96 protein-coding genes and 1 other RNA gene (2 of these 97 cut by a window edge) are annotated in these 115343 nt (G+C 61.3%); 51 read left to right on the top strand and 46 right to left on the bottom strand.

The window, feature by feature from the left end; translation table 11 throughout:
• The 5 genes from LOY45_RS08135 to LOY45_RS08155 all read left to right on the top strand — a co-directional run.
• Window positions 1-972 carry the 3' end of an NEL-type E3 ubiquitin ligase domain-containing protein gene (locus LOY45_RS08135; RefSeq protein ID WP_258578940.1) on the top strand. It extends 3687 nt beyond the left edge of the window, so only the last 972 of its 4659 coding nucleotides appear in the window; its start codon lies beyond the left edge, outside the window; it ends in the stop codon at window positions 970-972.
• A gap of 189 nt (window positions 973-1161) precedes the next feature.
• Window positions 1162-1258, top strand: an RNA gene (gene ffs / locus LOY45_RS08140) — signal recognition particle sRNA small type.
• 599 nt (window positions 1259-1857) lie between these two features.
• The gene (locus LOY45_RS08145; RefSeq protein ID WP_258578941.1) at window positions 1858-2043 is read left to right on the top strand and encodes a hypothetical protein; all 186 of its coding nucleotides are present in this window, start codon (window positions 1858-1860) and stop codon (window positions 2041-2043) included.
• 43 nt (window positions 2044-2086) lie between these two features.
• Window positions 2087-3268 carry a reverse transcriptase family protein gene (locus LOY45_RS08150; RefSeq protein ID WP_258578942.1) on the top strand — a complete coding sequence of 394 codons (1182 nt, stop codon included), beginning with the start codon at window positions 2087-2089 and terminating at the stop codon, window positions 3266-3268.
• A 2-nt stretch (window positions 3269-3270) separates the two neighbouring features.
• Window positions 3271-3489: a retron Se72 family effector protein gene (locus LOY45_RS08155; RefSeq protein WP_258578943.1), complete on the top strand. Its 219-nt coding sequence runs from the start codon at window positions 3271-3273 to the stop codon at window positions 3487-3489.
• A 291-nt stretch (window positions 3490-3780) separates the two neighbouring features.
• On the opposite strand, the gene LOY45_RS08160 is transcribed toward LOY45_RS08155, so the two are convergent.
• Window positions 3781-4407: a recombinase family protein gene (locus tag LOY45_RS08160; protein ID WP_258578944.1), complete on the bottom strand. Its 627-nt coding sequence runs from the start codon at window positions 4405-4407 to the stop codon at window positions 3781-3783.
• Between the two features lie 522 nt (window positions 4408-4929).
• Entirely contained in the window at window positions 4930-5205 is a 276-nt protein-coding gene (locus tag LOY45_RS08165; protein WP_258578945.1) for a helix-turn-helix domain-containing protein, read from the bottom strand.
• Between the two features lie 103 nt (window positions 5206-5308).
• Between LOY45_RS08165 and LOY45_RS08170 the strand changes: the two genes are divergently transcribed.
• Together LOY45_RS08170 and LOY45_RS08175 are read left to right on the top strand one after the other, a co-directional pair.
• Entirely contained in the window at window positions 5309-5629 is a 321-nt protein-coding gene (locus LOY45_RS08170) for a hypothetical protein (RefSeq protein WP_258578946.1), read from the top strand.
• 20 nt (window positions 5630-5649) lie between these two features.
• Window positions 5650-6114: a hypothetical protein gene (locus LOY45_RS08175; RefSeq protein WP_258578947.1), complete on the top strand. Its 465-nt coding sequence runs from the start codon at window positions 5650-5652 to the stop codon at window positions 6112-6114.
• A 453-nt stretch (window positions 6115-6567) separates the two neighbouring features.
• Here LOY45_RS08175 and LOY45_RS08180 read toward each other — a convergent pair whose 3' ends face one another.
• The 3 genes from LOY45_RS08180 to LOY45_RS08190 form a co-directional block, all read right to left on the bottom strand.
• Window positions 6568-7428 (bottom strand): helix-turn-helix domain-containing protein, encoded by an 861-nt coding sequence (locus tag LOY45_RS08180; protein ID WP_258578948.1) that lies wholly within the window; start codon window positions 7426-7428, stop codon window positions 6568-6570.
• Between the two features lie 97 nt (window positions 7429-7525).
• Window positions 7526-8233, bottom strand: coding sequence for a hypothetical protein (locus LOY45_RS08185; protein WP_258578949.1), 708 nt, complete (start codon window positions 8231-8233; stop codon window positions 7526-7528).
• A gap of 498 nt (window positions 8234-8731) precedes the next feature.
• A complete protein-coding gene (locus LOY45_RS08190) occupies window positions 8732-10042 on the bottom strand; it encodes a site-specific integrase (protein WP_258578950.1) in 1311 nt (436 codons plus the stop codon).
• Between the two features lie 457 nt (window positions 10043-10499).
• Here LOY45_RS08190 and dnaX point away from each other — a divergent pair, with 457 nt between their 5' ends.
• Both dnaX and LOY45_RS08200 read left to right on the top strand, forming a co-directional pair.
• Window positions 10500-12524 carry a DNA polymerase III subunit gamma/tau gene (gene dnaX, locus LOY45_RS08195; protein ID WP_115087990.1) on the top strand — a complete coding sequence of 675 codons (2025 nt, stop codon included), beginning with the start codon at window positions 10500-10502 and terminating at the stop codon, window positions 12522-12524.
• 69 nt (window positions 12525-12593) lie between these two features.
• Window positions 12594-12920: a YbaB/EbfC family nucleoid-associated protein gene (locus tag LOY45_RS08200; RefSeq protein ID WP_010226011.1), complete on the top strand. Its 327-nt coding sequence runs from the start codon at window positions 12594-12596 to the stop codon at window positions 12918-12920.
• A gap of 58 nt (window positions 12921-12978) precedes the next feature.
• Here the strand turns inward: LOY45_RS08200 and LOY45_RS08205 are convergent, their stop codons facing one another.
• From LOY45_RS08205 to LOY45_RS08225, 5 genes are all read right to left on the bottom strand, one after another.
• Window positions 12979-14061: a fimbrial protein gene (locus tag LOY45_RS08205; protein WP_258578951.1), complete on the bottom strand. Its 1083-nt coding sequence runs from the start codon at window positions 14059-14061 to the stop codon at window positions 12979-12981.
• A gap of 267 nt (window positions 14062-14328) precedes the next feature.
• Window positions 14329-15324, bottom strand: a complete 996-nt coding sequence (locus LOY45_RS08210; protein WP_258578952.1) for a fimbrial protein — start codon at window positions 15322-15324, stop codon at window positions 14329-14331.
• Window positions 15325-15341: 17 nt separating this feature from the next.
• Window positions 15342-17810, bottom strand: a complete 2469-nt coding sequence (locus tag LOY45_RS08215; RefSeq protein WP_258578953.1) for a fimbria/pilus outer membrane usher protein — start codon at window positions 17808-17810, stop codon at window positions 15342-15344.
• Between the two features lie 186 nt (window positions 17811-17996).
• Entirely contained in the window at window positions 17997-18743 is a 747-nt protein-coding gene (locus LOY45_RS08220; protein ID WP_258578954.1) for a fimbria/pilus periplasmic chaperone, read from the bottom strand.
• A gap of 59 nt (window positions 18744-18802) precedes the next feature.
• The gene (locus LOY45_RS08225) at window positions 18803-19348 is read right to left on the bottom strand and encodes a fimbrial protein (RefSeq protein ID WP_115087985.1); all 546 of its coding nucleotides are present in this window, start codon (window positions 19346-19348) and stop codon (window positions 18803-18805) included.
• A gap of 364 nt (window positions 19349-19712) precedes the next feature.
• Between LOY45_RS08225 and recR the strand changes: the two genes are divergently transcribed.
• Entirely contained in the window at window positions 19713-20315 is a 603-nt protein-coding gene (recR, locus tag LOY45_RS08230; protein ID WP_115087984.1) for a recombination mediator RecR, read from the top strand.
• 78 nt (window positions 20316-20393) lie between these two features.
• On the opposite strand, the gene LOY45_RS08235 is transcribed toward recR, so the two are convergent.
• The 16 genes from LOY45_RS08235 to ccoN (LOY45_RS08310) form a co-directional block, all read right to left on the bottom strand.
• On the bottom strand, window positions 20394-20942 hold the full coding sequence (locus LOY45_RS08235) for an adenine phosphoribosyltransferase (RefSeq protein WP_115087983.1): 549 nt from the start codon (window positions 20940-20942) through the stop codon (window positions 20394-20396).
• Between the two features lie 54 nt (window positions 20943-20996).
• Entirely contained in the window at window positions 20997-21731 is a 735-nt protein-coding gene (gene fnrA, locus LOY45_RS08240) for a Crp/Fnr family transcriptional regulator FnrA (RefSeq protein ID WP_010226003.1), read from the bottom strand.
• Between the two features lie 215 nt (window positions 21732-21946).
• Entirely contained in the window at window positions 21947-23329 is a 1383-nt protein-coding gene (hemN, locus tag LOY45_RS08245; protein WP_115087982.1) for an oxygen-independent coproporphyrinogen III oxidase, read from the bottom strand.
• Between the two features lie 83 nt (window positions 23330-23412).
• On the bottom strand, window positions 23413-24096 hold the full coding sequence (locus tag LOY45_RS08250; protein ID WP_010226000.1) for a sulfite exporter TauE/SafE family protein: 684 nt from the start codon (window positions 24094-24096) through the stop codon (window positions 23413-23415).
• Window positions 24089-24301: a cbb3-type cytochrome oxidase assembly protein CcoS gene (ccoS, locus tag LOY45_RS08255; protein ID WP_010225999.1), complete on the bottom strand. Its 213-nt coding sequence runs from the start codon at window positions 24299-24301 to the stop codon at window positions 24089-24091. Before ccoS ends, LOY45_RS08250 begins: the two co-directional genes overlap by 8 nt.
• 12 nt (window positions 24302-24313) lie before the next feature.
• A complete protein-coding gene (locus LOY45_RS08260; protein WP_134063509.1) occupies window positions 24314-26767 on the bottom strand; it encodes a heavy metal translocating P-type ATPase in 2454 nt (817 codons plus the stop codon).
• 102 nt (window positions 26768-26869) lie between these two features.
• Window positions 26870-27409: a FixH family protein gene (locus LOY45_RS08265; protein WP_258578955.1), complete on the bottom strand. Its 540-nt coding sequence runs from the start codon at window positions 27407-27409 to the stop codon at window positions 26870-26872.
• A gap of 12 nt (window positions 27410-27421) precedes the next feature.
• A complete protein-coding gene (gene ccoG, locus LOY45_RS08270; protein ID WP_115087978.1) occupies window positions 27422-28837 on the bottom strand; it encodes a cytochrome c oxidase accessory protein CcoG in 1416 nt (471 codons plus the stop codon).
• A gap of 252 nt (window positions 28838-29089) precedes the next feature.
• The gene (ccoP, locus tag LOY45_RS08275) at window positions 29090-30070 is read right to left on the bottom strand and encodes a cytochrome-c oxidase, cbb3-type subunit III (protein WP_115087977.1); all 981 of its coding nucleotides are present in this window, start codon (window positions 30068-30070) and stop codon (window positions 29090-29092) included.
• Window positions 30067-30264, bottom strand: a complete 198-nt coding sequence (locus LOY45_RS08280) for a CcoQ/FixQ family Cbb3-type cytochrome c oxidase assembly chaperone (RefSeq protein ID WP_010225992.1) — start codon at window positions 30262-30264, stop codon at window positions 30067-30069. The genes ccoP (LOY45_RS08275) and LOY45_RS08280 overlap by 4 nt, the downstream gene beginning before the upstream one ends.
• 5 nt (window positions 30265-30269) lie before the next feature.
• Window positions 30270-30878 (bottom strand): cytochrome-c oxidase, cbb3-type subunit II, encoded by a 609-nt coding sequence (ccoO, locus tag LOY45_RS08285; RefSeq protein ID WP_115087976.1) that lies wholly within the window; start codon window positions 30876-30878, stop codon window positions 30270-30272.
• The gene (gene ccoN, locus LOY45_RS08290) at window positions 30878-32320 is read right to left on the bottom strand and encodes a cytochrome-c oxidase, cbb3-type subunit I (protein WP_115087975.1); all 1443 of its coding nucleotides are present in this window, start codon (window positions 32318-32320) and stop codon (window positions 30878-30880) included. Before ccoN (LOY45_RS08290) ends, ccoO (LOY45_RS08285) begins: the two co-directional genes overlap by 1 nt.
• Window positions 32321-32807: 487 nt before the next feature.
• A complete protein-coding gene (gene ccoP / locus LOY45_RS08295; protein ID WP_115087974.1) occupies window positions 32808-33755 on the bottom strand; it encodes a cytochrome-c oxidase, cbb3-type subunit III in 948 nt (315 codons plus the stop codon).
• A complete protein-coding gene (locus LOY45_RS08300) occupies window positions 33752-33949 on the bottom strand; it encodes a cbb3-type cytochrome oxidase subunit 3 (RefSeq protein ID WP_258578956.1) in 198 nt (65 codons plus the stop codon). The genes ccoP (LOY45_RS08295) and LOY45_RS08300 overlap by 4 nt, the downstream gene beginning before the upstream one ends.
• Before the next feature lie 5 nt (window positions 33950-33954).
• Window positions 33955-34563 carry a cytochrome-c oxidase, cbb3-type subunit II gene (gene ccoO, locus LOY45_RS08305; protein ID WP_115087972.1) on the bottom strand — a complete coding sequence of 203 codons (609 nt, stop codon included), beginning with the start codon at window positions 34561-34563 and terminating at the stop codon, window positions 33955-33957.
• A gap of 10 nt (window positions 34564-34573) precedes the next feature.
• Window positions 34574-35998, bottom strand: coding sequence for a cytochrome-c oxidase, cbb3-type subunit I (ccoN, locus tag LOY45_RS08310; protein WP_038996264.1), 1425 nt, complete (start codon window positions 35996-35998; stop codon window positions 34574-34576).
• Between the two features lie 49 nt (window positions 35999-36047).
• Here ccoN (LOY45_RS08310) and LOY45_RS08315 point away from each other — a divergent pair, with 49 nt between their 5' ends.
• On the top strand, window positions 36048-36737 hold the full coding sequence (locus LOY45_RS08315; protein WP_115087971.1) for an alpha/beta family hydrolase: 690 nt from the start codon (window positions 36048-36050) through the stop codon (window positions 36735-36737).
• Window positions 36738-36845: 108 nt separating this feature from the next.
• Here LOY45_RS08315 and ppnP read toward each other — a convergent pair whose 3' ends face one another.
• Both ppnP and LOY45_RS08325 read right to left on the bottom strand, forming a co-directional pair.
• Window positions 36846-37130, bottom strand: coding sequence for a pyrimidine/purine nucleoside phosphorylase (gene ppnP / locus LOY45_RS08320; protein ID WP_010225980.1), 285 nt, complete (start codon window positions 37128-37130; stop codon window positions 36846-36848).
• Between the two features lie 71 nt (window positions 37131-37201).
• Window positions 37202-37753, bottom strand: a complete 552-nt coding sequence (locus LOY45_RS08325) for a 3'-5' exonuclease (RefSeq protein WP_115087970.1) — start codon at window positions 37751-37753, stop codon at window positions 37202-37204.
• A 207-nt stretch (window positions 37754-37960) separates the two neighbouring features.
• On the opposite strand from LOY45_RS08325, the gene LOY45_RS08330 reads away from it, so the two are divergent.
• Window positions 37961-38722 carry a substrate-binding periplasmic protein gene (locus tag LOY45_RS08330; protein ID WP_134063505.1) on the top strand — a complete coding sequence of 254 codons (762 nt, stop codon included), beginning with the start codon at window positions 37961-37963 and terminating at the stop codon, window positions 38720-38722.
• Between the two features lie 61 nt (window positions 38723-38783).
• Window positions 38784-39797, top strand: a complete 1014-nt coding sequence (locus LOY45_RS08335; protein ID WP_258578957.1) for a GNAT family N-acetyltransferase — start codon at window positions 38784-38786, stop codon at window positions 39795-39797.
• A 60-nt stretch (window positions 39798-39857) separates the two neighbouring features.
• Here LOY45_RS08335 and LOY45_RS08340 read toward each other — a convergent pair whose 3' ends face one another.
• Entirely contained in the window at window positions 39858-40388 is a 531-nt protein-coding gene (locus LOY45_RS08340) for an RNA polymerase factor sigma-70 (RefSeq protein WP_115087968.1), read from the bottom strand.
• Window positions 40389-40724: 336 nt separating this feature from the next.
• On the opposite strand from LOY45_RS08340, the gene LOY45_RS08345 reads away from it, so the two are divergent.
• On the top strand, window positions 40725-53687 hold the full coding sequence (locus tag LOY45_RS08345) for a non-ribosomal peptide synthetase (protein ID WP_258578958.1): 12963 nt from the start codon (window positions 40725-40727) through the stop codon (window positions 53685-53687).
• Window positions 53688-53691: 4 nt separating this feature from the next.
• Here the strand turns inward: LOY45_RS08345 and LOY45_RS08350 are convergent, their stop codons facing one another.
• The 4 genes from LOY45_RS08350 to dsbD all read right to left on the bottom strand — a co-directional run bounded on the left by LOY45_RS08350 (window position 53692) and on the right by dsbD (window position 57557).
• Entirely contained in the window at window positions 53692-54171 is a 480-nt protein-coding gene (locus tag LOY45_RS08350; protein ID WP_233674766.1) for a YkgB family protein, read from the bottom strand.
• Window positions 54172-54247: 76 nt separating this feature from the next.
• Window positions 54248-55012: a thiol:disulfide interchange protein DsbG gene (dsbG, locus tag LOY45_RS08355; RefSeq protein WP_115087965.1), complete on the bottom strand. Its 765-nt coding sequence runs from the start codon at window positions 55010-55012 to the stop codon at window positions 54248-54250.
• The gene (locus tag LOY45_RS08360; RefSeq protein ID WP_258578959.1) at window positions 54997-55854 is read right to left on the bottom strand and encodes a TlpA family protein disulfide reductase; all 858 of its coding nucleotides are present in this window, start codon (window positions 55852-55854) and stop codon (window positions 54997-54999) included. Before LOY45_RS08360 ends, dsbG begins: the two co-directional genes overlap by 16 nt.
• On the bottom strand, window positions 55854-57557 hold the full coding sequence (dsbD, locus tag LOY45_RS08365; RefSeq protein WP_115087963.1) for a protein-disulfide reductase DsbD: 1704 nt from the start codon (window positions 57555-57557) through the stop codon (window positions 55854-55856). Before dsbD ends, LOY45_RS08360 begins: the two co-directional genes overlap by 1 nt.
• A 175-nt stretch (window positions 57558-57732) precedes the next feature.
• Here dsbD and LOY45_RS08370 point away from each other — a divergent pair, with 175 nt between their 5' ends.
• From LOY45_RS08370 to LOY45_RS08380, 3 genes are all read left to right on the top strand, one after another.
• Window positions 57733-58416: a response regulator gene (locus tag LOY45_RS08370; protein ID WP_258578960.1), complete on the top strand. Its 684-nt coding sequence runs from the start codon at window positions 57733-57735 to the stop codon at window positions 58414-58416.
• The gene (locus LOY45_RS08375; RefSeq protein ID WP_115087961.1) at window positions 58413-59738 is read left to right on the top strand and encodes an ATP-binding protein; all 1326 of its coding nucleotides are present in this window, start codon (window positions 58413-58415) and stop codon (window positions 59736-59738) included. Before LOY45_RS08370 ends, LOY45_RS08375 begins: the two co-directional genes overlap by 4 nt.
• 160 nt (window positions 59739-59898) lie before the next feature.
• A complete protein-coding gene (locus LOY45_RS08380) occupies window positions 59899-61311 on the top strand; it encodes an aspartate aminotransferase family protein (protein WP_258578961.1) in 1413 nt (470 codons plus the stop codon).
• 53 nt (window positions 61312-61364) lie between these two features.
• On the opposite strand, the gene LOY45_RS08385 is transcribed toward LOY45_RS08380, so the two are convergent.
• Window positions 61365-62336: a siderophore-interacting protein gene (locus LOY45_RS08385; RefSeq protein ID WP_258578962.1), complete on the bottom strand. Its 972-nt coding sequence runs from the start codon at window positions 62334-62336 to the stop codon at window positions 61365-61367.
• Between the two features lie 145 nt (window positions 62337-62481).
• Here LOY45_RS08385 and pvdP point away from each other — a divergent pair, with 145 nt between their 5' ends.
• Together pvdP and LOY45_RS08395 are read left to right on the top strand one after the other, a co-directional pair.
• The gene (gene pvdP, locus LOY45_RS08390) at window positions 62482-64104 is read left to right on the top strand and encodes a pyoverdine maturation tyrosinase PvdP (RefSeq protein ID WP_258578963.1); all 1623 of its coding nucleotides are present in this window, start codon (window positions 62482-62484) and stop codon (window positions 64102-64104) included.
• Window positions 64105-64358: 254 nt separating this feature from the next.
• A complete protein-coding gene (locus LOY45_RS08395; RefSeq protein WP_115085006.1) occupies window positions 64359-65288 on the top strand; it encodes an IS110 family RNA-guided transposase in 930 nt (309 codons plus the stop codon).
• A 45-nt stretch (window positions 65289-65333) separates the two neighbouring features.
• On the opposite strand, the gene LOY45_RS08400 is transcribed toward LOY45_RS08395, so the two are convergent.
• Genes LOY45_RS08400 through LOY45_RS08410 form a run of 3 tightly spaced genes read right to left on the bottom strand, consistent with a single transcriptional unit; the run spans window position 65334 to window position 69884 of the window.
• Complete coding sequence (locus LOY45_RS08400; protein WP_115087957.1) at window positions 65334-66734, bottom strand: efflux transporter outer membrane subunit; 1401 nt, start codon at window positions 66732-66734, stop codon at window positions 65334-65336.
• A 3-nt stretch (window positions 66735-66737) separates the two neighbouring features.
• The gene (locus LOY45_RS08405) at window positions 66738-68705 is read right to left on the bottom strand and encodes a MacB family efflux pump subunit (RefSeq protein WP_115087956.1); all 1968 of its coding nucleotides are present in this window, start codon (window positions 68703-68705) and stop codon (window positions 66738-66740) included.
• The gene (locus tag LOY45_RS08410) at window positions 68706-69884 is read right to left on the bottom strand and encodes an efflux RND transporter periplasmic adaptor subunit (protein WP_258578964.1); all 1179 of its coding nucleotides are present in this window, start codon (window positions 69882-69884) and stop codon (window positions 68706-68708) included.
• Window positions 69885-70111: 227 nt separating this feature from the next.
• Between LOY45_RS08410 and LOY45_RS08415 the strand changes: the two genes are divergently transcribed.
• The 3 genes from LOY45_RS08415 to LOY45_RS08425 all read left to right on the top strand — a co-directional run bounded on the left by LOY45_RS08415 (window position 70112) and on the right by LOY45_RS08425 (window position 72677).
• Window positions 70112-70591, top strand: coding sequence for a sigma-70 family RNA polymerase sigma factor (locus LOY45_RS08415; RefSeq protein ID WP_115087954.1), 480 nt, complete (start codon window positions 70112-70114; stop codon window positions 70589-70591).
• Window positions 70592-70772: 181 nt separating this feature from the next.
• Window positions 70773-71258 (top strand): histidine kinase, encoded by a 486-nt coding sequence (locus LOY45_RS08420; protein WP_115087953.1) that lies wholly within the window; start codon window positions 70773-70775, stop codon window positions 71256-71258.
• 108 nt (window positions 71259-71366) lie between these two features.
• Window positions 71367-72677, top strand: a complete 1311-nt coding sequence (locus LOY45_RS08425; RefSeq protein ID WP_115087952.1) for an MFS transporter — start codon at window positions 71367-71369, stop codon at window positions 72675-72677.
• A gap of 64 nt (window positions 72678-72741) precedes the next feature.
• On the opposite strand, the gene LOY45_RS08430 is transcribed toward LOY45_RS08425, so the two are convergent.
• The gene (locus tag LOY45_RS08430) at window positions 72742-74406 is read right to left on the bottom strand and encodes an electron transfer flavoprotein-ubiquinone oxidoreductase (protein ID WP_134063073.1); all 1665 of its coding nucleotides are present in this window, start codon (window positions 74404-74406) and stop codon (window positions 72742-72744) included.
• Between the two features lie 544 nt (window positions 74407-74950).
• Between LOY45_RS08430 and LOY45_RS08435 the strand changes: the two genes are divergently transcribed.
• From LOY45_RS08435 to LOY45_RS08475, 9 genes are all read left to right on the top strand, one after another.
• Window positions 74951-75700 carry an electron transfer flavoprotein subunit beta/FixA family protein gene (locus tag LOY45_RS08435; RefSeq protein ID WP_010224703.1) on the top strand — a complete coding sequence of 250 codons (750 nt, stop codon included), beginning with the start codon at window positions 74951-74953 and terminating at the stop codon, window positions 75698-75700.
• Window positions 75701-76630: an electron transfer flavoprotein subunit alpha/FixB family protein gene (locus LOY45_RS08440; protein WP_115087950.1), complete on the top strand. Its 930-nt coding sequence runs from the start codon at window positions 75701-75703 to the stop codon at window positions 76628-76630.
• A gap of 115 nt (window positions 76631-76745) precedes the next feature.
• On the top strand, window positions 76746-77570 hold the full coding sequence (locus LOY45_RS08445) for a substrate-binding periplasmic protein (RefSeq protein ID WP_115087949.1): 825 nt from the start codon (window positions 76746-76748) through the stop codon (window positions 77568-77570).
• A 9-nt stretch (window positions 77571-77579) separates the two neighbouring features.
• Window positions 77580-77933: a DUF4398 domain-containing protein gene (locus tag LOY45_RS08450; RefSeq protein WP_115087948.1), complete on the top strand. Its 354-nt coding sequence runs from the start codon at window positions 77580-77582 to the stop codon at window positions 77931-77933.
• Window positions 77930-78739 (top strand): OmpA family protein, encoded by an 810-nt coding sequence (locus LOY45_RS08455; protein ID WP_115087947.1) that lies wholly within the window; start codon window positions 77930-77932, stop codon window positions 78737-78739. Before LOY45_RS08450 ends, LOY45_RS08455 begins: the two co-directional genes overlap by 4 nt.
• Window positions 78740-79598: 859 nt before the next feature.
• Window positions 79599-81044, top strand: coding sequence for an aminotransferase-like domain-containing protein (locus tag LOY45_RS08460; protein WP_010224694.1), 1446 nt, complete (start codon window positions 79599-79601; stop codon window positions 81042-81044).
• Window positions 81045-81261: 217 nt separating this feature from the next.
• Window positions 81262-81579, top strand: coding sequence for a translation initiation factor 2 (locus tag LOY45_RS08465; protein WP_325175831.1), 318 nt, complete (start codon window positions 81262-81264; stop codon window positions 81577-81579).
• A 127-nt stretch (window positions 81580-81706) separates the two neighbouring features.
• Window positions 81707-81961, top strand: coding sequence for a YkgJ family cysteine cluster protein (locus tag LOY45_RS08470; RefSeq protein ID WP_115087945.1), 255 nt, complete (start codon window positions 81707-81709; stop codon window positions 81959-81961).
• Between the two features lie 32 nt (window positions 81962-81993).
• Window positions 81994-82596, top strand: a complete 603-nt coding sequence (locus LOY45_RS08475; protein WP_115087944.1) for an START domain-containing protein — start codon at window positions 81994-81996, stop codon at window positions 82594-82596.
• A 147-nt stretch (window positions 82597-82743) separates the two neighbouring features.
• On the opposite strand, the gene gltA is transcribed toward LOY45_RS08475, so the two are convergent.
• Window positions 82744-84033 carry a citrate synthase gene (gltA, locus tag LOY45_RS08480; RefSeq protein WP_010224685.1) on the bottom strand — a complete coding sequence of 430 codons (1290 nt, stop codon included), beginning with the start codon at window positions 84031-84033 and terminating at the stop codon, window positions 82744-82746.
• Between the two features lie 350 nt (window positions 84034-84383).
• On the opposite strand from gltA, the gene sdhC reads away from it, so the two are divergent.
• From sdhC to LOY45_RS08535, 11 genes are all read left to right on the top strand, one after another.
• On the top strand, window positions 84384-84770 hold the full coding sequence (gene sdhC / locus LOY45_RS08485) for a succinate dehydrogenase, cytochrome b556 subunit (RefSeq protein WP_174242293.1): 387 nt from the start codon (window positions 84384-84386) through the stop codon (window positions 84768-84770).
• Window positions 84764-85132, top strand: coding sequence for a succinate dehydrogenase, hydrophobic membrane anchor protein (gene sdhD / locus LOY45_RS08490; protein ID WP_028945358.1), 369 nt, complete (start codon window positions 84764-84766; stop codon window positions 85130-85132). The genes sdhC and sdhD overlap by 7 nt, the downstream gene beginning before the upstream one ends.
• Window positions 85133-85135: 3 nt before the next feature.
• On the top strand, window positions 85136-86908 hold the full coding sequence (sdhA, locus tag LOY45_RS08495) for a succinate dehydrogenase flavoprotein subunit (RefSeq protein WP_010224679.1): 1773 nt from the start codon (window positions 85136-85138) through the stop codon (window positions 86906-86908).
• 11 nt (window positions 86909-86919) lie between these two features.
• Window positions 86920-87624: a succinate dehydrogenase iron-sulfur subunit gene (locus tag LOY45_RS08500; RefSeq protein WP_010224678.1), complete on the top strand. Its 705-nt coding sequence runs from the start codon at window positions 86920-86922 to the stop codon at window positions 87622-87624.
• 246 nt (window positions 87625-87870) lie between these two features.
• Window positions 87871-90702, top strand: coding sequence for a 2-oxoglutarate dehydrogenase E1 component (locus tag LOY45_RS08505; protein ID WP_115087943.1), 2832 nt, complete (start codon window positions 87871-87873; stop codon window positions 90700-90702).
• Window positions 90703-90744: 42 nt separating this feature from the next.
• On the top strand, window positions 90745-91962 hold the full coding sequence (odhB, locus tag LOY45_RS08510) for a 2-oxoglutarate dehydrogenase complex dihydrolipoyllysine-residue succinyltransferase (RefSeq protein WP_115087942.1): 1218 nt from the start codon (window positions 90745-90747) through the stop codon (window positions 91960-91962).
• 105 nt (window positions 91963-92067) lie between these two features.
• A complete protein-coding gene (gene lpdA / locus LOY45_RS08515; protein WP_115087941.1) occupies window positions 92068-93504 on the top strand; it encodes a dihydrolipoyl dehydrogenase in 1437 nt (478 codons plus the stop codon).
• A gap of 175 nt (window positions 93505-93679) precedes the next feature.
• Complete coding sequence (gene sucC / locus LOY45_RS08520) at window positions 93680-94846, top strand: ADP-forming succinate--CoA ligase subunit beta (protein ID WP_010224674.1); 1167 nt, start codon at window positions 93680-93682, stop codon at window positions 94844-94846.
• A complete protein-coding gene (sucD, locus tag LOY45_RS08525) occupies window positions 94846-95730 on the top strand; it encodes a succinate--CoA ligase subunit alpha (protein ID WP_115087940.1) in 885 nt (294 codons plus the stop codon). Before sucC ends, sucD begins: the two co-directional genes overlap by 1 nt.
• Window positions 95731-96084: 354 nt before the next feature.
• Window positions 96085-97398 (top strand): branched-chain amino acid transport system II carrier protein, encoded by a 1314-nt coding sequence (gene brnQ, locus LOY45_RS08530; protein WP_233674840.1) that lies wholly within the window; start codon window positions 96085-96087, stop codon window positions 97396-97398.
• Window positions 97399-97586: 188 nt separating this feature from the next.
• Window positions 97587-98327 (top strand): DUF599 domain-containing protein, encoded by a 741-nt coding sequence (locus LOY45_RS08535; RefSeq protein WP_115087938.1) that lies wholly within the window; start codon window positions 97587-97589, stop codon window positions 98325-98327.
• 87 nt (window positions 98328-98414) lie between these two features.
• Here the strand turns inward: LOY45_RS08535 and LOY45_RS08540 are convergent, their stop codons facing one another.
• A complete protein-coding gene (locus tag LOY45_RS08540; RefSeq protein WP_115087937.1) occupies window positions 98415-98693 on the bottom strand; it encodes a hypothetical protein in 279 nt (92 codons plus the stop codon).
• 153 nt (window positions 98694-98846) lie between these two features.
• On the opposite strand from LOY45_RS08540, the gene LOY45_RS08545 reads away from it, so the two are divergent.
• The 4 genes from LOY45_RS08545 (at window position 98847) to LOY45_RS08560 (ending at window position 102562) form a co-directional block, all read left to right on the top strand.
• Window positions 98847-99323, top strand: a complete 477-nt coding sequence (locus LOY45_RS08545; RefSeq protein WP_115087936.1) for a PaaI family thioesterase — start codon at window positions 98847-98849, stop codon at window positions 99321-99323.
• On the top strand, window positions 99320-99781 hold the full coding sequence (locus LOY45_RS08550; protein ID WP_115087935.1) for a PaaI family thioesterase: 462 nt from the start codon (window positions 99320-99322) through the stop codon (window positions 99779-99781). The genes LOY45_RS08545 and LOY45_RS08550 overlap by 4 nt, the downstream gene beginning before the upstream one ends.
• A gap of 94 nt (window positions 99782-99875) precedes the next feature.
• Window positions 99876-101780 (top strand): molecular chaperone HtpG, encoded by a 1905-nt coding sequence (gene htpG / locus LOY45_RS08555; RefSeq protein ID WP_115087934.1) that lies wholly within the window; start codon window positions 99876-99878, stop codon window positions 101778-101780.
• Between the two features lie 56 nt (window positions 101781-101836).
• Window positions 101837-102562, top strand: coding sequence for a dienelactone hydrolase family protein (locus LOY45_RS08560; RefSeq protein ID WP_115087933.1), 726 nt, complete (start codon window positions 101837-101839; stop codon window positions 102560-102562).
• A gap of 102 nt (window positions 102563-102664) precedes the next feature.
• On the opposite strand, the gene LOY45_RS08565 is transcribed toward LOY45_RS08560, so the two are convergent.
• Window positions 102665-103525, bottom strand: coding sequence for a pirin family protein (locus tag LOY45_RS08565; protein WP_115087932.1), 861 nt, complete (start codon window positions 103523-103525; stop codon window positions 102665-102667).
• Between the two features lie 105 nt (window positions 103526-103630).
• On the opposite strand from LOY45_RS08565, the gene LOY45_RS08570 reads away from it, so the two are divergent.
• From LOY45_RS08570 to LOY45_RS08580, 3 genes are all read left to right on the top strand, one after another.
• On the top strand, window positions 103631-104638 hold the full coding sequence (locus tag LOY45_RS08570) for an amidohydrolase family protein (RefSeq protein ID WP_115087931.1): 1008 nt from the start codon (window positions 103631-103633) through the stop codon (window positions 104636-104638).
• Window positions 104639-104704: 66 nt separating this feature from the next.
• A complete protein-coding gene (locus LOY45_RS08575) occupies window positions 104705-105169 on the top strand; it encodes a DUF3859 domain-containing protein (RefSeq protein ID WP_115087930.1) in 465 nt (154 codons plus the stop codon).
• A 139-nt stretch (window positions 105170-105308) separates the two neighbouring features.
• Window positions 105309-106934: a methyl-accepting chemotaxis protein gene (locus LOY45_RS08580; RefSeq protein ID WP_115087929.1), complete on the top strand. Its 1626-nt coding sequence runs from the start codon at window positions 105309-105311 to the stop codon at window positions 106932-106934.
• 121 nt (window positions 106935-107055) lie between these two features.
• Here the strand turns inward: LOY45_RS08580 and fabB are convergent, their stop codons facing one another.
• The 5 genes from fabB to LOY45_RS08605 form a co-directional block, all read right to left on the bottom strand.
• On the bottom strand, window positions 107056-108276 hold the full coding sequence (gene fabB / locus LOY45_RS08585) for a beta-ketoacyl-ACP synthase I (protein WP_115087928.1): 1221 nt from the start codon (window positions 108274-108276) through the stop codon (window positions 107056-107058).
• Between the two features lie 11 nt (window positions 108277-108287).
• Entirely contained in the window at window positions 108288-108803 is a 516-nt protein-coding gene (gene fabA, locus LOY45_RS08590; RefSeq protein WP_115087927.1) for a 3-hydroxyacyl-[acyl-carrier-protein] dehydratase FabA, read from the bottom strand.
• Window positions 108804-109008: 205 nt separating this feature from the next.
• Complete coding sequence (locus LOY45_RS08595) at window positions 109009-110937, bottom strand: ATP-binding protein (RefSeq protein WP_115087926.1); 1929 nt, start codon at window positions 110935-110937, stop codon at window positions 109009-109011.
• Window positions 110934-111827 (bottom strand): ABC transporter substrate-binding protein, encoded by an 894-nt coding sequence (locus tag LOY45_RS08600; RefSeq protein WP_115087925.1) that lies wholly within the window; start codon window positions 111825-111827, stop codon window positions 110934-110936. Before LOY45_RS08600 ends, LOY45_RS08595 begins: the two co-directional genes overlap by 4 nt.
• Window positions 111827-113938: a TonB-dependent receptor domain-containing protein gene (locus LOY45_RS08605; RefSeq protein ID WP_476261604.1), complete on the bottom strand. Its 2112-nt coding sequence runs from the start codon at window positions 113936-113938 to the stop codon at window positions 111827-111829. The genes LOY45_RS08600 and LOY45_RS08605 overlap by 1 nt, the downstream gene beginning before the upstream one ends.
• A 171-nt stretch (window positions 113939-114109) precedes the next feature.
• Here LOY45_RS08605 and LOY45_RS08610 point away from each other — a divergent pair, with 171 nt between their 5' ends.
• Window positions 114110-115135 (top strand): NAD(P)H-dependent glycerol-3-phosphate dehydrogenase, encoded by a 1026-nt coding sequence (locus LOY45_RS08610; RefSeq protein WP_115087923.1) that lies wholly within the window; start codon window positions 114110-114112, stop codon window positions 115133-115135.
• A gap of 13 nt (window positions 115136-115148) precedes the next feature.
• Window positions 115149-115343: the 5' portion of a DUF4389 domain-containing protein gene (locus LOY45_RS08615; protein WP_010224647.1), read on the top strand. The gene runs 153 nt beyond the window's last position; 195 of the gene's 348 nt are visible here — the first part of the coding sequence; its start codon is at window positions 115149-115151; its stop codon lies off the right edge, out of view.

Genomic DNA, 115343 nt, shown 5'->3' on the forward strand with positions numbered 1-115343 from the left:
ACAACTACGCAAATCGAGGCCTATCGTCAGCAGACCGGAATCAACCTGGGTGGCCTGGTCGAGTCGAACGAGATAGGGCCGGAGCTGTTCTGGACCCGGGGCGACAACGAAGCGTTGACACGCCAGCGTGAGGTGAAGTGGTTCAGCTTGCGCAAGGAGGCGGGTAGCCAGGAGTTCTTCCGCATCCTGGGCGAGCTGAGCATGACCGCCGAGTACGACGTGGCGCGCACCGAGTTGTTCGACAGGGTCTGGCGCATGATCGATGCTGCCAGCGCCGACAGTCAGTTGCGTGCCAAGTTGTTCAGGCTGGCGGGCCATCCGCGTACCTGCGGTAACAGTATTGCGCTGAACTTCAGCTACCTGGAAATCCAGGTCCAGGTCTTTCAGGCCCTGGCGGCGAGCGAGAACTCCCAGGTGACCGCCCGGCTGCTGCGTCTGGGCAAGGGCCTGTTCCGCCTGGACAAGCTCGACAAGGTGGTGCTGGACGATATCAGGCTGCGGCGGGAAAGCGCCCAGGGGCGCTGGCGCGATGTCGAGGAAGTGGAAGTCAGCCTGGGATATCGGGTCAGGCTGGCCGAAGCTCTGGACCTGCCGGGGCAGCCATCGGCCATGTTGTTCCCGGACCTGGAGATGATCAGCCCCGAGCAGATCGAGGCGGCCAGGCAGGCGATACAGGCTGCCGAAACGCCCGCGGCGCTGGCCGAGTACCTTGGCATGCAGGACTTCTGGTGCGACTGGTTGCGCCAGCGCGACACCCCGGCATTCCTTGCCCTGCGTAACTCGCTGGAGCAACAGGAGCAGGCGTTGGAAGAGCGTCGGGCCTCGATCAGCGATGCCGAGTACTACGCCGGCTACTCGAGCCTCTTCCAGGTGTTTCAGGAAAAAACCGCCGAACTGATCCAGAGCCTGAGCGAAGAGGTGGTGGGACGGGACCTGGCGGATGTTACAAGCCTGCGTCACCTACAAGGGTAAATGCAGTAGAAGCCGCCTGCAGCGTGCCTGGGTGCAGGCGTTACTGAGCACGTTGCAGGCGCTGCCGGCTTTGCCCGAGCGCCAAGTCATTGAGTAATGATGAGTTTTTAGCAATTAAAGGTTGTAACTTGGCTTGATGCCGTTACAATGGCGCGGCTCGTCGCCAGATGAGCTGCGTTATGGTGACCCCATCGGTCCCCCCGCAACGATCAACCGTGAACCCGGTCAGGCCTGGAAGGGAGCAGCCGCAGCGGTGACATTGTGTGCCGGGGTGTGGCTGGTGGGGTTGCCACCTATCTCTAAGTCCTTGATTCTACAAGGGTTTCTCGCTCAAAAATCTCGAGGTGTGACAGCGTTTAGGTACACCTTAGTGGTGCACTGTTTGCGGATGTTAGCTCTTCAGTCGTCATAGCTCCAGCTCCCCCCAAATTTTTCACTAAGCATCATTGTCATTACTCGTCTGGTCAGCAGGCATTTCACAGGTGTGGGGCGGTAAGCTTTCTTAATCTGTGCTCAACTCTGTCTTCACGGCAATATTCGAAAAATTCAATTATTTTTTGGAGGCGTGTTGACATCGTGAGTGTCGTTTTTCTATGCTCGGTCCAGCAGGTGCATTCACCTGTTCCCGCTCTTTAAAGTCACACGTATTCAAGGAAATCGATGCCTTTACTTGGCGACCCTTTTGGGGTCATGACCGGCGCCTCGGTGGCCTCCGCAACGCATGTGGGCTGTGCTTAATCCCACATAGCGCGGCTGCGACCGTTGTCTGGCGTAAAAGTTAAGAGTCCATTTGAGTCAATACAAATATTCCTTGAACTGCTTATTCCGATTGGTCTGGCGACAAAGGTGGATTTCCCATCTTTGCACGTGCAAGAGGATGTAGCTATGATTGTTTTTCAAATCGTAATAAATGTGGCTGGTAAAAAAGAGAGCATTCCCGAGGCGCCTAGAGATAGTCCTTCGGGGAAAAGAATTGACTCAAATGCAGCTTTTAGATTGACCGTTATGGCTATCTTTGGCTGGGTTGGCAGGAAGTTGATTTCCCTGCTTTTTGGGGGTGACGAAAGCTAACTGACTCTTAATTTTTGCTTTTAATCTCTGATAGGACGAAGTCGTGGCAAAGGACAAGCCGTACTATCCTCACGCCCCCATCGGTTCTATAGCTATGTTGGCTAAAACGTTGGGAGTGCATCCAAAGCTTCTTGCGGATTTGGCTGGTAAAAGTGCCGACTCATACACTCATTTTGTTGTCGAAACAAAAGGGGGTAAGCTGAGGAACGTCTATGAGCCTAAGTACGAGCTTAAAAAGCTTCAGAAAAGAATAAATTCAAGGCTATTTGAAAAAGTTCAGTTTCCTCACTATTTGCAAGGTGGTGTCAAGGATGAAGTTGATCCTAGGGACTACATTGAAAATAGTAGAATGCACGCGGGTTCTGAGTTTTTGATTAGTTTAGATATTAGGGATTTTTACGACAATATCCCTTTTAATAGTGTTTTTAGTGTTTTTAAATATTTTTTCAAGTTTCCTGATGACGTAAGTGATCTGCTTTCTAGAATTGTTACTCGAGATGGTAAAGTTCCTCAGGGGGCTTGTACGTCTAGTTATATTGCTAATTTGATTTTTTTCAACTCAGAATATAGCTTTGTGAGTAAGCTGCGAGCTCAAGGTCTGGTGTATTCGCGTTTGTTGGATGATGTGACTGTTTCAGCTAAGCGTCTCCTGTCTCAAGACGAGGCAACTGCTCAAATAAAGTATTTGGCGGGGCTTTTTAGTCAGCATGGGCTGAGGATAAAGAGGAGTAAAACTAAGATGGAGCGGTCCGATGATTTGACCGCAGAATACGCTGTGACAGGGGTTTGGGTTGGGCATGGTGTGCCCAAGCTCAGGAGGTCTGAGAGGGATAATATTCGTCACTCGGTCTATATTTGTGAGTGCGAATATAAGAGGGATTGTTTTTCAGAGGAATACCATGCTCTCTGGAACAAAGTGTCAGGTCAGGTGGCTAAGCTCACGCGACTTGAGCACGCACAAGCAAAAAAGCTGAGGGCTAGGATGCGGTCCATACTTCCTTTGTATGACTCCAAAACTACAGCTGCGATAATTCGAGAGGCTGATCGCCTTTTGAAACGTCCGCGTTCTACTCATACTAGAGTGTCGATTGTTGATGGTTATCGGAAGTTGATTAATCGTCTTGGTATTTTGACAAGAACTAATAAAGATTTGGCTAGAGGGCTTCGAAGGCAGCTGAAGTCGAAGTTCTCCGATGTGCCGTCTAAAGCTTTGATGTGGGAATAATTATGTCAGGTGTTGAGGTTTTTGATCGGGGTTTTGTTAGTTCTTATGATTCGTTCAAAGGTTTTGGTTTTATAAGGCGGGAGAAAGGGAGGGACGTTTTTTTCTTTTACGATGATCTTGTGGATGTGGATATGGGTGTTGTGCTGGGAGATGTCGTTAGTTTTGAGGTTCGTATTGAGCCAAAAGGACCAAGAGCATACAAGGTTACTAGGGTTGTCTAGGTCTCCATAATGCTTGAAATATATAGTTTGAAAGTAGGGGCAAGGCTTTTGTTGGTTGCTGAATTTCAGTAGCTAGGAAGGCTTGAGTTGGGTAAAAACTGCCCGCCGCCAGAATTTCCGATACAATTCGGATATCGGTTTGATTCGTTGGTTGTAAAAATAATCTGGTGTTTTTTCCTGACCTGTTTAGTCGGGTGCGAGACGGCTCAATGAGCGTCGCCAAGATTTGAAAATAAGTTCCAGTCGCTTTTTAGTTACGAATCCTACCAACAGGAGCTCGGCAAGCGTCCATCACGCTGCGGTTGTCTCTTTCTTGATCCTGTACACAGTGGCAACACCACAACCAGCAAGCATGGCGACTTCATCAGCGGACATAGTCGGATATTCCTGCATGAGCTTCTGTACCTTTGCCCACTTGGCAGCGTTCCGTCCTTTACCCGATGGTTTCCAATTTGGCTCAGCAGCCTTCTTGTTTTCCAGCCCTTGCTTGATGCGTTCCACGCGCTTCTCTTGATCCAGTCGTGCCATGGTTGCCATTAGATCAATCAGCATGTTGTTGATCACATCCATGATTTGACCTGTGATTCCCTTCGCTTCAACCAGCATGTGGCTGGTAGGCAGATCAGCTACAACCAGACGCAACCCCTTGGCCTTGATAGTGGTCTTGAGAATGTCCCAGTCAGCTTGTGAGAGGCGACTCAAGCGGTCTACGGACTCAACCAATAGCACCTCTCCACTCTCGGCAGTATCGAGCAAGGTGAGCAGCTCAGGGCGGTTCAGTTTGGTGCCACTGATGTTCTCGGCATACACGCCAACGATGTTCAATCCCTTCTCGACAGCGAACAACTCCAGAGCAGCTTTTGCACGATTGGCGTCTTGGTCTTTGGTTGATGCTCGGAGGTAGAGGTGGGCATTCATGGCTGACTATCCTTTGATCTCACATTGAATAGATCAATGATAATTGAATCATATAGCTATCTGCAATAGATATTCGATAGTGGCTGGCGGGCAGCTTTCGCACTACCAGTTACGTCTAGTCTTTTGATAGTGAGGGATTGATTTATCAGACGAGTCAGATTGCAGGGTAGTATCAAAAGGCTATATTGGAAATGCCACGCTAGGATGGCAAACACACTCAGGAAATTTTATGGCGTTATACAAGAATGGCCCTTCACTCACACATTCTGACGATGCAGCCTTTGACCTAGTGCATTCTCCGGGCACGGCAGCACCTCATCCCGGAATCTACAAGTGCACAGGCTGCGGAGATGAAATCGCAATTGCGGGTGGGCACACCTTGCCACCCCAGAATCATCGGCAACACAACACTGGGGCAAGAATCGCTTGGCAACTGCTGGTGTACCCTGTCCAGCAAAACTAGCTGAAACTGACCGATCTTGCGGATTTGTGGTGCTAACCGCAGCTTCGCAAGGTCGTTTTCTAAATAGGGTCATGGGTGAGAATTGAATTCTCTGACAGCAGCGACAACTCAAACTCTTCTACCAGTTCTGCAAGACCAATTCCCAGGACTTTGCACAAGTCTCGAAGCTGCACGATATCCAAGCGGCGTGTTCCACTCTCAACGTCACTCATGAACGACTGTGGACGCCCCAGAGCCTTTGAACATTGTACCTGCGTCAGGCCGGCCGCCTTCCTGTGTTTCTTCAGTAGGGTTAGCAGGACTGCGTGTTCGGGCTTATAAATCGTCTTGGGCATGGCTGGACAACTGCGAGATGAGCAGCCTCCAACCTATATCTGGTTTTCAGATATCTGAATTTGGGATATTATTGCCTCTCCTGCCGTACCCAAGGAATGCTTGATGAACACCGTTACTCGTTTGCTGTGTCTACTGCCCCTGATCGCATCTGCTGCCGCTATGGCTGACACCTACCCTAAGCGAACGCTGGTTGCTGGTTCGATGGTTTGCTACAAGGCTGGTGACTGGACAAAGATGGTAGAAGCATCGATCGATCAGGACGAAGACGAAGCTGAACGCTTGTTCGACTCGGGAAAGTGCCGAACGATTTCAACTGCCACCAAAGTCAATTATATCGAAGGGCCTAAGAATGGTGACAAGTCGGCACTGATCCAGCTTCCCAGCGGGAAAACCGCCATGACAGCCAATGCTTGGCTGCATTGAGAACAGGACAAGGAAAGCATATGAACCGTACATTTTTGAAAATTGCACCCTGCTTCGCGTTCCTATCTGCATTCGCCTATGCGGGAGAAAACCTGAGTTCAAAATACTGGTCCCTTGGCTGGTCGAACAAGGCTACGGTGATCAGTAAGGAAAGCGAGCACGACTACATTAGAGTCGTTCCCGATGGGCAGGGCATGCGTTTGGCATACCTGATCAGCGGAGAGGGGGCATGTCCAGGAGGCGAGTCGAGTTTTAAGGCTCACGGCCAAGTCAATGGTAAAAGCCTGAGTTTTACAGGTGTGTGCTCGGACGAATACTACAAAGAACTTGCACCAGCAACAAGCCATGATCAGTCAATCTTAAAGCATGAGTTTTTGAGTGCAAGGTCAGTGGTGCTGAAAATCGATAGTCTTCCTAAGAGGACCTTTGCGACTGCCAGATTCAGGTCTATCACTGAGTCCGTTGGACTTGTCATTGGCGAATAATTAAGAGCTTGAATCCTCAAGCTTTGTTTGGAGAGTTTGCACCGAAAATGTCAGCTTTCATCTGTGCTCACCTAAGGCGCGACTGCCGATGTTCTTTCGGATGTACTCCAGTAATAAACAAGATTTACACAAATCCAGCTCTTTGTTTGTGATCTTTATCGTGCTCTTGTTTGTTGGTGCAAAAAAACGAATGCAGACGTATTCGGTAGTTTCTCGTCAATGGGTACTGGCAGTTATTGCACGTCACCTTCGATCGATGGAGCAGATCAAGAGCAAGGACTTTGATGTTTATTGATACTATATTTTTTACAGGTGTGCTGATGCAGAATCGGGACGGTACGGCTACTGTGCTGATTCATGTTTGCATGGAATGGTATTCTGTCCAATGCTCCGCATTGAAGTGATTCTATGATACATGCGGCCGTATTACTCCCCCCCCTGTGATAAGGCCGCTTACGCGACCTGTAACTCATCTTGCACGATCTGCAACTCGTCACGCCACTTCCTGATGGTCTTTGCCGAAATTCCGGTGCCCCGCTCAATGGCCTTAACCGCCATGCCTTGTCCGAGTTTTCTCAATACGTCCTGCTTCTTAGGGTGTTGATTGCGGGCCGGGAACGCTACTTCGGTAATAGGGGTCAGACAAGTTGGGTGTTCTGCCTCGTATTCTTCCTCCGTCTTGTACTTGGTAAAGGTGCGAAGGTCGTAGTGCAACTTGGCCAGTTCTTCGGCACTTGGTTTGGGCAGATCATCATAGTCCTCCCACTCACAGGCTTTCGGCTCGGGTTCGACTCCTTCCATCTCGTTGATGAGGGATTGGGGACGGCTTTCCATCATGCGAGGAATGATCATTTCAATCGCTTTAACGTAACGTCGGGCGTGCCGTTCTTCCAATTGCAGTAAGTCTTCTACTGCCTCGTTGGTGACCACAGGGAGGCTTTCCAGAATCACGACCAGGTTGCGTACAGACAGTGGCATCGACTTACCTCCGACACCTAAAGGGCGATCATGCCAGTCAAGGCGTGCAATACCTTCGATGATATCCAGCGCAAACACTGGGTAGCGGCCCCAAAGCGTGGTGCAACCGATGAATCCATAAAATAGATTCTCAATCATCTTGGGCTTTCGCCCACGCGTGCTCTTCGGCTTTTGGGGAGGCTTGGTCTTGGTCTTCGGTGCATTGTTTGCCAGCCACTGATCAGCGTTTGCGGCAATACGTGCGTTCAATGCTTCCAGCTCCGCCGGGGAGAGCAGGTTGGTAGAGGGGCGGGATTCAGTGGTGCTTGGCGAATTCGAGACGAGCGGGTGCGACATGGATTGTTCTCCTGTATTCAAGTTCATTTCATAGGCGTGTGCCTCGTTAGTAGTGGTTGCCGCAGGCGTAAACCTGCGGTGGTGCTTGGAGCGAAAATTAGTCCCGGATATGACGGGAGCAGGTGTGAAGACGCTCAGTCACACGAGAATCGATCTTGCCTGTGTACTTCTCTGCAAGTGCAATGCAGTACTCATGTTGTGCAGCCTGATAGGTTCTGAATGCTTCGGTTATGTCAAGGAATGTCCCCAACGCAACGGGCCTCCCATACATCGAAAGTACCGACACAAATCCGATTCCACCTGATGCTATTGACACTCCAATGGGAAGTTTCCCGCGACGGCTTCGTGTGTTCCTGAAAATCTGATTGATCAGTTTTGGAACTACTGAGCAATGCTCTGGCGAATACACGGTGTTCAGCGGGTCCAAAATGTCCTTGTCCAGCTCGGCATCGGCCTCGAAAGCGTAGGGCTGCATGGAGTACCACGTGGCGAACTCCTGATAGTCATGCCATTTGATGCAGACGCTGCAATTTTCATACGCGGAAGCCTTGTTGGGGTCGTAGGCTCGCCGCATCATGTTGTGCCAAGCTTTGTATGGCGTGTCCTTTCCCGTTTTGAAATAGGGCATCCCTATATCCTTACGTCGACGACCAGAGTTGTACCCGAAGCCGTAGGTCAAAGGTTCATCGAGCGGTGGGCCGAAAAGCGGAAGTTCTTCACCAAGGCTGTAGTCAAGGCGGATTCCAGCCACGCAGGGTGCGACGTAGATCGTTTTGACGGTGTCGAAAGGGCTGTGTTGTTGCATGTTGTTACCTCCGTTCAGTTGAAAAATGGGCAATAAAAAACCGACTTAAGGTCGGCATCGGGCTAGTCATTCTTCTCGTTACGGAGGAGCGGGAACTCAGCTATTCGATGTCGTTGACCTCAAGGTTTGTGTTGCTGCGATTGCATTTGTCATGGGTAGTTCTCATGAGCTGCATAGACCGACGGTGGTGGTCAGCCAAAATTCAGGCGTTAAAAAACCTCCTTCGACTTCTGGGTGGTTTGTTCACACCGTGGTCGCGTAGAGGTTTCTCGGTAATCTGTTCTACCTGCTGAGGCAGGTCGATGATATTACACGATTTCGGACGAAATGCAACCCATTTCGGGTTGACATTTCCGTTTACCGCGTCCTGAAAACTGGTTTTCATGGTGAGGAACGCCCTTTGCTTAGTTCAGGCCGACCCTTCGCCCCGTAAACATTGAGTTTGGAATGAGGGGCGGCTGGGTCACGTCGTTTGAAGGGCAAGGTTAAACCTAGTTATTAGGAGGTTATTCGGGGTTGTTCGATGTGCCTCAGCGCCTCGACCATCGCCTTGATTGGCGTCCTGCTGCCGTAGATGCCAAAGGTCACGGAGCTGTCTTCATGGCCCACCATCCGCTTGATAAGTGAGTCCTGCACGCCAGCATCACGCAGGTCATCGATGAAGGTGTGGCGGAAGCTGTGGAAGGTTTTGCGTGGGTTGGTGATACCCTGTTTCGCTTTGTAGCGGCCAAACCATTTCGATGGAGCATGGCCAAGCTTTCCTCTCACGGCTTCCAGTTCAGGGAACAGGCGATCAGCCCCACCTGTCCTTACCGACTCAGCGAACTGCAACAATCCCAGCTCAATCAGTGAAGGGTGCAGGGGAAGCACTCGACGGCTGCTGGCGTTTTTCAGATTCTGGCTTTCACGGCTGTCATCAATGCGGATGCAATGGACGCCCTGTTGCTCAATGAGATCATCGACGCGCAACTGGCACAGCTCTTCCAGTCGTGCCCCGGTTGCTCGCCCAAGAAGCGGCAGCCAGTAGCGCCACGGGTGCTTGCGAGCTTCCTTTCGCAGTGCATCATGGTTCAGCAGGGTAACTAGGTCGTGTCGTTCAAAGGACAGCCGAGCTTCCTTCGCTGATCCTGTCATGACCTTCATGCCCGCCAGTGGGTTGTCGGAAACATACCCGTTCGCTTTGCACCAGTTCATGAAGGCGGTCAGCTTGCGGAGACGGTTGTTCACGGTCACTGCGGTGATCGTCTTGTAGGTACTGCCTGACTCAACCACCTGCTTCAGCGTCTTTCCTTTGAACTCGGGGCGTAAACCGAAGTACTGCGGACAGAGACTGAGCCGATCCTTCAGCAAGCGTGCTTTGTGCGCGTCGAAGGCATCAGCAGGTATATCGCCCATAAGCTCGAAAAGGTCGGATAAGGCACGCTCAACTTCCTTAATGCTGACCTGTCTCCATGTGCCTCCGCGTTTCCCTTCCTCTATATACAACTTGGAGAGTGAGGCGAGGGTGGGGCTGTCGTTATTCCGTTTCGCTGAAACGGCCGTAGATGTCCGTAGAGCGGTTTGGATGGTTGGCTTAGGGATTGCGTTCCTCCACTGTGAACACAACGCACGAAGCGTCTGGAGGTCTGTGAGAGGGTATTCGCTGAGGTGGTGATGCAGCCGCTGAACCAGTGATGTGGCAACGAACAACGCGCTCTGACGATGCCGAATGTTCAGGCTCAAACGCAAAGTGTTACACCTCGGAAAGAGGTGCTTCGGCAGCTTGAGATTCAGGTAGTAGAGCGCCCCGCGCTTGATGATGTAGGTCATGGGTGTGACACCAAAGTGTTACAGCAAAGTGTGACATTGCTGACTACACCCCAAGTTTTGAGAGCCCATGCTGACTGTCCGCACGGGTAGATGGCTTACCACCATATCAGCTTCAAACCCTTGTCCCATAAGGCCCGCTTTGACTGCCGAGCATGCTTGCATGCCACCCAGTCAGGCCTGGAAGGGAGCAGCCGCAGCGGTGACATTGTGTGCCGGGGTGTGGCTGGTGGGGTTGCCACCCATCATGCCTGCTGGCACTCTGTATTCCCCCCCCAGTTCGAACACCCGCCCGCGGATTCCTCCGCAGCCGGTTTAGTTGCCTGCGTGCCTGCGAGTCCAACCGTGTGGTGCGGGCTCCCCCAGATGTCTTCATCCGCGGTTGATATCGGCAGGGTGCAATTTTGCCCCCGCTCCGCTACGATTAGCGGTCTTCAGCTTGCAGTCGCGACGGTTTTCGATGAGTTATCAGGTTCTTGCACGTAAATGGCGTCCGCGCTCGTTCCGCGAAATGGTCGGCCAGACCCATGTGCTCAAGGCCTTGATCAACGCGCTGGACAACCAACGCCTGCACCATGCCTACCTGTTCACCGGTACCCGCGGCGTGGGCAAGACCACCATCGCGCGGATCATCGCCAAGTGCCTTAACTGCGAAACCGGTATCACCTCGACGCCCTGCGGCACCTGTTCGGTGTGCCGGGAAATCGACGAGGGGCGTTTTGTCGACCTGATCGAGATCGACGCCGCCAGTCGCACCAAGGTCGAAGACACCCGCGAGTTGCTCGACAACGTGCAGTACGCACCGAGCCGTGGGCGTTTCAAGGTCTACCTGATCGACGAAGTGCACATGCTCTCCAGCCACTCGTTCAACGCCTTGTTGAAAACGCTGGAAGAGCCGCCGCCCTACGTCAAGTTCATCCTTGCCACCACCGATCCGCAGAAACTGCCAGCGACCATTCTGTCCCGTTGCCTGCAGTTCTCGCTGAAGAACATGACCCCCGAGCGGGTGGTCGAGCACCTGAGCCATGTGCTCGGCGCCGAAAACGTACCCTTTGAAGACGATGCCCTGTGGCTGCTCGGCCGTGCAGCCGACGGCTCCATGCGCGATGCCATGAGCCTGACCGACCAGGCCATCGCCTTTGGTGAAGGCAAGGTACTGGCAGCGGATGTGCGGGCGATGCTCGGCACCCTGGATCATGGCCAGGTGTATGGCGTGCTGCAGGCCCTGCTCGAAGGGGACGCCCGGGCCTTGCTCGAAGCCGTTCGGCACCTGGCGGAACAGGGGCCGGACTGGAATGGCGTGCTGGCCGAGATGCTCAACGTGCTGCATCGCGTGGCCATTGCCCAGGCACTGCCGGAGGCGGTCGATAACGGTCAGGGTGATCGCGATCGGGTCCTGGCCCTGGCTCAGGCATTGCCGTCCGAGGATGTGCAGTTCTACTACCAGATGGGGCTGATCGGTCGACGCGACCTGCCATTGGCGCCGGATCCGCGTGGTGGCTTCGAGATGGTCCTGCTGCGGATGCTGGCGTTCCGCCCCGCCGATACCGACGATGCGCCGAAACCGGTGCTAAAGCCGGTGGGGATCAGCCAGGCCACAGCTGATTCTGCAAGCACGGTGGCAGCCGCCACCCAGGCTGCGCCGGTCATGGCTGTTGCACCGGTTGCGGCGCCAGCGCCAGTGGTTGCCGAGCCTGAACCTGTTGCCGAACCAGAGCCAGCGCCTGAACGTGTACCCGAGCCGGTCGAGGCCCCGGCGCCTGAGCCGGTTGTCGACCTGCCCTGGAACGATCCTGTCGCCTGCGAACCTGAAGTCGAGGCCACGCCGGTTGCTGTAGAGCCGCCTGCGCCTGCGCCGGTTCAGCAAGTTGCGCCACAGGACCTGCCCGCGCACGACGACGGTATTGGTTACAGCCCGGCCGGCATGGATCGCGACGACGAGCCGCCGCTGGACGAAGACTATTACGAGCCAGAAATGGACCCGGCCAGCTACAGTTATCTGGATGAGCTGGCCATCGAGCATGCCAACGAAGTTGACGCGCCGCCTGCCGAGCCATTGCCCGCCGCGCAACCGGCCACGGGCCTGGCGCTGAAATGGCTGGAATTGTTCCCGCAGTTGCCGATTTCCGGGATGACCGGCAATATCGCCGCCAACTGTACGCTGATCAGCGCCGAAGGCGACGACTGGCTGCTGCACCTGGACCCGGCTCACAGCGCCCTGTTCAACAGCACGCAACAGCGGCGCCTGAACGACGCGTTGAACCAGCACCTGGGCCGCACGCTCAAACTGACCATCGAGCTGATTCGCCCTGAGCAGGAAACCCCCGCCCAGGCCGCAGCCCGCAAACGGGCCGAGCGTCAGGGTCAGGCCGAGGCCTCGATCGAGGATGATCCGCTGATCCGGCAGATGATCCAGCAGTTCGGCGCCATGGTCCGCCACGATACGATTGAACCTGTCGACGCCCCGGTTGCCCAGGGCGAGTAACGGATAAACAGCAGCGGCCCGGGCCTGACCCGCGCCGCACCCCGTAACCTAATATTTGAGGTGATCCCCATGATGAAAGGTGGCATGGCCGGCCTGATGAAGCAGGCTCAGCAGATGCAGGAAAAAATGGCCAAGATGCAGGAAGAGCTGGCCAACGCCGAAGTGACCGGCCAATCCGGTGCCGGTCTGGTCAGCGTGGTGATGACCGGTCGTCACGACGTCAAGCGCATCAGCCTGGACGACAGCCTGATGCAGGAAGACAAGGAAGTGCTTGAAGACCTGATCGCCGCCGCCGTCAACGACGCCGTGCGCAAGGTCGAAGCCAACAGCCAGGAAAAAATGGGCGGCATGACCGCCGGCATGCAGTTGCCGCCGGGTTTCAAGATGCCGTTCTGAGGTACGAGAATCAACAAGCCAGGCCAATGCCTGGCTTTTTTTTTGTGTGTGCAGATGATCAATCGTAGGTAATGGCGAACGTGGCCCGGCCTGGCGCCAGGCCGGGGCGTATTTGTGACGGCGCTACTTGCTGAATGTACTGGGCGCTTAGGTGGATCACATGGCGCGAGGTACCGGGATAGACCGTTCCGGCAGTTTGTACCGTGCCCAGTGTAACGATCGAAGGAGTACCGTTCAGATTGCGTTGAATACGAATGCCAACGCCATGGGCACTTGCGCCAGGTGCCAAGCTCAAAGCTTGGGTCCTGTTACCCAGAGAGTGGGCGTCCAAGAGAGTGAAACGAATGTTCAGGCTGCCGCCCGATGATCCGCCCGAGCAGTTGAGGTTAATGTTGAAGGGGACTTCGTTGGTTACGTAGCCGATGCCGTTGAAGTTCCTGCGGGGGTGGTCACCCAAAAATACCGGAATGTTTCCTGAGCCGTTATCGACCGAGCAAGTCGGGTTAGGCGAGATGATAGCAACCGTGGTGCGCGAAGGTCTCAGCTCAGCTGCAGTGATGGGCGTTGTGACTGCTGTCGCCAATTGGGCGGAAAGTTGGAGGGTACCGCTGACCGGGCCGTTCGATAATTTTATCAGCTCTATATCGTAGCTTGGAGTGACATGATGACGGCCAGCAGGGTGTGAAGACACTCCACGAGGCCAGCTCATATACGTGCTGTTGGGGCCTCCAGGGCCTGTCTCTCGCAAAAAGATTCGAATGCCGAGACCTGGTACGTTGGTGCGATAATATTGTTCGTGCGAGTAACTCAGTGGTGTCGTATAGCCATAATTGTTTTGGTGGCTGCTCGGGCATGTCACCCGAAACTGGGGCCCGCTGACGCTGGTCCGATATACCACGGTGCCATAGGAGGCCGAAGGCGAAACGATGAGCTGTGAAGGTAAATCGAACGTTGCCCTTGAAATGCCGCCCGATTCAAAGCGGCAATTGTTGCGGGCCGTGGATCGATCCGGGCCACCTACGCCGCTACCCAGAAGCGAGTTGTACGGTGGTTCTGTTGCCCAGCTGGGCAAGCTGGCAAGCAGACAGCCCAGCATGACCAGGTAATTTGTGGGAAAGGGATGGACGTGCGGTGAAGTCATGGCGTGTCTCTGCAGGAATTGGCGCGTGCTGCATGCTTCAACGCGCAATGGATGTGGGCGAAAAGTCAGGCCCCCGACGTCTGATCAGCTGATGGCATATCGCAGGTGGCATCCAGGCGTTGAATGTCGCCGTCGGCCTGAATGATTGCGCAGCGTCGCGCATGGTTCGCTTCATTGACGCCCGGGGCGCGGAGGGGTGCAGGTGCTGGCTGGCGAATTCGAAGCGACTGCCGGCATTGCTGATCAGTTGTGCCAGCGCCAGGCACATCAGTGATAATCCATGGTGAACAGCGCGCGCCCAAGGGCCGCTCCTGGGCGAATCTGGGAAGCTGGAACCTGCTGGATGTATTGCGCCTTCAGCGGAATGTCATAACGGGTTGTTCCATGATCAACCGTACCGGCCATGCGTGCGGCGCCCAGGCGTATGGCTGTGTCGTTCCTGTCCAGCAGTCGAATACCAACACCATGAGCACCGGCCCCGGGTGCCAGGTTTACTGCAAGGGTCTGATTGCCCGGAAAATGGGCATCGGTAATGGTGTAGCTGATATTTCGCGAGCCACCCGTAGATCCACCCATGCAATTAAGGCGAATGTTGAATGACCTTTCCGGAGTCGTCTTGTTCACGCCTGTGAAGAACGATTGCGGGTGGTTTCCAAGGTTCACCGGAATGTTTTTCGAGCTGGCGTCGATGTCGCAGGTAGGCTCGGCTGAGACAACCTCGACTCTGGTTTGCACCATCGTCAGCCTGGCGGTGTTGGCCGGGGTATGCGGCTCAAAGGTTTGGCTAATGATTGTCTGCGGGAAAAACAGGACCCCGCTGTTCACCGGTCCGGTCTTGATCAACTGCAGTCTGTACCAAGGGGTGACGTCGGTAGTGCCGGCCGGATGCGTGATAGTGGGGACCGGCCAGCTATAAAAACGACTGGCGCCGGCTTCGGAGCCCGTGATCTTGATACCGATACCCTCCAGATTGGTTTGATGAATGCCTTCGCCGATGTGGGTGAAGACCGCGGTAAAACCGGCTCGCTGCCCATGGGCGGCAGAGCAGCGGTAGGCCATGCGTGTCGCGTACCGGGTGCCGCTGTCATAAATCACCTTGCCTACCGGATCTATTGCAGACACCGTCAGCGGCGAGTTTATGGTGATGTAGGCCTGGGAAGGGCTGGAGCCGATATGTACACAACTGGCGGTACTGATGCCGCTATGGGCCAGCAGCAGCAATCCTGTCGCGCCGGCGATGCGCGCGGGTAAAGAACAAAGCATGGGCAGGTCTCGACGGTTCAAGGGTGGGCTGGCGTTGCAAGGCAAACGGACTGAATGTTTTGCGGCGCGGCGCCCGCAGTTTTTTTCGCAGCGGCGGGCAGGGCATAGGTAATCCGGCAATTGCCTGTCGAGCCGTTGTCCCAGCGCACGATGATTTCACCTTCATCCTGAAGGCCGCGGGCGAACAGTTGGCTGCCTTGTCCGACGGCACCCAATTCATTGCCGTCGGTATCCACCACCGCTGCGCCAAACGGCAATGGCTGGCCATCGACCTGGCGGGCGTGGATAACGGCCGAACGCCCGGAGCGGGTCTGGAATACCAGCAGTGGAATGGCGCCGGCCCGCGGCACGGTCTGCTGGCTGCTCGATTGCAACTCGACGTCGGTCGACAGCCCCTTGGGGTCGATGGCAACCGTGTTGCGCCGGTAAGGCGTAAGGTTTGGTACTACGGCATAGCCACTGCTGTCGACTTTCAGCGCGGTGCCGGAGGTGACTCGTGCGCCATCGGCGTCTTTGGCGTGAATCAGGCCGAAGGTTTCACTCAAGGGTTGCGACAAGGTTAAACCGTCAGCATGGGCGACGATGGCGCCGCGCAGGCCAAGCGAGGCTTGCGAAGTGTGCCGTCCCTGGCTGAGTGAACCGCTGAGCTCGGCGGCCGAGCCGCGGTAGAGTAGGTTGCTGCTGAGTGTATGGTTGTTCTGGCCATGATGGCGGTCCTGGCTGGCGGTGATGCCGTAGCTCAGGTGCTGATCGTCACTGGTGGCGCCCGTAAGGGTGGCCTGGGCCCGGCTGTTGCCGTTGCTGTCCCTGGAAATACTGCTGCTGAGGCTGCGCACACGCTCGCTGCCCAGTGGTAGGGACAGGCTCAGATAGAGGGTGTTGCCGGCGCGCCCGAAGCGGTCACGTTCCCGAGTACTGCTGAGGGTGTAGCCCAGGGTCTTGTAGTGATTGCTATAGCCGATCGAGTAGCTCAGATCACTGCCGGCATGGTCCCAGTAGCTCGACGCCGAGGTGCTCAGGTGCAGTTGGCCGTAATTTAGTGCCAACGGTTGGGCTAGTGACAGGGTGGTGCGGCTGCGATGGCGCTGGTAGCGCTGATCGCCGGCATCGCGCAGGAACTGGCGGCTGAGCTGGGCGTCCTCCAGGCCATAGAAGCCGCGGGTGGAGTAGCGATAGGTGGCCAGGGCGATCTGCGTGTCGGTTTCGCTCAGGGTCTTTGCGTAGCTCAGGCGCAGGCTCTGGCCTTGCTGACTGCCTAGCCCGGGCAGGTGGGTACGGGCCTGGGTAAGGTCGGCGCCGAACGCTCCCAGCTCAGTGTTCAGGCTACCACCGAGCAAGGCTGAGCCATACCCGGATGCCAGGGTCATACCGCTGTAGGTGCTGACCAGGTTGTTCAGGCCATATTGCCAGGTGCCTTCGACGAACACCGGGTCGCTGTTCAGTTGCTGGTTGCGCAAGGTGCCCAGCGTTGCACTGTAGCGGCTGGCACCGGCGCGCAAGGACAACGGAACGGCGGCGTAAGGCACGGAGAAACTATGTTCGCGGCCGTCCGCCTCGGTCACTGTGACCTCCAGGTCGCCGCCGTAGCCGGTTGCATACAAGTCATCGATTTCGAATGCGCCCGGTGCGACGGTGGTTTCGTGCAGGATTACACCGCGTTGTCGGATCAGCACTCGTGCGTTACTGCTGGCGATACCGCGCACCACTGGTGCATAGCCGCGCAGCGAGGCGGGCAGCATGCGATCGTCGCTGGCCAGGCGTATGCCGGTGTAGCTCAACGAATCGAACAGCCCGCCCGAGGTGTAGCTTTCACCAAGTGTCAGTTGCGAGCGCCAGGGGGTGATATCACGCTGGGCATAGCTGGCAATGCTCTGGTAGCGCTGCTGGCCTTGGTCGCTCCAGTTCAGCGAACCATCATGGCGCAGGCGCCACGGCCCGATATTGAGCCCGGCACCGAGCCCCAGGTAGGTCTGGCGAAAATTGCCCTGGCTGCGATGCTGGGTGCCGTAGGTGTTGAGGTTGTAATCGAGAAAACCCGCTGTTATGCCGCTGTCCCATTGTGACGGGTCAACCGTTTCGCGGGCGCTGCGTTTGACCGCGATTTGCGGCACCGACAAGTACAGGCGCTGGTTGGCAAAGTCCAGGCGGCTGCTGGCATCGTCCAGTGCTCCGTCGATGGGTATGCAGGCCTCGGCGGCAGAAAGTTGCTGTTGCGCGTGCGGGTAAAACTTTCTGCTATCCAGGCCGAGACGCTCTAGCAGGGCATTGTCGAAACAGGCCAGGGCTTCTTCGTTACCAGGCCGGGCCTTGAAACTGAGGTTGAAGCGCCCGTGCCACTCGTCGTTGACCACAACGTCCACATTGTAGATTCCAGGGCTTGCGACGTTGCGCCGCTCGAAACGCGACAGGTCCACGGGCAGGTTACTGCCGTTGCCCAGGAATGCCGGTTCAAATTCAACCTGCGCGGATAAGGCGGTGTCGGCCATGACCGAAACGTGCCATGACAACAAACCGGACAGACCAACAGATAATCGGCTTATTGTTGAGACTGATTTTTTTCGGGGCGAGCGAAAGTGTAATGATATTAAAGTCATTTTCAGGGGCGCCAATATTAAACTTGGGCACGCACGAAAACTTCGAGAACGCCCGGAGTGTCGAGGAGGGAGAGTGGGCTAAGGGGATGGAGTACTGGCAGGCGTAGAGCTCAATAGTTGGTTATGGCTATTCCCGGCGCCGTAGTCATTGATACTGGTGAAGTTGACCGTTGAGCGCGGGTTGACAGGTGACGAGGATATGAAGTGTCCCAGCGAATAAGGCGCAATGTAGCCCGTGCCCAGTGAAGTCGACTTGCCGTTATATTCAATTTTTATTTCACCGAGATTGACGTAGTAGGCCGACGGGTTACGGCCAACCAGCGTTTCAGGCTTGCCGTCTTGTCCAGGCGCTCGGTGCCAGGTCACCAGGGCCGGTGCGTCCTCGGCCTTGCCCGGCAGGCCCTGCGGGCGGTACAGCAGCTTGATACGGGTACGGAAGGCCAGTTGCAGGACATTGCTGTCCTTGGTTTTTGGCGGAACCTCAAGCATGTTGAACCAGAACAGCGACTCTCGATCACTGGCCATTGGACTGCCGGTATGCAGCAGGCGAATACTTTGCCCTTGTGCAGGTTCGACACGGGCCAGCACTGGCGTCACGGTAAACGGCACCTGGATGGTCTCGGGCGCGGCACGAGTATCGCCATCGTCTACCCAGACCTGGACCAGGCTGGGGTCTTTGCCATTGTTGACAAGGTTGACGGTGGCTTCGCGCTCTTGAGCCGCAAAGATGATGCGGGTACCGGTAATTACAACGCTGGCATGCACGGGCACACTGGCCGCCAGTAGCGCGAGGGCCGTCAGCAGGGAGGGGAAAAAGCGAGTCATGAATGCGAAATCCGACCTGATTAGGGGTAGCAGGCGCGCTGAGCGCGCCTGCCGGTTCATTACGGGAGATTGATCAGGTACTGAACACGGGAGTTGGCGGCACCCGGGGTGACCGTTGCGGCAGTGGCGTAGTACTGGCTGGTGTAGCGCAGGGTTGCCGCGCCGTCTTCAAGGTCAACCGGAATGGTGTTCTGCGAACCGGTTGGCCCGCCGATAATGATCTGTCCGCCTTGTTGGTTGAGCAGTTGGTACTGCACGTTGGTTGCGCTGGCAGGGCCGGCATCCATGTTCAGGCGGCCGTTTTGCACCAGGGCGCCTCCCAGGAACTCGATGTCTACCTGTCCGCCGCTACCGGCGGCACAGTTGGTCAGGGAGATCTCGAAGGTGCGAGGCTGGGCAATGCTGCCGGCCCCTGAGAACTCGCTGGTGTGCGCCGGGCTCATGGGGACGGTGAAGTTCTGGCCGCCAGGGCCGCCGTTGATGGTGCAGGTGGTGCCCGAGATACTGCCGGTGAATTCGATCTGTCCATCAGTTGCCTGGGCATGGAGGCTGATACCGGCCAGCAGCGGTAAAGACAGTGCAAAGCCCAAAGTACGTTTGTTCATTTGTTTTCCAGCTAGATTGATAAAGGTTGTGCGTTAATAAGTAAGTGAGTTGTTGTGGAGGCATATTTACTTGTTTTTTAACGCCGGGAAATTATGCGGTTTATTTGATTGGCTGGATGTAGGAAAGAGGGTGGTGGCAACGGGAGGATTTAGCCGGATGCTGTACGATTGGGAGTCTTTAGATGGGGTGTGCTTCTGCAGGTGTTTGAAGGTGTGCCAATTGCTGTATGTTATGTAGGTAATGTTCCTGCTTAAGAAATAGAAATATTATCTTCTTACGATGCTAATCTAAATGTCTGTAAGATTTGACGTTGGCCAGTCTGGCAGGTATAAACCGCCTTCACTTGCATCAAGGCCTTTTCCCATGAGTTTCAGCCCGCTTATCCGACAGCTGATCGACGCATTGCGCATCTTGCCTGGTGTCGGCCAGAAAACCGCCCAGCGCATGGCCTTGCAGCTACTTGAGCGTGATCGCAGTGGGGGGACTCGTTTGGCCCAGGCCTTGAACCAGGCCATGGAGGGCGTCGGGCACTGCCGCCAATGCCGGACCCTGACCGAGCAGGAACTGTGCCCGCAATGCTCCGACCTGCGGCGTGACGACACACTGTTGTGCGTGGTGGAAGGTCCGATGGACGTCTATGCCGTTGAGCAAACCGGTTATCGCGGCCGCTACTTCGTGCTCAAGGGGCATCTGTCGCCGCTGGATGGCCTGGGCCCGGAAGCCATTGGCATTCCGCAACTGATGGCGCGAATCGAAGAGCAGGGCAGCTTTACCGAAGTGATCCTGGCTACCAACCCGACGGTGGAAGGTGAAGCGACCGCCCATTACATCGCCCAGTTGCTGGCCGACAAGGGCCTGGTCGCTTCACGTATCGCCCACGGCGTGCCCTTGGGCGGTGAGCTGGAGCTGGTCGATGGCGGGACCCTGGCGCATTCGTTCGCCGGGCGCAAACCTATCTCGCTGTAATCCAGGCTCTTTATTCGCGGGGCAAGCCCGCTCCCACAGAACCTCAGCCTGTGGGGGCGGGCTTGCCCCGCGATGCTATCAATACTCGCTCAGCGAGAACTCGGTCAGGCAAAAGGTCGGCACACCCGCCTCATTCAGGCGCTGCGAGCCGCCCAGCTCCGGCAGATCGATGATCGCCGCTGCCTCGAACACCTGCGCACCCATGCGCCGCACCAGCTTGGTGGCGGCCAGCAAGGTGCCGCCGGTGGCGATCAGGTCATCGAAAATCAGCACAGAGTCGCCTTCGCAGAGGCTGTCGGCGTGCACTTCGAGGAAGGCTTCGCCGTATTCGGTCTGGTAGCCTTCGGCGAGTACATCGGCCGGCAGCTTGCCTTGCTTGCGAAACAGGATCAGCGGTTTGTTCAACTGGTGGGCGATGATCGAGCCGATCAGAAAGCCGCGCGCATCCATGGCCCCGATATGGCTGAATTCGGTTTCGACGTAGCGTTCGATAAAGGCATCGGCGACATGGCGCAAGCCCCGCGGCGACTGGAACAGCGGGGTGATGTCGCGAAAGATCACGCCAGGCTTGGGGAAGTCCGGTACCGGGCGGATGAGGGCTTTAAGGTCGAAAGTGGCGCTGGGCATGAGGCGGGTATCCTGAAAAACGAATGCCCGCCAGTATACCTGTTATCCGAGGGGTCAGCTTTCCAGCGAACCACCGGCCAGGGCGCACAGCTGGATCGGGTCAAGGATATGGATTTCCTTGCCTTCGGCCTGGATCAGGCCGTTCTGCTGGAAGCGCGTGAACACCCGCGAGACAGTTTCCACTGCCAGGCCCAGGTAGTTGCCGATCTCGTTGCGCGACATGCTCAGGCGGAACTGGTTGGCCGAGTAGCCACGGGCACGGAAGCGCGCCGAGAGGTTGACCAGGAAGGTGGCGATGCGCTCATCGGCGGTCTTTTTCGACAGTAGCAGCATCATCTGCTGATCGTCGCGGATTTCGCGGCTCATCACCCGCATCAACTGGCGGCGCAGCTGTGGCAGTTGCACCGACAGCTCATCCAGGCGTTCAAAGGGGATTTCGCAGACCGACGTGGTTTCCTGGGCCTGGGCCGACACCGGGTAGGCCTCGGTGTCCATGCCCGACAGGCCGACCAGTTCGCTGGGCAGGTGGAAGCCGGTGATCTGTTCTTCGCCACTGTCGCTCAGGCTGAAGGTTTTCAGGGCGCCGGAGCGCACGGCATAGACCGAGCCGAAATTGTCGCCCTGGCGGAACAGAAACTCGCCTTTTTTCAGCGGACGCCCGCGTTTGACGATTTCATCCAGTGCATCCATGTCTTCCAAGTTCAGCGACAAGGGCAGGCACAGAGGCGCCAGGCTGCAATCCTTGCAATGGGCCTGGTTGTGGGGGCGCAGTTTGACTGGCTCGGACATTTCTTCAATCCTTGTGGGAATGCACACATAAGCCGTAAGGGTAACCCAGGGCAGGGTGTTTCGGCCAGCTTGGACGATTGTGTCGTCGGCAGGCGCAAGGATGCCATCTATAGACGGTGAGGCTTACAGCCTGTGCGCTGTAGAGCCTCTGAGCGCTGCTTGGCCCCGGTTTTATTGGGCGAAGCCAGAGAAAACTGCGACAAAAAACCTCAGTATCAGATCACGCGGGAAAAGCGCTGACGGTTGTGCAGGTCCAGGTAGGCGTCGAACACCATGCACACCGAACGCACCAGCAGCCGCCCGGCCGGCAGTACTTTGATGCCCGCGTTACTCAGCTCGATCAGCCCGTCCTTGTGCATGGCCTGCAGGGCGGGCCACTGGTCCTTGAAGTAGCCGCGAAAATCGATGGTGAAGGCCCGTTCGATGGTCTCGAAATCCAGTTCGAAATGGCAGATCAACTGCTGGATCACCGCCCGGCGCAAGCGATCATCCTCGGTGCAGATCAGCCCGCGGCTGGTGGCCAGCTGGGCCGTGGACAAGGTGTCCTGGTAGGTGGTGAGGTCGCTGCTGTTCTGGCAGTAGAGGTCGCCGATCTGGCTGATTGCCGAGACCCCGAGGCCGATCAGGTCGCAATGGCCATGAGTGGTGTAGCCCTGGAAATTGCGCTGCAGGGTCGACTCTTCCTGGGCAATCGCCAATTCGTCGTCCGGCAGGGCGAAGTGGTCCATGCCGATGTACACGTAGCCGGCGGCCGTCAGTTGCTCGATGGTGTTGTGGAGCATTTCCAGTTTTGCCGCCGGGGCCGGCAAGTCGGCGCTGTCGATACGCCGCTGGGGCATGAAGCGCTCCGGCAGGTGGGCGTAGTTGAACACCGAGAGGCGGTCCGGTTGCAGCTTGATGACTTCTTCGACGGTGCGGGCGAAGCCTTCCGGTGTTTGCTTGGGCAGGCCGTAGATCAGATCGAGGTTGATCGAGCGAAACTGCAGGGTGCGCGCGGCTTCGATGATCGCCCGGGTCTGCTCCAGGCTCTGCAGGCGGTTGATCGCCCGTTGCACCAGCGGGTCGAGGTCCTGCACGCCGAGGCTGACGCGGTTGAAGCCCAGTTCACGGAGCAGGCCCATGGTCGACCAGTCGGCCTCGCGCGGGTCGATCTCGATGCCGTAGTCGCCGGAGTCGTCGTCCAGCAGGTTGAAATGCTGGCGCAGGTGGGCCATCAGCTGGCGCAGTTCGACGTGGCTGAGAAAGGTCGGGGTGCCGCCGCCAAAGTGCAGTTGCTCGACGGTCTGCTTGGGGTCCAGGTGACAGGCGATCAGCTGGATTTCCTGCTCCAGGCGCTGCAGGTAGGGCGCGGCGCGGCCACGGTCCTTGGTGATGACCTTGTTGCAGGCGCAGTAGTAGCAGATGTTGGCGCAGAACGGCACATGCACATAGATCGACAGTGGGCGTACGGCGCGACGGCTGTCACGCAGGGCGTGCAGCAGGTCGAAGGAGCCGACTTCGCTGTGCAGTTGCACCGCGGTCGGGTAGGAGGTGTAGCGTGGGCCGGCCAGGTCGTAGCGGCGAATCAGGTCGGAGTCCCAACGAAGAACGTCGAGCATGCGGGCAGTCCCCAGAAAGAGCAGCAGTGTCCGGAGTCTAGGGAGCGCGGGGCAAACCCGTGTTGATTTGTATCAACGCCGCTTCAGTGGCCCATCAGCCAGTGTTGGTGCGGGCCCGGCAGGGTCCACAGGCCGAAGAGCATCACCAGCACACCGCCGGCAATGCGCACGCCACGCTGGCGCAGCAGGGCGCTGGTGCGTTCGGCGGCGAGGCCGGTGGCGAGCAGCACCGGCCAGGTGCCAAGGCCGAAGGCCAGCATCAGCAGTGCGCTGTCGGCGGCATTGCCCTGGCTCGCCGCCCAGAGCAGGGTGCTGTACACCAGCCCGCACGGCAGCCAGCCCCACAGGGCGCCAAGCAGCAGCGCGCGCGGCAGGCTGGAAACCGGCAGCAGGCGGTTGGCCACGGGTTGGATATGCCGCCACAGGCCTCGACCCAGGCCTTCGATGCGGGTCAGGCCGCTCCACCAGCCGGCCAGGTACAGGCCCATGCTGATCAGCAGCAGCGCTGCCAATACGCGCATGGCGGTCGCCACCGGGCTGTTGGCCACCGCCCAGCCGGCCAGGCCGAGCAACAGGCCGGCCAGGGCGTAACTGAGGATGCGCCCCAGGTTGTAGGCCAGCAGCAGGCGAAAGCGGCGGCTGCGTTGTTCCTTGGGGATGGCCAGGGTCAGCGCGCCCATCAGGCCGCCGCACATGCCCAGGCAGTGGCCGCCACCGAGCAGGCCGAGGATCAAGGCGGAGCTGAGCAGGGGTAGAAGTTCAGTCACGAGGCGGCGTACCGTCGTCGGGTTTCTTGCCGTCGGCCTCGTCCATGGCAGCCTGGTGCTGCGGGTCCTGGTCGTCGAACAGGATGCTGTGGGCCGGGCCGTCGAGGTCATCGTACTGGCCGCTGTCCACTGCCCAGAAGAAGATGTAGATGGCGATGGCGACGATCAGCAGGGCGGCCGGGATCATGATGTAAAGCGCGGGCATGGAGGCTCCTGGTCAGGCCGTCGCGGGATGCGTGGCAGTGGCTGGCGCATGGCTGGCCGGCAAGCCGCTGGCGCGGGTCAGGCGCAGGGCATTGAGGACCACGATCAGCGAACTGACCGACATGCCGACCGCCGCCCAGATTGGCGTGATCCAGCCCAGCGCGGCAAACGGCAGCATGACGCCATTATACGCCGTGGCCCACAGCAGGTTCTCGATAATGATCCGCCGGGTGCGGCGGGCCAGGCTGAAGGCCTGGACCAGGGCGTCCAGGCGGTTGGACAACAGCACCGCGTCGGCACTGGTCTTGGCGAGATCGGTGGCCGAGCCCATGGCGATGCTGATATCGGCAGCCGCGAGTATCGGCACATCATTGACCCCGTCGCCCAGCATCAGCACCTTGCGCCCTTGCTGTTGCAGGGCCTTGAGTTTTTCCAGTTTGTCGTCCGGGCGCAGGCCACCGATGGCCTGGTCGATCTGCAGTTCGGCAGCCACGCTCTGGACCATCGGCGAGCTGTCGCCGGACAACAGCAGGGTTTGCCAGCCACGGGCACGGCAGGCAGCCAACAGGTCGGCAGCGTCGCTGCGCAGGCGGTCGTCGAGGACGAACCAGGCCAGCGGGCCTCGCTGGTCACCGAGCAGCAACCATTGCCCGGCTTCGTCCGGCATTGCCGGTGCGGTGGTGCCACTGAGGGCGCAGGCGAAGCCCGCTTCGCCGATGCGTAGGCGCTGCCCGCCGACTTGGCCTTCCAGGCCCAGGCCGGGCACTGCCTGGACCTCTTCAGCGGCCTGGCTGGCGCGGCCAAACGCGCGGGCGATGGGGTGCTCGGAGCGGTTCTCGAGTGCCGCGGCGAGCATCAGGCAGCGGTCGGCATCGGTATCGCTCAAGGGGCGAATCGCCCGCAGGGTCAGGCGGCCTTCGGTGAGGGTGCCGGTCTTGTCGAAGATCACCGTGTCGATCTGGTTCAGGCCTTCCAGTACATGGCCGCGGGTCAGCAGCAGGCCGAGCTTGTGCAGGGTGCCGGTGGCGGCGGTCAGCGCGGTTGGGGTGGCCAGCGACAGGGCGCAGGGGCAGGTGGCAACCAGCATGGCCAGGACGATCCAGAACGCCCGCGCCGGGTCGATCTGCCACCAGAGCAGGCCGATGGCGGCGGAGGCGATCAGGGTGAACAGCAAGAACCATTGCGAGGCACGGTCGGCGATTTCCGCCAGGCGCGGCTTTTCCGACTGTGCCCGTTCCAGCAGGCGCACGATGGCCGAGAGGCGGGTGTCCTGGCCCAGGGCCTGGACCTCGACGGTCAGCGCGCTTTCGACGTTCAGGGTGCCAGCGGTGACTGCGTCGCCGGCACTGCGTGGTTGCGGCAGGTATTCGCCGGTCAGCAGCGATTCGTCGATGCTCGACTGGCCGCTGACAATACGCCCGTCGGCGGGGATCACATGACCGGGCTGGATCAGCACGCAGTCCTTCAGGCGCAGCTCGCTGAGCAGGATCCGCTCGCTCTGCCCGGCCGCGCCCAGGCGCAGGCACGAGGCCGGCAGCAGGTTGACCAGTTGCGCGGTGGCGGCGGCAGTGCGTTCGCGGGCGCGGCGTTCAAGATAGCGCCCGGCCAGCAGGAACAGGGCAAACATGCCCACCGCGTCGAAGTACAACTCGCCGCTGCCGGTGATCGCGGTCCAGATCCCGGCGCCGTAGGCCAGGCCGATGGCCAGTGACACCGAAACGTCCATGGTCAGGTGGCGGGTGCGCAGGTCGCGGGCGGCGCCGCGAAAGAACGGCGCGCAGCTGTAGAACACGATCGGCGTGGTGAGGAACATCGCCACCCAGCGCAGGATGGTGTGCAGCTCAGGGCTCAGGTCGATGTTGAATTCCGGCCAGGTGGCCATGGTTGCCATCATTGCCTGGAACCATAACAGCCCGGCGACGCCCAACTGGCGCAGGGCTGTGCGGTTTTCGCTGGCCAACTGTTCGGCGGCGCGATCGGCCTGGTAGGGGTGAGCGGCGTAGCCGATATGGCGCAGCTCGGCGAGCAGTTTCGAGAGCGGCAACTGGCTGTCGGCCCAGCTCACCTGCAGGCGGTGATTGGACAGGTTCAGCCGCGCCTCGGCCACGGCGGGAAGGTTGCGCAGGTGTTTCTCGATCAGCCAGCCGCAGGCGGCACAACTGATGCCTTCGATCAGCAGAGTGGTTTCGGCCAGCTCGCCGCTGTGACGGACAAAGGGTTTTTGCACGTCGGCGCGGTCGTACAGAGCCAGTTCGTCGACCAGTTGCTGAGGCAGGGCGTCAGGGTTGGCGCTGGCTTCACTGCGGTGCTGGTAATAGCTTTCCAGGTTGCCGGCGACGATGGCTTCGGCCACCGCCTGGCAGCCCGGGCAGCAGAACGCCCGTGGCTGGCCAAGCACCACGGCGGTGAAGTGGCTGCCGGCAGGCACGGGCAGGGCGCAGTGGTAGCAGGGCGTGGGGCTGGTCATGGTAGTCGTCGCAGATTTTTAGGGTGGCCGCATCGCTGGCAAGCCAGCTCCCACAGGGATAGTGCAACCTGTGGGAGCTGGCTTGCCAGCGATAGGGGCGACTCATTTTTCCAGGTGTTCAGCCCCTTGCAGCGCCTCGTCACCGAGAACCAGGGTCTTGTCGTGGGCGACTTCTTCTTCCTCGAACAGACGCCAGACATGCTCATTCTGGCTACCCAGCAGCTCGACGAAGCGCCGGCCTTCGACCTTGTCGCTGAGCTGGCCGAGGTAGCGACCGGCTTCGCTGTCGCTGCGGGTCAGGACGATCTTGCGGTCTTTCTCCGGCTGGGTCGGCGAGATCAGGTTCAGTTCCAGGGTCTGCGGCTGGCTGTTGCCGGTCAGGCGCAGGTCGACTTCGCCGGTCAGCTCGTCCAGGTGCACGCTGGCCTTGAGGTTGAGGGTCTGGGCCAGCAGTTCACGGTCCAGCGAGCGGTTGATGCCTTTGCCGGCCTCGTAGTAGTTGTCGTTGACCAGGTTGTCCGGGTTGTTCACCGCAATGGTCACCATGGTCAGGCTGAGGGTCACCGAGGTGGCCAGCACCCCGATGATGATCCACGGCCAGAGGTGCTTGTACCAGGGGCTAGCGGCAGTTGCAGAAGGCATGGGCTCAGTCTCTTATCGAATTTGCGGGCCGATGAAGCGGCTCTTGGCTTCAACCTGGGTAGCGCTGTCGTCAGCGTCCTTGAGGGTGAAGATGACTTCGTTGGTGGTCGACGGCAGTTGTTCCGGGGCCATCGACAGTTGTACCGGCAGGCTGACGATGTCGCCGGCGGCGACGCGGATTTCCCGTGCGCCTTCAAGCTTGAGGTCAGGCAGGCCACCGGCCTCGAGCACGTAGACGTGATCGCGCTGGTCCTTGTTCATGACCTTCAGGCTGTAGACGTTCTCGATCCGCCCCTGGGCGTTCTCACGGTACAGCACGCGGTCCTTGCTGACGTCGAATCCGACCAGCGAACGCATGACGAAGGCGCTGGCCAGCAGGCCGATCATCGCCAGCAGGACTACGGCATAGCCGATCAGGCGCGGACGCACCATGTGGGTTTTCTGCCCCGACAGGTTGTGCTCGGTGGTGTAGCTGATCAAGCCTTTGGGGTAGTTCATCTTGTCCATGATGGTGTCGCAGGCATCGATGCAGGCGGCGCAGCCGATGCACTCGATCTGCAGGCCGTCACGGATGTCGATGCCGGTCGGGCACACCTGTACGCACATGGTGCAGTCGATGCAGTCACCCAGGCCCTTGGCCTTGTAGTCGAGGTCTTTCTTGCGCGGGCCGCGGGTTTCGCCGCGGCGCGGATCGTAGGAAACGATCAGGGTGTCCTTGTCGAACATCACGCTCTGGAAGCGCGCATACGGGCACATGTACACGCACACCTGCTCGCGCAGCCAGCCGGCATTGCCGTAGGTGGCCAGGGTGAAGAAACCGACCCAGAAGTAGGCCCAGCCGTCGGCCTGGCCGGTGAAGAACTCAATCACCAGCTCACGGATCGGCGAGAAGTAGCCGACGAAGGTCATGCCGGTGACAAAGCCGATGCTCAGCCACAGGCTGTGCTTGGCCAGCTTGCGCAGGAACTTGTTGCCGCTCATCGGGGCCTTGTCGAGCTTCATGCGCTGGTTGCGGTCACCTTCAGTGACTTTCTCGCACCACATGAAGATCCAGGTCCACACGCTTTGCGGGCAGGTGTAGCCGCACCAGACGCGGCCAGCGTAGACGGTGATGAAGAACAGGCCAAAGGCGGCGACGATCAACAGCCCCGAGAGCAGGATGAAATCCTGGGGCCAGATGGTGGTGCCGAAAATGTAGAACTTGCGCTCCGGCAGGTTCCACCAGACGGCCTGGTGACCGCCCCAGTTCAGCCATACCGTGCCGAAGTACAGCAGGAACAGGACGGCGCCGCCGACCATGCGCAGGTTGCGGAACACGCCGGTGAAGGCGCGGGTGTAGATCTTTTCTCGGGAGGCGTAGAGATCGACGCTGCTGTTGTCTTTACTGGCAGGCGGGGTGACGTCATGTACCGGAATCTGCTTGCTCATCATTGAGTCCCACGGCAGTGGTGAAGTGCCGCGGCCAGTACATGCCGGCCGCAGTCGGAAGCTTGCTGCTCTAGGGCGCATGATACGCCTGTGTTGCCGGTAGGGGGGAGGGGTGCGACCTTTGGCCGCGTTGGGGAATCGCAGGTAATAGTGTATTGGCCCGTGTCAATTGACGCAGATCATGGCTAGGGGCGGGGGTCTATAAAAAAGCCCCGGCAGTTTTACTGCCGGGGCTTTTGCCAGCTGGGCGAATTACTTCGCTTCAGCGGTTTTCTCAGGCTGGTGCGACAGACTGTAGACATAGGCCGCCAGCAAGTGGACCTTGTCGTTGCCCTGGATCGCTTCCTGGGCAGGCATCTGGCCCTGGCGACCGTAACGGATGGTCTGCTGCAGTTGGGCGAAGCTCGACCCGTAGATGAACGCGGTCGGGTGGGTCAGGTCAGGCGCACCCATGGCCGGGGTGCCCTTGCCTTCAGGGCCGTGGCAGGCCACGCAGTTGGTGGCAAACAGCTTCTGGCCGTTGGCCGGATCGGCCTTGGCGTCCTTGGGCAGGGTGCGGCCATCGAGGTTGGTCAGCACGTAAGCGGCCACGTCGGCAACGCCTTGCTCGCCGATCACTTCGGCCCAGGCCGGCATCACGCCGTGACGACCGCCCATGATGGTGGCCTTGATGGTTTCAGGCTCGCCACCCCAACGCCAGTCGTTGTCGGTGAGGTTGGGGAAGCCGTAGGAGCCCTTGGCGTCGGAGCCGTGGCACACCGAGCAGTTGGAGGCGAACAGACGGCCGCCCATCTTCAGCGCTTGCGGGTCTTTGGCCACTTCTTCAATGGGCATCGAGGCGAATTTGGCGAAGATCGGCCCGAACTTGGCGTCCGAGCGGGCCATTTCCTTCTCCCACTCGTGCACGCCGGTCCAGCCGGCCTGGCCGTTGGCGAACTCGGTTTTCTTGTCGTTGTCCAGGTACTGGTAGCCCGGCAGCAGGCCTTTCCAGTTACCCAGGCCCGGGTACAGCACCAGGTAGCCCAGGGCAAAAACGATGGTACCGACGAACAGCATGAACCACCATTTGGGCAGCGGGTTGTCGTACTCCTCGATGCCGTCGTAGGCGTGCCCCACGGTTTCTTCGGTGGTTTCGCTGCGCTGGCCCTTGCGGGTGGACAGCAGCAGCCAGGTCAGGGCGAAGATGGTGCCCAGACTCAAAACGGTGACGTACAGACTCCAGAAGGTAGTCATTCGTTGTTACTCCTAGACGCTTTCGCTTGCGCTTGCTCGACGTGCTTGCTGGCTTCGGGATCATCCGCGAAGGGCAGCATGGTCGCTTCGTCGAACTCGGACTTGCGCCGAGAACTGAACACCCACAACGCCAGGCCGATAAAGGCCACCATCACTACGACGGTGCCCAAGCCACGAATCATCCCGATATCCATCAATGTCACCGTTTGCTTTTGATGATGGTGCCCAGGCCTTGCAGGTAGGCAACCAGGGCGTCCATTTCAGTCTTGCCCTTGACCGCGTCGCGGGCACCGGCGATGTCTTCATCGGTGTACGGCGTGCCGAGGGTGCGCAGGACTTCCATCTTCTTCACCGTGTCCTTGTCGTCGAGCTTGTTCTCTACCAGCCACGGGTAGGCCGGCATCTTCGACTCGGGCACGACGTTGCGCGGGTTGTACAGGTGAGCACGGTGCCAGTCGTCGGAGTAACGACCGCCGACGCGGGCCAGGTCCGGGCCGGTACGCTTGGAACCCCACAGGAACGGGTGATCCCAGACGCTTTCGCCCGCGACCGAATAGTGGCCGTAGCGTTCGGTTTCGGCGCGGAACGGCCGGATCATCTGCGAGTGGCACTGCACGCAGCCTTCGCGGATGTAGATGTCGCGGCCTTCGAGTTCCAGCGCGGTACGCGGCTTCATGCCCTCGACCGGCTTGTTGGTGACGTCCTGGAAGAACAGCGGGACGATCTGGGTCAGGCCGCCGATGCTCACGGCGATGACCATGAAGAAGGCCAGCAGGCCGATATTCTTCTCGACTACTTCATGCTTCATCAGTGAGCTCCAACTACAGCGATCTGAGCGGCGGCTTCAGCTTCGGCCGGCTTCGAGGCGCGTACGGTACGGAAGACGTTGTACGCCATCAGCAGCATGCCGGAGGCGAAGAACGCACCGCCCAGGGCGCGGACGATAAAGCCCGGATGGCTGGCTTGCAGGGCTTCGACGAAGGAGTAGGTGAGGGTGCCGTCGTCGTTGATTGCACGCCACATCAGGCCCTGGGTGATGCCGTTGACCCACATCGAGGAGATGTACAGCACGGTACCGATGGTCGCCAGCCAGAAGTGTGCGTTGATCAGGCCGGTGCTGTGCATCTGCTCGCGGCCGTAGACCTTCGGAATCATGTGGTACAGGGCACCGATCGAGATCATCGCGACCCAGCCGAGGGCGCCGGCGTGTACGTGGCCAACGGTCCAGTCGGTGTAGTGCGACAGCGAGTTGACGGTCTTGATCGCCATCATCGGCCCTTCGAAGGTCGACATGCCGTAGAACGCCAGCGATACCACCAGGAAGCGCAGGATCGGGTCGGTGCGCAGCTTATGCCAGGCGCCCGAGAGGGTCATCATGCCGTTGATCATGCCGCCCCAGCTTGGCGCCAGAAGGATGATCGACATGGCCATGCCCAGCGACTGCGCCCAGTCCGGCAGGGCGGTGTAGTGCAGGTGGTGGGGACCTGCCCAGATGTACAGGGTGATCAGTGCCCAGAAGTGCACGATCGACAGGCGATAGGAGTAGATCGGGCGCTCGGCCTGTTTCGGCACGAAGTAGTACATCATGCCCAGGAAGCCGGTGGTCAGGAAGAAGCCCACGGCGTTGTGGCCATACCACCACTGGATCATCGCATCGGTGGCACCCGAATAAGCCGAGTAGGACTTGAACAGGCTGACCGGCAAGGAGGCGTGGTTGACGATGTGCAGCATCGCGGTGACCACGATGAAGGCGCCGTAGAACCAGTTGCCCACATAGATGTGTTTGGTCTTGCGCTTGACGATGGTGCCGAAGAACACCACACCGTAGGTGACCCAGACAATGGCCAGCAAAATGGCGATCGGCCATTCCAGCTCTGCGTATTCCTTGGTCGTGGTGTAGCCCAGCGGCAAGGTCACGAGCGCGCCGACGATCACCGCTTGCCAACCCCAGAAGGTGAAGGCTGCGAGGCTGTCGGAAATCAGTCGCGTCTGGCAGGTTCGCTGCACGACATAGTAGGAAGTGGCAAACAGTGCACAACCACCGAAGGCGAAGATCACCAGGTTGGTGTGCAGCGGGCGAAGGCGTCCGAAGCTCGTCCACGGCAGGTCCAGGTTAAGCTGGGGCCAGACCAGTTGCGAGGCGATGAAGACACCAAGCCCCATGCCAAGGATCCCCCAGACCACCGTCATGATGGCGAACTGGCGGACGACCTTATAGTTATAAGCAGTCGGACTGATTGCTGTGCTCATTCTAAGGTTCCACGGTTTGGGTGTTTTTATAGGGTAAAAATCGGCGCAAGTATGTATAAACCGTGTGGTTATTGCAACGCGATGGCGCCCGCGCCGATCCTTGCCAACGCCTGCTCCACAGCGGTTTCGAGCCTTTTCGGCGGGCAAATTGTACACAATTAATTAGTTGATATGTGTACCAAAATTTGATTTTTCGTCTAAGGCAAAGGCTTCTGCCGAACGCTTGCTCAGTGCCGTTGATCACTCGCACATCGGCGCTTGAGTCGGCCCCATCAGCCTTTGCGCAGAACCGCTGACGAAAAATGCCCCAAAAAGGTGCAAGCGCGCCGGCTGTTTCAGTCGCTGTGGCAACAAGCTTAGTTGTGATCGAGGGGGGTGCAAGGCGTGGGCAGGGCGGGGTGCGACACTTGGTCGCAAGGGGCGAAGGGAACCGCCGCATCGGGTGCCGATGCGGCGGTTTGAGTCAAGGCTCAGTTACTCAATCGTTTTACTTGGCAGACAGGGTTTCGCCTTGGGCAGGTTCCTCCTGGGACAGGCTGTAGACATAGGCGGCCAGCAGGTGGACCTTGTCGTTACCCTGGATCGCTTCCTGGGCAGGCATCTGGCCCTGGCGGCCGTAACGGATGGTCTGCTGCAGTTGGGCGAAGCTCGAACCGTAGATGAACGCGGTCGGGTGGGTCAGGTCCGGTGCGCCCATGGCCGGGGTGCCCTTGCCTTGCGGGCCGTGGCAGGCCACGCAGTTGGTCGCGAACAGCTTCTCGCCGTTGGCAGGGTCGGCCTTGGCTTCCTTCGGCAGAGTGCGGCCATCGAGGTTGGTCAGGACGAACGCGGCCACGTCGGCAACGCCTTGCTCTCCAATCACTTCGGCCCAGGCTGGCATCACCCCGTGACGACCACCCATGATCGAGGCCTTGATGGTTTCCGGATCGCCGCCCCAGCGCCAGTCCTTGTCGGTGAGGTTAGGGAAGCCGTAGGCACCCTTGGCGTCCGAGCCGTGGCAGACCGCGCAGTTGGAGGCGAACAGACGGCCGCCCATTTTCAGCGCCTGGGGATCCTTGGCCACTTCCTCCACCGGCATGGCGGCGAACTTGGCGAAGATCGGTCCGAACTTGGCGTCGGCCTTGTTCATTTCCTTTTGCCATTCGTTGGTCTGGGTCCAGCCGTCCTCATAACCGGGCAGGATGCCTTTCCAGTTGCCCAGGCCCGGATAGAGGATCAGGTAGCCGACCGAAAACACCAGGGTGCCGACGAACAGCCAGAACCACCACTTGGGCAGCGGGTTGTCGTACTCCTCGATGCCGTCGAAGCTGTGGCCCATGGTCTGGTCGGTGGTGCCTTTGGTTTCGCCCTTGCGGGTACCCAGCAGCAGCCAGGTCAGGCCGATCAGGCTACCGATGGTCAGTACGCAGATGTACGTACTCCAGAAGGTGGTCATTGCCCGTTACTCCTCGGTTCGGGTTCGTTGGCGGCAGGTGCCAGGCGCTCGTCGGCGAATGGCAGCAGGCTGGCTTCGGCGAATTCACGGTCACGCCGGCCGTTGAACACCCACAGCGACAGGCAGATGAAGGCGATGGCCACCAGCAGGGTGCCCAGGCCTCGTAGCTGGCCGATATCCAGTGTGAAGTCCATGGCGCTTACCTCTTGTTCTTGATCGCGGTGCCGAGCACCTGCAGGTAGGCGACCAGCGCGTCCATTTCGGTCTTGCCCTTGAGCGACTCCACCGCGCCGCTGATGTCGGCGTCGGTGTACGGCACGCCGAGGGTGCGCATGGTGCGCAGCTTGGTCTCGGTGTGGCTGCTGTCGACCGGGTTGGCGACCAGCCATGGGTAGGCCGGCATCTTCGACTCGGGCACGACGTTGCGCGGGTTGTACAGGTGCGCACGGTGCCAGTCATCGGAGTAGCGGCCGCCAACGCGGGCCAGGTCCGGGCCGGTACGCTTGGAACCCCAGAGGAACGGGTGGTCCCAGACGCTTTCACCGGCTACCGAGTAGTGGCCATAACGCTCGGTCTCGGCACGGAACGGCCGGATCATCTGCGAGTGGCACTGCACGCAGCCTTCACGGATGTAGACGTCGCGGCCTTCCAGTTGCAGCGCGGTGTAGGGCTTCATGCCCTCGACCGGCTTGTTGGTGACGTCCTGGAAGAACAGCGGGACGATCTGGGTCAGGCCGCCGATGCTGACGGCAAACACCATCAACAGCACCAGCAGGAAGACGTTCTTCTCGATTACTTCGTGTTTCATCAGGGTCTCCTCAGGCCAGCTGCGCGGCGGCAGGGGCGGTCGCGGCCACCGGGGCACGCACGGTGCGCCAGGTGTTGTACGCCATCAGCAGCATGCCGGTGAGGAAGATCGCCCCGCCGACGAAGCGCACGATGAAGCCAGGGTGGCTGGCCACCAGGGTTTCGACGAAGGAGTAGGTCAGCGTGCCGTCTTCGTTGACTGCGCGCCACATCAGGCCCTGGGCGATGCCGTTGACCCACATCGAGGCGATGTAGAGCACGGTGCCGATGGTCGCCAGCCAGAAGTGCGCGTTGATCAGGCCGAGGCTGTACATCTGCTCGCGGCCGAAGACTTTCGGGATCATGTGATACAGGGCGCCGATCGAGATCATCGCGACCCAACCGAGGGCGCCGGCGTGGACGTGGCCGATGGTCCAGTCGGTGTAGTGCGACAGGGCGTTGACGGTCTTGATCGCCATCATCGGGCCTTCGAAGGTCGACATGCCGTAGAACGCCAGGGACACCACGAGGAAACGCAGGATCGGGTCGCTGCGCAGCTTATGCCAGGCGCCCGAGAGGGTCATCATGCCGTTGATCATGCCGCCCCAGCTTGGCGCCAGGAGGATCAGCGACATGATCATGCCCAGCGATTGCGCCCAGTCGGGCAGGGCGGTGTAGTGCAGGTGGTGGGGACCTGCCCAGATGTACAGGGTGATCAGCGCCCAGAAGTGCACGATCGACAGGCGATAGGAATACACCGGACGCTCGGCCTGTTTCGGCACGAAGTAGTACATCATGCCGAGGAAGCCGGCGGTCAGGAAGAAGCCTACGGCGTTGTGGCCGTACCACCACTGGACCATGGCGTCGGTGGCGCCACCGTACAGCGAGTAGGACTTGGTCAGGCTGACCGGGATTTCCAGGTTGTTGACGATGTGCAGGATCGCCACGGTGATGATGAACGCACCGAAGAACCAGTTACCGACATAAATGTGCTTGGTGGTGCGCTTCATCAGCGTGCCGAAGAACACTACGGCGTAGGCCACCCAGACAATGGTGATCAGGATGTCGATCGGCCATTCCAGTTCGGCGTATTCCTTGGAGCTGGTATAACCCAGCGGCAGGCTGATGGCAGCCAGCAGGATCACCAGTTGCCAGGCCCAGAAAGTGAAAGCTGCCAGGCGTGGCGAGAACAGGGTGGTCTGGCAGGTGCGCTGGACCGAATAATAGGAAGCGGCGAACAGTGCGCAACCACCGAAGGCGAAGATCACCGCGTTGGTGTGCAGCGGTCGCAGGCGGCCGAAGCTGGTCCAGGGGAGGTCGAAGTTGAGCGAAGGCCAGACGAGTTGCGCGGCGAGAAAAACGCCGAGCCCCATCCCGACGATTCCCCACACCACCGTCATAATGGCGAATTGGCGGACCACCTTGTAGTTGTAGGCGGTACTGCTGGTTGTGTTCATGTATGGGTTCCCATCCACGGTTATAGGCAGACTAAACAGCGAGGCAAGCATGAGTAATGGGCAACTGGCCGGTATTGACGGGGATCAATGGGCGCGGCTGGTCGAAAGCCGCGGCTGGCTGTGGAATGCCCCGCAAAATCAGGGGGATGGCCAGCATTCGGGGTGCCTGATCCTGGCCCATGGCGCCGGTGCGCCGATGGATAGCGGGTTCATGCAGGAAATGGCGCAAAGGCTGGCGGAGCAAGGGCTGGGGGTGCTGCGCTTCGAGTTTCCCTACATGGCCCAGCGACGCATGGATGGTGGCAAAAGGCCGCCAAATCCGCAGGCAAAGTTGCTGGACTGCTGGCGTGAGGTGTACGCGCAGGTGCGACCATTGGTCACTGGGCCATTGGCCATTGGCGGCAAGTCCATGGGCGGACGCATGGCCAGCATCCTGGCTGACGAGTTGGAGGCTGATGCGCTGGTGTGCCTGGGCTATCCGTTTTATGCAGCGGGGAAACCGGAAAAGCCGCGGGTGGCGCACCTGGCTGAACTGAAGACACCGACGTTGATCATTCAGGGTGAACGCGATGCCCTGGGCAATCGGCAGACGGTGGAGGGGTACGAGCTGTCGTCAGCGATCGAACTGTGCTGGCTGCAGGCGGGGGATCATGACCTGAAGCCGCTGAAGGCTTCGGGGTTCAGCCATGCCGATCATCTGGCGACGGCGGCGGACAGGATTGTCGCGTTTCTGAAGTGAGGGGGCTGCTGCGCAGCCCATCGCTGGCAAGCCAGCTCCCACAAGTTGTTCACCGCAATCCTTGTGGGAGCTGGCTTGCCAGCGATGGGGTCGGCGCCTGATTCAGGCTTAGCCGCGATACTCGCACAGGTAAGCAGTATCAACCGCCACCTTCAGCTGGAACTTGCTGTTGGCCGGCACATTGAACTGGCTGCCGGCGCTGAAGGTTTCCCAGTTGTCGCTGTCGGGCAGTTTGACGGTCAGGGCACCCGACACCACATGCATGATTTCACGCTGGGCAGTGCCGAACTCGTATTCGCCCGGGGCCATCACGCCAACCGTGGCCGGACCTTCAGCGGTGCCGAAAGCGATCGACTTGACCGTGCCATCAAAGTACTCGTTGACTTTAAACATGGGCGACTCCTGAAAAAGGGGCTAAAAAGGCAGGCCAGTATGCCCAAGGCCCGGAGCGCCGTCATCCGCTTTCAGGTGCCATTGGCCGGCAGGGTCAGGGGCAGCAGGCGAGCGGTGTTGCGTGCGTCTTCCAGGGCCCGGTGCTGCTGGCCACTGAACTGCAGGCCAGCCAGCTGCAGCGCGCCATTGAGGCCTAGCGGCCGCTGCAGTTGGCGGGCTTTGGCGAAGCGTTGCTTGAGGTTGATGTGCGGCAGGGTCTCGAGCAGGCTGCCGAGCTGATACTGCTGCCATTCCTGCAGCAGTTGCTTACGGTCGTAGTCGCCCCAGCTGACCCAGCCCTGCAGGTGCTTGGCATGATGACCGAGCCAGCGCTCGAACTGCGCCCAGACTTCGGCGAAGGTTGCCGCCGTGTCGACATTGGCCTGGCTGATGTGGGTCAGCTCGCGGCAGAACGGGGTCAGTTGCGGTCGCCGCCGCGGGCGCACGAAACGCTGGAAATGCCCAACTTCCCTGCCCTGGCGGTCGACCAGGGTCGCGCCGATTTCAATGATTTCCATCTCCGAGACCGGCCAGCCGCCATCGTCTGTGGTTGCTTCAAGGTCGATCACCAGCCAATGGCCCATAGTAGGCTCCCATGCAAGACTGGTTAGAGCGTAGCCAAGCTCGCGCGCGGCGGGTATCCCCTGGCGTTTTGCCTGCTGTGCTTGGCACAACCGACAGTTGTGCAACGCCTTGAAAACGCCTAGCTTAGGCAGATTCCGGTTCAAACCCGCAAAGAGTGTGTTGCTTTGAGTTCAACGCCCATGCCACAGACGGTGTCCTTGCTGTTAATGCTTGCCGCAATGTGGCTGCTTCCGTCGGTCCGGGCGGCCGAAGAAATCGAGGTCAAGGTTGGGGCGGCGCATTTCCCTCCCTATACCGTGCGCCCTGAGCAGGGTGCCGATACCGGCCTGTTGCCGCAACTGGTCGAGGCGCTCAACAACAACCAGCAGCGTTACCGCTTTATCCTGGTACCCACGTCCATCCCGCGGCGCTTCGGCGACTTTCAGCAGGGCCGCACCGACATGGCGATCTTCGAGAATCCCGAATGGGGCTGGCAACAGATCCCCCATGTGAGTGTCGACATGGGCCTGGAAGATGCCGAGGTCTTCGTCACCCATCGCCAGCCTGGACGTGACCAGAACTACTTCACCGATCTCAAGGGCAAGCGCCTGGCGCTGTACAGTGGTTACCACTACGCCTTTGCCGATTTCAATCCCGACCCCAGGTACCTGGCCGATACCTACAACGCGACCCTGACCTATTCCCATGACAGCAATTTGCTGATGGTCCAGCGCGGCCGCGCGGATATCGCCCTGGTCACCCGTTCATACTTCAGTGACTTTCTGGTCCGTAACCCGCAAAGCGCCGAGCAGTTGCTGGCGTCCGACCGCGTCGATCAGGTCTACCATCACTACGCACTGTTGCGCCCCGACGCGCCCATCAGTGGTGCGGAGTTTGCCAGGCTGTTGCAGTCCCTGCGTGACAAGGGCGCGTTGCTGAAAATATTCCAGCCTTACCGTATCAGCGTCAGCACCCCCAAGGCCGACTAAATTTGCCTGGGCTGGCGACGTTCACAAGGGTGAGCCGATCATTCCCTTGTGAGCCCAGATCATGCCATTCGATTCTGCTTCGCCGACTTTGTCCTTGCCTCGCTGGCGCAGCCTCAGCGCTGATGAAGGTGATTGCCACCTGAGCCTGGTGCTCGAAGGCAGCCCGTTGGTGCGTGTGCGCCTGCAACGCGGCGAAACCTTGCAGGTCCAGCTTGAAGAGCATGCCCGCGACCGTGTGCAACAGGCCCTGTGGGCTGTTTGCTACTGGTTGTTCGCCCGTGATCCCGGCTGCCAGCGCCTGACCTGGCAGCTGCATCAGCCGCCGCAGGAAGCCTTGAACAGCGGTTTGCTGATCGCCACGCAGGTGAAGGGCCAGTACTTGTGTGAGCGCAGCCTGTTCTGGCAGCTGCCCCAGCCCTGGCTTGGCCAGCCCTTGGCGGGCGTCTATCCGCAACAGATGCAGATCAGCGACGGCAAGCGACACCCTCGGCGTGCGCCAAAGCCGCGTGGCGAAGTGTATCGGCGCTTCGATGCGCGCTTGGGTGCCTGGGTCTCGCTGCGCACCCTGGAAATCGACCAGGACCTGGAGCGTTTCAATCGCTGGCAGAACAACCCGCGGGTGCTGAACTTCTGGCAGGAGGGCGGGAGCCTGGAGCAACACCGCGAGTACCTGAACAAGCTTGAGGCCGATCCCCACAGCCTGACCCTGATCGGCTGTTTCGATGACCAGCCCTTCGCCTACTTCGAAGCCTACTGGGCCAAGGAAGACCGTATCGCGCCGTTCTATGCGGTGGATGACTACGACCGTGGCATTCACATGCTGGTGGGCGAAGAGCTGCACCGTGGGCCGCACAAGGTCGCCAGCTGGTTGTCAGCGCTGGTGCATTACCTGTTCCTGGATGACCCGCGCACCCAGCGCGTCGTGGCTGAACCGCGGGCGGACAACGGCAAGATGATCGGCTACATGCACGATCAGTGTTTTCATTGCGAGAAGGAGTTCGACTTTCCGCACAAGCGTGCGGCATTGATGATTCTGGGCAGGGAACGGTTTTTCGAAGGTTGCGAGTTGCTCTGACCCCAAGCGGCAAGCGGTATCACCACCCTCTTGCCGCTTGAAACTTGTAGCTTGCCGCTCTCAAGCCCTCTGGCTTGAGACCTTGCGACAATGCACCAGGGCATCGCGAATCATGAAGTTGACCAGGGTCGGCGAGACGCCCAGTTCCTTGGCGATGTCCTTTTGCGGTACGCCATGCAGGCGGTACATCTCGAAGGCATAGCGGGTGCGTTGGGGCAGATCGTTCAGGGCCTCGGCGATGTGTTCCAGGGTGGTGAAGTTGGTATGCGTAGCTTCTGGCGAGGCGCCCTGGATGACCACATTCAGGCCCTCCTCTTCGCTGCCGGAATACTTGAGCTCCATCGCCTGCTTGCGGTAGTGGTCAATGGCCAGGTTGCGCACGATCTGGAACAGGTAGCTGAGCTGGGCCTTGAACGAGGAAGTGATCTGCGGCGCCGAGCTGAGTCGGAAGAAAGCATCCTGAACGACATCTTCGGCCCGCGAGTGGCAGCCGGTGATGCGTGCGGCAATCTTCACGAGGATGCTACGGTTGTCGACAAACGCCTGGAGTAACGGTGAATCGCACTTACTTGTGGATAGTTGTTCCGCCATGGAAATCACCTTATCTCTAAGAGGGAAGTGGAGCACTCCAGATCCGGAGGCTTCCTACGACGTGCGACAAACTATTCGTAATGATAATTATTGTCAAATGCGAAAGTTAATAAGTCTCTATGCTTTTTGGTTCTAAGCTTGCGCTTTGTGACCGGCTTCAAATTCCACCTTTTTTCTCCCTGCCTGGCGCTGGCCACGGGCCTTAATTATTTCTCCGGCCCATCCGTTCCTCTCTGTACATCCTCGGCTCTGGCAAGACGCACCTCGGTGCCTGGAAGCCCGCCCTGCGCGCCACCCGAGACCTGATTTTACGTACAGACTCTGGCAGGAACCCCCATGATGGACGCCTTCGAACTCCCGGTTACGCTGGTCCAGGCATTGGCCCAACGCGCGGCGCTTACCCCCGACCGCGTTGCCTTGCGCTTTCTGGCCGAGGATCCGTGCGATGAAGCCGTGCTGTCCTATCGCGAGCTCGACCAGCGGGCGCGGACCATCGCCGCCGCCTTGCAGGCGCGCACCGAAGTGGGGGATCGGGCGATCCTGTTGTTTCCCAGTGGCCCGGATTACGTCGCGGCGTTCTTCGGCTGCCTCTACGCCGGCGTCATCGCGGTGCCGGCTTATCCGCCAGAATCATCGCGGCGTCATCATCAGGAGCGTTTGCTGTCGATCATCGGCGATGCCGAACCGCGCCTGCTACTGACCATCAGTGCCTTGCACGACAACCTGCAGGCCCTCGAGGTGCTGGCAGAGCCAAGCGCGCCACAGCTGCTGGCGGTCGATACCCTGGCTCAGGAGCAGGCCGGCAGTTGGCAGGCGCCGACCCTGCAGGCCGACGACATTGCATTTTTGCAGTACACCTCCGGCTCCACAGCCTTGCCCAAGGGCGTGCAGGTCAGCCATGGCAACCTGGTGGCCAACGAAGTGCTGATCCGCCAGGGTTTCGGCATCGATGTAAACCCGGATGACGTGATCGTCAGCTGGCTGCCGCTGTACCACGACATGGGCCTGATCGGCGGCTTGCTGCAACCGATCTTCAGTGGCGTGCCCTGTGTGTTGATGGCCCCGGCGTACTTCCTCGCCCGGCCGCAGCGCTGGCTGCAAGCGATCAGCGATCACGGCGGCACCATCAGCGGAGGGCCGGACTTCGCCTATCGGCTGTGCAGCGAGCGGGTCAGTGCCGCGGCAATGGCCAGCCTTGACCTGAGCAAATGGCGTGTGGCCTATTCCGGTTCCGAGCCGATCCGCCAGGACAGCCTGCAGGCCTTCGCCGACAAGTTCGCTGCCTGTGGCTTTGTGCCTGAGAGTTTCTTTGCCAGTTACGGGCTGGCCGAGGCCACGTTGTTCGTCAGCGGCAGCACCCGAGGCCAGGGGATTGGCGCGCTTGAGCTGGATGCCCTGGCGCTGGCGCGCAACAACGCAGAAGCGGGCAGGGGCACGGTGCAGATGAGTTGCGGGCGTAGCCAGCCCGGGCATGCCGTGCAGATTGTCGAGCCGCACAACCTGACGCTGCTGGCCGACAACCAGGTCGGCGAAATCTGGGCCAGTGGCCCGAGCATCGCCAAAGGCTACTGGCGCAACCCCGAAGCCACGGCCCGCACCTTCGTCGAGCAGGGCGGGCGCACCTGGCTGCGTACCGGCGACCTGGGTTTTTTGCGTGACGGCGAGCTGTTCGTTACCGGCCGCCTCAAGGACTTGCTGATCGTGCGTGGGCACAACCTCTACCCACAGGATCTGGAAAAGACCCTGGAGCGTGAAGTCGACGTTCTGCGTAAAGGCCGGGTGGCGGTGTTCGCGGTCGATGACCGGGGCGAGGAGGGCATCGGCGTTGCCGTCGAGATCAGCCGCAACGTGCAGAAAGTCATCACGCCTGCGAGCCTGATCAAGACCCTGCGCCAGGTGATCGCCGATGCCTGCCAGCAGGCGCCGGCGGTGGTGCTGCTGCTCAATCCCGGCGCGTTGCCGAAGACCTCCAGCGGCAAGCTGCAACGCGCCGCCTGCCGGTTGCGCATGGACGACGGCAGCCTCGATTGCTACGCGCGCTACCCTGATCAGCAAGCAGCGGCCGTAGCCGATCAAACCGCGTCGGCGACCGGCATGCAGGCCCGGATCGGTCGTCTGTGGCGTGAGCAGTTGGGCGTGGAGCAGGTGGCCGCGGACGATCACTTCTTCCTGCTCGGTGGCAACTCGATTGCCGCCACCCAGGTCTGCGCGCGCTTGAGTGACGAGCTGGATCTTGAGGTGGGCGTACGGGTGCTGTTCGAGGCACCGACCCTGGCCGACTTCAGTGCCGCGGTGACGGCGTTGCAGAGCGATGGCGGTGTCGCCCGTGGCGCCATCAGCCGCCTCGGCCGCGCGCAGGCCTTGCCGCAGTCGCTGGCACAGAATCGCCTGTGGCTGACCTGGCAGCTTGAGCCGCACAGTGCGGCGTACAACATTCCCGGCGCGCTGCGCCTGCGTGGCGAGCTGGACGAAGCGGCATTGCAAGCCAGCTTCCAGGCCCTGGTCGAGCGTCACCAATCCCTGCGTACGGTGTTTGCCGAGCAGGATGGCCAGGCCTTGCAACGCATCCTGCCGAGCCTGGCGTTGACCTTGCAGCGCCTGGATCTGTCTGCTGCCCGTGCGCAAGAAGTACTGGCGCAGCGCGAAGCCGAAGCGGTGCAGCCTTTCGACCTGCAGCAGGGCCCGCTGCTGCGCGTGACCCTGGTGCGCCTGGACAGCGAAGAGCATCAGCTGTGGGTGACGTTGCACCACATCATCGCCGACGGCTGGTCGATGAACATTCTCATCGACGAGTTTTCGCGCCTGTATGCGGCCCGCTGCCAAGGCCAGGACGCCAAGCTGCCGGCCTTGGGGCTGGACTACGCCGACTACGGCAGTTGGCAGCGCCAGTGGCTGGCCCAGGGCGAAAGCGCCCGGCAACTGGCGTACTGGAAGGATCGGCTGGGTGAGCAGCAGGCGGTGCTCGATCTTGCCACCGATTACCCGCGTTCAAACCGCCACAGCAACACCGCCGCCCGCTTGAGCGTGCGCCTGCAGCCCACCCTGGCGGAAGCTTTGCGCAGTATCGCCCGCGCCCATGACGCCACGCTGTTCATGGTCTTGCTGGCCGGTTTCCAGAGCCTGTTGCATCGCTACAGCGGGCAGACCGACATCCGCGTCGGCGTGCCCAACGCCAACCGTCCGCGCCTGGAAACCCAGGGCCTGGTGGGCTTTTTCATCAACACCCAGGTACTGCGTGCGCAGCTCGATGGGCGCTTGCCGTTCAACCAGTTGCTGGCCCAGGTGCGCCAAGCCACGCTGGAGGCCCAAGCCCACCAGGACCTGCCGTTCGAACAACTGCTCGAAGCCTTCCCCGAAGCTCGCGAGCAGGGCCTGTTCCAGGTCATGTTCAACCACCAGCAACGCGACCTCAGCGCCCTGCGTCGCCTCCCGGGGCTGCTTGCCGAAGAACTGCCGTGGCACAGCCGCGAAGCCAAGTTCGATCTGCAGTTGCACAGTGAAGAAGACCATCAGGGCCGCCTGATCCTGTCGTTCGACTACGCCGTGGAGCTGTTCGATGCGGCGACCGTCGCACGAATCAGCGCACAGCTGGTCGGTTTGCTGGAACAAGTCTGCGCTCAACCGCAGGTCGCCATCGGCGCTGTGCAACTGTTTGACGCCGATGGCCGCGGGCAATTGCTCGCATGGGGGCAGGCGCCGACGGTACCGGCGCAACAGTGGGTGGTCGACCAGCTCAACGAGCAAGCACGTCTGGCTCCAGAGCGCACTGCCCTGGTATGGCAGGGTGGCAGCCTCGATTACGCCAGCTTGCATCAACAGGCCAACCGCCTGGCCCATTACCTGCGCGACAAGGGCGTCGGTCCGGATGTTTGCGTGGCCATCGCCGCCGAACGTTCGCCGCAACTGCTGGTCGGCCTGCTGGCCATTCTCAAGGCCGGTGGTGCCTATGTGCCGCTGGACGTCGATTACCCGGCCGAGCGCCTGGCCTACATGCTCGCCGACAGCGGTGCCAGCCTGCTGCTCAGCCACAGCGATGTGCTCGAACGCCTGAGCCTGCCGACGGATGTCAGCGCCATCGTGATGGACCGCCTCAAGCTCGACAGCTGGCCAAGCCAGCCGCCGGGCCTGCACCTGCACGGCGACAACCTCGCCTATGTGATCTACACCTCCGGCTCCACCGGGCAGCCCAAAGGCGTTGGCAACACGCATGCGGCACTGGCCGAGCGTCTGCAATGGATGCAGGACCGCTATGAGCTCAATGACAGCGACGTGCTGATGCAAAAGGCGCCGATCAGCTTCGACGTGTCGGTGTGGGAATGCTTCTGGCCGCTGGTCAACGGCTGCCAACTGGTGCTGGCCGGCCCCGGCGAGCACCGCGACTCGCAACGCATCGCCGAACTGGTCCGCGAACATCGCGTAACCACCCTGCATTTCGTCCCGGCCTTGCTCCAGGTGTTTGTCCAGGAACCGCTGGCCGCGCAGTGCAGCAGCCTGCGCCGGTTGTTCTCCGGTGGCGAAGCCTTGTCGGCGAACCTGCGCGAGCGGGTGTTGCAGGTATTGCCACAGGTGGCCTTGCATAACCGCTACGGCCCGACCGAAACCGCCATCAACGTCACCCACTGGCAGTGCAGCGATGCCGACGGTGCGCGCTCGCCGATCGGCCGGCCGCTGGCCAACGTGTTGTGCCGGGTGCTGGATGATGAGCTCGAACTGACGTCGCCCGGCGTAGCGGGTGAGCTGTATCTGGGCGGTGCCGGCCTGGCTCGGGGGTACCTGGGGCGTGCGGGGCTCACCGCCGAACGTTTCGTGCCGCAGCCCGATGGCGACGGCCAGCGTCTGTACCGCAGTGGCGACCGGGCGCGCTGGCTGGCTGATCTGGGTGCGCTGGAGTACCTCGGGCGTCTCGATCAGCAGGTCAAGCTGCGGGGGTTCCGGGTCGAGCCGGAAGAGGTCGAGGCCTGCCTGCTGGCGCAGGCGGGTGTCGAGCAGGCGCTGGTGATGATTCGCGACACCGCCGCCGGCCCGCAACTGGTCGGTTACTACAGTGGTATCGACGCGAGCGCGCAGTGGCTGGCGGCACTGGCAGAGCAACTGCCCGCCTACATGGTGCCGGCGCAGTTGGTTCACCTGGCGCAAATGCCGCTGGGCCCGAGCGGCAAGATCGAGCGCAAGGCCTTGCCCGAGCCGCAATGGCAATCGCGTGAACACATCGAGCCGGGCACCACCCTGCAACAGCAGATCGCCGCGATCTGGCGCGAGGTGCTGGGTATCCAGCGGGTCGGCTTGCAAGATGACTTCTTCGCCCTTGGCGGCCACTCGTTGCTGGCCACCCAGATCATTTCCCGCACCCGCCAGGCTTGCAACGTCGAGTTGCCGCTGCGCACCCTGTTCGAAGCCAGCGAACTGGGCGCCTTTGCCTCTGCGGTCGAGGCGATCCAGCACAGTGGCGCGCACAACCTGCAGGGCGAGATCCAGCGCATCGACCGTCGTCAGGCCGTGCCGCTGTCCTACTCCCAGCAACGCATGTGGTTCCTCTGGCAGATGGAACCGGACAGCCCGGCCTATAACGTCGGCGGCATGGCCCGCCTGAGCGGGGTGCTGGATGTCAGCCGCTTCGAACAAGCGCTGCAGGCGCTGATCGTGCGGCACGAGACGCTGCGCACTACCTTCCCGAGCATCGACGGCGTGCCCTATCAGTGCGTCGCCGAAGACAGCAACCTGCAGATGAGCTGGCTGGATTTCTCCAGTGCCGCAGCGCAGGTACGCGAGCAACGCCTGCAGGCCTTCGCCGACGAGCAGGCGCACCAGCCGTTTGACCTGGAGCGCGGGCCGCTGCTGCGCGCCTGTCTGGTCAAGGCCGGCGAGCGTGAGCATTACTTCGTCCTGACCCTGCACCACATCGTGACCGAAGGCTGGGCCATGGACATCTTCGCCCGCGAGCTGGGCGAGCTCTACGAGGCTTTTGTCGACGAGCGCGAATCGCCGCTGCAACCCTTGCCGGTGCAGTACCTGGACTACAGCGTGTGGCAGCGCCAGTGGCTGGAAAGCGGCGAGCGCCAGCGCCAGCTGGACTACTGGCAAGCCAAACTGGGCGATGAGCATCCGGTACTCGAACTGCCGGCCGACCGTCCGCGTCCGGCGGTGCAGAGTCACCGTGGCGAGCTCTATCGCTTCGACCTGAGCCCGGAGCTGGCAGCGCGAGTACGTGCTTTTAATGCCGAGCGCGGCCTGACCCTGTTCATGACCATGACCGCAACCCTGGCCGTGCTGCTCTACCGCTACAGCGGCCAGACTGACTTGCGCATCGGCGCGCCGGTGGCCAACCGCATCCGTCCGGAAAGCGAAGGCCTGATCGGTGCCTTCCTCAACACCCAGGTGCTGCGTTGCCAGCTTGATGGGCAGATGCGTATCGGCGAGTTGATCGAGCAGGTGCGCCAGACCGTGATCGACGGCCAGTCCCATCAGGACCTGCCCTTCGATCAGCTGGTCGAGGCCTTGCAGCCACCACGCAGCAGCGCCTACAACCCGCTGTTCCAGGTGATGTGCAACGTCCAGCGCTGGGAGTTCCAGCAAAGCCGTGAGCTGGCCGGCATGCAGGTCGAGTACCTGGTAAACGATGCCCGCGCTACCAAGTTTGACCTTAACCTGGAAGTCACCGACCTCGACCGCCGCCTGGGTTGCTGCCTGACCTACAGCCGCGACCTGTTCGACGCGCCGCGTATCGCGCAAATGGCTGCCCACTGGCAGAACCTGTTGGTGGCAGTGCTGGGTGATCCCGAGCAACGCCTGGGCGAATTGCCGTTGCTGGCGGCGGTCGAGCAAAAGGCTTTGTGCGATTTGCTCAAGGGAGACAACACCCTGGCGCTGGATCACAACATTCATCAGCTGTTCAGCGAGCAAGCCGCGCATCAGCCTGATGCCCCGGCCCTGACGTTCGCCGGGCAGCACCTGAGCTACGCCGAGCTTGACGCCCGCGCCAACCAGTTGGCCCGTGTGCTGCGTGAGCATGGCGTCGGCCCGCAGGTGCGCGTCGGCCTGGCCCTGGAGCGCTCGCTGGAGCTGGTAGTCGGCCTGCTGGCGATCCTCAAGGCCGGTGGCGCCTATGTGCCACTGGATCCGGAATACCCGCTGGAACGCCTGCACTACATGATTGAAGACAGCGGCATCGAACTGCTGCTGGGCCAGCGTGCGCTGTTTGAGGCCCTCGGCGAGTTGCCCGCCAAGGTCGGTCGCTGGTGCCTGGAAGAGGACCGTGACGGCCTCGCGGCTTACAGCCGCGAAGCCTTGCCGTCGCTGACCTTGCCGGGCCATCAGGCCTATCTGATCTACACCTCCGGTTCCACCGGCAAGCCCAAGGGGGTGGTGGTCAGCCATGGCGAAATCGCCATGCACTGCCAGGCGGTGATCGAGCGCTTCGGCATGCGCAGCGATGACTGCGAGCTGCACTTCTATTCAATCAACTTCGACGCGGCCACCGAGCGCCTGCTGGTGCCGTTGCTTTGCGGTGCGCGGGTGGTCCTGCGTGGGCAAGGGCAGTGGGGCGCGGAAGAAATCTGCACGCTGATCCGCGAACAGCAGGTATCGATACTCGGCTTTACCCCAAGCTACGGCAGCCAGCTCGCCCAGTGGTTGGCCAGCCACAACGCAAGACTGCCGGTGCGCCTGGTCATCACTGGCGGTGAGGCACTGACCGGCGAGCACCTGCAGCGCATTCGCCAGGCGTTCACGCCGCAGCAGTTCTTCAACGCCTATGGCCCGACCGAAACCGTGGTCATGCCCCTGGCGTGCCTGGCTCCCGAGCAACTTGAAGCCGGCGCCGGCAGTGTGCCGATCGGCAGCGTGGTCGGGGCCCGCACGGCGTACATCCTCGATGCCGACCTGGCCCTGGTGCCGCAAGGTGGCATTGGCGAGCTGTATGTCGGTGGCGCCGGCCTGGCCCAGGGTTACCACGAGCGCCCCGGTTTGAGCGCCGAGCGCTTTGTCGCCGACCCGTTCAGCGACAACGGCGGGCGCCTGTACCGTACCGGCGACCTGGTGCGCCAGCGCGCTGACGGTCTGGTGGAGTATGTCGGTCGAATCGACCATCAGGTGAAGATTCGCGGCTTCCGTATCGAGCTGGGCGAAATCGAAACCCGCCTGCTCGAACACCCCGCGGTGCGCGAGGCCGTGGTCCTGGCCCTGGACATGCCCGGTGGCAAGCAGCTGGCCGGTTATCTGGTCTGCGATCAGGCGCGGGCGGACGCCGCCGGGCAGGTTGCCCTGCGTGAAGCGCTGAAGGCGCAACTGCGCCTGCACCTGCCGGACTATATGGTGCCGACCCACCTGGTGCTGCTTGAGCAAATGCCGCTCACCGGCAATGGCAAGCTCGACCGCCGCGCCTTGCCGGCGCCGGACCTGGAGCAGGGCCGCCAGCACTATGAAGCGCCGCGCAGCGAGCTGGAGCAGCAGTTGGCGACGATCTGGCGCGAGGTACTGAACGTGCAACAGGTCGGTTTGCAGGACAACTTCTTCGAACTGGGCGGCGACTCGATCCTGTCGATCCAGGTGGTCAGCCGTGGGCGTCAGGCCGGGCTGCATTTCACCCCGCGCGACCTGTTCCAGCATCAGACCATCCAGACCCTGGCCACGGTGGTCAGCCGCAGTGAAACCACTCAGGTCGATCAGGGCCCGCTGAGCGGACGCGCAGCGTTGACGCCGATCCAGCACTGGTTCTTCGACAGCGACGTGCCGCAACCCCAGCACTGGAACCAGGCGGTATTGCTGGTGCCGGTCGAACGCTTGAATGGCAAGACCCTGGAGCAGGCGTTGCAGCAGTTGCTGCAGCACCATGATGCCTTGCGCTTGCGCTTCACCCAGGCAAACGCTCAATGGCAGGGCGAGTACGTCCAGGCCGACCATCGCGAGTTGCTCTGGCAGGCTTCGGTAGCCGATCTGGGCGCCTGCCAGGCGCTGTACAGCGATGTGCAGCGCAGCCTCGACCTGGCACAGGGGCCGCTGCTGCGCGCCTTGCTGGTCGAAGACGGCGAGGGTCGCCAACGCCTGTTGCTGGCCATCCACCACCTGGTGGTCGATGGCGTGTCCTGGCGCGTGTTGCTGGAAGATGTGCAAGCGCTGTACCGCGGTCAGCCGCTGGCGGCCAAGACCCGCGCCATGAGCGATTGGGCGGCACGCCTGGTGGCTTATGCCGGCAGTGACTCGTTGCGTGACGAGCAAACCTGGTGGCAGGCACAGTTGGGCACCGCCAGCCGCGAACTGCCCTGCGATCATCCGCAAGGGGCCAACCTGCACCGGCAGGCGCAAACCCTCAGCGTGCGCCTGGATGCGACCCGCACCCGGCAACTGCTGCAGGAGGCGCCCGCTGCCTATCACACCCAGGTCAACGACCTGCTGCTGACCGCCCTGGCCCGCGTACTGTGCCGCTGGAGCGGTGACAGCACGGTGCTGGTGCAACTGGAAGGCCACGGCCGCGAGAGCCTGTTCGAGGACATGGACCTGACCCGTAGCGTCGGCTGGTTCACCAGCGCCTACCCGTTGAGCCTGAGCCCACTGAACGTCGAAGAAGCCGCGGGGCAGGGCGCTTCGATCAAGGCCATCAAGGAACAACTGCGTAATGTGCCGCACAAGGGTCTGGGCTACGGCGTGCTGCGCTACCTGGCCGATGCGCCGGTGCGCGAAGCCATGGCGGCGCTGCCCCAGGCGCGTATTACCTTCAACTACCTGGGCCAGTTCGACCAGCAGTTCCAGGCCGATGCGCTGTACCAGCCGGTGGATGAAAGCGCCGGGCTCGCCCACGACCTGGCGGCGCCGCTGCCCAACTGGCTGAGCGTCGATGGCCAGGTGTATGGCGGTGAACTGCAACTGCGCTGGACCTTCAGCCGTGAGCGCTATGACCCGCAGACCATCGAAACACTGATCGAGGCCTACCGGCTCGAGCTGATCACCCTGATCGAGCATTGCCTGACCCCGGGCACCGGCAGCTTCACGCCCTCGGACTTCCCCCTGGCGCAGCTGAACCAGGAGCAGATCGATGCCTTGCCGGTCGCTGCTGCACAGATCGAGGACGTCTACCCGCTGACGCCGATGCAGGAGGGACTGCTGCTGCATACCCTGCTGGAGCCGGGCACCGGCATCTACTACATGCAGGACCGCTACCGGATCAACAGTGCCCTCGACCCGCAGCGTTTCGCTGAGGCTTGGCAAGCGGTGGTCGGCCGTCATGAAGCCTTGCGCGCCTCGTTCTGCTGGAACGCCGGCGAGGCCATGCTGCAGATCATTCACAAACCGGGCGCGACGCCGGTCGACTATCAGGACTGGTCAGCCATCCCTGAAACTGAACAGGAAGCGCGCCTGCAAGCGCTGCACAAGCAAGAGCGCGAAGCCGGTTTCGACTTGCTCCGGCAGGCGCCGTTCCACCTGCGCCTGGTGCGGGTGGGCGAGGACCGCTACTGGTTCATGATGAGCAACCACCACATCCTTATCGATGCCTGGTGCCGTTCGCTGCTGATGAATGACTTCTTCGAGATCTACCTGGCCATGGGCGAGGGCCGTCAGGCGCAGTTGCCGGTGCCGCCGCGCTACCGCGACTACATCAGCTGGCTGCAGCATCAGGACCTGGACGAGGCGCGCCAGTGGTGGCGCACTAACCTCGAAGGCTTTGAGCGCAGTACCGCAGTGCCCAGCGACCGGCCATTGTTGCGTGACCACGCGGTAGAGAATGCCGGGATGCTGGTCGGCGATTGCTACACCCGCCTCGATGCCGCCGATGGCGCCCGCCTGCGTGAGCTGGCCCAGGCCCATCAGTTGACCATCAATACCTTTGCGCAAGCCGCCTGGGCCCTGGTGCTGAGCCGCTACAGCGGCGAGCGCGACGTGGTCTTCGGCGTTACGGTGGCCGGTCGCCCGGTGAGCATGCCGCAGATGCAGCGCACCGTCGGGCTGTTCATCAACAGTATTGCCCTGCGGGTGAAACTGCCCACAGCGGGCGAGCGCTGCAGCGTGCGCCAGTGGCTGCAGGGCCTGCTCGAGCGCAACATGGAGCTGCGCGAGTACGAATACCTGCCGCTGGTGAGCATCCAGGAGTGCAGCGAGCTGCCCAAGGGCCAGCCGCTGTTCGACAGTCTGTTCGTGTTCGAGAACGCGCCGGTGGAAGTTGCCGTGCTGGACCGTGCACAGAGCCTGAACGCCAGCTCCGATTCCGGGCGCACCCATACCAACTTCCCGTTGACCGCCGTCTGCTATCCGGGCGATGACCTGGGGCTGCACCTGTCCTTCGACCAGCGTTACTTCGATACCGCCACGGTCGAGCGCTTGCTGGCCGAGTTCAAGCGTTTGTTGCTGGCGCTGGCCGAGGGCTTCCAGGGGGATGTCAGCGAGCTGCCGTTGCTCGGTGAAACCGAGCGGCACTTTTTGCTCGACGACTGCAACCGCAGCGAGCAGGCCTACAGTCTTGAGCAAAGTTACGCCGAACTGTTCGAAGCACGGGTTGCCGCGCACCCGCAGCGGGTGGTTGCGCGGTGCCTGGAGCAAACGCTGAGCTATGCCGAGCTCAACCGCCAGGCCAACCGCCTGGGCCATGCGCTGATCGCCGCCGGGGTGGCGATCGATCAGCCGGTGGCATTGCTGGCCGAACGCGACTTGCCGTTGCTGGGCATGATCGTCGGCTGCTTCAAGGCGGGGGCTGGTTACCTGCCGCTTGACCCGGGCCTGCCGGTTACGCGCCTGCAACGTATCGTCGAACTGAGCCGCACGCCGGTGCTGGTGTGCAGTGCAGCCTGTGCCGAACAGGGGCGTGCCTTGCTCGAAGAACTGAGCTGTGCCGGGCGCCCGAAACTGCTGGTCTGGGAGCAGATCCAGGCGGCAGTCGGGCCGGACGGCAACCCGGGCATCTATAGTGCGCCGGACAACCTCGCCTACGTGATCTACACCTCAGGCTCCACCGGGCTGCCCAAAGGGGTGATGGTCGAGCAGCGCGGCATGCTCAACAACCAGTTGAGCAAGGTGCCCTACCTGCAATTGGACGAGCAGGACGTGATTGCCCAGACCGCCTCGCAGAGCTTCGATATCTCGGTCTGGCAGTTCCTCGCCGCACCGCTGTTCGGTGCTCAGGTGGCCATCGTGCCGAACGCCATCGCCCACGACCCGCAAGGCCTGCTGGAGCACGTGCAGGCTACCGGCATCACCGTGCTGGAGAGCGTGCCTTCGTTGATCCAGGGCATGCTCGTCAACGAGCATCAACAGCTCGATGGCCTGCGCTGGATGCTGCCGACCGGTGAGGCGATGCCGCCGGAGCTGGCCTCGCAATGGCTGCAGCGTTATCCGCACATTGGTCTGGTCAATGCCTATGGCCCGGCCGAATGCTCGGATGACGTGGCGTTCTTCCGCGTCGATGCCGCCTCGACCCGGGGCAGCTACCTGCCGATCGGCACGCCGACCGACAACAACCGCCTGTACCTGCTTGGCGACGATCAGCAACTGGTGCCGCTGGGTGCCGTAGGTGAGCTGTGCGTTGCCGGTACCGGCGTCGGCCGTGGCTATGTCGGTGACCCGGTGCGTACTGCGCAAGCCTTTATCCCGCATCCGTTCGGTGCGCCTGGCGAACGTTTGTATCGCACTGGCGACCTGGCGCGTCGACGTACCGACGGTGTGCTCGAGTACGTCGGGCGTATCGACCATCAGGTGAAGATCCGCGGCTACCGCATCGAGCTGGGCGAGATCGAAGCGCGCCTGCATGAGCAAAGCGAGATTCGCGATGCGGCGGTGGGCGTGCAGGATGGGGTCAATGGCAAGCATCTGGTCGGCTATCTGGTGGCCAGCACTGCGGGTGCCGATACCAGCGTGTTGCTGGAGCAGGTCAAGCAGCGCCTGCGTGCCGAGTTGCCGGAGTATATGGTGCCTCTGCACTGGGGCTGGCTCCAGCAACTGCCGCTCAATGCCAACGGCAAGCTCGACCGCAAGGCCTTGCCGGCCATCGACATCGGCGCCCAGCACAGCCAGGCCTACCTGGCGCCGCGCAGCGAGCTGGAAACGACTCTGGCCAGCATCTGGGCCGAAGTACTCAAGGCTGAACGGGTCGGGGTGCGCGACAACTTCTTCGAGTTGGGCGGGCATTCGCTGCTGGCTACCCAGATCGCCTCACGGGTGCAGAAGGTGCTGCAACTGAACGTGCCGCTGCGGGCGATGTTCGAGTGCAGTACCGTCGAGGAACTGGCGACCTACGTCGAAGGCCTGAAGGCCAGTGAGCTGAGCGACGACAAGGTCGACCGTCTCAGTGACCTGATGGCCGAGCTGGAAGCACTGTAGGGCTTCAGGCCGGGGCAGGGCTGCTGCGCAGCAGGTCGTGCTTGAGCAAGGCGACCGAAGCCGCCAGCAGCACGGCGTCCTTGATCAGGAAGGACGTCGCTCCACCCATGGCCGGGAACCCGCCGGCGCTGTTCTCCCAGCCGCCAGGAGTGGTAAGGATCAGGGTCAGGGTTGTCAGGTAGGTGACCACCGAACCGAGCGCCCCGATCACTGCCACCCGCGGTTGCCAGATACCGGCCAGCAACGCCGCGCCAATCGCCCATTCCGCTACCCCCAGCGCATAGCTGGCACCTTGGATGCCAAAGGCCAGGTGCAGCCAGGACAACAGCGGGCTGTTATCGATCAGCGGGATCAACGCCTGGGCTTCGTAGTCGAACCACTTGGCATAGCCAAAACCGAAGAAGATCAGGATCAGGCTCCAGCGCAGCAGCTGGATATCCAGGGAGGAGCGGGTGAAACGGTCGAGGCAGGCAGGGCGGGTCATGGCAAGGTCCTGTGGTTGGATGAGGCAGGTATCCTGCAGACGCCTTGACCGCCCTGTTGTTACATCAGCCGGTCGCTCACCGCTTGCCGAGAATCTTGCCAAGCAGCTCCGGTCGCGGTGCGCCCTGCTGGGTTTGCAGCTGTTGCTGGTCGTCCAGGTAGAAAATTGCCGGCGTCGCTGACAGGCCGAGTTCTTCCATCACCGCCAGGTTGGCGTCGAGCTTGCTCTGTACGGCTTCGGGAATCTTGTCCAGGGCCTTGAGGGTGCTGGCCTTGCCGGCCTTCTCATGTTGCGCGAGGGCCTTGGCCGGGTCCTTGCTGGCCAGCAAGGTGGCTGATTTACCCGGGCTGTCCTCGCGAATGATGCCGACCATGATATGCCGCAATTGCACCTTGCCCGACTCGACCCAGGGCCGCGCCTGTTGCCAGAACATATTGCAGTATGGGCAGTTGGGGTCGCTGAACAAGTAGACGATACGCGGCGCGTCGGCCTTGCCGTCGGCGATCCAGGCGGTGTTCTCCATCTTCGCCCAGACTTCCTTGGCCATCGGTGCATACACCAGTTTTTCCAGCGGCGCCTGGCTCAGGTCCTTGCCCTGCTCATCGAACAGGCTGCCCACCAGCACGTGTTTGCCATCGGCAGTCAGGTACAGCGCCAGGCCGCGGTTCTGGTACTCGGCAGCATAGCCGCGCAGGCCATCGGGAGCGTTGAAGCTGCCTTTGATTTTCGCGCCTTTGGCCTCCAGTTGCTGGATGGCTTTGGGCAAGTCTTCAGCCAGCACCAGCTGGCTGGTCATCAAGCCCAGGGCCAGTGTGAGGGGCAGTTTCAGCAGAGATCGCATGCGACGTTCCTTGTGGGGGATGGGGCGGCAGGCGCGGGCGCGCGCTCGAAGGATTGCAGGGCATGGCTGAGGCTGGCCCGCGACAGCTCGCCGAGGTGGCTGCCGACCAGGCGGCCCTCGGCGTTGTAGAACAGGGTGGTGGGCAGGGCCATGGAGCCGACCTTCTGCGCCAGTTGGCCGCCGCTGTCGAATAGCACGTGGGAGAGGTTCAGGCCGGTGGTGGCAAGGAAGGTGACCACGGTTTGCGGCGCTTCGCCCTGGTTGACGAGCAGGAAGGTGATGTCCGGGTAGTCGCCCTGGGCCTGTTGCAACACCGGCATCTCGCGCCGGCACGGCGGGCACCAGGTGGCCCAGAGGTTGATCACCAGTGGCTTGCCGCGGTATTCGGCAAGCTCAACGGCTTGGCCATTGGCCTTGCGCAGGCTCATCTCGGGCAGTTGCGTGCCTTGATCATAAAGATGGCTGGCCAGGCTGCCGAGCAACCAGAACAGACCACCACTGAGCAGGCCCCAACCCAGCGGCCGACGCAGGGCGGGGCGGCGGTAACCCTGCCACAGGGCACCGAGGGCCACGGCAACAAGCGCTGGCCAGAGCAGGAAACCGCCGTCACGCAGGTCGATGATCTGCAGCAGGTCGTCGCGGTACATCGACCAGTAGCTGATGACGAAGCCCAGGCGGGCGCTGAGCAGACCCAGCAGAAACAGGCCGAACAGTACCGACTCCGGGTTGTCGCCGCCATGCTTGGCGACGCGCCAGCCAACCAGGCTGGCCAGGGCCAGGGCGCAGATCAGCAGCAGGTGGTTCAGGGCCATGGTCAGCGGCCCGAGAGAAACTGTCAGCATCAGCCTTGGCTCCGGGTAGTGACCCAGTGTTGGAGGAAGTTCGCCGCATCGATTTCACCGGTGATGCGTCGGGCCCGGCGTTCGCTGCCCTCTGGGCCGATCCAGATCAGGCTGGGAGGGCCGGGGACCTGATAGCGCTGCAGCAACTCGCGGCTGGACGCTGCATCGGCAGTTACATCCAGGCGCAGCAAGCGTACGCCGTTCAGCGCCGCCAGCACATCGGCGCGGGCGAATACCTGTTTTTCCATGACCTTGCACGACACGCACCAGTCAGCATAGTAGTCGAGCATCACCCACTGGCCCTGGGCCTTGGCCGCCTCCAGCTCGCGCTGCAGTTCGGCCGGCTGGCTGACGGTGGTGAAGGCATCACGGTGAGCGCCAGGGGCTGTCGGGGCGGTGCTGGCGGTGAACGGTTGCAGCGGTTGCCAGGGGTCATTGCCACCGGCGGCAGCGCCGACGATCAACAGGCTGCCCCAAAAACCCAGCAGCAGCGACAGCGCGCGCAGCGGGCGCAGTGCCTGCATGGCCGGCCAGGCGGCCCAGGCCAGGGCGATCAGCCAGGCCCCGGCAAGGCCCAGCCATAGCGACGCTTCCAGTACCGCGCGCAAGGTATACAGGGCCATGGCCAGGAAGACAAAGCCGAACAGGCCCTTGACCCGGTTCATCCAGGCGCCCGGGCGGGGCAGGTAGCGGTTGCCGAGGGTGACCAGCAACAGCAGCGGCAGGCCCATGCCCACGCCCAGGGTGAACAGCACCAGGCCGCCGTGCACGGCGTTGCCGCTCTGGGCGATGTACAGCAGGGCGCCGGCCAGCGGTGCGGTCATGCACGGGCCCATCAACAGGCCCGACAAAGCTCCGAGCAAGGCGGCGCCATACAGGTTGCCGCCACGGGTGCCGTGCCCTGCACGCTCCAGGCGGTCACGAATCCACACCGGTAGCTGCAGCTCGAAAGCACCGAACATCGGCAGGGCCAGCAGCACGAACAGCCCGGCCAGGGTGCCCAGCAGCCAGGGTTGCTGCAACCAGGCCTGGAAGCTGGCGCCCAGCAGTGCGGCGACCACGCCCAGGGCGGCATATACCAGGGCCATGCTCAGCACATAGACACTGGCCAGCAACCAGCCACGGCGGGCACTGGCACCGCTGCCCAGTACCAGCCCGGCGAGAATCGGCAGCATTGGCAAGGAGCACGGGGTGAAGGCCAGCAGCAGGCCCAGGCCGAGAAAGGCCAGCAGGTTCCAGGCCAGGCTGGACTGCTGCAGGCCACCGGCCAGGGCCTGATCGCTGGCCTGGGGGGTGACAGTTGCGCCGCCCAGGCTGACCAGGCTGGTTTGTGGCGGGTAGCACAGCCCGGCATCGGCGCAGCCCTGCCAGCCCATGCGCAGCTCACCGTTGGCGCTGGCGGGCAGGATCAGTTCCAGTTCGCCACGGTATACCTGGGTTTCACCAAAATATTCATCGCTGTGGGGCAGGGCGGCGGGCAGCTGGGGCTGCTGCTCCGGCGCCAGGCCGTCGAATTTCAGGCGTTTCTGGTACAGGTAGTAGCCATCGGTGATTTGCCAGTGCAGGCGCATCTGCCCCGACTCCAGGCGTTCGCTGCTGAACACGAAGGCCTTGTTGACTGGCAGGAAATCGCTCTGGGCAAAGGGGTTGGCCTGGCTCAGGCCGCTTAGCAGGAACATCAGGGCAAACAGAAAAACGCGCATGTCGAAGCCTTGGCAATGCGATGAAGCGCTAACTCTGGCCCAGCCCGATTAACCGAAAGTTAACCCGGCAACCAACGGCTGTCGCCCGGGCCGCGACGGCTGCGCCTGGGCGCGGCATAATCCTGGGTTAATCCGCCTGGGCTTGAATAAGGCCTTTACTGACCGAGACCCCACCATGCACGTACTGCTCTGCGAGGATGATGACCTGATCGCCAGCGGCATCAGTGCCGGCCTGGCCGCCCAGGGCATGACCGTCGACCGGGTGGCCAGTGCCGGCGCGGCCCAGGCCATGCTCCAGGCCGCGGCGTTCGACGTCATGGTGCTCGACCTGGGGCTGCCCGACGAAGATGGTCTCAAGCTGTTGCAGCGCCTGCGGCAGCAGGGCGAGTCGTTGCCGGTGCTGATCCTCACCGCCCGTGATGCGGTCACCGACCGCGTCGATGGCCTGCAGGCCGGCGGCGACGACTACCTGCTCAAACCCTTCGACCTGCGAGAACTGGCTGCACGCCTGCACACCTTGCTGCGCCGCGCTGCCGGGCGAGCGGTGAACATCATTGAGCACGGCCCGCTCAGCTACGACCCCAGCAGCCGCGAAACCTGCCTGGGTGGCCAGCCGGTCGACCTGTCGCGTCGCGAACAGGCGCTGTTGCAGGCGCTGTTGCACAACCGTGGCCGGGTGCTTTCCAGCGAGCAGCTCAAGGACAGCGTTTACGGTTTTGGCGATGAGGTCGAGAGCAATGCCCTGAACGTGCATATCCATCACCTGCGGCGCAAGCTGGGCAACGGTATCGTCGAGACGGTGCGTGGCCTGGGTTATCGCCTGGGGCCGGCGCAGTTGCCGGAGGAGCCGCAACCATGACCCTGCGTTTGCGCCTGACCCTGATCCTGGGTACCGCCTTCATCGTCATCTGGGTGCTGGCCGCGGCCTGGATGCTGCGCGACCTGCGCATGCAGATGATGTTTTCCCTCGACCAGCGCCTGGTGGCCTCGGCGCGCATGGTCGCCGGCCTGGTCGACCAGTTGCCGCAGCCGTTGTCGAGCAAGGGCGAGGGTACGCGCCTGAGCGCTGATCAACTGAGCGTCGATGGCATGGCCTGCCAGGTCAGTTCGCTGCGTGGCGAAATCCTCGCCCGCAGCCACAACAACGAGCAGCCCCTTGATGATCAGCGCAGCGGTTTCCACGACCAGACCATTGATGGTGCGCGCTGGCGCAGCTTTACCTATGCCCACGGCGATGTACGCATTACCACCGCTGACCGGCACCAGGAGCGCGAGGCACTGAACCGCTCGATTCTGCTAGCGGCTTCGGCGCCGGTGCTGATGGCATTGCTAGGCAGTCTCGGTTTGCTGTGGATGGGGGTTGGCAAGGGCCTGGCCCCGCTCAATCGCATGCGCGATGCCTTGCGCCGGCGCAGCCCGGACTCCCTCGAGCCGCTGCAGGTGCGCGGCCTGCCCAGCGAGTTGCAGCCGTTGCTGGAAACCCAGAACCAGCTGTTTTTGCGCATCGGCCAGACCATCGAGCGCGAACGCCGGCTGACCGACGATGCGGCCCATGAATTGCGCAGCCCGCTGACGGCAATCAAGACTCACCTGCAGGTGGCGCGAATGACCGACGGCGAAGTGCGCGAGCAGGCCCTTGAACATGCCGAGCAGGGCGCTGATCGCCTGCACCGGACCCTTGAGCAACTGTTGTTGCTGGCACGGGTGGAGGGTCGCCTGTCGTTTGAAGACGGACTGCAATGCAATGCCGAGCAGATTGCTCGCCAGGCGATTCAGGACACCGGCGTCGACAACGCCCGGCGTATTGATCTGCAGCTGGCGCCGGGCGCGGCCCAGGTCTACCTCGGGATGCCTACCCCGCTGGCGGTGACGGCATTGCGCAACCTGCTCGACAACGCCCTGCGTCATACCCGCGGAAGCGAACCCGTGGAGCTGGCGGTGCAGATGGACCAGGACCGGGTGGCATTCCTCGTGCGCGATCATGGCCCCGGCATTCCCGAGCAAGACATAGAACACCTGACCGAGCGTTTCTGGCGCCACAGCCAGAGTGGCGGTTGCGGGCTGGGCCTGGCCATCGTCCAGGCGATTGTCCAGCGTTGTGCCGGTAGCTTGCGCTTCGACAGCCGCAGCGACGGCTTGCGGGTGCTGCTGCATATTCCGCTGCGAGCGAACCCGGCCTGACTGGCCTGGGCAGCAGGACGCTGACAAAAATCCTCACAGGCGAGGGGCGAGTGGCTAAATCCTCGCTGCGCTGAAGCGTTTTTCAAGCGACAACAACCCGCACACCTCTGGCAACAGGCGCGTGACGGGCACATCCGCTTGCTTGCGAGGGTTTCCCCAGATGTCAGTCGCTACCAGCCTTGCCCAGGCGCTGCCGGTATCTTCAACCGCAGACGCTCCTGAAACACTTTACGCGTTCGATGAGTCGCCGTTGCTCGCGCGGCAAAAACTGCAGGAATCCAATGCCCGCAGCTACCCGCGGCGAATCCCGCTGGCGCTCAAGCGCGCCCGTGGCATTTATGTCGAGGACGTCGAAGGGCGTCAGTTCATCGACTGCCTGGCCGGTGCCGGTACCCTGGCGCTGGGTCACAACCACCCGGTGGTGATCGAGGCGATTCAGCAGGTGCTGGCCGATGAGCTGCCGCTGCACACCCTGGACCTGACCACGCCGGTCAAGGACCAGTTCGTCCAGGACCTGTTCAGCCTGCTGCCGGAGCAACTGCGCAGCGAAGCGAAGATCCAGTTCTGCGGTCCGACCGGCACCGATGCGGTGGAAGCGGCGCTGAAACTGGTGCGCACCGCCACTGGACGCAACACCGTACTGTCGTTCCAGGGCGGCTACCACGGTATGTCCCAAGGCGCCCTGAGCCTGATGGGCAGCCTGGGGCCGAAGAAGCCGCTGGCTGCCTTGCTCGCCAATGGCGTGCAGTTTCTGCCTTACCCCTATGACTACCGCTGCCCCTTCGGGCTGGGCGGCGAGGAGGGTGTGAAGGTCAACCTGCACTACCTGGAAAACCTGCTGAGCGATCCAGAAAGCGGCGTGCAACTGCCGGCGGCGGTGATTGTCGAAGTGGTCCAGGGCGAAGGCGGGGTGATTCCGGCGGACATCGAATGGCTACGCGGTGTGCGGCGCATCACTGAAAAAGCCGGTGTAGCGCTGATCGTCGACGAAATCCAGAGTGGCTTTGCCCGTACTGGCAAGATGTTCGCCTTCGAGCACGCTGGCATCACTCCGGATGTGGTGGTGCTGTCCAAAGCCATCGGCGGCAGCCTGCCGCTGGCGGTGGTGGTCTATCGCCAGTGGCTCGACACCTGGCAGCCTGGCGCCCACGCCGGCACCTTCCGCGGTAACCAGATGGCCATGGCTGCGGGTTCGGCGGTGATCAATTACCTCAAGCGACATGACCTGTGCGCTCACGCCCAGGCCATGGGCGAGCGCCTAGTGGCCCACTTGCGCCGCTTGCAGGAGGTTTTTCCGCAGTTGGGTGATATCCGCGGGCGCGGTCTGATGCTGGGGGTCGAGCTGGTCGATCCAAAAGGGCAGGTCGATGCCCAAGGGCATCCAGCCGTCTGCCCGCGTCTGGCCCCCCTGGTGCAGCGCGAATGCCTCAAGCGCGGCCTGATTCTGGAGCTGGGCGGTCGTCAGGGCGCGGTGGTGCGCTTTCTGCCACCGTTGATTATCACTGCCGAGCAGGTTGATGAGGTGGCGGCACGTTTTGCTCGTGCTGTCGCTGCGGCGGTGGCCAGCCTGTAAACGGCCCAGGCATGTAAAAGCCCGGGGCAGTGCACCGGGCTTTTTTATGGCCCTCAGTCGAACGTGCGACCGGCGCGCCAGTAGCCCATCAGGGTCAGGGCGCTACGGTCCAGCCCGCGCTCGGTGATCAGGTAGCGACGGATGTTCATCACAGCGGCAGACTCGCCGGCGATCCAGGCATAGAAATCACCGCTGCCGGGTTTGGCCAGTTCCCAGAGGATCTGCCGGTCGATATCGACCTCCTCCAGTTTGACCTTCAGGCCTGCTCCGGCCACGGTGGGTGGAAGGCGTGCCAGTTCGCGGCTGGCGTGAATCATCGCTTCGCCATGGGTGCAGTGCAGTACATCGCGTGGCAACCAGCTGAGCTCGGTCGCCGGGCTGCAAGCCAGATCAAGGCAATCGGCTTCGCCAGGCACTTCGATAAAGGCCTGGACTGCCACCTCGGGCAGGTCCCTGGCGATTTGTTCGAGTATGCCGGCAATTGCCGGCAGGGCGGTTTCATCGCCGATCAGCAACAGGTTGCGCAGAGCCTTGGGCGGGCGCCACTCATAGCCGCCCGGATCACCATCGAAGGCCAGGTTCGGGGCCACCATCTGCAAGCGATCGCCGATCCTGGCCTGGGTCGCCCAGGTCGAGGCGGGGCCATTGACGCCGTGCAGGACAAACTCGACATCCACCTCCTGCGCTTCGCGGCGCAGCGCCCGAATGGTGTAGGTGCGCATCGGCGGGCTCTGCTCGGCGCTCAGGCCACGGCGGGCATCCTGCCAGGAGCCGTGCTTGGGCAACTGCGGTGGCTGGCCATTCGCAGAGGGGAAGAAAATCTTGATGCGCTGATCGGCGGCCAGGCTGTGCATTTGCGCGACATCCTCACCGCTGAAGACGAAACGCGTGAGCGACGGGCTGAGCGCGATGATGGCTTTGAGCTGAACATCGAACAGGCGGTAGGCGCTGGCTTTGGCGGGTTTGCCGGCCAGCTTGCGCAGACCATTGCCCAGGGCGTTGGTCAGTGAAGTGGAGGCGGACATGGGCGGTACCTCTGGCAAGGGGGGTACCTGGAAAACGAAACGCCTGGCTGCTGAATTAGCCGACGGCCGCCGCGGTTAAATTTCCCTCGCCAGCATACGTCCTAGCTTGGATAAGGCCTGCTTCATGGCTGATACGGGTAGGACGATGACGATTTCGCGACGAGGATTCATAGCAGGCCTGGCAGTGGCGGGCGCGACCGTGCCAGCCGCCTATTACGCGCACAAGCAACTGACCCATGATCCAGAAGACGACATCGTTACCCCGGGTGAGGCCAGTGTCGAACTGGCCGATGCTGCCGGCCAGCAATTGGCCGATCAGTTGCGCGGGGTCTGGGAGCTGCGTTTCGCGGGTGCCGACGGCGGCTTGGCAGGCGTCCCCCGGGAAGGCGTGCTGATGTACCTGGACGTCGCTGCCAAGGGCCGCGGCCTGCGTGGGTACGTGGACAGCGAAAGCGTCCTGGGCAGCGATGCGCCGGCAGCCTACCGGGTGCTGGGTGATCTGGTCGGTGCCTCCACGGCCTCGGTGCGCTGGCGGCTGATGAGCACTCAGGGTGGGCCTGGCTACGAATGTTCAGCCAGCCTGGACGAGGTCTGGGGCAGTTTCGGCAATGCCGGCAGCGGCACGCTCAGCGGCCGCTTGCAGCCGCTGGATCGCTCGATGGCCTTGCCCCTGGCCGACAGCCATTTCGTCGCGGTCAAGCGCCTGTTCCCCGAAGCCCGTGAACGCTTGCCCTACACGCCGCAGTTGCAGGCTTGGCTGATCAGCGCCGAGCACCGTTTGTTCCATCAGCTCTGGCATGCAACCCGTGACAAGTGGCACCGGCTGTCTGAAGAAAAGCACGGTGCCTTGCGCGGCCTGGGCTGGCAGCCCGGCCCGCGTGACAAGGAGCGTGATGCCCGTGGCCCGCGCAAGCACCGCAATGGCTCGGGCGTGGACTTTCTGTTCATGCACCGGCACATGCTCGGTACCGCCCGGTCAATGCAGGACCTGCCGTCGTGGACGCATTTCCCCTTGCCGCAACCGAGCGTCGAGCTCGACCGCCAGGGCTTTGCGCGCTACTACGACAATCACGACGGCTACTGCGTACCGCCAAGCTGGCGGGCGCCGGGCGACAATGCCTACGGGCAGTGGGTGTCGGCGATCAAGGCCGGCGAGACGTTCTGCAGCAACTTCCAGGTCTGGGAGTCGCAGTACCAGGACCCGCTGTACCTGTCGAGACTGACCCTCGGGGCGTTCGGCTCGGAGCTGGAAATGAACCTGCACGATTGGCTGCACATGTGCTGGGCCTCGGTGCCGCGCGATCCGGTCAACGGCGCGCCGGTGCCTTTTGCCCGTGATCCGGCCGATTTTGCCGGGCGCTGGTACGGAGCAGAAAACGACTTTCTCGGCGACCCGTTCTCGTCCCATGTGAATCCGGTGTTCTGGGGCTTTCACGGCTGGATCGATGACCGCATCGAGGACTGGTTCCGCGCTCACGAGCGCTACAACCCCGGGCAAGTCCGGCGTCTTGAGGTCAATGGCGTGCAGTGGTTTGCTCCGGGGCGCTGGGTCGAGGTCGATGACCCTTGGTTGGGGCCGGTGACCCATGGTTGCAGCACTACGCCAGGGATGTTCCCGGGCAAATCGGTGGAAATGGATGTCGAAACCATGAAGCTGGCCCTGCGCATTACCTTTGGCGACGACGACAAGATTGGCGACCTGGTACGCCGGGTACCGCAACGGCCCTGGTATGCGCGGCATCTGTCATTGCGCGGGATTGTTTCCTGATTCCTTGTGTTGGGCCTGCTTTGCAGGCCATCGCCGGCAAGGCCGGCTTGTGTCTTGAGGTAGGAATAGAATCAGAAGTGAGAGCGGTGAATGGCAAGCTGTACGCCGGTAGTGCTTAAAGCACGTGTGGGAGCAAAGCTGCCATTCACCTCTCCACTCTGGCCCGAGCCCGAACAGTTGATTGAGCGCCTCTCGAATCACAAGCGTGGGCCAAGCCAGAGCGCTCTCACAACTGAGTGTAAGAGGGTTCAGCCATGTTGTCTTCTGTTGGAATCGACACTGCCAAAGCCACTTTGGAAATCTGCATCAAACCTCAGAAAATCCGCTTCGAAGTGGCCAACAACTCCGCAGGCTTCGAGGCGTTGCTTGAGCGTCTGAAGGACTTCAATATCAGTCGAGTGCTGATCGAAGCGACAGGCGGCTACGAGAAAGATGTGTTGATCGCCCTGGCCTCAGCAGGACTGGAAACCATCTGCATCAACCCAGCCCGTGCCCGAAAATTCGCCGATGCCATGGGTAAAAAAGCCAAAACCGACAAGATCGACGCCGAAGTCCTTGCGGACTTCGCTGCACACCTCAGCGCCCCTCAAGGCCAACCGGTCAGCCCTGAACGCGAAGAGCTGCGCGAGTTGGTGAAGCAGCGCGCCCAATTTGTGCAGAGCCGTGATGACGACAAGCGGCGTCGCCAGCAATGTCGCTCGGCAACAGTGATGGCCCACTTCGATGAGCATATAGAGCAGCTGAAAGTGCTGATCAAACGCCTCGACGAAGAAATTGATCAGGCGATGGTGCAACTGGACGATACTAGGGCGCGTCAGTTATTGGCAGTGACCGGAATCGGTCGGGTAACCGCCGCAAATCTGCTCGCCTCACTGCCTGAACTGGGGCAGTTGGACCGCCGTCAGATCGCCGCGCTGGTGGGCGTAGCGCCTTACAACAACGATAGTGGTAGCCATCGAGGGCACCGCCAGATATGGGGTGGTCGGGCCCATGTAAGGCGAGTGCTGTACATGTCGAGCTGGATCATCATCCGTCACAACACAGAATTTAAAGCACGCTACGAAGCACTTCGGGCACGTGGCAAGTGCGCCAAGGTGGCACTCGTAGCTTGCATGCGGGTGCTGATCGTCAGGCTGAATGCAATGCTGCGGGACAATACCCCTTGGCGAGAGCAAACAGCCTGATCAAGACAGTTGCTCCCACAGGGTTTGTGCAGGCAGGTCAATGATTTAGCGAACCACCTGCCATCCGCCACCTAATGCCTTGTACAGCGCCACGCTGCCTTGCAACCGGGCCAGGCGCAGTTGTACCTGCTGGTCCTGGGCTTGATACAGCGTGCGTTGGGTTTCCAGTACTGTCAGCAGGGTCTCGGCACCCGCCTGGTAGCGGCGCTCAGACAGTCTGAAAGCGATCTGCGCCTGCTCCACTTCCTCATCCTGCGACTGGCGCTGCTGGTCGACGCCACTGATGCCATTGATGGCCCTTTCGACATCGGCAAAGCCGTTGATGATGCTGCTGCGGTAATTCTCCAGCAGTTCATCCTGCTTGGCGCGGGCTTTGTCGCGTTCGGCGCGCAAGCGGCCGTTGTTGAAGATCGGCGCAGCCAACCCGGCACTCAAGGTGTAGTAGGGGCTACGCATCACCTGGGCAAAGGTATCGGCGCCTGAACCCAGGTCGGCGCCCAGGGTCAGGCTCGGCAGCATCGCCGCGCGGGCCACCCGCACGTCTGCCTGGGCGGCGGCCAGGCTGGCTTCGGCGGTGGCAATATCCGGACGGCGGCTAAGCAGCTCGCTGGGCACCCCGCTGCCGATTTGCGGCCAGTTCAGGCGGGTGATCGATTCTTCAAGGGCGGGCAGCGCCTGCACCGGCTCGCCGAGCAAGGTCGCCAGGGTGATGCGCGCCTCCTGCAACTGCTGCTCGAACAGTGGTACCTGGCGTTGCTGGCCGGCAACCAGGCTGCGTTGCTGGGCCAGTTCCAGGGCGGTGGCCGAGCCGGATTGATAGCGGGTTTCGACCAGGCGCAGGACATCCTCGGCATTACTCAGATTGAGGCGGGCAATATGCACCTGCTCTCGCAGAGCCAGGCTCTGCAGGTAGCTGTTGGCGACGCCGCTGAGCAGGGTCAGTTCGACGGTCTGGCGATCGAAACGGCTGGCATCCAGGTTGAACAGGGCGCTGTCGCGTGCGGCAGTCTTGCCGCCCCAGAAGTCCACTTCGTAGCTGGCGCTCAAGCGGGTGCCGAACGAGGTGCTGGTGCGTTCGCGACTGCTGGCATCGAGCTGGTCGAAGCCGTTGCCATGCAGCAGGCGTTGGCGTCTGGCATCGAGGCCGAACTTGAGCTCGGGCAACAACGGCGCGCCGGCAATGACCGCCGAAGCCTGGGCCTGGCGAATACGCGCTGCGGCAGCGGCCAGGTCGAAGCTGTTGCGCCTGGCCTGTTCGATCAGTTGATCAAGCGCGGGGCTGGAGAACTGCCGCCACCAGTTCTCGTGGGGCAGCGGGGTGCTGGTCGCCTGGCCTTGCCACTGCGCTGGCGCCTGCAGGCCGCTCGAAAGTGTAGGGGCGGTCGACGTGCAGGCGGCAAGCACCAAACTGATCGACAGGAAACTGAGACGGCTGGGCAGGTTCATGGATTATTCGCTGGTTAGGGCTTTGACCGGGTCGAGGCGGGCGGCTTTGCGGGCCGGCATGAAACCAAACACCACGCCGGTGATCACTGCACAGGCAAAGGCGCCGAGCACGGCGGGCAAGGAGAAGGCCACGGCAATATCGGCCAGGAGCAACACGCCGCCAATCAACAGCGCCAGGGCAATGCCGGTGACGCCGCCGACCATCGACAGCAGCACCGCTTCACTGAGGAACTGGCGCAGTATGTCGCGCTGGCGCGCACCGGTGGCCATGCGGATACCGATCTCGCGGGTGCGCTCGCGCACGGTCATCAACATGATGTTCATCACCCCGATGCCGCCGACCAGCAACGAGATCGCGGCGATCGAGCCAAGCATCAGTGACAGGCTGTTCTGGGTGCGCGCTTCAGCCTGGATCAGTGCGGCATCGTTGGTCAGTTCGTAGTCGTGCTTGCCGTGGTGGAGCTTGCGCATCAAGCGGTCGATGGCCGCTTCGGTGTCGGCAACCCGGCGTGAATCGGCGGCGGCGATGGTCACGTACTCCGGGTCGCGGCTGCCGAACAGGCGGATGGCGGCGGCCGAGTAGGGCACCACGATACGCTCGTCGCTGTCCTGATCGCCCGAGCTTGCGCCTTTGCCGGCGAGAATGCCTACCACCTGGAAGGGCACGTTCTCGACGAGGATGTACTGGCCGATGGGATCAATACCGGCACCGAAGAGTTTCTCGCGCACCTTCTGGCCGATGACCGCCACGGCCGCCGCGCTCTGTTCGTCGGCTTCGGTGAAGAAGCTGCCCTCGACCACCGGCCAGTTGAAGATCTCGGAGAAGTAGGTGTTGTTGCCGCCGACATAGAACTGCTGGTTGTTGTTGCCGTAGCGCACCATCAACGAGTTGCCGATCACCGGCATGATCATCTTCACCTGGGGCAGGCTGGACACCGCGGCAACGTCATTGAGGGTGATGACGCCAGCCGGTTCGCGCAAGGTGGGCGCGCTGCCGCTGAGATAAAGGATGTTCGAGCCGAAGGCGGCCATCTGCGCCATGACCTGGCGCTTGCTGCCTTCGCCGACCGCCAGCATGACCACCACCGAGGCTACGCCGATGACGATTCCGAGCAGGGTCAGGGCAGTACGGAAGCGGTTGATCCACATGATCCGCCACGCCGCCTGCAGGGCTTCGACCAGCTCGCCTTTCCAGGCGCCGCTTGCGGTTGCGCCCTGATCCAGGCGCTGGCGCAGGTCTTCGGCCTGCAAGCCAGGGGCGGTGGGGGCAGGGCTGTTTTGCGATGCCGCCGAGTCACTGAGCACCAGCCCGTCACGAATCTCGATGACCCGGTTGGCCCGCGCTGCAACTTCGCGGTCGTGGGTAATCAGGATCACCACGTGACCCTGACTGGCCAGTTCGTCAAGCAGAGCCATGACCTCGGCACCGCTCTGGCTGTCCAGCGCGCCGGTCGGTTCGTCGGCAAGGATGATGTGTCCGCCGTTCATCAGCGCACGGGCAATCGACACCCGTTGCTGCTGGCCGCCGGATAATTGGTGCGGACGGTTGCCGGTACGGCTGGCCAGGCCCAGGCGGTCGAGCAAGGCAGCGGCGCGGGCATGGCGCTCGACGGCGGGCGTGCCGGCGTAGATCGCCGGCATCTCGACGTTCTCCTGCGCCGAACCCGAGGCAATCAGGTGATAACCCTGGAAGACGAAACCGAAAGCTTCGCGGCGCAGCCAGGCCAGCTCATCGCTGTCGAGCTCGGCGACGTCCTTGCCGGCGAAGTAATAGTTGCCCGAAGTGGGGCGGTCCAGGCAGCCGAGGATGTTCATCAGTGTCGACTTGCCGGAGCCGGAGGCGCCGACAATGGCAACGAACTCGCCGGGGTGGATGGCCAGGCTGATGCCGCGGACCACCTCAACCTTGGGCGTATCGACGCCGCCATAGGACTTGCGGATATCGCGCAGTTCAATCAGGGGTGTGGACATTCAACCCCCGCTCGCGGCAGGTGCGCCGATCAGCAGGCGCTCGCCTTCGGCCAGGCCGTCGAGCACCTGCACCCGCAGGCGGTCGCTCAATCCGGTGCGCACCTGGCGCTGGTTGATCTTGCCGTTGCTGTCGAGCACCTGGGCGATGCGCAGGTCATTGCCATCGGCGTGTTCATCCAGTGCCGCTACCGGCACCGTCAGGACCTTGCTGGCCTGCCCGGCGACAAAGAACACCTGGGTGGTCATCTCCGCCATCAGGGCGTTGTCCGGGTTGTCGACATCCAGCAACACTGTGTACAGCACCACTTTGCTGCTGGCGCCACTGCCACTGGAACTGTTCGGACTGCCGCCGCCCTGGCTGGACTGGTCCAGGGGTTTTGGCGGCACCGGCAGGATTTGCCGCACGTTGCTGGTCCAGCGGCGCTTGCCGCCGGCCAGGGTGGTGAAGTAGGCCGGCATGCCAGGTTTGACATGACCGATATCGGCTTCGGAGACCTGAGCCCATACGGTCATCGGCGATAACTTGGCAATGCGCAGGATCAGCGGAGTTTGCTGCTGGGCGTTGAGGGTCTGGCCTTCGCGGGCATCAACGGCGACCACGGTGCCGGACATCGGTGCGTAGATCCGCGTGTACCCCAGTTCGGCTTCGTCGCTACGCAGGTTGGCCTGTGCCTGGCGGATCTGTGCGCGGTACATGTCGATGCGCGCCTGGGTCACCTTGAGCTGGGCCTGGGCGCTTTGCACGTCTTCATTGCGGGTCGCGCCCCCGGCAGCCAGGTGGCGTTGGCGCTGGTACTGTTGCTCGGCCAGTTGGTACTGGGCTTTCTGCTCATCGAGCTGGGCCTTGAGGTTGTCGATCGAGAAACGCCCGGCATCGAGTTTTGCCTGCTGGGTCGAGGGATCGATTTCCACCAGCAATTGACCTTCCTTGACCTGATCGCCCACTTCTACATGCAGCTTGCGGATTTGTCCGGACGCTTGCGCACCGACATCTACGTAGCGCCTGGGTTGCAGAGTGCCCAGGGCGGTGACACTGCTTTCGATATCGCCGCGGGTCACTGCTACCGTGCTGTGCGGGTCGCCGCCAGTGGGCAGGGTTTTCCAGGCGAGCAGGGCGCCCAGGCTGAGCAGGCCCAGGCCGCAGAGCAACAGGCGACGGGTGTTGGAGAAGCGTCTCATGCGGGGTTTCCAGCCAGAAAGAGTGGCCCGTGACTACAGCCTGTCGCCCTATCACGACAGGCACGGGAAGCTCCCAGATAAACGAGGTGATTAGCGCAGAATTTACCGGGAATGGTTCTGAGCTTGCTGAGAATAATTATAATTTGTATTATTGCATACTGCCATCATCCTTATCCGCTCACCCTTGAGTCAGAGAATTCCCTTCGATGTCGCGGTCAGGTGCTGTGTTGGAAAACTACTATCGCGAACTGGTGAGTTTCCTTTGTGCTCGTCTGGGAAATCGGCAGGCAGCCGAAGACATTGCTCACGATGCCTACATCCGCGTGCTTGAACGCAGCGGTGGCAGTGAAATCGAACACCCGCGGGCGTTTCTCTACCGCACAGCCCTGAACCTGGTGATCGATGGCCATCGGCGTGGCCTGCTGCGTCAGGTCGAGCCGCTTGAAGTGCTCGACAGCGATGAACGTTTCTTTTCCCCCGCGCCGTCCCAGAGCATGGACCTGAACCAGCGCCTGGAGTTGATGCAGCGCGCCCTGGCCGAACTCAGCCAGCCGTGCCGCGAAAGTTTCCTGTTGCGCAAGCTCGATGGCTTGTCGCATCCGCAGATCGCCGAGCGCCTGGGTATTTCGCGCAGTGTGGTGGAAAAACATATTGTTAACGCCATGAAACACTGCCGGCTGCGCATGCGCGATTGGGAGTCGCAGTAGGCGGTGTGCGTGGGAATTTGTGAAAATTCCGTAGAGGCGTTGCTTGATTTATGTCGATTTCCCGACAACTATCAGTAAAGACCCTTTATCTGGCGAAGTGCCCGCCAATAGCCTGCAATTGATGATCTGGCGCAGTATGGTCAAGGAACGTCGTTAACGCTCTCAGCCTTGGTCATAAACGATGCCGAACAAATCGCTGCGGATCCTGATTGCCGACGAGCACCCAAACCAGTTGCTGCAACTGGAGCGGATGCTCAATGGCATGGGCTATTACCGCATCGCTCCGGTCGAGAGCTTCGAAGATTTGCAGCGTCTGGTGCAGAGCGCACTGCAACCGTTCAATCTGCTGCTGGGCAATATCGACCTGGCCAGCCATGCCGGGGTCGACCTGGAGCGGTTTTGCCGGGTCAATCCACAGATCCAGCACGCCTTGTTGTACGAGTCGCAACATCTGAAGATCCCCTCGATTCCCGACAGCCAGCGCCGGGCAGTGAATATCAGCCTGCCCAAGGTCCCGGACAACGAGACCATTCAGTCCTTCATGAACATCATCGACTCGCCCCAAGTGATCGGGCGCCTGCCCGGCATCCCCGAGCACGCCCCCCTCCAGGGCTATGCCCCGCGGCGGATGAACTTCGCCCAGACCGCGTTTTCCCGTCAGTCCTGAGCCTGGACCGGCCTTTGCGCTGGGTATGGCCGGGCGGCTTTTGCTATCCTCTGGCGTTTGCCCTGACGCGCGCGATCGCGCAGGCTCCGATCACTTGCGGATACCTCTATGACTGCCACTGACCCTGCGCGCCCGCTGCGGCTGTCGCGCAGCGACCACAAGACCCTGGGCCTGGCAGCCCTGGGCGGGGCGCTGGAGATCTACGATTTCATCATCTTCGTGTTCTTCGCCCTGACCCTGAGCCAGTTGTTTTTCCCACCGCAGATGCCCGAATGGCTGCGTTTGCTGCAGAGCTTCGGCATCTTCGTCACCGGTTACCTGGCGCGGCCGCTGGGCGGCATCCTGATGGCCCATTTTGCCGACCACCTGGGACGCAAGCGGGTGTTCAGCCTGAGTATCCTGATGATGGCCTTGCCGTGCCTGCTGATCGGCGTGATGCCCACCTACGCCGATATCGGCTACGCGGCGCCGCTGATCCTTTTGGCCTTGCGCATCCTTCAGGGCGCGGCGGTAGGGGGCGAGGTGCCAAGCGCCTGGACCTTCGTCGCCGAGCATGCGCCAGCCGGGCGGCGCGGTTATGCCCTGGGCTTCCTGCAGGCGGGGCTGACCTTCGGCTACCTGCTCGGCGCCTTGACCGCCACGGCGCTGGCGCAACTGTTCAGCCCGCAGGAAATCCTCGATTACGCCTGGCGCTATCCATTCCTGCTCGGCGGCGTGTTTGGCGTGATCGGTGTGTGGCTGCGCCGCTGGTTGAGCGAGACGCCGGTGTTCCTGGCCTTGCGCGAGCGCCGTGACCAGCCGCCTGCATTCCCCCTGCGGACTGTCTTGCGCGAGCATCGCCGCGCCTTGATCCCGGCCGCGCTGCTCACCTGCGTGCTGACCTCGGCGGTGGTGGTGCTGGTAGTCATCACCCCGACGGTGATGCAACAGCGCTTTGGCATGAGCGCCGGGCACACCTTCGCCTTGAGCAGCATGGGCATCGTCTTCCTCAATATCGGCTGCGTGCTGGCAGGCTTGCTGGTCGACCGTATCGGCGCCTGGCGTGCCTTGATGATCTACAGCCTGCTGCTGCCACTGGGTATTGCCGGCCTCTATGCCAGTCTGGTCGGTGGCTGGGGCTGGACCGGCATGGCCTACGCCCTGGCCGGACTGGCCTGTGGGGTCGTCGGGGTCGTGCCGTCGGTGATGGTCGGGTTGTTCCCGGCGCAGATTCGGGTGTCGGGCATTTCCTTCACCTACAACATTGCCTACGCCTTGTGGGCAAGTACCACTCCGTTGCTGCTGATTGCCCTGATGCCGTGGAGCCCATGGGTGTGCGTGGGCTTCTGTCTGATCATGGGGGCGGTGGGCTTGCTGACTGCGATGTACTTCGGTGCGCGAGAAGCGACTACCTTCGAAGACGAAGCTGTACGCTGCTGAATTGCGGCCATTGAAAAGCCCCCTGGCCACTACGGCGAGGGGGCTTTTTTATTTACCGGCAGACTTACATGTTCGGGTAAGTCGGGCCGCCGGCGCCTTCCGGGGTGACCCAGGTGATGTTCTGCGAAGGGTCCTTGATGTCACAGGTCTTGCAGTGCACGCAGTTCTGGGCGTTGATCTGGAAGCGCTTGCTGCCGTCTTCCTGAGTGACCACTTCGTACACGCCTGCCGGGCAGTAACGCTGGGCCGGCTCGTCGTACAGCGGCAGGTTGGTACCGATCGGGATGCTTGCATCGGCCAGTTTCAGGTGGCACGGCTGCTCTTCTTCATGGTTGGTGCTGGAGAGGAACACCGAGCTCAGCTTGTCGAAGCTCAGCTTGCCATCCGGTTTTGGATAGTCGATTTTTTTCGAGTCGGCGGCCAGCTTCAGGCACGCGTAGTCCGGCTTGGTGTCGCGCAGGGTGAACGGCAGCTTGCCGCCGAACCAGTTCTGGTCGACGTAGTTGAACGCCGCACCGAAGATCGGGCCGAACTTGTGCATGGCCGGGCCGAAGTTACGGCTGGCGAACAACTCTTCATGCAGCCAGCTGGCCTTGAACGCTTCGACGTAGCTGTTGAGCTGGTCGCCGCCTTCGCTGCCGGCCAGCAGGGCGTCGGCCACCGCTTCGGCGGCGAGCATGCCGGACTTCATCGCGGTGTGGCTGCCCTTGATCTTGGCGAAGTTCAGGGTACCCAGGTCACAACCGATCAGCGCGCCACCGTTGAAGACCATCTTCGGCAGCGAGTTCAGGCCGCCTTTGCTGATGGCGCGGGCGCCATAGCTGATGCGTTTGCCGCCATCGAGGTACTTGCTGATCACCGGGTGGTGCTTGAGGCGCTGGAACTCATCGAACGGCGACAGGTAGGCGTTGCTGTAGGACAGGTCGACGATCAGGCCGACCACCACCTGGTTGTTTTCCAGGTGATAGAGGAACGAGCCGCCGGTGTTCTCGGCGCTTATCACGTCCAGCGGCCAGCCGGCGGTGTGCACCACCAGGCCTTGCTCGTGCTTGGACGGGTCGACTTCCCAGATTTCCTTGAGGCCGATACCGTAGTGCTGAACGTCGGACTCACTGTCGAGGTTGAAGCGCTTGATCAGTTGCTTGCCGATATGGCCCCGGCAGCCTTCGGCGAACAGGGTGTACTTGCCGCGCAGCTCCATGCCCGGGGTGTACAGGCCTTCTTTGGGATTGCCTTCACGGTCGACACCCAGGTCGCCGGTGATGATCCCGCGGACCACGCCGTTTTCGTCGAACAGTGCTTCCTGGGCGGCGAAGCCCGGGTAGATTTCCACGCCCAGGTTCTCGGCCTGCTGGGCCAGCCAGCGGCACAGGTTGCCCAGGGAGATGATGTAGTTGCCCTCGTTGTGCATGGTCTTGGGCACGAACAGGTCAGGGACCTTGATCGAGCTGCCAGCATCCTTGAGCACATAGATGTCGTCGCGTTTGACTTCGGTGTTGAGCGGGGCGCCGAGCTCTTTCCAGTCCGGGAACAGTTCGTTCAGGGCGCGCGGTTCGAACACCGCACCGGAGAGGATGTGGGCGCCGACTTCCGAGCCTTTCTCGACCACGCAGACGCTGATTTCGTTACCGGCTTCGGCGGCCTTCTGCTTCAGTCGGCAGGCGGCGGACAGGCCAGCCGGGCCAGCGCCGACAATGACCACGTCGAATTCCATGTATTCGCGTTCCACAGGTTCTCTCCTACTCAAGGCTCATCGGTTTTTCTTTGTTGGCGGGTGTCAGGCGGTCATTTTTCAGACGCTCGGGCTGTAGCTCGAGCGATGACGGACTACACCGCTTTCTCTTGGCCGCGCATTATATCTACACCACTCGCGGGGTCCAATACAAACGTTTGTTTGAATTTGCCGCAGGCCAGTAAAATCAAAGAAGCGCGGCTTGAAGCTGACCGGTTTGCCGTATTGACCGGATTGGGCGTTACGGTCAAGATACGAGCGGTTTTGCGCTCGCCGTAGGCTGACCGTCGGATGCAGGAGCACCCCTAAAAACCAGGCGAAAAGCAGGGCAGTTACGCCACAACCCGCTTTGTAGTGGAGTTTACACGCCACGACAAATAATGCCCCACGGGTTTTGCAACTGACAGGCCGAATCGAGACTGCTGGGTCAGGGTTAAATTCGTCCACCTGTGATCGTTTTTAGAGGTGCCCTTGTACCCACGCGCAATCGCCGGGTTTGCCCCAGGCGACATTCTTTTCACCGGAGAGTAACGAGGAATCCATGAAGGTTCTTGTAGCTGTCAAACGAGTGGTCGACTATAACGTCAAGGTTCGCGTCAAGGCGGACAACTCCGGCGTCGACCTTGCTAACGTCAAGATGTCCATGAACCCCTTCTGCGAAATCGCCGTAGAAGAAGCCGTACGCCTGAAAGAGAAGGGTGTTGCGAGCGAGATCGTCGTCGTTACCGTCGGCCCGGCCACTGCCCAGGAGCAACTGCGTACTGCCCTGGCACTGGGTGCCGACCGCGCCATCCTGGTCGAATCGGCTGAAGAGCTGACTTCGCTGGCCGTGGCCAAGCTGCTCAAGGCAGTGGTCGACAAAGAGCAACCGCAGCTGGTAATCCTTGGCAAGCAAGCCATCGACAGCGACAACAACCAGACCGGCCAGATGCTGGCTGCGCTGAGCGGTTACGCCCAGGGCACCTTCGCCTCCAAGGTCGAGGTTGCTGGCGACAAGGTCAACGTCACCCGTGAAATTGATGGCGGTCTGCAGACCGTTGCGCTGAACCTGCCAGCCATCGTCACCACCGACCTGCGCCTGAACGAGCCACGCTACGCGTCGCTGCCGAACATCATGAAGGCCAAGAAGAAGCCGCTGGAGACCGTTACTCCAGACGCGCTGGGCGTTTCTACCGCCTCCACCAACAAGACCCTGAAAGTCGAAGCGCCGGCTGCCCGCAGCGCCGGTATCAAGGTCAAGTCGGTTGCTGAACTGGTCGAGAAACTGAAGAACGAGGCGAAGGTAATCTAAATGACTATCCTGGTTATCGCTGAACACGAAAAAGGTGCCGTTGCCCCGGCCACCCTGAACACTGTTGCTGCTGCCGCCAAGATCGGTGGCGACATCCACGTGCTGGTCGCTGGCCAGAACGTCGGTGGCGTCGCTGAAGCTGCCGCCAAGATCGCCGGCGTTGCCAAGGTCCTGGTTGCCGACAACGCCGCCTACGCTCACCAGCTGCCAGAGAACGTCGCGCCGCTGGTAGCCGAGCTGGGCAAGGGCTACAGCCACGTGCTGGCACCTGCCACCTCCAACGGCAAGAACATCCTGCCACGCGTTGCCGCGCTGCTGGACGTCGACCAGATCTCCGAGATCATCTCGGTTGAATCGGCTGACACCTTCAAGCGTCCGATCTACGCCGGTAACGCTATTGCCACCGTGCAATCGAACGCTGCCGTCAAGGTCATCACCGTGCGTTCCACCGGCTTCGACGCCGTTGCCGCCGAAGGTGGTTCGGCTGCCGTTGAAGCCGTCGCTGCTGCCCACGACGCTGGCAAATCGGCGTTCGTTGGCGAAGAGCTGGCCAAGTCCGACCGTCCTGAGCTGACCGCTGCCAAAATCGTCGTTTCCGGCGGTCGCGGCATGCAGAACGGTGAAAACTTCAAGCACCTGTACGCCCTGGCCGACAAGCTCGGCGCAGCCGTTGGCGCTTCGCGCGCTGCGGTCGACGCAGGTTTCGTACCCAACGACATGCAGGTCGGTCAGACCGGCAAGATCGTTGCACCACAGCTGTACATCGCCGTCGGTATCTCCGGCGCGATCCAGCACCTGGCCGGCATGAAAGACTCCAAAGTGATCGTTGCGATCAACAAGGACGAAGAAGCGCCGATCTTCCAGGTGGCCGACTACGGCCTGGTGGCTGACCTGTTCGAAGCCATCCCTGAGCTGGAGAAGCTGGTTTAATCCAGCCGCTTCACTTATAAAAGAGCCCGGTCCGTTCGGGCTGTGCAGGCCAGCCTTGCACAGCCCGGCGGACCGGGCTTTTTCATTCGGGCTAAAAAGATCAGGGAGTCGTTGCATGGGATGGCGTGGCCGGATAAACACGGCGCTGGTGGCTGCTGCGGTGCTGATGCCATTGCAGGCCTGGGCGGTGGGTAAATGCGAGCGGCTGGTGGCCACCGGCAGCCCCGATGCCCCGCCGTATTCATGGCGCGACCCGCAGGATCCCAAGCACCTGATTGGCGCCAACGTCGACCTGTTCCGGCAGGTTGCCGGCGAGTTGGGCCTGAAGATTGAAGTCCTCGACAGCGGTACCCGCAGTCAGGCGTTGGAAGAGGTGCGCAGCGGGCGCGTCGATCTGTTGATCGATTCACCCTTCGCGGTGGCCGAACTGACCACCGTCGACTATGTTCACCCGTCGTTGCTGAGCAATGAATACGTGGTCTGGACTCGTCACGATTCGCCACTGGTTTACAACACCTTGTCCGATTTGCACGAGCATCAAGGCAGTGTGTCGGAGAAAGCCCGGCTGACGCCCGAATTTTCCGCCTACGCCAAGAGTCAGTTGAAGCTGGCGCCGGCGCAGAACCTGACCCAGGCATTTCAGAAACTGCTGCTCGGCCAGGTCGACTATGTGCTGGCCGGTCGCTACGCCGGCATGGCCATGGCCCAGACCCTGGGCATGAGCAACGAGCTGATTGCCCGCGGCTTGCCCCTGGACCGCCCTGGGCTGTACTTGGCGCTGTCGCATAATTCGGCATGCAATGACGCCTGGTTACGCGGACAACTGGCAAAAAAACTGACAGAATTGCCGGCCTCCGGCGTGTCCCAAGCGGTACTGCAACGTAATGTCGAGCGCTGGAAAGCGCAGATGCAGGCACCGCTGGATGCCCCTAAACAGTAGGAAGATTGCGTGAGAACTCATTCACTATTCGCCGCCCTGGCGCTGCTGGCCCTGGCCGGATGCGCCAATGACCCGGCCCCCAATGAACAGCTACGCCTGTCCGAACAGGCGCTGGAGCAGGCCAAGGCCGTTGGTGCCACCGATGAAGTGGCAGAGCTGAAGCTGGCTGAAGACAAACTGGCCCGCGCCCGCGCCAACATGACCAGCGAATCCTATCGCGACGCGCGCATGCGCGCCGAGCAGGCCGAGCTCGATGCACGCCTGGCCGAGGCCCAGGTGCTGACGGTCAAGAGCAAGGAGCAGCTGGACTTGCTGCAGTCGCGGGTCAATCGCCTGCGTAAACAGTTGGGAGAGCAGCGGTGAGTTCGATCAAACCTTTGGCGGCATTATTGTTGGTCGGGGTAGTGGGCCTGCAGGGCTGCGCCAGCCAGCGCAGCGAGACGGCGCTGGATGAGGCCACGGCCAAGTTCCAGACGGTCAAGGACGATTCCGACGTGTTGCGCAGTGCGCCGCGTGACGTGATCCGTGCCGGTGAATCGCTGGCCCGTGCCGAGCGCCTGTCCAGTTATCTGGGGACCGGTGCCGATGTGCGCCACTATGCCTACCTGAGCCAGCGCTACAGCGATATTGCCCGCGAGCACAGCAACCTGGTCCTCAATCAGGAGCGCCTGGCCAAACTTGAGCTCGAGCGTCAGCGCCTGCAGTTGGCCCTGCGCGAAGCCAAGCTTGCCAGCGTGCAGCAGCAGGGCAAGTGGCTGGAGGCGCAGATCGTCAGCCTGGCCACTGAGCAGAGCGACCGTGGTCTGGTCATGACCCTGGGCGACGTGCTGTTCGATACCGGCCATGCGGAGCTGAAGAACTCCGCCAGCCGTACCGTGCTCAAGCTGGTGCAGTTCCTCCAGCTCAACCCCAAGCGGGTCGTGCGTATCGAGGGTTACACCGACAGTACCGGTGCGCCGGAAGACAATCTCAAGCTCTCCCGTGATCGGGCTCAGGCAGTGGCCGACATGCTGATCGATCTGGGTGTCGATGAAAAACGCATCCAGGTCGAAGGGTACGGCGACCAGTATCCGGTCGAGGCTAACGCCTCGGAGCGGGGCAGGGCGCAGAACCGTCGGGTCGAGATCGTCTTCTCCGACGAAAAAGGCAAGCTCGGCGCCGCACGCTGAGTAATAGATGAAGAAACCCGGTGAGTGTCCCTCTCCGGGTTTTTTATGGCTCTTCAGGAGCTTGGGTTGGGTTTTTGAAACTGCGGGCTTATCCATTCGGTGTGGTGCGGCTGCCGGCCCCTTCCGCCTTTACGGCGGCCTACTTTTCTCTTGGGAAAAGGTAGGCAAAACCGCTTGCTCCTGCATACGGCCCTACGCTGCGCTTCGGGTCCCCTCGCTACGGCACCTTCCGGGGCATCGCGGCCTACGACTTGCTACGCCAAGTCTACGTCTCGCGTCTTCGGCTGACGCCGAAGGTGCTGCGCACCGCCCCTACAGGCACCTACGCTCGGCCTCCTGAAGTCGCTTTTCGCGGCGCCTGGAAATGCGTGCATGAACATCAAGATCAAGATCAAGATCAAGATCAAGATCAAGACCAAACAAGTTGGTACTCGTTTTACCAGCGGGCTTGTCCCGCTCCTGCGTCAGCCTGGCTGCGCCAACATCTGCTTTCGCAGATACGCCAGTGCAGGCGCCGCCCGTAACTTCGCGACTTCAGGAGGCACCGTAGCGACGGAACCCGGAGCGCAGCGTAGGGCCGTATGCTGGAGCGAGCGGTTTTGGTTCCTTTTGCCAAGAACAAAAGGGACCCGCCGTAAGGGCGGAAGGGGCCAGCAGCGGCGCCACATCGAATGGATAAGCTCGCAGCCTCAACATCCCCACCCTGGTTGTGACAAATGGCACACCCCTGCCTCTGTCACGCAACTGTATTGTCGACTATTCTGCAATCTGTCCCAGTACACTTCGCAACTGTTCCGGTATTCTTGCTCGAAACAGCCGTACAAAAACAACTACATTGCCTGCGTGTCGAGAACTGATCATGACCAACCTGTTGCTCTACCAGCGCATCGCCCAGCAACTGGCCGAAGATATTCGCCGCGGTGTGTATCAGCCAGGTGAGCGTGTGCCGTCGGTGCGCAAGATGAGCTCGCAGCTCAATGTCAGTCATGCCACCGTGCTGCAGGCCTATGCCAACCTCGAAGACCAGGGCCTGATTCGCGCGCGGCCGCAGTCCGGCTACTACGTACACCAGACACCCGCTCTGACTGCGCAGACGCCGGACATCGCCCGGGTCGAGCGCCCCGGCCTGGTGACGCGCAGCAGCATCATCCAGCAGGTTCTGACCGAAGCTCGGCGCGACGGGGTGTTCCCCTTCGGCGCGGCGGTACCCCATGTCGATTATTTGCCCGTGCGGGCGCTGCACCAGCAGTTGGCCAAGGTCACCCGCTTTCATAGCCCGCGGGCCTTCAGCTACATGTTCAGCCCGGGTTTCGAGCCGTTGCGTCGGCAGATCGCCATACGCATGCGCGATGCCGGCGTGGTGGTCGACCCCAGTGAAGTGGTGGTCACCCATGGCTGCGTCGATGCCCTGCAGATGTCGCTGCGGGTGCTGACCCGGCCGGGCGACCTGATCGCCGCCGAGTCGCCGACCTACTACGGCTTGCTGCAGCTGGCCGACCTGCTCGGGCTGAAAGTGATCGAAATCCCCAGTGATCCGTCCACCGGTATCAGCCTTGAGGCGCTGCAGCTGGCGGCCAACCAGTGGTCGATCAAGGCGCTGGTATTGACCGCGCGCCTGAGCAATCCGCTGGGCGGCACCATTCCGGAAGACCGGCAGAAACAGTTGCTGCGCCTGGCCTCGGATTTCGACATTCAGATCGTTGAAGACGACATTTATGGCGAACTGATGTTCGAGCAGGGCAAGACCAAGTCGCTCAAGGCCTTTGATCGGTTGGGGCGGGTGATCTATTGCTCCAGCTTTTCCAAGACCCTGTCGCCAGGTGTGCGGATCGGCTGGATGGTCGCTGGCAAGTATCAGGCGGAAATCCAGCGTTTGCAGACCTTCACCACCCATTCAGCCTGCAGCGTGACGCAGATGGGGGTGGCGTCCTACCTGGAGAATGGCGGTTACGACCGGCACCTGCGCTACATCCGTCAGGAGTACCGGAAGAATCTCAGTGCCTACCAATTGGCGGTACAGCAGCACTTCCCGGAAGGCACGCAGATGACCCGGCCAACTGGCGGCTTCATTCTCTGGGTCAGCCTGCCGGGGCGGGTCAATACCCAGGAGTTGCATGTGCGCGCGCTGCAGCAGGGCATCAGTATCGCCCCGGGGTTGATCTTCAGTAACACCGAGCAGTTCAACCACTGCATTCGCCTGAACTGTGGCATCCCGTGGAACCGTGAAGCGGAGCGGGCGGTGATGACCCTGGGCATGCTGGCCAGCCAACTGTGCCAGGAGTCCGCCTCGGGCGCTTTTTTCTAGGCTTGCCAGTCGTGTCAGGAACGGGGAGCATAAGCATTTTCAGGGATAATCGTCGGTGCCTATGAAAGCGTTGCGTTGTATCGGGTTGTCCCTGTGCCTGCTCGGTGGCTTGGCTTGCTCTTCGGCAGCTGTGGCCGAAACTGCGCCAGCCGGCAAAGCCCCTGCAACGAAAAGCGCCAAGCCTGCGGTCAAGCCAAAGCAGGCAAAAGTGCCACCGGTGCGCAAGAAGGCAACCACCAAGGCCACCAAGCGTACCCCGCGTAAAAACGCCAAAGCGGCACCGGCACCCTTGCCCAAGGCCAAGCTCGACCTGAGCCTGCCCTCCAGCATGGTCAAGGAACTCAAGCCCGACACCCAGGAGCAGGCGCCGCTGCCCAAGCCCTTGCTGCCCTACCTGTTCGGTGAAAAGCCGCCGTCCGATAGCCCGTTCCAGCTCAATGGCCGGCTCATCAGCAACGAAATGCAACTGCAACTGCGCAACGAAAGTCGCAAGGATGTCGAGGGTGCGGCAATCGAGTTCGAGTTCAAGCAGTAGCGTGGAACTGACTGTTCGGTCATCACGTTCAGGCTGATATTTCATCCTGCGAGCAATTTCAAACACCTGTTTAAGCGGTTACTATCCGGGTTCATTCATCATTTGTTACTCCGAGGATTCTGTTGTCATGAATTGCCGTGAAGGTTGTGGCGCCTGCTGCATTGCGCCCTCCATCAGCTCGCCGATACCGGGTATGCCCAAGGGCAAGCCTGCCGGTGAGCGCTGCCTGCATCTGTCGGTTGCCAATCTCTGTGGCTTGTTCGGCAAGCCCGAGCGTCCGGCGGTGTGCGGTGGTTTCAAGGCGGAGGCCGACACCTGCGGCAACGACCGCGACGAGGCAATCAGGATCCTGGGATGGCTGGAGCAAATGACGGCAGCTTGAAACGCGGGTCTTCGACAATAAGGAACAAGAGAATGGGATCGTTTAAGCAAGTGGCACTGGTTTTGGGTCTTGGTGCGGTGCTGGTGCCGCTGGCTCATGCCGAGGACTGGAAGCAAGCCAAGAACGAAGACGGGATCAAGGTCGAGCTCAGTGAGGTGGCCGGTTCCGATTACAAGGCCTATCGCGGGGTAACCTTTATCAAGGCGCCGCTGGCGAAGGTCAGGGCCCTGCAGGAAGATGTCGCCGGTGCCTGCGCCTGGATCCATGAGTGCAAGTCGCAGAAGCTGCTGAAATCCGAGGGTGACCAGAGCTGGACCTACACTCAGTTCAATACCCCGTGGCCGGTCACTGCGCGTGATTCGGTCATGCATGTCACCACTACCGAGGCCGCCGATGGCAGCCTGACCCGCAAGCTTGAAGGTGTGCCGAAATACCTGCCGGAAGAGAAGGGCTTCGTGCGGGTGGCCAAGGTTGATGGCTTCTGGAAGCTGCAGCCAAAAGACGGTGGTACCGAGGTGACTTACCAGGTGCATACCGAGCCGGGCGGCAGCGTGCCGTCGATGGTGGCCAACAAGTTTGTGGTGGATGCGCCGTTCAATACCTTGAAGGCGTTGAAGGCGAAGGCTGAGAAATAGTAAGTACAGTTGTGGCGAGCAGGGGCTATTGGTTAACTGTTGGATAATCGCGGGGCAAGCCCGTTCCTGCAGGGGCGTTAACCGCGATGAGCGCGCAATAAAAAAGGCTGCCCGAAGGCAGCCTTTTTTCGTTTTCGGCCCAAGGGCTTACTTGCGGTCTTCCAGCTTGACGATGTCGCGCGACTCGTAGCCGGTGTACAGCTGGCGAGGGCGGCCGATCTTGTAAGGGCTGGAGAGCATTTCTTTCCAGTGCGAAATCCAGCCGACGGTCCGCGCCAGGGCGAAGATCACGGTGAACATGCTGGTTGGAATGCCGATCGCCTTGAGGATGATCCCCGAGTAGAAGTCGACGTTCGGGTACAGCGAGCGCTCGATGAAGTAAGGATCGGTGAGGGCGATCTCTTCCAGGCGCATGGCCAGTTCCAGCTGCGGATCGTTCTTGATGCCCAGCTCGCGCAGGACTTCGTCGCAGGTCTGTTTCATCACGGTGGCGCGCGGGTCGCGGTTCTTGTAAACGCGGTGACCGAAGCCCATCAGCTTGAACGGATCGTTCTTGTCCTTGGCCTTGGCGATGAACTTGTCGATGTTCGAGACATCGCCGATTTCATCGAGCATGGTCAGCACGGCTTCGTTGGCGCCGCCGTGGGCAGGGCCCCACAGTGCAGCGATACCGGCAGCGATACAGGCGAACGGGTTGGCGCCCGACGAGCCGGCCAGACGGACGGTGGAGGTCGATGCGTTCTGCTCGTGGTCGGCGTGGAGGATGAAGATCCGGTCCATTGCCTTGGCCAGTACCGGGCTGATCGGTTTGATCTCGCACGGGGTGTTGAACATCATGTGCAGGAAGTTTTCCGCGTACGACAGGTCGTTGCGCGGGTACATCATGGGCTGGCCCATGGAGTACTTGTACACCATCGCCGCCAGGGTCGGCATCTTGGCGACCAGGCGAACCGCGGAGATTTCGCGGTGCTGCGGGTTATTGATGTCCAGAGAGTCGTGGTAGAACGCCGACAGGGCGCCAACCACGCCGCACATGACGGCCATCGGGTGGGCGTCGCGGCGGAAGCCGTTGAAGAAGGACTTCAACTGCTCGTGAACCATGGTGTGGTTCTTCACGGTGCTGACGAACTGGGCCTTCTGCTCGGCATTCGGCAATTCGCCGTTGAGCAGCAGGTAGCAGGTCTCGAGGTAGTCGGATTTTTCGGCCAGCTGCTCGATCGGATAGCCGCGGTGCAGCAGGATACCCTTGTCGCCGTCGATATAAGTGATCTTCGACTCGCAGGATGCGGTCGCCATGAAACCAGGGTCGAAAGTGAAGTGACCCGTGGCCCCCAACCCTCTAACGTCGATAACATCGGGACCAACGGTGCCGGTTAAAATGGGCAGCTCGACGGGGGCTGCGCCCTCGATGACCAACTGCGCTTTTTTGTCAGCCATGTGGCCTCCTATTAATGCTTGAAATCATCAGACAGACCCCCCACGCAGGGCCCGCACCACTATAGTGAGATAAATTCGAATGTCAATTTGCCTAAAGCACGGTTGTAAAGGGCTTTGGGCGCTGTTTTTCCTCGAAATTACCGCCCGTTTACGCCTTTTGTTGGCTAAAGGCAATGCGCTATTTGGGCTAGGTGTCTGCGTTGTCATTAGTAGCCTAACTGTCTATAATCGGCCCCCGACCGCCAGGGGCTTGCAAGCCCGTGTTGCTGGGGTCGTCACTCCCTGGGTGGTGGGTACCTGACCAGTACACTTACCAACAACTTTGCCCTGCTTGCTAGGGGCTCTTCAGTGTGAAAAAAGCCGTGAAAAGCCAACGACCTGTAAACCTAGACCTAAGGACCATCAAACTCCCCATTACCGGCGTTACGTCATTTCTTCACCGTGTTTCCGGCATCATCCTCTTCCTGGGCCTTGGCTTCATGCTTTATGCATTGGGCAAATCCCTGGGTTCGGAGGAAGGTTTCGCCGAGGTGAAGGCATGCTTGACCAGTCCGCTGGCCAAGTTCGTGGCATGGGGCCTCCTGTCCGCCTTGCTGTATCACTTGGTAGCCGGTGTGCGCCACTTGATCATGGACATGGGCATCGGTGAAACGCTGGAAGGCGGCCGACTGGGCTCGAAAATTATCATCGCCGTCTCTGTGGTGGTGATCGTGCTGGCAGGAGTTTGGATATGGTAACCAACGTCACGAACCTCTCGCGTTCGGGCCTCTATGACTGGATGGCGCAGCGCGTTTCTGCGGTCGTTCTCGCGGCTTATTTCATTTTCCTGATCGGATACCTGGTCGCGCACCCGGGCATCGAGTTTGCCCAGTGGCACGCTCTGTTCTCCAACAACGCGATGCGTATCTTCAGTCTGCTGGCCCTTGTAGCCCTGGGCGCTCACGCCTGGGTCGGCATGTGGACCATTGCCACCGACTACCTGACGCCGATGGCGCTGGGCAAGTCGGCGACTGCCGTACGTTTCCTGTTCCAGGCGGTATGTGGTGTCGCGATGTTCGCGTACTTCGTCTGGGGTGTGCAGATTCTCTGGGGTATCTGATTCATGGCTAACATTCCTACGATTACATTCGACGCCATCATCATTGGTGGTGGCGGTGCCGGCATGCGCGCTGCGCTGCAGCTGGCCCAGGGCGGTCACAAGACTGCCGTGATCACCAAGGTCTTCCCGACCCGTTCGCACACTGTATCGGCCCAGGGTGGCATCACCTGTGCCATCGCTTCGGCCGACCCGAACGATGACTGGCGCTGGCACATGTACGATACCGTCAAGGGTTCCGACTACATCGGTGACCAGGACGCTATCGAATACATGTGTCAGGAAGGCCCTGCTGCCGTGTTCGAGCTGGACCACATGGGTCTGCCGTTCTCGCGTACCGAACAAGGCCGTATCTACCAGCGTCCGTTCGGCGGTCAGTCCAAGGACTTCGGTAAAGGTGGCCAGGCCGCCCGTACCTGCGCCGCTTCCGACCGTACCGGTCACGCGCTGCTGCACACCCTGTACCAGGGCAACTTGAAGGCAGGTACCACCTTCCTCAACGAGTACTACGCAGTTGACCTGGTGAAGAACCAGGAAGGCGCGTTCGTCGGTGTGATCGCAATCTGCATCGAGACCGGCGAAACCCTGTACATCAAGGCCAAGGCCACCGTTCTGGCCACTGGCGGTGCAGGCCGTATCTACTCCTCCACCACCAACGCCCTGATCAATACCGGTGACGGTATCGGCATGGCCCTGCGTGCAGGCGTTCCGGTCCAGGATATCGAGATGTGGCAGTTCCACCCGACCGGCATCGCCGGCGCTGGTGTACTGGTCACTGAAGGTTGCCGTGGTGAAGGCGGTTACCTGATCAACAAGCACGGCGAGCGTTTCATGGAGCGTTACGCGCCTAACGCCAAAGACCTTGCTGGTCGTGACGTTGTGGCCCGTTCCATGGTTAAAGAGATCATCGCCGGCAACGGCTGTGGCCCTAACGGCGACCACGTGATGCTCAAGCTTGACCACCTGGGTGAAGAAGTACTGCACAGCCGCCTGCCAGGTATCTGTGAACTGTCCAAGACCTTCGCTCACGTCGACCCTGTGGTCGCGCCGGTTCCTGTTGTTCCAACCTGCCACTACATGATGGGCGGCGTTGCCACCAACATCCATGGCCAGGCGATGACCCAGGACGCCGATGGCGTTGATCACATCATCCCGGGTCTGTTCGCGGTAGGTGAAGTGGCGTGCGTATCGGTTCACGGTGCCAACCGCCTGGGCGGCAACTCGCTGCTCGACCTGGTGGTCTTCGGTCGTGCTGCCGGCCTGCACCTGGAAAAAGCGCTGAGCGACGGTATCGAATACCTCGACGCCAGCGACACCGACATCGATGTTGCCCTGAGCCGCCTGAACAAGCTCAACGAGCGCAACACCGGTGAAGACGTGGCTACCCTGCGTCGCGAGCTGCAGAGCTGCATGCAGAACTACTTCGGTGTATTCCGCACTGGCGAATACATGCAGAAGGGTATCGAGCAATTGGCCGGTCTGCGCGAGCGTATCGCCAACGTCAAGATCAACGACAAGTCCCAGGCCTTCAACACCGCGCGTATCGAAGCGCTGGAGCTGCAGAACCTGCTGGAAGTCGCTGAAGCCACTGCAATCGCTGCAGAAGTCCGTAAAGAGTCCCGCGGTGCGCACGCCCGTGAAGACTTCGAAGACCGTGACGACGAAAACTGGCTGTGCCACACCCTGTACTTCCCGGGTGAGAAGCGCGTCGCCAAGCGCGCCGTCAACTTCGCGCCGAAAACCGTTCCGGCGTTCGAGCCTAAAGTCCGGACTTACTAAGGGTGGCCACAATGTTGCAAGTCGAAGTTTATCGTTACAACCCCGATACCGACTCGGCACCCAAGATGCAGGTGTTCCAGGTCGATACCGGCGGCAAGGACCTGATGGTTCTCGATGTATTGGCACTGATCAAAGAGCAGGACGAAGGTTTCTCGTATCGTCGCTCCTGCCGTGAAGGTGTTTGCGGTTCCGATGGCATGAACATCAACGGCAAGAACGGTCTGGCCTGCATCACGCCGCTTTCGGCCGTGGTCAAGCGCAACAAGCTGATCGTCCGCCCTTTGCCTGGATTGCCGGTCATTCGTGACCTGGTCGTCGATATGAGCATCTTCTACAAGCAGTACGAGAAGGTGAAGCCATTCCTGCAGAACGACACGCCGGCTCCGGCCATCGAGCGCCTGCAGTCGCCGGAAGAGCGTGAAAAGCTGGACGGTCTGTACGAGTGCATTCTGTGCGCTTGCTGCTCGACTTCCTGCCCGTCGTTCTGGTGGAACCCGGACAAGTTCCTCGGTCCAGCTGCACTGCTGCAGGCCTATCGTTTCCTGGCCGACAGCCGTGACACCAAGACCCAGGAGCGTCTGGCTTCGCTGGATGACCCGTTCAGCGTGTTCCGTTGCCGCGGCATCATGAACTGCGTAAACGTTTGCCCTAAAGGTCTGAATCCGACCAAGGCCATCGGTCACGTACGTAACATGCTGCTGCAAAGCGGTACCTGATTTTAAAAGTGTTGTACCCGTAGTACGCCAAGGTGCGGGCCCTTGCCCGCACCAAGGTGAAACCCGAGCTCGGGCCCACAAAGCCCAAGCTTTTACCTATGAAGATATGAGACCAGCAGGGGCTTCCGGGCTGGTACCCGGAAAATCTGTAGGATCCTTGGTGGCTTGGTTGGGTCGCTGCATTAGGACTTTTCCAGGCGTGCTGTGGCTCTTGCCGATCCGTCCCCTAACCGAGGGTGACCAAGCATGCAAGAAAGCGTGATGCAGCGCATGTGGGATAGCGCCCACCTTTCAGGTGGTAACGCTGCATATGTGGAAGAGCTCTACGAGCTTTACCTGCACGACCCTAACGCTGTGCCAGAAGAGTGGCGCACTTACTTCCAGAAGTTGCCCGCCGAAGGCAGCACCGCTACCGATGTATCGCACTCTACAATCCGCGACCATTTCGTACTGCTGGCAAAGAACCAGCGCCGCGCCCAACCGGTTTCCGCCGGGAGCGTGAGCAGTGAACACGAGAAGAAGCAGGTTGAAGTTCTGCGACTGATCCAGGCCTACCGTATGCGCGGCCACCAAGCCGCGAAGCTCGACCCCCTGGGGTTGTGGCAGCGCCCTGCGCCAGTAGACCTGTCGATCAATCATTACGGCTTGACCAATGCCGATCTTGATACGACCTTCCGTGCCGGCGACCTGTTCATCGGCAAAGAGGAAGCGAGCCTACGCGAAATCTTCGACGCTTTGCAGCAGACATATTGCCGCACCATTGGCGCCGAATTCACCCACATCGTCGACTCCGAGCAGCGCAGCTGGTTCCAGCAGCGTCTGGAGAGCGTGCGTGGGCGTCCAGTCTTCTCCGCGGATATTCAGAGCCACCTGCTCGAGCGCGTCACCGCCGCTGAGGGTCTGGAAAAATACCTGGGTACCAAATACCCGGGCACCAAGCGTTTCGGCCTGGAAGGCGGCGAGAGCCTGATTCCGATGCTGGACGAGCTGATCCAGCGCTCCGGTTCCTACGGTACCAAGGAAGTTGTCATCGGCATGGCCCACCGCGGCCGTCTCAACGTGCTGGTCAACACTTTCGGCAAGAACCCGCGCGATCTGTTCGACGAGTTCGAAGGCAAGAAGAAGGTCGAGCTGGGCTCCGGTGACGTGAAATACCACCAGGGCTTCTCGTCCAACGTGATGACCGCCGGTGGCGAAGTTCACCTGGCCATGGCGTTCAACCCTTCGCACCTGGAAATCGTCTCGCCAGTGGTTGAAGGTTCGGTACGTGCCCGTCAGGACCGTCGCAACGACACCGTTGGCGACAAGGTACTGCCGATTTCCATCCACGGTGACGCGGCATTCGCCGGTCAAGGCGTGGTCATGGAAACCTTCCAGATGTCGCAGACCCGCGGTTTCAAGACCGGCGGTACCGTGCACATCGTGATCAACAACCAGGTTGGTTTCACCATCAGCAACCCGCTGGACTCGCGTTCCACCGAGTACGCCACCGACGTCGCCAAGATGATTCAGGCGCCGATCCTGCACGTCAACGGTGATGATCCGGAAGCGGTGCTGTTCGTGACCCAGCTGGCCGTCGATTACCGCATGCAGTTCAAGCGTGACGTGGTCATCGACCTGGTCTGCTACCGTCGTCGCGGCCACAACGAGGCCGACGAGCCGAACGGCACCCAGCCGCTGATGTACCAGCAGATCGCCAAGCAGCGCACCACCCGCGAGCTGTACGCCGACGCCCTGACCCAATCGGGTCGTCTTGACGCCGAGCGCGTCCAGGCCAAGGTCGACGAGTACCGCAACGCGCTGGATAACGGCCTGCATGTGGTAAAAAGCCTGGTCAAAGAGCCGAACAAAGAGCTGTTCGTTGACTGGCGTCCGTATCTGGGCCACGCCTGGACCGCGCGTCACGACACCCGCTTCGACCTCAAGACCCTGCAGGAACTGTCGGCCAAGCTGCTGGAACTGCCGGAAGGCTTCGTGGTTCAGCGCCAGGTTTCGAAGATCTACGAAGACCGCCAGAAGATGCAGGCCGGTGGCTTGCCGATCAACTGGGGCTACGCCGAAACCATGGCCTACGCCACCCTGGCATTCGAAGGTCACCCGATCCGCATGACCGGTCAGGATATCGGCCGCGGCACCTTCTCTCACCGCCACGCGGTGTTGCACAACCAGAAGGACGCCAGCACCTATATCCCGCTGCAGAACCTCTACAAAGGCCAGCCACGTTTCGACCTGTACGATTCGTTCCTGTCCGAAGAAGCGGTCCTGGCATTCGAATACGGCTACTCGACCACCCAGCCAAACGCACTGGTAATCTGGGAAGCGCAGTTCGGCGACTTCGCCAACGGGGCCCAGGTAGTTGTCGACCAGTTCATCACCAGCGGCGAGCACAAGTGGGGTCGTCTTTGCGGTCTGACCATGCTGCTGCCACACGGTTATGAAGGGCAGGGGCCTGAGCACTCCTCGGCACGTCTGGAGCGTTACCTGCAGCTGTGCGCCGAGCACAACGTCCAGGTTTGCGTACCGACTACTCCGGCTCAGATCTACCACCTGCTGCGTCGTCAGGTCATCCGTCCGCTGCGCAAGCCGCTGATCGTGCTGACGCCGAAGTCGCTGCTGCGCCACAAGCTGGCCATCTCGACCCTGGAAGAACTGGCCGAAGGCTCGTTCCAGACCGTGATCCCGGAAATCGATACCCTCGATCCGAAAAACGTCACTCGTCTGGTCCTGTGCAGCGGCAAGGTCTACTACGATCTGCTGGAAAAACGCCGTGCCGAAGGCCGCGAAGATATCGCCATCGTGCGTATCGAGCAGCTGTATCCGTTCCCTGAAGACGACCTGGTCGAAATCCTCGCGCCGTACACCAATCTCAAGGATGTGGTGTGGTGCCAGGAAGAGCCGATGAACCAGGGCGCCTGGTACAGCAGCCAACACCACATGCGTCGTATCCTGACCCGTCACAACAAGGACCTGGTCCTCGAGTACGCCGGTCGTGATGCTTCGGCAGCACCCGCTTGTGGTTACGCTTCGATGCACGCCGAGCAGCAGGAAAAACTGCTGCAAGATGCCTTCACCGTTTAATGCCATCGCGCACTAGAAACCGAATTTAAGGAACCACTGATAATGGCTATCGAGATCAAAGCCCCTACTTTCCCGGAATCGGTTGCCGATGGCACCGTTGCCACCTGGCACAAGCAGCCGGGCGAAGCCGTCAAGCGTGACGAGCTGATCGTCGACATCGAAACCGACAAGGTTGTCCTGGAAGTACTGGCTACCGCTGACGGCGTACTGGGTGCAATCGTCAAGGGCGAGGGCGAGACCGTCCTGTCCGACGAAGTCCTGGGTTCGATCCAGGAAGGTGGCGTTGCAGCTGCCGCGCCTGCCGCTGCTGCAGCTCCTGCTGCTGCCGCTGCTCCTGCCGCCGCTGCTGACGAAGACGCCATCGGCGCGCCAGCTGCTCGCAAGCTGGCCGAAGAGAACGGCATCGCCCTGAACAGCATTAAAGGCACCGGCAAAGACGGTCGCATCACCAAGGAAGACGTGGTTGCTGCCATCGAAGCGAAGAAATCCGCTCCGGCTGCCGCACCTGCCGCCAAGCCAGCCGCTGCTGCCGCTGCCCCGGTCGTCGCCACTGGCGATCGCACCGAGAAGCGTGTACCGATGACTCGCGTACGTGCCACCGTTGCCAAGCGCCTGGTAGAAGCACAGTCGAACATGGCCATGCTGACCACCTTCAACGAAGTCGACATGACCGAAGTCATGGCCCTGCGTTCGAAGTACAAGGACCTGTTCGAGAAGACCCACAACGGCGTCCGCCTGGGCTTCATGTCGTTCTTCGTCAAGGCTGCCACCGAAGCGCTGAAACGCTTCCCGGCGGTCAACGCCTCGATCGACGGTTCCGACATCGTCTACCACGGTTATGCGGACATCGGCGTTGCCGTTTCCAGCGACCGCGGCCTGGTGGTACCGGTACTGCGCAACGCCGAGCAGATGAGCCTGGCTGAAATCGAGAACGGCATCGCCACCTTCGGCAAGAAAGCCCGTGATGGCAAACTGTCGATCGACGAAATGACCGGTGGTACCTTCACCATCACCAACGGTGGTACCTTTGGTTCGATGATGTCGACCCCGATCGTCAACCCGCCACAGGCCGCGATCCTGGGCATGCACAACATCATCCAGCGTCCTATGGCCGTCAACGGTCAGGTCGTGATCCGTCCGATGATGTACCTGGCACTGTCCTACGACCACCGTCTGATCGACGGTAAAGAAGCCGTGACCTTCCTGGTGACCATCAAGAACCTGCTGGAAGACCCGGCTCGTCTGCTGCTGGATATCTGATTGAGCAGTTGCAAGCTGCAAGCTTCAAGCGGCAAGCCTGAACGGTTTGCGCTTGAACTTGTGGCTTGCAGCTTATCGCTTGCAGCTTTAAAGAGGATTTTCTGAATGTCGCAAAAATTTGATGTGGTAGTGATTGGCGCAGGTCCTGGCGGCTACGTAGCTGCCATCAAGGCCGCGCAACTCGGTCTGAGCACTGCCTGTATCGAGAAGTACACTGACGGCGAAGGCAAGCTGGCCCTCGGCGGTACCTGCCTGAACGTGGGTTGCATTCCTTCCAAGGCGCTGCTGGACAGCTCCTGGAAGTACAAGGAAGCCAAAGAGAGCTTCAACGTCCACGGTATCTCCACCGGTGAAGTGAAGATGGACGTCGCCGCGATGGTTGGCCGCAAGGCCGGCATCGTCAAGAACCTGACCGGCGGTGTTGCCACCCTGTTCAAGGCCAACGGCGTAACTTCGATCCAGGGCCACGGCAAGCTGCTGGCTGGCAAGAAAGTCGAAGTCACCAAGGCTGACGGCACCACCGAAATCATCGAAGCCGAGAACGTCATCCTGGCCTCCGGTTCGCGTCCGATCGACATTCCACCGGCTCCGGTCGACCAGAACGTCATCGTCGACTCCACCGGCGCCCTGGAATTCCAGGCCGTACCGAAGCGCCTGGGCGTTATCGGTGCCGGCGTAATCGGTCTGGAACTGGGTTCGGTCTGGGCTCGCCTGGGTGCTGAAGTCACCGTCCTGGAAGCCCTGGACACCTTCCTGATGGCCGCTGACGCCGCTGTCTCCAAGGAAGCGCTGAAAACCCTGACCAAGCAAGGTCTGGACATCAAGCTGGGCGCTCGCGTGACCGGCTCCAAGGTCAACGGCGCTGAGGTCGAAGTGACCTACACCGACGCCAATGGCGAGCAGAAAATCACTTTCGACAAGCTGATCGTTGCGGTCGGCCGTCGCCCGGTGACCACCGATCTGCTGGCTGCCGACAGCGGCGTGACCATCGACGAGCGTGGGTTCATCTTCGTCGACGATCACTGTGCGACCAGCGTACCGGGCGTCTACGCCATTGGTGACGTGGTTCGTGGCATGATGCTGGCGCACAAGGCCTCGGAAGAGGGCATCATGGTTGTCGAGCGCATCAAGGGCCACAAAGCCCAGATGAACTACGACCTGATCCCGTCGGTTATCTACACCCACCCGGAAATCGCATGGGTCGGTAAAACCGAACAGACCTTGAAGGCCGAAGGCGTTGAGGTTAACGTGGGCACCTTCCCGTTCGCGGCCAGTGGCCGTGCGATGGCTGCCAACGACACCGGTGGTTTCGTCAAGGTCATCGCCGATGCCAAGACCGACCGCGTTCTGGGTGTACACGTGATTGGCCCATCGGCTGCCGAACTGGTGCAGCAGGGTGCAATCGCAATGGAATTCGGCACCAGCGCCGAAGACCTGGGCATGATGGTTTTCTCCCATCCGACCCTGTCCGAAGCGCTGCATGAAGCCGCGCTGGCTGTGAATGGCGGTGCCATTCACGTCGCCAACCGTAAGAAGCGTTAAACAATAAGAAACCACGGCGGGTGGCCCGTCGTGAGTCTTGCGTGCATGACTCACCGCGGAAAGTCCGCCGGACTCGAACTCCCGGAGCATACCGGGGGCAAGTGGTCACAGGTGGCGCGGCACTCCCACGGAGCGCAGCGCCGAAGCGCAGTACCTAACGAAGACGGTAAAAAGCATGAATCTTCACGAGTATCAGGGTAAGCAGCTGTTCGCTGAATACGGCCTGCCAGTTTCCAAGGGTTTCGCAGTCGACACCCCTGAAGCTGCCGCAGAAGCCTGCGACAAGATCGGTGGCACCGAGTGGGTTGTCAAAGCCCAGGTCCACGCCGGTGGTCGCGGTAAAGCGGGCGGCGTCAAGCTGGTTCGCAGCAAGGAAGACGCCAAGGCGTTCGCTGCGCAATGGTTGGGCAAGCGTCTGGTGACCTACCAGACCGACGCCAACGGTCAGCCAGTGACCAAGATCCTGGTCGAATCCTGCACTGACATCGCCAAAGAGCTGTACCTGGGCGCTGTAGTCGACCGTTCGAGCCGCCGTATCGTGTTCATGGCCTCCACCGAAGGTGGCGTGGACATCGAGAAAGTCGCTCACGAGACTCCTGAGAAGATCATCAAGGCTACTATCGATCCACTGGTTGGCGCTCAGCCATTCCAGGGTCGTGAACTGGCATTCCAGCTGGGTCTGGAAGGCAAGCAAGTTGCTCAGTTCGCCAAGATTTTCGTAGGCCTGGCCAAGCTGTTCAAAGAACACGACCTGGCCCTGCTGGAAGTAAACCCGCTGGTCATCAAGGCCGACGGCGACCTGCACTGCCTCGATGCCAAGATCAACATCGACGCTAACGCCATGTACCGTCAGCCTAAGCTGAAAACCTTCCACGACCCGTCGCAAGACGACCCTCGTGAAGCCCACGCTGCCAGCTTCGAGCTGAACTACGTGGCCCTGGAAGGCAACATCGGCTGCATGGTCAACGGTGCCGGCCTGGCCATGGGTACCATGGACATCGTCAACCTGCACGGCGGCAAGCCAGCCAACTTCCTCGACGTAGGTGGCGGTGCTACCAAAGAGCGCGTTACCGAAGCCTTCAAGATCATTCTGTCCGACAGCAATGTCGCGGCCGTTCTGGTCAACATCTTCGGCGGCATCGTTCGCTGCGACATGATTGCCGAAGGCATCATCGGCGCTGTGAAAGAAGTCGGCGTTAAAGTACCGGTTGTTGTTCGCCTGGAAGGTAACAACGCTGAACTGGGTGCTAAAGTACTGGCAGAAAGCGGTTTGAACATCATTGCGGCAACCAGCCTGACCGACGCTGCTCAACAAGTTGTCAAAGCTGCGGAGGGCAAGTAATGAGCGTCCTGATCAATAAAGACACCAAAGTCATCTGCCAGGGCTTCACCGGCTCGCAAGGTACTTTCCACTCCGAGCAAGCCATCGCCTATGGCACCAAGATGGTCGGCGGCGTGACCCCAGGCAAGGGTGGTACCACCCACCTGGGCCTGCCAGTGTTCAACACTGTGAAAGAAGCCGTAGAAGCTACCGGCGCTGACGCGTCGGTCATCTACGTTCCGGCTCCTTTCTGCAAGGACTCGATCCTGGAAGCTGCCTTCGGCGGCATCAAGCTGATCGTCTGCATCACCGAAGGCATTCCTACCCTGGACATGCTCGATGCCAAGGTCAAGTGCGACGAGCTGGGTGTTACCCTGATCGGCCCTAACTGCCCAGGCGTCATCACTCCGGGCGAGTGCAAGATCGGCATCATGCCAGGTCACATTCACTTGCCAGGCAAGGTCGGTATCGTTTCGCGTTCCGGCACCCTGACCTACGAAGCGGTCAAGCAGACCACTGACGCCGGTTTCGGTCAGTCCACCTGCGTCGGTATCGGTGGCGACCCGATTCCGGGCTCCAACTTCATCGACATCCTGAAGCTGTTCCAGGAAGACCCGAAGACCGAAGCGATCGTTATGATCGGCGAGATCGGCGGTTCGGCTGAAGAAGAAGCGGCTGCCTACATCAAGGCTCACGTGACCAAGCCTGTAGTTTCCTACATCGCTGGTGTTACCGCTCCTGCGGGCAAGCGTATGGGCCACGCTGGCGCCATCATCTCCGGCGGCAAAGGCACTGCAGACGAGAAATTCGCTGCGCTGCAGGACGCTGGTGTGAAAACCGTGCGTTCGCTGGCAGACATCGGCAAGGCCCTGGCCGAGCTGACTGGCTGGGAAGTGAAGAAGTAATCACTGCCCAGTAAACAAGAAAGGCCACCTTCGGGTGGCCTTTTTTGTTTACTGGGCAGCAGCTTCAAGCGACAAGCTTCAAGCTGCAAGAGGGTGTTGCGGCAAGCTTGCGGCTTGTAACTTGCGGCTTGGAGCTGTCGCGCAAGCGACACGCATATTCACACATCGGACAAGCAGCCCTGCAGCAGTGCGTTTCTGTGTCAAATTCGTTAACCTATGCACTCATTTTGTGCCCGCTCCCCAAAAGGGAACGACACGCTAAACGGGTCTGGCTCATCAAGCCAGGCAGCATTTCCCTCACCCAAGGGGAAATCCCTCTCTAAATCCCGATTTCAGCAGTGTGGTATTTCCTTAATGAAAGTTTTGAAAGGCCAGGACATCCTGGCACTTGGTTTTATGACGTTCGCTTTGTTCGTCGGCGCGGGCAATATCATTTTCCCACCTATCGTCGGTCTGCAATCCGGTCCACACGTGTGGATGGCGGCGCTGGGTTTCCTGATCACTGCTGTAGGCCTGCCGGTCATCACTGTCATTGCCCTGGCCAAGGTCGGCGGCGGCATGGATGCCCTGAGCAGCCCGATCGGCAAGGTCGCCGGCGGCCTGCTGGCGGCGGTGTGCTACCTCTCGGTAGGCCCGCTGTTCGCCACCCCGCGTACCGCCACCGTATCCTTCGAAGTAGGTGTTGCACCGCTGACCGGTGAAAGCCCGCTGGCCCTGTTCATCTACAGCCTGGTGTACTTCCTGGTGGTACTGGCGGTGTCCATGTACCCGGGCAAGCTGCTCGACACCGTCGGCCGCTTCCTCGCACCGCTGAAGATCATCGCCCTGGCCGCGCTCGGCATCGCCGCGTTCATGCTGCCAGCCGGTGGTATCGGTGAAGCACAGCCTGCCTACGTCGCCGCGCCGTTCTCCCAGGGCTTCATCAATGGTTACCTGACCATGGATACCCTCGGTGCGCTGGTGTTCGGTATCGTCATCGTCAACGCCATCCGTTCGCGCGGCGTCGAGTCGCCGCGGCTGATCACCCGCTACGCGATCATCGCCGGCCTGATCGCCGGTGTCGGCCTGGCCCTGGTGTATATCAGCCTGTTCCGCCTGGGTGCCAGCAGCCATGAAATCGCCGCCGGTGCCAGCAACGGCGCGGCGGTGTTGCATGCCTATGTGCAGCACACCTTCGGCTCGCTGGGCAGCGGCTTCCTTGCCGTGCTGATTGCCCTGGCCTGCCTGGTGACCGCAGTCGGCCTGACCTGCGCTTGCGCCGAGTACTTCAGCCAGGTGCTGCCGCTGTCGTACCGCACCCTGGTGGTGATCCTCGCCGGCTTCTCGCTGCTGATCTCCAACCTTGGCCTGACCAAGCTGATCATGTTCTCGATCCCGGTGCTGACGGCAATCTACCCACCGTGCATCGTGGTCGTGGGCCTGAGCTTCTGCAAAGAGCTGTGGAACTCCCAGGTACGCATTCTGGCGCCGGTGATGCTGGTGTCGCTGCTGTTCGGCATGATCGATGCCATCAAGGGCACCGCGCTGGCCAGTGAACTGCCAGAAATCCTCGCTCACCTGCCGCTGAGCGAGCAGGGCCTGGCCTGGCTGGTGCCTTCGGTGGTTACCCTGGGTGTTGCGGTGCTGTGCGACCGCATGCTGGGCAAGCCACGCGAAGTGCTGGCCTGAGAATTGGCCATCTGACGGGCACCGGCCACAAGCCAGCAGGGTGACCGTCACGGCAGATTCCGAGCCCCGTGTCCGAAAGGATGCGGGGCTTTTTCGTTTCTGCACGGCAGACGTGTCTTTTTCTGCGGCAAAGCGTCGAAAGCCGGTCAATGGGATTTACTGTGCTCGAAACTTAATCAGGACCTTGCATGAGCTTCATTCAAAGCAATCTGATCCACCTGCTGGCCGCCTGCTGGTTTGCCGTGTGCTGGGGCGGTTATACCCGCTACGCCACCTGGAAGGGCCGCGATACCGCCTGCCTGGCCAGCGTGCTGCACCTGTACCGGGAAGACTGGATGCGCCGCATGTTGCTGCGTGACAATCGCATCGCCGATGCCAGCGTGATCGGCAACCTTGAGCGCAATGCGTCGTTCTTCGCCTCCAGCACCCTGATCATTCTCGCCGGCATTCTCACCGTGCTCGGTGCTTCGGACCGCGCAGTATCGCTACTGGCCGACCTGCCGCTGGTGCAGCAAGCGTCCCAGGGGATGTCGGAAATCAAGTTGTTGTGCCTGGCAATGGTGTTTGTTTACGCCTTCTTCACCTTCAGCTGGTGCATGCGCCAATACAACTTCGCCGCGGTACTGGTGGGCTCGGCGCCGATGATCGGTGAGCGTCATGTCAGCGAACTTGAACGCAAGGCGTTTGCCCTTAGAGCCGCCAGGGTTATTTCACTGGCCGCCAACCAGTTCAACTTTGGCCTGCGCTCCTATTACTTTGGTATGGCCATGCTCTGCTGGTTTATCAGCCCGTGGTTGTTCATGTTGATGAGTACCGGGGTGGTACTGGTGCTGTATCGTCGCGAATTCCATTCGGATGTGCTCGATGTGATGGTTTACACCCCTACCGAGGCACCTGCGCCGGAGCCGGCTAAAGAGAACCTTGCCTGAAGAGTGACGACTGAATCGTTTAATCCAGTTTTGGCAGCCATAAAAAAACCCGACAGTGTCGGGTTTTTTTTATTCCGGCAGGCTTGCTTACTGTTTAGCAGGCTCAGCAGGAGTAACTGGGGCAGCAGGAGCGGCTTCTTTCGCAGCTTCTTCAGCGGCTTTTTGTTGCGCTTCGGCCTGATCTTTGGCGGCTTCGACGTTTTCTTTCGCTGCCTCGTTCACTTTATCCTGAGCTTCGTTCATTTTCTCTTGAGCGTTCTCGGAATGTTGCGCAGCGTCTTGGGCTTTGTCTTCGCTGGCTTTATCGCAAGCGGCAAGACCCAGGGCAGCGGCGAGCATAACGGCAAAAGCAAAAGGTTTACGCATGGGGTGTTTCTCCTTGTGGAATAAGTTACTTGTTCCTTCGAGTTCAAGTAACCGGTAGAAGTTCCGCGCACCATACAGATATATAACAAATGGATCTATATGGACATTTGCCAGACTGTGTGCATGTTCTCAATGGCCTGAGAGTTTTTTCAAATGACCGACACTTCCTTGCTGGCAATGGCCGAGCGCTTTCTCTCGGCGTTACGCCATTGTCAGGTACTCCAGATGCGCGTGCATCACGCTGACGCCCAGGGCATGACCCTGGTGCTGCCATACTCCGCGAGGATCGTCGGCAACCCTCAGACCGGCGCGGTGCACGGCGGGGCGATCACCACCCTGATGGACACCACCTGCGGCATGGCCACCCTCTGCGCGCTGCCTGAGTTCGAGGTCTGCCCGACCCTGGACTTGCGCATCGACTACATGCACCCGGCCGAGGCCGGTAAGGATATTTTCGGTCACGCGTACTGTTACCGCGTTTCCCGCGATGTGATTTTCACCCGCGGGGTGGCTTACCAGGATGACCCCGAGCAGCCAATCGCGCAGGTGGTTGGCACTTTCATGCGTCTGGGCAAGGGCATCAAGGGCGGCCTCAATTTCGCCAACAAGCTCAAGGGGAGTGGCCAATGATCCCGCCAGAAGTGCACCAGCAACTGCGCCAGGCGCATGCCGAAGGCAATTACGAACCGCTGCTGCAGTTGATCCCTTATGCCGGATTGATTGGTATCCAGTGCAGCCGTCAGGGCGATGACCTGCTGTTCTGCCTGCCGGCCAGCCAGGACAATATCGGCAATCCGTTGCTGCCAGCGATCCACGGCGGGGTGATTGCCGGCTTCATGGAGTTGTCGGCTGCGCTGTACTTGCTGATTTTCAGTGAAAGTGCGGCAATTCCGAAAATCATCGACTTTTCCATCGACTACCTGCGTGCCGGCCATTATCGCGACACCTACGCCCAGTGCCAGCTGTGGCGCCAGGGCCGGCGGGTGACCAATGTGGCGATCACGGCCTGGCAAGGCAACCCGGATGAGCCGATTGCCACGGCACGAGCACATTTCAAGATCGAAGAAATGACCTCGCCCTTGAAATAGCCCCAGCCACCCCCATCTGTTGTGCATCCCGCCGTGAAAGCAGGCCGCTGGCCTGCCCAACGACAACTGTCATCAGATCGGAGTGTTGAAGACCATGAGTGTGGAAACTCAAAAAGAAACCCTGGGCTTCCAGACCGAGGTGAAGCAACTGCTGCACCTCATGATCCATTCCCTGTATTCGAACAAGGAAATCTTCCTTCGCGAACTGATTTCCAACGCCTCCGACGCCGTCGATAAACTGCGCTTCGAAGCCCTGGCCAAGCCAGAGCTGCTCGAAGGCGGCGCCGAGCTGAAGATCCGCCTGAGCTTCGACAAGGACGCCAACACCGTCACCCTCGAAGACAACGGCATCGGCATGAGTCGCGAGGACGTGATCGCGCACCTGGGCACCATCGCCAAGTCCGGCACCGCCGACTTCATGAAGAACCTCACCGGTGACCAGAAGAAGGACTCGCACCTGATCGGTCAGTTCGGCGTGGGCTTCTACTCGGCCTTCATCGTCGCCGACAAGGTCGATGTGTTCAGCCGCCGCGCCGGCCTGCCGGCCGCCGAGGGCGTGCACTGGTCGTCCAAGGGCGAGGGCGACTTCGAAGTCGCCACCATCGACAAGGCCGAGCGCGGTACCCGCATCGTCCTGCACCTGAAAAAGGGTGAAGAAGAGTTCGCCGACGGCTGGCGCCTGCGCAACATCGTCAAGAAATACTCCGATCACATCGCCTTGCCGATCGAGCTGCCAAAACAGGTCGAAGCCGCCGAGGGCGAAGACAAGCCGGCCGAAGAATGGGAAACCGTCAACCGCGCCAGCGCCCTGTGGACCCGTCCGCGTACCGAGATCAAGGACGAGGAGTACCAGGAGTTCTACAAGCACATCGGTCACGATTTCGAGAACCCGCTGGCCTGGAGCCACAACAAGGTCGAAGGCAAGCTCGAGTACAACTCGCTGCTCTACGTACCGGCCCGTGCCCCGTTCGACCTGTACCAGCGTGAAGCGCCGCGCGGCCTGAAGCTGTACGTGCAGCGTGTGTTCATCATGGACCAGGCAGAATCCTTCCTGCCGCTGTACCTGCGCTTCATCAAGGGCGTGGTCGACTCCAACGACCTCTCGCTGAACGTCTCGCGTGAGATCCTGCAGAAAGACCCGATCATCGATTCGATGAAATCGGCGCTGACCAAGCGCGTGCTGGACATGCTCGAGAAGCTGGCCAAGAACGAGCCTGAGCAGTACAAGGGCTTCTGGAAGAACTTCGGCCAGGTGATGAAAGAAGGCCCGGCCGAAGACTTCGCCAACAAGGAGAAGATCGCCGGTCTGCTGCGCTTCGCTTCCACACACGACGAAAGCGGCGAGCAGAGCGTTGCCCTGGCCGACTACCTGGCCCGCGCCAAGGAAGGTCAGGACAAGATCTACTTCCTCACCGGTGAGTCCTACGCGCAGGTGAAGAACAGCCCGCACCTGGAAGTCTTCCGCAAGAAAGGCATCGAAGTCCTGCTGCTGACCGACCGTATCGACGAGTGGCTGATGAGCTACCTGAGCGAATTCGACGGCAAGAGCTTCGTCGACGTCGCCCGGGGCGACCTGGACCTGGGCAAGCTGGACTCCGAAGAGGACAAGAAAGCTCAGGAAGAAGTCGCCAAGGAGAAAGAAGGCCTGGTCGAGCGCCTGAAAGCGGCCCTGGGCGAAAGCGTCAGCGAAGTGCGCGTCTCGCACCGTCTGACCGACTCGCCGGCGATCCTGGCCATCGGTGAGCAGGACCTGGGCCTGCAGATGCGCCAGATCCTCGAGGCCAGCGGGCAGAAGGTGCCGGACTCCAAGCCGATCTTCGAATTCAACCCGGGCCACCCGCTGATCGAGAAGCTGGACAACGAGCAGAGCGAAGACCGTTTCGCCGACTTCTCGCACATCCTCTTCGATCAGGCCGCGCTGGCGGCGGGCGATAGCCTCAAGGACCCGGCGGCGTACGTTCGTCGCCTGAACAAGCTACTGGTCGAATTGTCGGCTTAAGTAGTTGCAGGAAAGCCCGCTTCGGCGGGCTTTTTTCATGGTGCAAGGAGGAGTGCATGAGCAAGGTTACCGTCGAATCGCTGGTCTATCATGTTGCCGGCAAAGCCTATGAGAGCCGCTTGTTCTATACCCAGGGCGCCCGCGAGCAGCCTGGGCTTTTGATGGCGCCAAACTGGATGGGGGTGGGCGAGGGCGCCGAACGTATCGCCCGCGAGGTTGCCGCCCAGGGTTATGTGGTGTTGCTGGCCGACATCTACGGCCAGACCCTGCGTCCGTCGGACATGGATGAAGCCGGTGCGGCGATGACGCCGCTGAAGAATGACCGCGTCGAGCTGCGCAAGCGCTTGAAGGCAGCGCTGGACCAGTTGCTGGGCCAATCCAGGGCGGTACTGGAGCCTGGCAAGCTGGCCACCTTCGGCTTCTGCTTCGGCGGCTGCTGTGCGCTGGAGCTGGCGCGTGAAGATGCGCGCCTGCTGGCCGCTGTATCGTTCCACGGCACCCTGGATACGCCGCTGCCGGCCGAGGAGGGCAAGGTCCGGGCCTCGATGCTGGTGTTGCATGGCGCCGCCGACCCGTTCGTGCCCAAGGAGCAGCTACCGGCTTTCGAAGCCGAGATGGACGCGGCCAAGGTTGATTGGCAGCTGATCAGCTATGGCGGCGCGGTGCACTCGTTCACCGATACCGCAGCGAATATCCCCGGCAAGATGAAGTACGACGCACGCACGTCCAAGCGCGCGTTCCGCGCGATGTTCAATTTGCTCGATGAAGTGTTCCAGCGCTGAGTGGGGCGGGGCTGCTGTGCAGCCCATCGCCAGCAAGGCTGGCTCCCGCACTGGACCTGCATGCATCCACCCTGTGGGAGCCGGCCTTGCCGGCGATCAATCTCAAGGCAACTCGATCCGTTCACTTTCCCCTGGTACCGTCGGCCAGTCTCCGGCCGCCCAGCGTGCCCGCGCCTGTTCGATCAGCGCCGGATCACTGGCAACGAAATTCCAGTTCATTCGCCGCGGCCCGTCCAGTGGCGCCCCGCCAAACAGCACCAGCTGGCTCTGGCTGTCGGCATACAGGCTCATCTCCTCGCCGGGCGGCAAGATCACCAGGCTGCACGGCTCGACCGCCTCGTCGTTCAGGCTGACTTCGCCATCCAGCACATACAGTGCACGCTCGACATGCTCGATGGGCACCGTCAGGGTGGTCGCCGCCTGCATCTGCACCAGCGCATACAGGGTCGGTGACAGCACCGGCACCGGCGATTGCAGGCAAAAACCGCTGCCGGCAATCATGCGAATGCTGACCCCCAGGGTGTCACTGACCGGCAAGCTCGCCGCCGGATGATGGCTGTAGTGCCCAGGGCCTTGCTCATGCTCCTTGGGTGACGCCAGCCATACTTGCAAACCGTGCAATCGCGAGTTGCCGGGCAGTAGCTCGGCAGGCGTGCGCTCGACATGGGCAATGGCGCTGCCAGCGGTCATCCAGCTGACTTCACCGGCCTTGACCCGTTGATCCGAGCCCAGGCTGTCCTTGTGCTGGATCTCGCCCTCGAACAGGTAGGTGAGAGTCGACAGGCCGATATGCGGATGCTGGCGGATGTTCATGCCGCGCCCGGCCGGGTACTCGGTTTCGAGCATGTGGTCGAAGAACACGAACGGCCCGACACTGCGGCACTGGGCCGAGGGCAGGGGGCGCAGGATAGGTTGCCCTTCGACCGATTCGGCGCGAGGGCGGATGACCAGGGGAAGGCTCACGGTGTGCTCCAGGCCAAGGGGGAAAGTTCTTGTAGCATAACCTGCTGAACTGGCGCGTGGTCGGCTCGGTCTACCCTGTCTGAATCGGCCAACAAGGAAAGCGTGATGATTGCCAGGTGTCTGGGCTGGGTGCTGTTGCTGGGGGTATCGCTGCAGGCGGCGCAGGCGCGCGAGTATCACTACAGTGATGCGCACCTGCATTACGTCGACTTCTTCCAGGAGACCGCCGGCATGGATGCCTTGCTCAAGGCCATGGATGAAGCCCGAATCGACCAGTCGATGATCTCGGGTATCCCGGTGGCCAAGAAGTGGCACGAGGATGAGCCCAAGCGCCCGCGTTATTACGCTGGCGACGATGCCGATGCCTACTGGTACAGCGCCACCGATATCTATGTAGCGGCAGCACTGGAGAAACTCAGCCCCGAACAACGCCAGCGCTTTCATCCGTTTCTCACCGGCTTCAACCCGGTGGACAAGAATGCCGTGGCCCACATCGAGCGCATGCTCGAGCTGCACCCGGGCCTGTGGCAGGGCATTGGCGAGGTGTTCACCCGCCATGATGACCTCACTGCGCTCACCAGCGGCGACACGCCCAGGGCCAATAACGAGGCCATGACCCGCATCTATCACCTGGCCGCCGAGCAGGACCTGCCGGTGCTGATCCACTCCAACATCACCTCCAAGCGTGAACGCAACCCGCTGTACCTGGCGGAAATCGAAGAGCCACTGCGCAATCACCCGCACACCCGCTTCATCTGGGCTCATGCCGGCACCAGCCTGGAGATTCATCGTCACCAGGCTCAGCTGGATTTTTTGCTGCCGACCCTGACGCGGATGCTCGAGGATTACCCGAACCTGTACATAGACCTCTCCTGGAGCGTGCTGCAGCCTTATCTGCTGGATGAGAAGGGCAACCCCAGGGTTGAGTGGCTGGCGCTGGTCAAGCGCTTCCCTGAGCGCTTCATGCTTGGTTCCGACGTGGTCGGGCGTTTCAACAGCCTGGGCGAGCAGTTGCATGGCTTCGATCCGTTCCTTGATGCCTTGCCTGCCGAGATTGCGCAAAAGGTCGCCCGCGACAACTTCCTTGCCGTACTGCCCAAGGCACGCAAGTGACAGCCCTGTCATCAGCCTGTCATGCCCGTGTCATAGCCTGCCGCCATCAACCTGATGGAGTGCACTATGTTCCCACGTCGTTTCAGCGCCCTGTGCGGGCTCATGCTGGTTAGTGGCCTGGCCGCTGCCGAGGTTCGCGTTGATGGCCCGGTCGAGTACGGCCTGTTCGAAACCCGCCACCAGAATTTCCAGCCGGGTGAGCGGGTGCTGACCCAGAGCAACCAGACCATCCAGCCAACCGATGAGATCCCGGCGCGCCTGGGCAGCAAGTTCGGTATGCGTTACCGGCTGGAGGGCAAGGTCGCCGAAGACACGCCGCTGACCCTGCTGTACCTCACCCCCGGTGTACGCACCCCGGACGGCAAGCGTCACGACAAGTTCGAAGTGGTGCAGAAGCTGGTGCCGGGGGCGGCCCAGGACGTCATGGCCTACGAGTTCACCGAGAACCACGAAGTGGTGCCGGGACAATGGCATTTCATGGTCTTCCAGGGTGATCGTCTGCTTGCCGAGCAGCGCTTTACCGTGCGCTGATCAAGGGTGACCCTGGTGTCGCGATCATAAGGCCTTTTGATATCACGTTTTCGTCTTACGCAAATTTTCCCCAGGCCGATACCGTCTAGAAGCAAGGACTGCTGCACTGTTTTGCAGCGCTTTTGGAGGGAGCCAGAAGATGAGCTTGAGAAGCATGAATATCGCGCCCAGGGCCGGCCTGGGTTTTGGTCTGGTGGCGGCGCTGGTGTTTGCCTTGGGCGCTTTTGCCCTGATGCAGATGACCAGCATGCGCCAGCAGTCCGCGCAGGTCGACAGCAATTGGTTGCCCAGCGTGATTTCGGTCGGGCAGATGACCCAGGATATGCTGCGCATCCGCGCCCTGACCCTGCGCCTGTTGGTCAATCGCGATGCTGCGGCGCTGGAACAGAACAAGTCGCGCATCGAAGAGATCAAGTCCGGCCTGGACAAAGCCCAGCAGAAGTACCAGGCGCTGATCGTGTTGCCCGAAGAACAAACCCTGTTCGATCGTTACCTGGGCCTGGAGCAGCGCTATCTCAAGCTGCAGAACCAGGTGGTGGCCTTGTCCACCGAGCATCGGCTTGAAGAGGCGGTAGCCATGGTCAACGGCGAGATGAACCAGTTGGCCGACCAGATGACCGCCAGTCTCAACGAGCTGATCGCGCTCAATAACCATCATGCCAACACCGCGACCGACCTTGCCGAGGTTGTCTACCAGGAGGCGCGGGTCTGGGTGATCGGCTTGCTGATCGCCGCCGTGGTGCTCACCGTGGTGCTGGCCCTGACCCTGACCCGCAGTATCGTCCGGCCGCTGGCGCAGTCACTGAAGGTTGCCGAGGTAGTGGCCACCGGTGATCTGACCCCGCAGATCTCGGTGCAGGGCAAGGACGAACCGGCGCGCTTGCTCACGGCGTTGAAGCAGATGCAGCAGAGCCTGCGCGATACCATCGGGCGCATCTCCGATTCGTCCAGCCAGTTGGCTTCAGCCTCCGAAGAGCTCAGCGCGGTGACCGAAGATGCCACCCGCGGGCTGCTGCAGCAGAGCCAGGAAATCGAACAGGCGGCGACTGCGGTCAATCAGATGACCACTGCGGTGGAGGAGGTGGCGAGCAATGCCGTGGCCACTTCCGAAGCATCGCGCGAATCGGATCGTATTGCCCGCCAGGGACGTGAGCAGGTGCGCCTGACCGTGACCTCGATCGAAGACCTGGCGGCCGGCGTCACCGCCAATGCCGAAGAGGTCGGGCAGCTGGCGCAACAGGTCCATGGCATTACCAAGGTGCTGGATGTGATCGGTGCGATTGCCGAGCAGACCAACCTGCTGGCGCTCAACGCCGCGATTGAAGCGGCCCGCGCCGGTGATGCCGGGCGCGGCTTTGCCGTGGTGGCGGACGAGGTGCGGGCACTGGCCCATCGCACTCAGCAGTCGACCCGTGAAATCGAGCAGATGATCGATGGCATCCAGCAAGGCACCAATCGTGCGGTCGAGGGTATGCAGCACACCAACGAGCGGGCGCGTGGCACCTTGGAAGGCGCCCATGCCGCAGGGGCGGCGCTGGAAGAGATTGCTGCGGCCATCAGCCTGATCAACGAGCGCAACCTGGTGATTGCCAGCGCCTCCGAGCAGCAGGCGCAGGTGGCGCGGGAGGTGGACCGCAACCTGACCAATATCCGCGACCTGGCCATGCAGACCTCGGCGGGGGCGAATCAGACCAACGCGGCGAGCCAGGCGTTGTCGCAGTTGGCGATTGAGCTGAATGGGTTGGTGGGACGGTTTTCGGTGTAAAGCATCGCGGGTCAAGTCGAGTCGTCGCACCGCCGCTCCCACAAGGTCGGAGCAGGACCCGCGATGGCACAAACAAAAACGCCCCGACGAGTCGGGGCGTTCGAGCATAAGGGGCTGGCCCTTACTTGCCTTCCCAGCGCTTGAGCACCAGGGTGGCGTTGGTGCCGCCGAAACCGAAGCTGTTGCTCATCACGGTATCGATCTTGGCGTTTTCCCGGGTCTTGGTCAGCACCGGCAGGTCGGCCACTTCCGGGTCCAGTTCGTCGATGTTGGCGGAACCGGCAATGAAGTTGCCTTCCATCATCAGCATGCAGTAGATCGCTTCGTGAACGCCGGCGGCGCCCAGGGAGTGACCGGACAGGCTCTTGGTCGAGCTGATGGCCGGAGCCTTGTCGCCGAACACTTCGCGAACGCCCTTCATTTCGGCAACGTCGCCAACTGGCGTCGAGGTGCCGTGGGTGTTCAGGTAGTCGATCGGGGTGTCGACGGTGGACATGGCCATCTGCATGCAGCGGATGGCGCCTTCGCCGCTTGGCGCGACCATGTCGTAGCCATCGGAAGTGGCGCCGTAGCCGACGATTTCCGCGTAGATCTTGGCGCCACGGGCCAGAGCGTGTTCCAGCTCTTCAACCACGACCATGCCGCCACCGCCTGCGATGACGAAGCCGTCACGGTCAGCGTCGTAGGCACGGGAAGCTTTTTCCGGGGTGTCATTGCGCTTGCTGGACAGCGCGCCCATGGCGTCGAACAGGAACGACTGGCTCCAGTGCTCTTCTTCACCGCCACCGGCGAAGACGATGTCTTGCTTGCCCATCTGGATCTGTTCCATCGCAGTACCGATGCAGTGAGCACTGGTGGCGCAGGCCGAGGCGATGGAGTAGTTCAGGCCCTTGATCTTGAATGGGGTGGCCAGGCACGCCGAAACGGTGCTGCTCATGGTCCGGGTGACGCGGTACGGGCCAACGCGCTTGACGCCTTTTTCGCGCAGGATGTCCAGCGCTTCCATCTGGTTCAGGGTCGAAGCGCCGCCGCTGCCTGCGATCAGGCCGGTACGCGGGTTGGAGACTTGCTCTTCGGTCAGGCCCGAGTCCTTGATCGCGTCGGCCATTGCCAGATAGGCATAGGCAGCGGCGTGACCAACGAAACGGAAGATTTTACGGTCGATCAGTTCTTCGAGGTTGAGGTCAATGGAGCCGGAAACCTGGCTACGCAGACCCATTTCGGCATATTCCGGGTTGAATCGGATGCCAGGGCGGCTTGCACGCAGGTTGGCGGAGACGGTCTCTTTGTCATTGCCCAGGCACGAAACAATGCCCAGACCAGTGATAACGACGCGGCGCATGCGGATAACCCTTAGAAGTTGTCAGTGGAGGTGAATACGCCGACACGGAGGCCTTCGGCGGTGTAGATCTCGCGACCGTCGACGCTGACCGAACCATCGGCGATGGCCATGTTCAGCTTGCCTTTGAGGACGCGCTTGATATGAATGTTATAGGTGACTTTCTGGGCGGTCGGCAGAACCTGGCCGAAGAATTTCACTTCACCCGAACCCAGTGCCCGGCCACGGCCCGGCAGGCCTTGCCAGCCAAGGAAGAAGCCGACCAATTGCCACATGGCGTCCAGGCCCAGGCAGCCCGGCATCACCGGATCACCTTCGAAGTGGCAGGCGAAGAACCACAGGTCCGGGGTGATATCCAGCTCGGCGACCAATTCACCTTTGCCGTACTTGCCACCCTCCTGGCTGATATGGGTGATGCGATCAACCATCAGCATGTTCGGGGCGGGCAGTTGCGCGTTACCTGGGCCGAACAGCTCACCGCGACTGCAGCGCAGCAGGTCTTCCCGAGTAAAGGCGTTTTGTTTGGTCATGCGAGCTCCTCAATAGTCCCCGTGCGGCAGGGGGCAAATCTTCCCGGCCGTCCCAAAACGCGTACGTTTGAGCCGGCAGCCTACACATAGACTATTGCGTTGTAGTGAAAGTCACAGCGCACGGGGCAAAGAAGTACACTTGTGCACTGAAATTTTATTTTCAAGCCCTTCGCAGCGCTTGTCCAGTCTCTAAGACTGCCGCAATTTAGCATTTATCGCCAGTCGCAGCTGCCTGACCGGGCAACCAGCGTTGCAGAATTTGTTGCAGATCAGTGCGTTTGAACGGCTTGGCCAGGTAGTCGTTCATGCCCGCGTTCAGGCAACGCTCGCGATCGCCCTGCAAGGCATTGGCGGTCAGGGCGATGATCGGCATGGCGGCCGCCTGCGGCAGCAGGCGAATGCGCCGGGTGGCCTCGTAGCCGTCGATAATCGGCAGGCGGCAATCCATCAGCGCTGCGGCAAAGCGCTGGCGCCCGGCCTGGGCCACGGCCTGGGCGCCATCGACAGCGATGCACACCTCAAAACCCAGGCTGCGCAGCATGGCTTCGATCACCGTCTGGTTCACCGGATTGTCCTCGACCAGCAGGATGCGCCGGCCCTGGCCGTCGTCTTCGGGGCGGGTCAGGCCGCTGGGCAGGCGCGGCGTTTGCGCCGTCGACAAGGCCAGAGGCATCTCCAGGGTGAAGGTCGAGCCGAGGCCTTCACGGCTTTCGCCGCGCAGGGTGCCGCCCATCCGTTCGGTCAGCGTGCGGGCGATCGACAGGCCCAGGCCGGTACCGCCATAACGGCGGGAGATCGAGCTGTCGGCTTGCTGGAAGGCGATGAACATCATTTCCAGGCGCGTGCTGTCGATGCCGATACCGGTGTCGCGTACCGCGCAGGTGAACCAGATCAGCTGGCGGTCGAGCACCTGCCAGCGCGGTTCGATCTGTACGCTGCCGTGCTCGGTGAACTTCAGCGCGTTGCCGATCAGGTTGAGCAACACCTGGCGGATGCGCGTCGGATCGCCTACCACCTGCAGTTGCTCCATGCCCGGTGGCAGACGCAGTTGCAGGTCCAGCTGGCGCTGCTGGGCCAGGTGCTGGAACGACTGCACGCTGCTGCCGATCAGCTCGCCGAGGTTGAAATCGATGTGCTCCAGCTCCAGGGTGGTGCGCTCGATGCGCGAGAAGTCGAGGATATCGTTGATGACTTTGAGCAGGTGCCCGGTCGACTCACTGGCCACGGCCGTGTACTCGGCCTGTTCTTCGCTGAGGGTGGTGGTTTCCAGCAATTGCAGCATGCCCAGAACACCGTTCATCGGCGTGCGCAGTTCATGGCTCATCATCGCCAGGAAATCAGACTTGGCCTTGTTCGCCTGCTCGGCCTCTTCACGGGCCTGGATCAATTGCGACATGGCCTGCTGCTGTTCGTGACTGGCCTTGCCCAGCGCACTGGCGAGGTTGTTGATGTGCCGGGCCAGGTGGCCCAGTTCACTGTCATCGACCACCGGCAGCGGCGCATTGAACTCACCTTGCTGGATGGCCTTGACCGCATGGCCCATGTCGCTGATCGGCTTGGCCAGGCTCAGGGCCAGGCGCCGGGCCAGGATGAAGGTAAAGAGCAGGGCGAACAGGGCAAGAATCCCGGCCTTGACCACGATTTCCTGTTGCCGTTCGTTGAAGGCGTCATCCGACATGCCGACGATCACCCGGCCCAGGTAGTCATCGCCGATGCTCTTGGTCGGTGCGTTGCTGTGCAGGAAGTCGTTGTCCAGGCGGATCTGTTGCAGGCGGATCGGTGCCTGGAACACTTCCACCTGCTGCGCGCGGTTGTGGCTTTCGTCAGGCTGCTCGACGTACACGAGGATGTGGTTGCTGCTGTCCTGCACCTCGAGAAAGCGCACGTGGGGGATGCTCAAGGTGGCGCGCATGAGGCTTTCGAGCACTTCGTTGTTGCCGGCGATCACGCCGTACTCGGAAGCTGGGGCCAACTGATTAGCGATCAACTGGCCGGTGTGGTTGAGCTCCTGGCGCAAGTCCTGAATGCGCACGAAGGTAAAGAAGCTGATCAGCAGCAGGGTCAGCAACAGGGCCGGACCGAGGCTGATGATCTGCGTGCGGGTGTGAATGTCCCAGCTCAGGCGCCGACTCATGGTGTGCTTTCTCCTTCGGCCAGGGCCAGGGCGGCGGCGGACGGGTCAATCGCTTCGATGCCCAGGGCGCGGGCAACCTGCTGGTTGCCGAGCACGCTGAAGTGATCCGGGTAGAGCGTGCGGGGCCAGCGGTTGGGCGCCTGGTCGAGCAGCCGTTCGAGCACCGCCAGCCAGTCGTCCTGGTCGCTCAGGGTGCTGGCCAGGGCGCCGGCCTTGACGAACCCGGCATTGGGCCCGATCAGCGCCATCTGCCGGCCATAGCTGCTGAGCAAAACGTTCTTGGCCGTCTTCGAGTTGTACAACTGTGGATCGTCGATGCCCAGCAGTACATCGCTGTTTTGCAGAAGACTTTGCAAAGGCCGGCTGTCGCGCAGGTCTGGCCAGGCTTCGGCGACGATTTCCAGGCCCAGCGGACGCGCCGCCTTGCGCAATTCATCGAGGAGGAACTGACTGTGTTCGGCATACAGCACGCCGACCCGCTTGGCCTGCGGCAACAGGTAGCGGGCCAGGCGCAACTGCCGGGCCAGGGGTGGGTCGCTCCACAGCAGGCTGAGGTAAGCCGGGCGCAGGCTGCCCAGCCGTTGCTGGGCCTGGACCCGGCTGACGCGCAAGGCCAGCGCCGGTGGCCCGGCGGTTTCGCTCAGGCGCCATTCGAGGCTGGCACTGTCGAGCAGGATCAGCCGGGTGGCGGCTTTGATCTGGCTGGGGCGGGGTAGCTTGGCGACTGGCACGAAACGCACCTGATCAGCCGGACGGCGCTCGCGCAACGCTTCAACGAAGCTGCGCACACCGGCGTTGTCCTGGCTGCCGGTCAGCAGGATCTCGTTAGCCGACAGGCCGCACAGGGGCCACAGGCAGGCCAGCAGCAGCCAGCGCCGCAGGCGGCGCATCAGAATTCCAGCTCCGCACTGAAAGACAGCACATGACGGCTGTCGTAGCGATTGTCGGCGATGGTCGTGGGCTCATCGTCCAGACGCTGCTGGAGCATGCCGGCCAGCTCCAGGCTGGTGCGGTTCCAGCGCAGGCGCTTGGCCACGCGCAGGTCGAGGCGTTCGAAGCGGTACTGGTTGAGGGCGTCGTCGCCGTAATAGAAGAGGGCGCTGGACCAGCCCGCGCCCCAGTCGCGCAGCCAGCCGGCCGAGCCGCTGTTGTGGGCGCTCAGGCGTCGGTCGGCGGGGTTGCTGGCCCAGGCGTCGACGTAGGCGTAGGTCAGGCGCAGGCGGTCGGCGGGGCTCAGGCGCCAGTCCAACTGCGCTTCGCTGCCGCTGAAACGGGCCTCGTTGCTGTTGCTGGCGATGTACTGGTTGTTGCGCAGCGGCTCGCTGATCATGCCGGTGATTTCGTCGTAGAACAGCTTGAGGTCGACGCTCAGGTCGGCATCGGCGAAGTAACCGTTGTAGCCCAGTTCCCGCGAGCGCATGCGCTCCTGTTTAAGATCGCCGGGGCCGCGGGTCTTGACGAAATATTCGGCGTTGCGCCGGCCGAAAGCGCCAGGCACCAGGTTATTGACCCGGTAGCTCCAGTTGACGTTGTTCTCGAACATGTCCGGCGAGCGCACCGCTTCGGAGTATACCGCGCGCAATCCATGGCGCGGGGTAATCAGGTAGTTGACCGCCACCCGCGGGGTCAAGGAGCTACCGGACAGGCGGGCATCTTCGTACATGGCCCCGCCCTGAAGGATCCAGTGCTCGTCGGCGCGCCATTCCAGGTGACCGAACAGGCGCCAGGTGCTGTCGTCCAGGCTGCCATTGAAATAGGTCTGCGAGTCGGCGCGGTCGTAGCGATAGTTGGCGCCGCTGACCAGGCGCAGGCTGTCGGACAGGCTCAGGGTGTCCTGCACTTCAAGGTCGTAGCGGGTTTCCCGGGTGCTCTGGTCGATATCACCGCAGACCTGCTGCGAACCGCCATTGCTCCACTGTTGCTGTACCTGCTCGGCCAGGGCGCGTTCCTCGCTGCTGCCGGCGGGCAAGGGCGAAGTAATGTTGCGCGCCACCTGCTCGGCGTAATTCGGGTTCAGGCGCCAGAGCTGGGTCAGTTGCGGGCTGAACGACAGCGCCGCATCACAGGCGCGCCATACCTGCTCACGATCCCAGTGCTGGGCCGAGCCCTGTACATAGAGGCTGTGGTCGGGGTTGAAGTCGATGTTCCAGCGCAGCGAACCGGCGTAGTCCTTGGCGTTGAGGTCGGCGTTGTTGCCTGCGGCAGTAATGTAGGGGAACACCGGTTTATAGGTGTAGGGCCGCTGATCGCTGCCTTCCTTGGCCGAGAATTGCCATTCCAGGCTCTGATTGCTGGCCAGGGTGTGGCTGGCACTCAGGGCCAGGCGGTTGAGGCGGCGACTGTCGCGGTAGTCCTGGCCCCAGCGGTTTTCGTCGAAACCATCGTCCTGCATGCCCGACAACGACAGGCGCAGGTCGCCACCGTCCCAGCCCAGGCCCTGGCTTGCGTACCAGTCATTGATACCGCGTTGGCCGCGGGTAACCTTCAGGCGCGTGCCATGGCTGTCGGCCGGGCTGCGGGTGAGGATATTGACCACTGCCATTAGCGCATTGGCGCCATAGCTGACGGTGTTGGGGCCGCGGAACACCTCGATGCGCTCGATATCTTCCATGGCCAGCGGAATGTCGCTCCAGTCCACCGTAGCCAGGCCGGCGCGGTACACCGAGCGACCGTCGATCAGCACCTGCATGCGCCGGGCATCGTTGACGTTGCTGCCATGGTAGTTGACCGTCGGCTGGTTGCCGGCGCCGTAGCCGATCATCATCCCCGGCACCAGGCGCAACAGTTCGGGTATGTCGCGGGCGCCGCTGGCACGAATCAGCTCGCTGTCGAGCACGGTCATGCTGCCCGGCACCGCCGCTGGCGATTGCTTGAGGCGGGTGGCGGTGAGCACCTGCGGCAGGGCCTGGCTGTCGACGAACAGGTCGTCAGCCATGCCGGGGCTGCTGAGCAGGGCTGTCAGCAATAATAAAGGGCGATTGGAGGTCGGGCCAAAAGACACAGTGCGGCCTTGGTAACTGGTTCAAGTCGGGCATGTTAACCGAGTGGCGGGCATTTTCCAGTCATGGCGCGACTGTTCCCAAGGCCTATTCGGTCATCTGCCACTGGCTCTGGCACTGGCGCTCCGTATAATGCGCAGGTCGCCACTTTAATTGGTTTTAACGGATTGGATATGACTGAACAGCAGCCTGTTGCAGTTCTGGGAGGCGGGAGTTTCGGCACCGCCGTGGCGAATCTGCTGGCGGAAAACGGCGTTCGGGTGCGGCAATGGATGCGCGACCCCGAGCAGGCCGAAGCCATGCGTACCAACCGCGAGAACCCGCGCTACCTCAAGGGCATCAAGTTGCATGCCGGGGTCGAGCCGGTCAACGATTTGCTGGCGACCCTCGAGGCCTGCGAGCTGATCTTCGTCGCCTTGCCCTCCAGCGCCCTGCGCAGCGTGCTGGCGCCGCACGCTCAGCTACTGGGCGGCAAGATGCTGGTCAGTCTGACCAAGGGCATCGAGGCGCAAAGCTTCAAGCTGATGAGCCAGATCCTCGAAGAAATCGCCCCTCAGGCGCGCATCGGCGTGCTGTCGGGGCCCAACCTGGCCCGCGAAGTGGCCGAACACGCGTTGACGGCCACCGTGGTCGCCAGTGAAGACGAAGCCCTCTGCCAGCAGGTTCAGGCCGTACTGCACGGGCGCACCTTTCGTGTTTATGCCAGCGGCGACCGTTTCGGTGTCGAGCTGGGCGGGGCGTTGAAGAACGTCTATGCGATCATCGCCGGCATGGCCGTGGCCTTGGGGATGGGCGAGAACACCAAGAGCATGCTGATCACCCGCGCCCTGGCCGAGATGACCCGCTTTGCCGTCAGCCAGGGTGCCAACCCGATGACCTTCCTGGGCCTGGCCGGGGTCGGTGACCTGATCGTCACCTGCTCCTCGCCCAAGAGCCGCAACTACCAGGTCGGTCACGCCCTGGGCCAGGGCCTGAGCCTGGACGAGGCGGTCAGCCGCCTGGGTGAAGTGGCAGAAGGGGTGAACACCCTCAAGGTGCTCAAGGTCAAAGCCCAGGAGGTCCAGGTGTACATGCCCCTGGTGGCCGGGCTGCACGCGATCCTGTTCGAAGGCCGGACCCTGACCCAGGTGATCGAGCTGCTGATGCGCGGCGAGCCGAAAACCGATGTCGACTTTATCTCCACCAGTGGTTTCAACTAAGCAGGAGCAGGACATGAACGAATCTTCGAACCAGACCCAGCGCGAATCGATCATCTTGCGCGTACTGTGGATGCTGGTATTCCTGGTGGTCTGGCAACTGGCCGAACTGCTGCTCGGTGGCCTGGTGCTGGTGCAACTGATCTACCGGCTGATTTACGGTGCACCGAGCGCCAGCCTGATGAATTTCGGCGACAGCCTCAGCCAGTTC

Source organism: Pseudomonas wadenswilerensis (assembly GCF_024749185.1).
GTDB classification, from domain to species: Bacteria; Pseudomonadota; Gammaproteobacteria; order Pseudomonadales; family Pseudomonadaceae; genus Aquipseudomonas; species Aquipseudomonas wadenswilerensis.

What these genes read in the sequence shown, in the direction of transcription:
- LOY45_RS08410 (WP_258578964.1), bottom strand. Translation starts at nt 69,884, where the DNA reads ATGAGACGCTTCTCCAACACCCGTCGCCTGTTGCTCTGCGGCCTGGGC.
- LOY45_RS08235 (WP_115087983.1), bottom strand. Translation starts at nt 20,942, where the DNA reads ATGCCCAGCGCCACTTTCGACCTTAAAGCCCTCATCCGCCCGGTACCG.
- pvdP (WP_258578963.1), top strand. Translation starts at nt 62,482, where the DNA reads ATGACGATTTCGCGACGAGGATTCATAGCAGGCCTGGCAGTGGCGGGC.
- LOY45_RS08435 (WP_010224703.1), top strand. Translation starts at nt 74,951, where the DNA reads ATGAAGGTTCTTGTAGCTGTCAAACGAGTGGTCGACTATAACGTCAAG.
- LOY45_RS08315 (WP_115087971.1), top strand. Translation starts at nt 36,048, where the DNA reads ATGAGTAATGGGCAACTGGCCGGTATTGACGGGGATCAATGGGCGCGG.
- LOY45_RS08440 (WP_115087950.1), top strand. Translation starts at nt 75,701, where the DNA reads ATGACTATCCTGGTTATCGCTGAACACGAAAAAGGTGCCGTTGCCCCG.
- LOY45_RS08185 (WP_258578949.1), bottom strand. Translation starts at nt 8,233, where the DNA reads ATGCAACAACACAGCCCTTTCGACACCGTCAAAACGATCTACGTCGCA.
- LOY45_RS08155 (WP_258578943.1), top strand. Translation starts at nt 3,271, where the DNA reads ATGTCAGGTGTTGAGGTTTTTGATCGGGGTTTTGTTAGTTCTTATGAT.
- dnaX (WP_115087990.1), top strand. Translation starts at nt 10,500, where the DNA reads ATGAGTTATCAGGTTCTTGCACGTAAATGGCGTCCGCGCTCGTTCCGC.
- fabA (WP_115087927.1), bottom strand. Translation starts at nt 108,803, where the DNA reads ATGACCAAACAAAACGCCTTTACTCGGGAAGACCTGCTGCGCTGCAGT.
- hemN (WP_115087982.1), bottom strand. Translation starts at nt 23,329, where the DNA reads ATGCTCGACGTTCTTCGTTGGGACTCCGACCTGATTCGCCGCTACGAC.
- LOY45_RS08600 (WP_115087925.1), bottom strand. Translation starts at nt 111,827, where the DNA reads ATGCGCCGCCTGCGGCGCTGGCTGCTGCTGGCCTGCCTGTGGCCCCTG.
- sdhA (WP_010224679.1), top strand. Translation starts at nt 85,136, where the DNA reads ATGGCTAACATTCCTACGATTACATTCGACGCCATCATCATTGGTGGT.
- LOY45_RS08405 (WP_115087956.1), bottom strand. Translation starts at nt 68,705, where the DNA reads ATGTCCACACCCCTGATTGAACTGCGCGATATCCGCAAGTCCTATGGC.
- LOY45_RS08325 (WP_115087970.1), bottom strand. Translation starts at nt 37,753, where the DNA reads ATGGGCCATTGGCTGGTGATCGACCTTGAAGCAACCACAGACGATGGC.
- ppnP (WP_010225980.1), bottom strand. Translation starts at nt 37,130, where the DNA reads ATGTTTAAAGTCAACGAGTACTTTGATGGCACGGTCAAGTCGATCGCT.
- LOY45_RS08350 (WP_233674766.1), bottom strand. Translation starts at nt 54,171, where the DNA reads ATGACCCGCCCTGCCTGCCTCGACCGTTTCACCCGCTCCTCCCTGGAT.
- LOY45_RS08470 (WP_115087945.1), top strand. Translation starts at nt 81,707, where the DNA reads ATGAATTGCCGTGAAGGTTGTGGCGCCTGCTGCATTGCGCCCTCCATC.
- LOY45_RS08575 (WP_115087930.1), top strand. Translation starts at nt 104,705, where the DNA reads ATGTTCCCACGTCGTTTCAGCGCCCTGTGCGGGCTCATGCTGGTTAGT.
- LOY45_RS08560 (WP_115087933.1), top strand. Translation starts at nt 101,837, where the DNA reads ATGAGCAAGGTTACCGTCGAATCGCTGGTCTATCATGTTGCCGGCAAA.
- brnQ (WP_233674840.1), top strand. Translation starts at nt 96,085, where the DNA reads ATGAAAGTTTTGAAAGGCCAGGACATCCTGGCACTTGGTTTTATGACG.
- LOY45_RS08420 (WP_115087953.1), top strand. Translation starts at nt 70,773, where the DNA reads ATGCCGAACAAATCGCTGCGGATCCTGATTGCCGACGAGCACCCAAAC.
- fnrA (WP_010226003.1), bottom strand. Translation starts at nt 21,731, where the DNA reads ATGTCCGAGCCAGTCAAACTGCGCCCCCACAACCAGGCCCATTGCAAG.
- LOY45_RS08225 (WP_115087985.1), bottom strand. Translation starts at nt 19,348, where the DNA reads ATGAACAAACGTACTTTGGGCTTTGCACTGTCTTTACCGCTGCTGGCC.
- LOY45_RS08260 (WP_134063509.1), bottom strand. Translation starts at nt 26,767, where the DNA reads ATGACCAGCCCCACGCCCTGCTACCACTGCGCCCTGCCCGTGCCTGCC.
- LOY45_RS08345 (WP_258578958.1), top strand. Translation starts at nt 40,725, where the DNA reads ATGATGGACGCCTTCGAACTCCCGGTTACGCTGGTCCAGGCATTGGCC.
- LOY45_RS08280 (WP_010225992.1), bottom strand. Translation starts at nt 30,264, where the DNA reads ATGGATATCGGGATGATTCGTGGCTTGGGCACCGTCGTAGTGATGGTG.
- recR (WP_115087984.1), top strand. Translation starts at nt 19,713, where the DNA reads ATGAGTTTCAGCCCGCTTATCCGACAGCTGATCGACGCATTGCGCATC.
- LOY45_RS08220 (WP_258578954.1), bottom strand. Translation starts at nt 18,743, where the DNA reads ATGACTCGCTTTTTCCCCTCCCTGCTGACGGCCCTCGCGCTACTGGCG.
- LOY45_RS08165 (WP_258578945.1), bottom strand. Translation starts at nt 5,205, where the DNA reads ATGCCCAAGACGATTTATAAGCCCGAACACGCAGTCCTGCTAACCCTA.
- LOY45_RS08540 (WP_115087937.1), bottom strand. Translation starts at nt 98,693, where the DNA reads ATGCGTAAACCTTTTGCTTTTGCCGTTATGCTCGCCGCTGCCCTGGGT.
- fabB (WP_115087928.1), bottom strand. Translation starts at nt 108,276, where the DNA reads ATGCGCCGCGTCGTTATCACTGGTCTGGGCATTGTTTCGTGCCTGGGC.
- ccoS (WP_010225999.1), bottom strand. Translation starts at nt 24,301, where the DNA reads ATGCCCGCGCTTTACATCATGATCCCGGCCGCCCTGCTGATCGTCGCC.
- dsbD (WP_115087963.1), bottom strand. Translation starts at nt 57,557, where the DNA reads ATGCGCGTTTTTCTGTTTGCCCTGATGTTCCTGCTAAGCGGCCTGAGC.
- LOY45_RS08570 (WP_115087931.1), top strand. Translation starts at nt 103,631, where the DNA reads ATGATTGCCAGGTGTCTGGGCTGGGTGCTGTTGCTGGGGGTATCGCTG.
- lpdA (WP_115087941.1), top strand. Translation starts at nt 92,068, where the DNA reads ATGTCGCAAAAATTTGATGTGGTAGTGATTGGCGCAGGTCCTGGCGGC.
- LOY45_RS08145 (WP_258578941.1), top strand. Translation starts at nt 1,858, where the DNA reads ATGATTGTTTTTCAAATCGTAATAAATGTGGCTGGTAAAAAAGAGAGC.
- LOY45_RS08160 (WP_258578944.1), bottom strand. Translation starts at nt 4,407, where the DNA reads ATGAATGCCCACCTCTACCTCCGAGCATCAACCAAAGACCAAGACGCC.
- gltA (WP_010224685.1), bottom strand. Translation starts at nt 84,033, where the DNA reads ATGGCTGACAAAAAAGCGCAGTTGGTCATCGAGGGCGCAGCCCCCGTC.
- LOY45_RS08335 (WP_258578957.1), top strand. Translation starts at nt 38,784, where the DNA reads ATGCCATTCGATTCTGCTTCGCCGACTTTGTCCTTGCCTCGCTGGCGC.
- LOY45_RS08190 (WP_258578950.1), bottom strand. Translation starts at nt 10,042, where the DNA reads ATGACCTACATCATCAAGCGCGGGGCGCTCTACTACCTGAATCTCAAG.
- LOY45_RS08425 (WP_115087952.1), top strand. Translation starts at nt 71,367, where the DNA reads ATGACTGCCACTGACCCTGCGCGCCCGCTGCGGCTGTCGCGCAGCGAC.
- LOY45_RS08385 (WP_258578962.1), bottom strand. Translation starts at nt 62,336, where the DNA reads ATGTCCGCCTCCACTTCACTGACCAACGCCCTGGGCAATGGTCTGCGC.
- sucD (WP_115087940.1), top strand. Translation starts at nt 94,846, where the DNA reads ATGAGCGTCCTGATCAATAAAGACACCAAAGTCATCTGCCAGGGCTTC.
- ccoP (WP_115087977.1), bottom strand. Translation starts at nt 30,070, where the DNA reads ATGACTACCTTCTGGAGTCTGTACGTCACCGTTTTGAGTCTGGGCACC.
- htpG (WP_115087934.1), top strand. Translation starts at nt 99,876, where the DNA reads ATGAGTGTGGAAACTCAAAAAGAAACCCTGGGCTTCCAGACCGAGGTG.
- ccoO (WP_115087976.1), bottom strand. Translation starts at nt 30,878, where the DNA reads ATGAAGCATGAAGTAGTCGAGAAGAATATCGGCCTGCTGGCCTTCTTC.
- LOY45_RS08200 (WP_010226011.1), top strand. Translation starts at nt 12,594, where the DNA reads ATGATGAAAGGTGGCATGGCCGGCCTGATGAAGCAGGCTCAGCAGATG.
- LOY45_RS08360 (WP_258578959.1), bottom strand. Translation starts at nt 55,854, where the DNA reads ATGCTGACAGTTTCTCTCGGGCCGCTGACCATGGCCCTGAACCACCTG.
- odhB (WP_115087942.1), top strand. Translation starts at nt 90,745, where the DNA reads ATGGCTATCGAGATCAAAGCCCCTACTTTCCCGGAATCGGTTGCCGAT.
- LOY45_RS08265 (WP_258578955.1), bottom strand. Translation starts at nt 27,409, where the DNA reads ATGCCTTCTGCAACTGCCGCTAGCCCCTGGTACAAGCACCTCTGGCCG.
- LOY45_RS08505 (WP_115087943.1), top strand. Translation starts at nt 87,871, where the DNA reads ATGCAAGAAAGCGTGATGCAGCGCATGTGGGATAGCGCCCACCTTTCA.
- LOY45_RS08175 (WP_258578947.1), top strand. Translation starts at nt 5,650, where the DNA reads ATGAACCGTACATTTTTGAAAATTGCACCCTGCTTCGCGTTCCTATCT.
- sdhD (WP_028945358.1), top strand. Translation starts at nt 84,764, where the DNA reads ATGGTAACCAACGTCACGAACCTCTCGCGTTCGGGCCTCTATGACTGG.
- ccoP (WP_115087974.1), bottom strand. Translation starts at nt 33,755, where the DNA reads ATGACCACCTTCTGGAGTACGTACATCTGCGTACTGACCATCGGTAGC.
- ccoO (WP_115087972.1), bottom strand. Translation starts at nt 34,563, where the DNA reads ATGAAACACGAAGTAATCGAGAAGAACGTCTTCCTGCTGGTGCTGTTG.
- LOY45_RS08300 (WP_258578956.1), bottom strand. Translation starts at nt 33,949, where the DNA reads ATGGACTTCACACTGGATATCGGCCAGCTACGAGGCCTGGGCACCCTG.
- LOY45_RS08445 (WP_115087949.1), top strand. Translation starts at nt 76,746, where the DNA reads ATGGGATGGCGTGGCCGGATAAACACGGCGCTGGTGGCTGCTGCGGTG.
- LOY45_RS08170 (WP_258578946.1), top strand. Translation starts at nt 5,309, where the DNA reads ATGAACACCGTTACTCGTTTGCTGTGTCTACTGCCCCTGATCGCATCT.
- LOY45_RS08535 (WP_115087938.1), top strand. Translation starts at nt 97,587, where the DNA reads ATGAGCTTCATTCAAAGCAATCTGATCCACCTGCTGGCCGCCTGCTGG.
- LOY45_RS08205 (WP_258578951.1), bottom strand. Translation starts at nt 14,061, where the DNA reads ATGACTTCACCGCACGTCCATCCCTTTCCCACAAATTACCTGGTCATG.
- LOY45_RS08180 (WP_258578948.1), bottom strand. Translation starts at nt 7,428, where the DNA reads ATGTCGCACCCGCTCGTCTCGAATTCGCCAAGCACCACTGAATCCCGC.
- sucC (WP_010224674.1), top strand. Translation starts at nt 93,680, where the DNA reads ATGAATCTTCACGAGTATCAGGGTAAGCAGCTGTTCGCTGAATACGGC.
- LOY45_RS08375 (WP_115087961.1), top strand. Translation starts at nt 58,413, where the DNA reads ATGACCCTGCGTTTGCGCCTGACCCTGATCCTGGGTACCGCCTTCATC.
- ccoN (WP_115087975.1), bottom strand. Translation starts at nt 32,320, where the DNA reads ATGAGCACAGCAATCAGTCCGACTGCTTATAACTATAAGGTCGTCCGC.
- LOY45_RS08330 (WP_134063505.1), top strand. Translation starts at nt 37,961, where the DNA reads ATGCTTGCCGCAATGTGGCTGCTTCCGTCGGTCCGGGCGGCCGAAGAA.
- LOY45_RS08610 (WP_115087923.1), top strand. Translation starts at nt 114,110, where the DNA reads ATGACTGAACAGCAGCCTGTTGCAGTTCTGGGAGGCGGGAGTTTCGGC.
- LOY45_RS08400 (WP_115087957.1), bottom strand. Translation starts at nt 66,734, where the DNA reads ATGAACCTGCCCAGCCGTCTCAGTTTCCTGTCGATCAGTTTGGTGCTT.
- LOY45_RS08500 (WP_010224678.1), top strand. Translation starts at nt 86,920, where the DNA reads ATGTTGCAAGTCGAAGTTTATCGTTACAACCCCGATACCGACTCGGCA.
- LOY45_RS08370 (WP_258578960.1), top strand. Translation starts at nt 57,733, where the DNA reads ATGCACGTACTGCTCTGCGAGGATGATGACCTGATCGCCAGCGGCATC.
- dsbG (WP_115087965.1), bottom strand. Translation starts at nt 55,012, where the DNA reads ATGCGATCTCTGCTGAAACTGCCCCTCACACTGGCCCTGGGCTTGATG.
- LOY45_RS08580 (WP_115087929.1), top strand. Translation starts at nt 105,309, where the DNA reads ATGAGCTTGAGAAGCATGAATATCGCGCCCAGGGCCGGCCTGGGTTTT.
- LOY45_RS08545 (WP_115087936.1), top strand. Translation starts at nt 98,847, where the DNA reads ATGACCGACACTTCCTTGCTGGCAATGGCCGAGCGCTTTCTCTCGGCG.
- LOY45_RS08395 (WP_115085006.1), top strand. Translation starts at nt 64,359, where the DNA reads ATGTTGTCTTCTGTTGGAATCGACACTGCCAAAGCCACTTTGGAAATC.
- LOY45_RS08460 (WP_010224694.1), top strand. Translation starts at nt 79,599, where the DNA reads ATGACCAACCTGTTGCTCTACCAGCGCATCGCCCAGCAACTGGCCGAA.
- ccoN (WP_038996264.1), bottom strand. Translation starts at nt 35,998, where the DNA reads ATGAACACAACCAGCAGTACCGCCTACAACTACAAGGTGGTCCGCCAA.
- LOY45_RS08475 (WP_115087944.1), top strand. Translation starts at nt 81,994, where the DNA reads ATGGGATCGTTTAAGCAAGTGGCACTGGTTTTGGGTCTTGGTGCGGTG.
- LOY45_RS08215 (WP_258578953.1), bottom strand. Translation starts at nt 17,810, where the DNA reads ATGGCCGACACCGCCTTATCCGCGCAGGTTGAATTTGAACCGGCATTC.
- LOY45_RS08380 (WP_258578961.1), top strand. Translation starts at nt 59,899, where the DNA reads ATGTCAGTCGCTACCAGCCTTGCCCAGGCGCTGCCGGTATCTTCAACC.
- LOY45_RS08340 (WP_115087968.1), bottom strand. Translation starts at nt 40,388, where the DNA reads ATGGCGGAACAACTATCCACAAGTAAGTGCGATTCACCGTTACTCCAG.
- LOY45_RS08550 (WP_115087935.1), top strand. Translation starts at nt 99,320, where the DNA reads ATGATCCCGCCAGAAGTGCACCAGCAACTGCGCCAGGCGCATGCCGAA.
- ccoG (WP_115087978.1), bottom strand. Translation starts at nt 28,837, where the DNA reads ATGAGCAAGCAGATTCCGGTACATGACGTCACCCCGCCTGCCAGTAAA.
- LOY45_RS08210 (WP_258578952.1), bottom strand. Translation starts at nt 15,324, where the DNA reads ATGCTTTGTTCTTTACCCGCGCGCATCGCCGGCGCGACAGGATTGCTG.
- LOY45_RS08595 (WP_115087926.1), bottom strand. Translation starts at nt 110,937, where the DNA reads ATGAGTCGGCGCCTGAGCTGGGACATTCACACCCGCACGCAGATCATC.